Here is a 115,343-nt window from a genome sequence, read left to right on the forward strand (position 1 = left end):
GCTTGCAATCTGTCGGTCATTGGTCAGTGCTCCATGAATCCGCAAACAGGTGCGCCCGAGCTCAACCCGAGGACGACGGCGCTCGCCGCGCACGCGCCCGCCGTACGAGCCCGTTACACAGCGGGCCGCGCGATGGACAGAACCGATCTTCGCACAGAACGATGACAGCTCATACAAAAGCGCGCCAGATCGTTCCGTCCGCAAGCTTCAGGCCGATACCGCGAAATGCGCCAGCAGAATGTCGCGAAACGTTGTGATGAGCCGCCTTCGCTCGTGAAACCATCTGTTACGCTGTTTTAATCGGTTTCAACCACCTGACGTGATCCGACGCGAGCGCCTGCGCCACGCGGTGGTAGCGCTTGGTCAAATCCACGCAGCGAAGCCCGCGCCGCGCGTCGCGGTGCGATGTCCGCACAAGGTCTGTGCGCGATGTCCGCTGCACGCATCCCTCTCAATTCACGGCATGGAGAACGAGATGCTGCAACGGCTGGGGTCGCGATTCCTTGCATTGGGTCTGATCTGGACATTGTCCGCTTGTGGCGGCGGAGGTGGCGGCAGCGGCGCGGAGCTGGGCGGCACCGGCTCGAACGGCGCAGCCGGAGCAACCACCCCCGCATCGAGTCCAACGCCCGCGTCGAGTCCGACACCGGCATCGAGTCCAACTCCTGCGTCGAGCCCGTCGGGCGCATCGGACGCAAGCGCGACGACGCCCAAGCTCGCCGCCGCGACGCCGATCATCGACGGCACGACACTCGGCGCCGCCATCTGGCCCGCGGGCGCCACGGCAACGGGCGGTACAGGTCAGCCTGTCGGCGGACTGAACTGCGGGTTGCGCAGCACCGCGTACACCTATGCGCACGTCTCGATTTACCAGAACGGGCAACTCCTGACGCTGCCGCCCAACATCGGCATGGTCCAGCCGACCGTCTCCGCGCCGACTGGCTGCGCATATCCGGTGCACACGGTCGATTCGAGCGGCAAGATCCATATGGACGCGACGACCGGCGCCACCTACACGCTCGGCCAGTTCTTCTCGATCTGGGGCGAGCCGCTGAGTGCGTCGAACGTGGCGGGCCTGACCGCCTCGCCGATCGCGATCTATGTGAACGACGGCGGCACGCTCACGCAATACACGGGCGACCCCGCGAGCCTCGTGCTCAAGCCGCACGACGAAATCACGATCATGGTCGGCACGCCAGTCACACAAGTGCCCACTTATACGTGGACCGATCCGCCGCCGTTCGACCCGAACCCGATCACGCTCGTCTTCGGAGGCGTGGTCGGCTCGTCGTTCTGGCCGAACGGCACGACGTCGACGGGCGGCAACGGCACGCCTGTTGATGGCCTGACCTGCGCGCCGAACATGAGTGTGCTGTATCACGTGCACGCGCACCTCGCGATCATCAAGGACGGGCAGTGGCTCGCATTGCCGGCGAACGTCGGCATCCTGTCGCAATGCACGTATGAAATGCACACGCACGACAACACGGGCATCATCCATATCGAAACGCCGGACGCAAAGACCTATACGCTCGGCGAGTTCTTCGATATCTGGGGCGAGCCGCTGACGAGCACGAACGTCGCGGGCATCATGGGCGACGTGGTCGCGTATATCAACGACAACGGCGACTCGCGCCGCTATATGGGCGACTTGCGCAATATCCAACTGACGTCGTTGCGCGACATCACGCTGCAGATCGGCACACCGCCGGTGAGCACGTTGGCGACGTATTCGTGGTACGAACCGCAGTAACATCGGCCGCAGGCCGCGTCACTTCGCCGTGACGCGGCTTCAACGCGGCGTACCCGAATGCCCGATGCCGCCCGGCCGGCGCGGCACGATGCCCGCAACGGAGCGCGGCGCCGCGTTCGCGACCAGAATCATCGACGCGCCGGCGAGACCGCTCGACACATGCTTCAACGCATGGCCGGCGATCACGTGATGCGTGAGCTCCCATATCTGCCAATCGAGGCTTTCGAAAATTTTCGCGACCCCGTAGAAGACGATCACGAGCGTCCATGCGATCACGCCGTCCACCTTGCGCGTGAGCGTCATGCCGACGATCAGCATGAGCCCGCCGAACTGAAGAATCGCGTAAGGCCACAGGCTGTTGAACACCAGCCAGTAGCCGACGGTGGCGGGCGACACGACCACCATGATCAACATCGGCGCCCAGCCGACGCGTTGTCCGCTCCACGACGTCCATAGCATCGCGAGGATGCCGGCGAACACGATCGTCATCGGCAGGCGATCCCAGACGAGCGTCTCGTCGTTCGGCGCCATGTGGTAGTAAGCGGAACCGAACGCGGTGAACAGCAGCCCGACCGCGGCGACGACCATGCCGGGGAATTGCGCCGGCTGGTTCGACGCATGCCGCATGACCCAGCGCAAACAGAGCACGCCGGCGATCAGAATGACGACGTTCGACAGCACGTCCGCCGCATGCTGCAGCGGCCCCAGCGAGCGCTGATCGGCGAAGTGGTGATACGCGGCCGGCTGCGCGAGCGGCCATATCATCTGCAGCACGCTGCCCGCCACGAAAAGCAGCACGCTAGCCAGCAGCAAGCGGGAGATCTTCACGTTGCTCGACTCCACAGTGGGGCGAAACGCTCGAAGGCGCCGTGAACCGGACCTTTACGCCTCTTGAGGCCGATGCGCGGCCGGGTTGGCCCCCGTTCGAATTCGCGCAGCCTGCCCGTATCATCGGACAAAGCGCCTGGCGCAACAAGAGCGGCGGGCGGCGCACCGATGGGCATGCGCTCATAGTATTCTTCTCAACCAATGCAAGCTGCGTGCAAGAACGCGCGACCCAAAGGAAGACCCGGACTCCATGCAAGCGCAGACATACCGCCCGTCGTTCCCGCATCGTCGATGGAAGGGCGCGCTGTGCGCGCTTCTGTGCGCAAGCCTGCTCGCCGGCTGCGCACGGTTACCGTCGCTCGAGGACCGCAAGGAGTCGCATGCATTATCTCCCGCGGTCGCGGCCACCACGGATCTCGGTCGCGCGGTCGCGCCCGAGCTGGCCGCGCATGCGGGGCTCGCGGGCATTTATCCGCTCGCGGATGCGCATGTTGCGTTTGCCGCGCGCATGGACCTGATCCGTTCCGCGCAACGCACGCTCGACATCCAGTACTACATCTGGCGCGACGATCTGACCGGCACGCTGCTGCTCGAACAGATTCACGAAGCGGCGGACCGGGGCGTGCGGGTGCGCCTGCTGCTCGACGATCTCGGCATCGCGTCCGCGCTCGACCCGACACTCTCGGCGCTCAACTCACATCCGAACATCGAGGTACGCCTGTTCAACCCGTTCGTCGTGCGCAGCCCGAAATTCCTTGGCTTCGTAACCGACTTTTCGCGCGCCAATCGGCGCATGCACAACAAGTCCCTGACCGCCGACGCCACCGCGACGATCCTCGGCGGCCGCAACATCGGCGACGAGTACTTCGATGCCACCGACGGCGTCGTGTTCGCCGACCTCGATGTCCTCGCGATCGGACCGGCCGCGGCCGACGTGTCGCGCGATTTCGACCGCTACTGGGCCAGCGCGTCGGCGTATCCGGTCGACAAGATCCTGCCGCACGAGAGCGTCGATGAGCTGGCCACGCTGGAGCGTGATGCGCAGGCGATCGAACAGGACCCCGCCGCCGCGGAGTACAAGGAAGCGCTGCGCGGTCCGCGCGTCGTGCAGAACCTGCTCGATCACAAGCTGCCGCTCGATTGGGCCAAAACGAAGATGATCAGCGACGACCCCGCGAAAGGCCTGAACGACGCGCCGCCGGAAGCGCTGATTCCGCACCAGCTACGCGAAGTGATGGGCCAGCCGACGAAGTCGCTCGACCTCGTCTCGCCCTACTTCGTGCCGGCGAATACGGGCACGCAGTATCTGAGCGGCCTCGCCGCCCAGGGAGTGGATGTACGCGTGTTGACGAACGCGCTCGAAGCGACCGATGTCGCCGCCGTGCACTCGGGCTATATCAGGCGGCGCGTCGAGTTGCTGCAAGACGGCGTGCACCTGTATGAATTGCGGCGCGTGGCGGGCGTCACTCAGAAGAAAGAACAGTCGCCGGGGCCGTTCGGCAGTTCCGGATCGAGCTTGCATGCGAAAACTTTCATCGTCGATTCCCAGCGGGTTTTCGTCGGTTCGTTCAACTTCGATCCGCGCTCCGCGCATCTGAATACCGAGCTTGGCCTCGTGATCGACAGCCCCGATCTCGCGACGCGGGTCGATCGCAAATTTCTCGCGCTGCTGCCGACAGTCGCGTACGCAGTGCATCTCGACGCCAACGGCAAGTTGTACTGGATCGAAACCAACGACGGTGTCGAAACCCGCCACAACACCGAACCGAACACGACGTGGTACGCGCGGCTCGGTGTATGGATGCTGTCGATCATGCCAATTGAGTCGTTGCTATAGAGCGCGGTTCAGAATCGTCGCCAATCGCGATCCCTCAATGGATCGGGCGAGCGCTGCGTCGCGCGCAACACGCCATTGGTGTCGAACGCGAAATTGAACAGCATGTGGTTGATGTTGTTTTCGATGTAGCGGTACGACCAGACTTCGCGTTGCGAGAGCCGGAAAAACTGCGTCTGCACGGGGCGGCCGAAATTGGTCAGCACATCCTCGCGCGTCCATTTGCCGATTTCCGCGCGATTGAATTCGCTCAACTGCAACACTTGCCGCACGCTCACGATCTTGCCTGAAGCGTCGATGTCGGCGGCGACCGTGGTCGAGCCCATCGGCTGGGTCGGCCACATCAGCCGGCGGCCGCCTCCGGGCAGGTCATAGGTTTCGCGCGGCGGACCCATGCGGGCGATGATCGCCGCTTGATCCTGGCCAGCCTGGAATTGCTGCCACGGTTGCGCGCAAGCCGCGAGCATCAACGCCGTCAGGCACGTGAGCGCGGCGCGGCGCAAAACCAGTGGCGTGCGTGCGGTACGCGCAACAGCGTTTCGAACGTGGGCGACTCGGGTAAGCATGGTTCCTCCCGTTACGTTCGATCGCGCGTCGATCGGCAAAACCTCACCGTGCACAAGCCAAGGCGACACGGGCTGTGTGCCCGCTCGCCGATGGCTGCACTCAGGTAACCGACGCTTACTGCACGAGCTTCGCGCGCAGACGCGAGTGCTCGTCCGCGGAAATGGAACCGGACGCTTTCAGCTTGTCGAGCTTCTCGATTTCGTCGGCGACACTGAAGCCCACCACATTGCGCAGATCTTCGCGCACCTGCTTGGCCCGCGCCTGATCGCGTTCCGCCATGCCGCGATGTTGCGTGAGCAGATACGCGAAGATGCCGATATACGGCAGGATGATCAGGAAAATTACCCACAGAACCTTGCCCCATCCGGACACGTCATGACGGCGGAACAGGTCACTCGACACCGTGATCAACAGCCAGAACCACAGGATAAAGATGAAGATGGAGAAAACGTCGGCCAGAAAATTCGGGAATGTGAAACCATCATTAAAGAAGAGCATTGTTGTTCTCCAGTCATTCCGGTTGCAATTGAAAGGCGTAACGGATTTCGACCTATGGTTGCCCGCTATGGATGGCGCATACGATTAGCATGGCAGCGCTGAAAATCTACCATGACCGCATGCCGAGTGGGCACGTGCATTCATACTGTATGAAAGACATGCGCATGATGCGGACCTTTTTGTCTTTATAGACTATTCCGATCAAGTAGCGCGAGTACTTTTTAAGGATTCCCTTCGATTGGCGATTTCCGACGATCTGGCGATCATGCCGCATGGCATTGGGCATGCATGATGTGAAAACGATGTCAAATGCCAGCGCTATTGCTATGCAAAAAAAATGCCCAAAAAAAATGTTTGCGAGATGCATCGATTGAATGGCCCGCCGCCGTTCATTTTCGTCAACAAACCTGAATAAGCCCGGAGCATGCGTCAGCGGCTAGCTAGCCCGGACCACGAACGCGTCAGCAGGCGCCGCAGCCGGATCGGTCACCTCGATCGTCATATGCGTGAGCGCGCTTTTCGCTGCAAATGCATCGAGCCACTGCCGTGCGAGGCGCGGCAGCACGTGCTGTTCGATAAAGCCGATCAAAAGACGCGCACCGGTCCCCTGCACGAGGCAGCGCCCGACGATGTAGTCGACCACCTCCGACGCATAACTCAGCGCGATGCCGTTGTTGCCCGCGACGCGCCGAACGACTCGATCGAGATGCAAACGCACGATCCGCGGGAGCGAATCCGAGCCCAGTGGACGATACGGCACCAGCGTCACGCGCCCGAGGAAGGCGGCCGGAAACGCCTTCAGCAATTCTGTCGCAAGCGCGGAACGCAGACCGTCAAAATCCGGCGCAAGCATTTCGTCCGCGCATAGGCTCGCGCTCAGATCGGCGCCGACATTGCTGGTCATCAGGATGGTCGTATTGCGGAAATCGATATAGCGACCATCGCCGTCTTCCATGTAGCCCTTGTCCAGCACCTGGTAGAACATTTCGTGCACGTCGCCGTGCGCCTTTTCAATCTCGTCGAGCAGCACGACCGAGTACGGACGTCGGCGCACCGCTTCGGTCAGCACGCCGCCCTCGCCGTAGCCGACGTAGCCCGGCGGCGCGCCCTTGAGTCCCGAGACCGTATGCGCCTCCTGGTATTCGCTCATGTTGATCGTGATGAGATTCTGCTCGCCGCCGTAGAGCGCCTCCGCCAACGCGAGCGCGGTCTCCGTCTTGCCGACGCCGGACGGTCCCGCGAGAAGGAAGACGCCGAGTGGCTTACGCGGGTCCGCGAGCCCGGCGCGCGCCGTCTGCACGCGTTCGCCGATCTGCTGCAACGCGTCGTGCTGGCCGATCACGCGCGCCGCCAGCGTGGCGGGCAGCCTCTGAACGGCGCTGACCTCGTCGGTGAGCATGCGTCCGACGGGAATACCGGTCCAGTCGGAGACGATGTCGGCGACGATCGCTTCGCCGACTTCCGGAAACACGAATGGCGCATCCGCCTGCAGGTTCGATAACGTCCGCTCCAGTTCGCGCAACGTCTGCAGCTCGCTCGCCGCGCTATCGCGCGCGTCGGGCTCAGGGCCGCCTTCTGCGGCTCGCGCGCTCACGGCCTCGCGTGCGCCAGCGAGCGCCTTCGCCGCCTCCGACTGGGTCTGCCAGGCGGCTTCGACAACACGTTCCTCGAACTCGAGCGTTGCGATGGCCGCGTTGACGTCGGCCAGCTCGGTCTCGCTGCCAAGCCCGATACGCACCTCGTTACCGAGCAGCCCGGCTTCGACGCGCGCGGCTTGCAACCGCTCGCGAATTCGCTGCAATTCGCGCGGTGGCGCGTGCTGCGATAGCGCGACGCGCGCGCAGGCGGTGTCGAGCAGGCTGATCGCCTTGTCCGGCAACTGACGCGACGGAATATAGCGATGCGACAGTGTCACGGCTGCGCGAATCGCTTCGTCGAGAAGTACGACTCCATGATGGCTCGCGAGCGTGCGCGCGAGTCCGCGGACCATATCGATCGCGCACGGCTCGTCGGGCTCGGCGATCTGCAGCACCTGAAAGCGCCGCGTGAGCGCCGGGTCTTTCTCGATGTGCCGCTTGTACTCGGCCCACGTCGTCGCGCCGATCGTGCGCAACGTGCCGCGGGCGAGCGCCGGTTTGAGCAGGTTTGCCGCGTCGCCGGTGCCGGCCTGACCGCCTGCGCCGATCAGCGTGTGAATCTCGTCGACGAACAGCACGACCGGCGTCGCCGACTTCGCCGCCTCCTCGAGTACCGACTTCAGCCTGGCCTCGAATTCGCCCTTCATGCTCGCGCCGGCAAGCAGCGCACCCACGTCGAGGCTCAACAGCCGCACGTCGGCGAGTTTCGGCGGAACTTCGCCCGCCGCGATCGCGCGCGCGAGCCCTTCGACGACCGCCGTCTTGCCAACCCCGGCGTCGCCGGTCAGAAGCGGATTATTTTGACGCCGCCGCACCAGCACGTCGATCATCGTGCGAATCTCGACTTCGCGGCCAACCACCGGATCGATTTCACCGGCGCGCGCGCGTGCGGTCAGATCCGCGCAAAACTGCGCCAGTGCCGCGCCCTTCGCCGATGCTGCGAGCGCACCGGACGCCTCGCCCGGCACCGCGGACGAAAAGTCGCTCTGGTCGTACGGGGTGTCCTTCTCTTCGGGGGAACCGTCGATCCACGCCGGCAACGCATCGTGAAGGCCGTCGACGCCAATCTTGCCGAACTCCGGCGAAATGGCCAGCAGCAAGCGCCGCAATTCCGGCGTCTCGACCAGCGCCGCCATCAGCCATGCACCGCGAATCCGCCCGTCGCCGAATGCCAGCGTCGCGACGATCCACGCGCGCTCGATTGCCATCTCGACATGATGCGAAAAATCCGTGAGCGCGCTCGCGCCGGACGGCAGCGCGGCAAGTGCCCTCTGCAGGTCGCGCTCGAGCAGCTCGCGGCTGATGCCGCAGTGTCTGACGATGCGGTGCAGATCGCTATCGGACTGCGCGAGCAGTTGGTGCAGCCAGTGCACCAGTTCGATATACGGGTTGCCGCGCAGCTTGGAAAACGCCGTAGCGGATTCGATGCTCCTGAAAAGCGTCGCACCGAGCTTGCCGAACAACGCGTGGCGTGAAATGGACATGATGAAGTTGCAGGTAAAGATATTTGTTGCGAAGAGGCGTGGCTCTGCCGTGGCATCCGGCATTCCGCGAGCAGGTGTCCGAAAAAGCGTGCTGGCCACACTGATCGAGCGACAAAGGATAGCCGGTCGATCGCTACTTGTATTTGGGCCGTCGCCCATATTCCGCTCGAGGTGCGCGAAGTAGCATTCACATCTGCCGGATGCCAGCCCGCAGTTTTAGTTGGTGTTCCTTTTATTTCTGCGTCGGGAGAGTCCTTTAACAATGCGCGCTTTACAGTCGGATCTGATTCGCCATTGCATACCGGCCAAGCCATGACGGGATATCACGCTCGCTGGGACCATTCGCCTTTCGAAGCGAGTGCGCTCAGGACGTTCGCACGAACCATCCAGTCTCTCGCGCTCGTTCGCGCCGTTTCGCGAAACGGTCGCGCCGGCGCGGCGTGTTCGTCTGACGCTGTTCCGAACGCGCATCCCGACTTTCAGCCTATGCCCGATTTGTTGATGAACCCGCATCTCGAAAAAGCGAACGCGCCTGAAGACTCTGTCCCGACACCACCGTCGAGCGCGAATTCGCCCGCGGCCCGGATCGAGCCCGTGCTCACGAAACCGGATGACTTCGGCGACCTGATCGCACTAGCCGACGAGAACGATGACGATCCGCTGCCGTCGCGGCGCGAACCGCATCCAGCAGAACACGGCGGACACGACGGCATGGCAAAGCTTCTGGCAGCCGACATCGATGAAGCGGACCCGCTCGCCGCGCTCACGCTCGAATACCGTGACGCGCTGCTGAACCAGAAAAGCGGGAACGCGCCCGAGCCCAAGGCGTCGGCCGAAGCTCAGAGCGAGCCGATCATCGGGTCATCTCCCGATCCATTCGCCGAACTTGTCGATCCGTCGCAAATGGAAACATCCGTGTTCGACCTGCTGACGAAGGGGAAGAACATCGACACCCTGCTCGATGATCTTGACTCGTTCGGTGCCGAGCAGGTTTTCGAGGCGGACCAAACGCACGAGATCCTCGCACTGCTCGCGCCGCGCGGAATTCCCGCACACCGTGCGAGCAGGACCGCGCTGCTCGCACGCGAAGAGCATCACCTGGTGAGCATGGACAGCCACATGGCCATGCCTGAATCGATCGAATACGAAGAGCCTGCATTTTCAGATGAAAATAACCGCTGACCTGCCCAAGTCGGATACTCCAACCCTTAGCAGCCTGCTCGACGCGCAAACCTACGGCGAACTGAAGCAGCAAACCATCGACAACGTGCGCAAGCATCCGTCGAACCTGCGCGAACGCTGGCTGCTGTTCGAGCTGTTGTGCCTCGACGGCGAATGGAACCGCGCGCTACAGCAGTTGCAGACGTGGGCCACGCTCGAGCCGGAAGGTGCGTCGCGCGCCCAGATGTATCGCGGGCTGATCCGCAGCGAGATGTTCCGCGCCGAGGTGTTCGCGGGTCAGCGCACGCCGGGCGAGATCGAGCCGCTGCCCGAGTGGGTGAAATCGCTGCTGCAAGCCAATCTCGAGTTCGGCGAAGGCAACCTCGCCGCCGCCGACGAACTGCGCGGCGCCGCGTTGAACGCCGCGCCGGCCACTCGCGGCGAAAGCACGCAGATCGGCCAATTCGAGTGGCTCACCGATAGCGACAGCCGGCTGGGTCCTGTGTGTGAGCTGACCGTCGCGGGCGGTTATCGCTGGGTGCCGTTCGACTCGATGAAATCGCTGACGCTCGGTCCGGTCACCGCGTTGACCGACCTCGTCTGGCGCTCGGCCGTCGTGGGCCTACGCGACGCGACTGTCCTGCGCGGCTATCTGCCGGTGCGCTATCCCGGCTCGGAAACTGGCTCCGCTGCCACCCGGCTCGCGCGCGAAACTACCTGGAAAGACGTTGGAGAAACGGGCGTGATCGCGCTCGGCCAGAAAACCTGGAGCACCGACAAGGGCGACGTCGGCTTGCTCGACATCGGCGAATGCCGGTTCAATCACGACGAGCACGTATGACCAGGTCCGACGCGCGGCACCGGCAAGCCTATATGCCGTCGCTGATCGACCGCCTGCTCGACGATGCGCCCGCACGGCGCAGCGAGCGGCCCGAGGCCTATGCGCCGAACAGCGAAGGCATGCGCCGCATCATCCAGCGTGATCTGAGCCTGCTGCTCAACACGACGAACCTGGACGACGAAATGGACATCGCGCGCTACCCGATGCTAGCCGAATCGGTCGTCAATTACGGCATCCCCGCGTTGTCCGGAAGCTACCTCGCCAGTCGCAACTGGGAGACCGTCGAGAAGATGGTCCGTAACGCAATCGTGCGCTTCGAGCCACGTCTGATTCCCGAGTCGCTGCGCATCCGGCCGCTCAATAGCGAGAACCCGGTACGCTACAACCAGCTCGTGTTCGAGATTCACGGCCTCATGCGCTGGTCGCCCTATCCCTTGGAATTTCGCATCCAGAGCGCTTTCGACATCGAAACGAATCACGTCACGTTCGACGCGGACACCGGCAGGGGAAATTGACATGGACCCGCAATTCCTCGACTACTACAGCCGCGAACTGACGTACATGCGGGAAATGGCCGGCGAGTTCGCCGCGCAGCACCCGAAGATCGCGCGCCGCCTTGGCATGGAGGGCATCGACGTCGCCGACCCGTATGTGGAGCGGCTCATCGAGGCATTCTGCTTCATGTCGGCTCGCACACAGATCAAACTCGACGCCGAGTTTCCGCGGTTTACGCAGCGCCTGCTCGAAGTGGTCTATCCGAATTACGTCGCGCCGACGCCGGCGATCGCCGTCGCGCAGTTGCGTCCGAGCCTGCGTGAAGGCGATTTCACGAAAGGGCTGAAAGTGCCCCGGCATAGCATGCTGCGCTCGGCAATCCCGCCAGGCGAGCAAACCGCATGCGAATTCCGCAGCAGCCAGGACGTCACGCTATGGCCTATCGAGATCGTTGAAGCCCGGCTCACCGCCGTGCCACCGGATATCCCCGACACCGATCGCCATCTGTTGCCGCACGTGCAATTGCGCGGCGCGTTGCGGCTGCGCCTGCGCACAACCGGCGAAGTGAAGTTCAGCCAGATGACGAACTTCGACCGGCTGCCCATCTACATCGGTGGTGACGAACGGATCGCTTCGCACCTGTTCGAGCTGATCCATGCCGGTAGCGTCGCTTCGGTCGTGCGCGCGTATGGTGCGTCGCGCGACGAAGGGCACGTGGTCGCGAAAACCTCGGTCGAATTCGAAGGTCTGCAAGCGGAGCAGTGCCTGCTGCCGCTTACCTGGAATACATTTCACGGCCACAATCTGCTGCAGGAATACTTCGCATGCCGCCAGCGCTTCTATTTCTTCGCGCTGACGCAGCTCGCGGCCGGTCTCGCGCGCGTGGACAGCAAGGAAGCGGAGATCGTGCTGCTGCTCGACCGTCTGCCGGAAGAGCTGGCCGCGCACGTGGACGCAGCGCGTTTCCTGCTGTTCTGCACGCCGGTCATCAACCTGTTTCGAAAGCGCACTGATCGCGTGGAAATCAATCGCGCGCAAACCGATTTTCATCTGCTCGCCGACCGCACCCGGCCGCTCGACTATGAGATTTTTTCGGTGTCGCGCGTATTCGGTCAGCGGGCGCAAACATCGCTCGAAGTCGAATTCAATCCGTTTTATCAGACGCTGCATAGCGATGTGGGCAACCACGGCCGCTATTTTTCGGTGCGTCGTGAGCAGCGCGCGCTGTCGGCCAATGCACGCAGGTACGGCACCCGCACGCCGTATATCGGCACCGAGGTCTACGTGTCGCTCGTCGATCAGGCGGAGGCGCCGTACGCCGACGACATCCGCTATCTGTCGGTCGAGGCGTGGGTCACGAACCGTGACCTGCCGCGCCTGATTCCGCGTGACGGCAAAACCGACCTCACGATGTCCGATTCCGTGCCGATCGAAGGCGTGCGCCTCGTGCATGCACCGAGCGCGCCGCGCGCGCCGTACGCGAGCGGCGAAACGGCGTGGCGTCTGATCCGGCAGCTGAGCTTCAACTACATGCCGCTCGCCGACCTCGACCACGGCGACGGCGGCCAGGCGCTGCGCAACATGCTCGGCCTCTTCATCGCGCCAGGCGAGCGCGAACAGGCACGGCAAATCGAGGCATTGGTCGGTGCTCGCACCGAACCGGTGGTGCGTCGCTTGCCGGGCGACGGACTGCTCGTCTATGGGCGTGGCGTGCGCTGCGAACTGACGGTCGATGAAACCGGCTTCTCAGGCATCAGCCCGTATCTGTTCGGCCTCGTGCTCGAGCATTACCTCGCGCGCCACGTTTCGATCAACGTGTTCTCCGAAACCGAACTTCGTTCGATGCAACGCGGCCTGATCACCCAATGGCGGCCGCGCATGGGCGGACGCGGAGCGGTATGAGCATGGACGGGACATTGGCGAGCGCCGTCGCACCGACGCGATCATCGCTCGATCCGCAATCGCTCGACGCGTGGTTCGATCCCGACACGCCGTGGCAGTCCGGTTTCCTGAGCCTGCTGCGCGCGATCGCCGCGCGCGACCCGCTGATGCCGTTGCCGGGCACCGCGAGCCTGCCGCGAGAAGAGCCGTTCCGGATCGGTCAGCAGCCCACATTGGCCTTTGCGCCGCGCGAAATCGCGTCGCTCGGCACGCGAGACGGTCGCCTCGACGTGCGGCTGTTCGGGCTCGGCCTGTGGGGGCCGCAGGGGCCGCTGCCGCTGCATATGACCGAACTGGCGCACAGTCGTGTGGAAAGCTACCAGGATCATGCGCTCGTCGGCATCGTCGATCTGTTCCATCACCGCGCACTGTCACAGTTTTATCGCGCGTGGGCATCGGGGCAAGCCACCGCGTCGCTCGACCGTGCCGGCGACGAAACGTTTTCGTTCTACGTCGCCAGTCTGATCGGCGTCGACCCGGCCGAGGCGAAGCATTCCTGTCTGCCCACGCATTCGCGTTACAGCGCGGCGGCGCACCTCGTGCGCGAGGCGCGAACGCCGCACGGCATCGAGGCGACGCTCTCGCATTACTTCGGTGTTCCGATGACCATCGAAGAGTTCGTGCCGCACTGGATCCATCTGTGCGCATCGGAACATACGAGGCTCGGCGTGCCGGGGCCCGCGGCGATCATCGGTGAATGCGCGCAGCTCGGCGAGGCCATCCCCGACCGGCAACACAAGTTCCGGCTCGTCGTGGGTCCGCTCGACCTCGATCAGTATCTGCGCCTCACGCCGCACGGCGAGGACTTGCCGACGTTCGTCGAATGGGTGCGGGCCTTCGTCGGCCATGAATACGCGTGGGAGGTCAAGCTGCTCGTCAACCCGCGCGCGGCGCCACCCACCTGCATCGGCACGTCGCAGAGACTCGGCTACTCGACGTGGCTCGGTGATTCCGTCGACGACCTTCCGGTCGTCGGCATGATTTTCGAACCTGAACAGTACAACGACCGACCCCGGAGTTCCTTCGCATGAACGCCCACACTCCCGCCGTCGTGCTGCGCTACGCCGATCTGCTCGAACCGGTGTCGGCGCACGCGCCTTGCGGTCCCGATCTCGAATACGATCCGGCTTTCGTGATGCTGCAGGCGGCCGCGGCCCCACGCGCCGAAGCGCAGTACGGCGACTTCGTCGACGTGCCGCCAACGGCCAATTGGGCCGACATCGAACGCGATTGCCGCGCGCTGCTGCTGCGCACGAAAGACATCCGCCTCGCGGTGATCCTGCTGCGTTGTCAAACCCGGCTCGACGGCGCGGCCGGCCTGCGCGATGGCCTGGCTTTGCTGATGGCGATGCTCGAATGCCATGGCGAAGCGCTCCACCCGCTGCCGGTGTTCGAAGGCGAACGAGACCCGGCGATGTTCGCCAACGCGATCGGCGGACTCGTCGAACCGGATGGCATGCTGGCCGATGCGCGCGACATCCCGATGCCAAGGGCGGCCGGGCTGCAACTGCATTTGCGCGACATCGAAAAATCGTTCGCGACGCCGCGCCAGAAGGACGCGCTCGCTCCTGAATCCGTCGCCCGCTTGCTAAAGGAATGGTGGGGCCGACGCGACGCGGCGCTTGCCGCATTGGTCGAAGCGCAGTGTCTGACGCAGCGCATCGCCGCTTGGTGCGATGAGACGCTCGGCGTCGATGCGCCCGATCTCGGCTCGTTGTCCCGAGCACTGCAGCCATTCGCGCAGCATCGGTTGGACGGTGGCGGCGCATCCGGGCCGACGCCCGTGCCCGCTCGAGCCGTCAATGAACAGGACAACGACACTGCGCATGGACCGGCGCCGGCTAGCGTCGCTGCGGCAACGCTACCGCGGTCCGACGCGCCGGCCGATCCGCCAATCACCGCGCCGTGTCCAATGGATCGCTGGAACGCGCTCGCAGCCATTCAGGGGACACGCATGTGGTTCGAGCAAAACGAACCGAGCAGTCCGGTCATTGTCTTGCTGCGCCAGTCGGAGCGAATGGTGGGCAAACGGTTTTCAGAACTCGCCCATATCATTCCCGCCGATTTACTCGCTAAATGGGATGAGTTCGACGGTTGAGGCAACGTGCGCGCATCTGCGCAATTTCTCCGCTGTCGGCCCCTACGGTCCGCCGGTCAACCAACATCCTCCAATGAAAAGACTCGTCCAATTTTTTATCCTGGTTTGCTTCGCGATGCCCCATTTCGCGTTCGCGATCTGCACCCAGTTGAAGCCTGCGCAAGTTTCCGAACTGCTGTCTCAAGGCTACCTCGCGGGACAGACCATACTGGTCAACGTACCGTTCCGGGAAAGTCGGTATCGATCGACCCGGCGTTGCCGGTCGGCTCGGTGATCGCCACCGGCGTCTCGCCGGCTTACGCTACCTATGCGAACTTCGCGGATTGCACCAACGGAGGCACAGTATCCATACACTATTCCAACGCAACGCCGTCCGTTGTAGCTGGGGGTATCGTCTATAACACCAACGTCCCAGGAATCGGCTTTCGTTTGACCTATCTTCGCGCGACCGGCGTGAATTCGCCTCTCCCGTTTACGCCTTCCTTTGCCGCAGGCGAACCCAATCAGGTTATCTATGGCCGCTTCGGCATCGGCTCGCAATTCGAGATCGAACTGGTCAAAACGGGCGACATTGCAAGCAACGTCAACGTGATGCTCAGCACCATCGGAGCCGGTGTCGCCCAGGGTGACGGCCGTCAGGTCGTGACGATCACAGGCGGCAGCATCAACGTCAAGGTTCTTCCAAGTTGCTCGGTCAATACCAGCACACTGAACATCGATTTCGGCACGTTCGGCCCGAGCGATGTATCGACGACAAGCGGGCCGACCCGGCCAGTCGACTTTACGGTGCTCTGCACCGGCCCCACGCCACCGGCTTCGATCACCGCTGCACTTTCCGGAACCCCCGATACCGAAGATAGCAGCATGCTGAAGAACACCGGCGCGACGCATCTCGCGATTCGTTTGCGGGACGTTGCAAGCAAAATAGTTTTCCGGCCCAACGATCCGTCGAGCACCCTCGTCCACACCCCGCAGGGCGCGATGCAATCGCCGTTCGCACTAGAGGCGACCGTGCTGCGCGTCGGCACAGCGACACCAACCGCCGGCAAGATCCAGGCAACCGCAACAGTCACGATGACCATTCTTTAAACCGACTATCAACGGCAAACGTCTACTAGAAGCAACTAGCATGACCGAGATACCCGTCGCACCGCCGAACTCGATCTTCGTGCAAATCGCGAGCTATCGCGACCCGCAGTTGGTCCCTACCCTGCTGGATTTGATCGACAAAGCCGGCAGGCCGAATCTGCTGAGGATCATCGTTTGCTGGCAGCATGCGCACAACGAAACGATGATCCAGTTCTGGCAGCAGGGCTTAGGCGATTGGCGAGCCGAGCAGACCGGCAACTGGACCGTTCACCATCTCAGTCATCGTGAAGCGAAGATCGAATTGATCGACGTCCCCCACATGATGACGCAGGGCGCATGCTGGGCCCGCAATCTGGTCCAGCAGCGATACGGTGGCGAGCGCTACACACTGCAACTCGACTCGCACCACCGCTTCGTCGACGGTTGGGACACGCTCGCAATCGAGATGCTGGAGTCGCTACGCGATGAAAGCCCCAAACCGGTTTTGACCGCTTACCTTCCGATGTACGACCCCGAAAACGACGATGCTCGATCGAGCGACGAGCCGAGGATATTGGCCTATGCGAGGTTTTCGAAGGAAGGGGTCGTCCTGTTCCGCTCGAAAACACTTTCCGACTGGAGAACGCGCATTCGCCCGGTCCGTTCGCGCTTCTTCAGCGCACACTTCGCATTTGCCGACGGCCACTTTGCCGAAGTGGTTCAGCACGATCCCGACTATTTCTTTCACGGCGAGGAGATCTCGCTTGCGGTCCGAGCGTTCACGCACGGCTATGACCTGTACAGTCCGCACAGGCTGATCGGGTGGCACGAATATCTGCGTTCATATCGCGTCAAGATGTGGAACGACCACAGTCACGAGGCCAAGGAACGGGGTGAGATCGGCGAGCCTTGGCACGAGCGCAACGAGCGCTCATTGCAGCGCAATCGTGCGCTGCTCGGTATCGACGGACAAACGCTGGCTGACGCCGAGTTCGGCAAGTATGGACTCGGGGCCGAACGCACGCTCGCCGATTACGAGGCCTACGCGGGCATCAGCTTCAAGTGGCGCGGAGTCCAACAGTCGGTATTGAACGACGATCCACCCACCCCGGGCTCTCAGCGTCCCGACGAAGCGACATGGCAGGCCTCTCTGCTACGCGCAAACGACGTCCGCGTGTGCGTACATCGGAATGGATTCGACAGGCATGTGAGCATGCCCGGCGTCGAGCACGCGTTGCTAGCCGCAACGTCGGTTGCCGTCGTGATCTACGACAACGGCGAGACGGAACTACGCCGCGAAACCGTCGACGCCAGCGGTCTGTCCCGATGCCGGAAAAACGATTGGCTCGATTTTCATGTGACTTTCGAATCAGAACTTGGCCGGGTCCCAGCCAGCTACGTCGTGGAGTTGTTCGACGACGCCGGCAACGTATTGAGCCGGGTCAGACGCGCCAGCGATGCATGATGCGTCCGCGACGACGACGCACGGAGACGCCTCCGGCGTCGCGCGGCCGAGAGGATTGCACCACGTCAGCGGATTCGGCGCGTAGCGGTACGGACTGCCTCCGGGTTCGCCGTTGCGATCGGGGCTGATGTAGCGGCCCGCATGAGGATCATAAAAACGCGCACCGTTGTAATACAGCATGGTTTCATCGTCGGCGTATTGGCCGGCATAGCGAAGTGGCTGCGCAAACGCGTCGCTGCTTTGCCACTCCGGCGTCACGAGACTGCCCCACGCACGATAACGCCCACGCCATACCACCCGGCCAGTCTCGTCCGTGAGCGCGACGGCCGTACCGGCGACGTCCGTGTGATAGTGATAGACCTGCGTGCTTTTGATCGCACCATCATCGGTGAGGGCCTGGTCCACGCAAGCGAGCGGCGCGAAGCCGGTTGAGCCGTCGGGTTCGGGTTGATACAGGTAGGTGCGCAGTTCCATCGCGCGGCGCTGCTGGATCAGTCTGTGTCCTTGCCATACATAGCGCGTGACCTCGTCGCGCTCCGGCATCGATAGCTGCTGCATGCGCCGTGGCGCAGTGGATTCGATACGCTTGGCGATACGCCGACCGATTGCGTCGTACTGATAGCGCACGGTATAGCCCTGGCGATGCGCGGCGATGATGCGCCCCTCCGCATCCCAATCAAGCGATAGCGTATGGTCGCGGCCACTTCTACGCACCAATTGTCCCCACACATCGTAGTCGTAACGATGTCCGCGGCATTCCCGTAACCGGTGGTCCGGATACACGGCCGGGAACCAGCTGCCGCCAGGCGTATCGAGCAGATTGCCGGCGGCGTCCCACGTGAAATACTCGATGTCCCCGTTCTCCGAGACCGAGCGCAACAGACACCCACGCCGGTCGTAGTCGTACCACATCTGACCGTCGCGCTCGCCGCCCGTCCTGACGATCAGGTCAGCGGGACTGTAATCGACTTCGCGCCACAATTCGATGAGAGGTTCTGTCGCGGAGCCCGGCGTATCCACGTCGTGCCCCGTCACCGAGCGCCACCACACCGGCAAGCCGAGCGGCGAAAAGCCCGTATGCGTACGCAAGCGACCTTGCGTGCGCGCAACCGGACGCCTCATCGCGTCATACCAGAAGCGCGCAATCTGCCGTTCGCCCAGTTCGATGAACGCGATGTCGCCGGTTTCGAAGCGGCGCGTACGCAGCTCCTGCCCCTGCGGCAGCTGAGTCGCGACAATGCGGCCAGCGGCGTCGTAGGTGTAACGCAGTGTGCCGTTTGCGCCGTGCTCGGCGATCAGACGTCCGCCGGCGTCGTGTTCGAAGCGGATCTCATCCGCTCCAATACCGAGTAGCCCTCCCTCCGGTGTCGGCTCGCGGATCACGCAGTCGAGCAATCCGCCCGGTCCGTAGTGGTACATATAGCGGCTATGCGGGGTTTCGCGCTGGATCAGCCGGCCCGCACGGTCGTAGTCGAACGTTTCGCAACGCTGTTGCTCGCCCGCCTTCCACGTGAGACAACGGACCTGCCCGCTAGCCGCATAGTCGAAGCTGCGTTGCACGCCATCGGCGTCCGCGATCGACAGGCAACTGCTCGCATTCCACCGAAGCACCTGCACCGCGCCGTTCGCGCTTTCGATTCGAACCGGGCGCCCATGCGCATCGTACCGACGCACGATCACGTGACCTTCTTCGTCGACCGCGCGTACGACGTTGCCTCGCCGGTCTCGATGCCAGTGCCGGCTTCGGCCACTCGGGCCAACGAACGACGTGCGCTTGCCAGCCGCATTCCACTCATGACGCTCGGCCTGTCCGTCCGGACGTGTGATGGTCAACGGCCGGCCGAGGCCATCGCGCTCGATTCGCGTGACGCCGTCGAGCGCGTCGGTCAGGCTGACGACGTAACCGTTGACGTCGTACTCGTAGCGTGTCGTGCTCCCGCCGACTCCAGTGCGACATGTCACCTGTCCCCACGCGTTATGCGCGAAGGTGGTGGCGCCTCCGTGCGCATCAGCCGAGCGTACGACATCGCCAGCGTCGCCATATTCGAAACGCGTGAATTCTCCCGACGGGGTTTGATAGTGCAACGGCTGCAGGCGATCGTTGCGTGCCCACGTCCACGCACGGCCATCGCTCAACGCGACCGACACGGGCTCGCGTGACGCAAACGCATACTGCGTCGAGCGGGTGGCGCCCTGCGGGTCCGTCTCGCACGCGACGCGTCCGAGCGCATCGTATTCGATGCGAACCTCCCGCTCGCCGGGCAGTTGCAGTGTGACCGGCGCGACGGCGGCGTCGTAGCCGAACCGGTAGCGTCGTCCGTCGAAGTCGGTGTGCGACAGCACGCGGCCGTGGTCGTCGTACTGCCAATGCGCCGCGTTGCCGAAGACATCGCTGACCTCACTGATCTGACTATCGAAGTCGTAGGCGAAGCGATCACGCGCGCCTTCCGACGTAACTCGTCGAACCACGCGCGCGGCGCCGCCGATCGTCTGCCATACGTAGCGTGTCGCCATGCCGAGCGCGTCTGCGTCTTCGACGATCCGCCCATCGCGGTATGCAAAGCGACGCACGATTTCCCCGACCCGGTTGCGCACCTCGGTGAGTTCGCCATGCTGGCTGTAGCCATACTGGACCAGCGCGCCGGTGGGACCGCCGTCGACACACTCGACAGCGCTCAAACGCGGTCCCATCCGCGCTTCATAGTGCATGCGCAGTTCGTGGCCGCAGGTCCCACGCATGCGCAGCAAGCGCCCGTCTGGGTCCCAGATCAGGCCGATCCGCTGCTGACGCAGATCCTCGACGTATTTGAGCCGTGCGATTCCGTTCGCGTCGAAATCGCCGAACACGCGGTAGTGCGGCGTCAGATCCGCAACGACGAAGCGTCCGTCGCTCAGATGCGCGATGTGCAATTGCGCAGCCGACGCAATCACCTGCGTCCCCGGCTCGGGAAACGGCACGCTGAGCGTGCTGCCGTATTCGTCGGTATAGAGCAGTTGATCGTCGCGCTTGTGCAGCGTGACTTCCCAGTTCGTGCGCCAGCCGACGCCGAGCAGTCCGAGCGCGTGCTGCGCGCTCGAATAGCAACGCGACCATCCGAGCGGAAGGCGGCCTCGCAGCCTGAAGTCGGTTTCGTCGGCAGGCAGGCAGATTTTGCCGCCGCTGATCACATCGACCGAGCCGCACAGAATGCCAGACAGCGCACGGCGTATCCGAAAGCGGTCGACCAGGTCGCCGAGCCGCTCACAGCGATCGAGCAACGGTCCGACACAGGCGACGGGCAATACGACGCCGGGCAGGCTGAGCAGCTCGCCGCCGATTCCCGCGAGTCCCGTCGTCACGTGGCCACCATCGTCATCATGAACCGATGCGCACGTCTGGCGAGCCAGCGGAACACACCGCGCCACACGAAACCTGGCCGCCAACCAATGCCGCCGGCACGTTGTTGATCAATACCGTGCCCGAACCCGCGACCACAGCTTGCGAGCCCGGGTGCAGTGTGCAAACGGCAGAACTCATACCGACGAGCGCCGCAGGCATTTGATTGATGAAGACCGTCGGGGAACCCCCAGCGATCGAACCGCCATGTCCGATCGCATCGCCTTTGCGAGCCGCTGGAAACATGATCGATCTTCTCCCAATGAAAATTGAAAGACCGTGCAGGGCGATGCGCGAAGGCATCCGCCGGCTGCACGGTATTGCGAAATACGCTGTTACGCGTCGGTGCCGGTTGCCGGTGGTGTTTCAGTCGGCGGCGGCGGTTCTTCCGACGGTGGCGGCTCTTCCGAAGGCGGCGGCTCTTCCGAAGGCGGTGGCTCTTCCGAAGGCGGTGGCTCTTCCGAAGGCGGCGGCTCTTCCGAAGGCGGCGGCTCTTCCGAGGGCGGTGGCTCTTCCGAGGGCGGTGGTTCTTCGGAAGGCGGTGGCTCTTCCGAAGGCGGCGGTTCTTCCGAGGGCGGCGGCTCTTCCGAAGGCGGTGGCTCCTCCGAAGGTGGTGGCTCCTCCGAAGGTGGTGGCTCTTCCGAAGGCGGTGGCTCTTCCGAGGGCGGCGGCTCTTCCGAAGGTGGTGGCTCTTCCGAAGGCGGTGGCTCTTCCGAAGGCGGCGGTTCCTCCGAAGGCGTTGGCTCTTCCGAAGGCGTTGGCTCTTCCGAAGGCGGCGGCTCTTCGGAAGGCGGCGGCTCTTCGGAAGGCGGCGGCTCTTCGGAAGGCGGCGGCTCTTCGGAAGGCGGTGGCTCTTCCGAAGGTGACGGCTCTTCCGAAGGTGACGGCTCTTCCGACGGCGGCGGCTCTTCCGAAGGCGGCGGTTCTTCTGAAGGCGGCGGCTCTTCCGAAGGCGGCGGTTCTTCCGAAGGCGGTGGCTCTTCCGACGGCGGCGGTTCTTCCGAAGGCGGTGGCTCTTCCGACGGCGGCGGCTCCTCCGAAGGCGGCGGTTCTTCCGAAGGCGGTGGGTCTTCCGTCGGAAGCGGATCCATCGTCGGAAGTGGTTCCTCCGAAGGCGGCGGCGGAATAATTGGAACGTCCAGCGCATCAAGCACCACTACAGGAACCGGCACCGTCACTGCGCTGCCGCATTCCATGTCACCGGGGTTGAGGTCCAGCGGCGTGCCTTGCACCACGACACGGGTGTCGCCCTGGATGCGGATCGACTTGCCGATGAGCTTGATCTCGCCATCCATGTTCATCGTCAGAGACGACTTGCCGCACACGATAGACAGCACCCCTCCAGCCGACAGCGAATAGGCCCCCCCCACCGCGTGCGTGGACGCGCCACCGACCGTGACCGTACGTGCCCCGCCCACCGTCAGAGTGGAGGCACCCCCAACCGCAGTCTCCTCGAGCCCGCCGATCGAAACGAACTGTCCAAGATCGACGGAATGGAAGGCAACATTCTTCACCCTCATCGAATACTTGCCGCCAACGACCGTGCTCGAAGTCGCCCCAACGGTCATGCTGTGCGCCGCGGCCACGCCGATCGTGTAGTCGGCACCGACCACGTGCGATTCGTTGAGCTTCGTCAGGCGGTTCATGTCCCGCTCGGCTTGCACCGTGAATTCCTCGGCGCCCGCCTTATCCTCGAAGCGAATGCTGTTGTAGTTCTGCAAGCCCCCTTCCATCGACCGGCTCATGAAACCGCTTTGCGTCGCGTTGCCAGGCAACTCATAGGGCGGACGCGTCACCGTGTTGTACAGGCTCCCGGTGATCAGCGGGCGATCCGGGTCGCCGTTCCAGAAATCGACGATGACTTCCTGGCCGATGCGCGGAATGTAGATGCCACCGAAACCCTGACCGGCCCACGCCTGGCTCACACGGACCCAGCAGGAGTCGGTTTCGACGTTGCGGCCGTAGCGGTCCCAGACGAAGCGGACCTTCACGCGGCCGAATTCGTCGGTCCACAATTCCTTGCCCTCGGGACCCACGACGACCGCCGACTGAGGCCCGCTGACGATCGGTTTCGACGTCTCGCGCGGCAGTCTGAACACTTCGCTTGTCGGCTGCACGTCGAACTTGTTGCTGCAGGTGTACTCGTAACCGCTACCCGATTCATCCGGCGTACCGGTCAGGGCGAGCTTCGTACCGATCACCAGGTATTCGCAGTTCGCGGCCGTATGATCGTAGTGGCTCAACACGAACGTCTGCCCGCACGCCAGTCCGCGCACGTTACCTTCGCCTTGCGCTCGCGTGCCCGGCGCCCGCAGCGCTTCCATGCGCGTACGCGCGAGCAGTTCCCCGTGGCTGCCGTCGGTGTAGTCGCCCGGCCAGTCGTAGCGCTCGAGCAGGTTCCAGCTGGTGTCGCGGGGCTGCTGATTGATCGCTCGCATGTCGGCCCGCGAACGTGTGAAGTCGAAGTCGCTCGTCACATAGTGACCGGTGCACAAAACTTCCGCCGTCGAAAACGCGCTGATGTATTCGGTGTCGGTCTTGCCGTTCTGCGGTTGGAACGCGAGCGTCCGGTATGCGGAGTTCGGCGATTGACGGTGCGCGCCAATGTGATCGCACAGCACGAGCCGGTGCTTGCCGTCGGCATGCTCGAAAAACCAGTAGATGCCCCACTCCTCCATCAGGCGTTGAATGAAGTGGTAGTCGGTCTCGCCGTACTGGACCTGGAAGGCGCGCGGCTCGTTGGTCGGGCTCTCGCCTTCGAGCGCATAGCGGCTCACGTCGAGGCGCTTTTCGACCGGATACGGATAGTCCTTCAGAACCTCGTCGATGATCTCGATGACCGTCTTGTTCTGGAAAATCTTGTAGTCGGTCGTCAGGGTGGCCAGCCACAGCCAGGGCTTCAACACGACACGATAGACGTTGTAGCGGCCTTGCCGACGCAGGTATTGCGCGGCGGCGACGAGTCCGGTGATTTCACGCTGAGCCGCCTCGGCATCGGCGCTCGGCTCGAGGTCGATCGCGACGGTCATTTCCTTGCCTAGCAGCGCCTTCAGGTCGAGATTGGCACTGACGGCAAGCGGCACCGTGAAATCGTCGGGCGTGCGCAACAGCAGTTCGTATTCGAACAGCTTGCCGAGTTGCTCGTCGCCGTTCAGTGACATGAACTTCAGCGCCGGCTGCGTCAGTCCGTCCGCGCTCTGAGCCGGCCACCTCGGTATCGCCGCGCTGGATACGGTCACTGCGCGGCTTTGCACACCTATCGCGTTCAAGGGATTACTTGACATGCACTCCTCTAAGTTCTCTTTATCGAAAAGGCGCTACAGCTCATTGGACGATGCGGTGCCTGACGACGCGTCCGTTCGCCTTGCCGGCGTGCTTCCACTGCCGGGGCAACGAAAATCCCGCAGCAACGCGGTGAGTTGCGGTCCCGACTGCCCGCCCGACGTCAGTTCGATAACCGCGTGCCGGTCGTCAAAATTGAAGTCCACTGCCGAGCGGCTCGACGACAACGTCGACGTCACACGGCCCCGGTCGATCAGACGGAACAGCGCCCACGGACCCTCGGTCATCACGGTCGACGTGTCCGGACGCACGCGCGGATTCGCGGTGAGGCCGGCCATCGAGCCGCCGCGCGGCCCCGGCCATGTGATCGGGAATGACGTGACCGGACCGTGCGCATAGCGCAGGCTTTGCCCGTCGACGTCGACGAGCAGATCGGTAATCTCGGGGTCCAGCGACACGACCCTGAGACCCGCGTTCCACGACATCCGGGTCGCGCCGGGATCGCGGAAAAACGTCTGGCGGATCGCCGCGGCGCGTTCGAACGGTTCGAGACTCGGTCCCTGCATGGGCGGCATGCCGGGACTCACCGGCTTATAACGCCACGGCCGTATGCTCGTATCGACACGGCTGGCAAGCGTCTTATGGAAGAAGTCGTCGAGCAGGCCGCCTGCCGCGAATACGCGGTTGAAATCGTCGATGTCGACTTCCTGGACGCTCGCGACGAACGGATATTTGCCTTCGACTGCACGGCGGCATTGCGCGCCAACGCTCGATTCGACCTGCATCGTCAGCAGCGAGCCGACGTTGCGGTCCACCTTACGCAACGACTGCGACGCGAGACCCACGAGCACGGCGCGAAAGGGCGGCGGCAGCTTCTGCGCCTCGAGCTGCATCGTGGCGCCGAGGTCGTCCGTGGGCGGCATGCTGTTGGTGGCGAGCACGTCGCCGGCCGTCATCAGACGCGTGTACTGCTCGTTGATCAGCCCGATGACGCCGCCCAGCTGCAGCACGCCGCTGCCGCCAGGGAGCGCGCTCCCGCTATCGGCCTGGCCGGTCACGACTTCGCGCAGCGCGGCAAAGCGTCGGTCGACCAGTTCACGTTCCATCTTCTGCTGCGCCAGTTGCCCGATGGTGGCGGTTGCGGCCACGGCGCTCGCGGCGCGCGCCCCCTGCGAGCGACGCATGATCACGTTGATGGCGCTCCCGGCGGCCGACGGCTCGTCCGCGCCGTCAGCGACCGACAGCGACGTCTCGCGCGCGGCGGTTCGCGCGAGTCTCGCCAGTGGCGAATCCGGCGCAGCCAGCGTACGCAAGGTCTGCAGATCGGGCGCCAGCGTGCCTTCGCTGCCGGACACCGGTCTTACGTCGTCGAGAAACTGGCTCCAGTAGTTGCCATAGTCGGTCAAGTACTGGCGACGGATATCGTCGGCGAGCCTATCTTTGCGCAGTGCGTGCCACCACCCTGTCGACGCCTCGGCCTCGCCCATCACCCACGCGTCCTGTTTGCGCGCCTGCTCGAGAAATTCCGGCAGGCGCTTGTTGAATACCGCGTGATAGCCATCGTAGGTATAGAGACCGGGTATGCCTCGCGCGAGCGTCGAGCCGTTGGCCAGCATGAACACGGTAGCGGCCTGCGGACCCGCGGCGCTCAGCAGCGTGACGTTCTCGGGCGCCTCCGGCGCCATGGTGTTCGTCGCGCGTTCGTAGAGACGTCCGGACGCCGGATTGCGGCCGAGGAACTCGCGCGCGCGACGCACCAGCTGCGCATTCACCGGTTTCGCCGGCACCGCGGGGACCCTTTCATCGATCAGGGCGTCGAGATGCCGCGCCATCACGCTGCGCTCGCCCAGCGGCGCGACGCTGTTGGCGTGTTCCCAATCGCCGAGCACCCAGGCCTTGATCGCTTTCGCGTCGTAGTGCGAGCGATCGAACAGCATCAGGTAGACCGTCAGCGTGCGATAAACGCCGTCCGCGTCCTGTGCGCCAATTTGCGTGTCGAGCACCGTTTCGAGCCGGCCGATGACTTGCGGCAGCAGCATCAGTTTCAGCAGACTGTCGTAGGTCTCGTTAGCGGCGGCGCTGATGGCGGGCGCCGTGTACAGCCCGTAGCGCCATGCGAGACCGGGGCTGTCGAGGTCGATGCCGTCGAACTGCGGCAGGTCACGCGACGCTGACAGTATCGACCCCGTCGCCCCGGGCTGCGGCGCCTTGCGCTGCGACAGGACCCGCGCGGCGAGCCCATCGGTCTTGCCGCCGATCGCCGCAAGATACTCGCGGTTATTGCCGAAGCTCACGACGAGAGCACCAATCAGCCACACCGCGATGATGATCGCGAGCAGATGCCCGACAACACGCAACGCGCGGAAACGGATTTCCCAGTACAGGTTCGGCCGCACCAGATGCGCTTCGGCCAGGATTACGTGCTTAAACAGATTGCGCAAGAAATAGCCGCGATAGGCGGTAGGCGTAGCGTCGCAGGACGACGGCGAGAGCGTTTTCGGCGCGGCGCCGAACGAACCCGCGAGCCCGCGACGCAGCCGCTGCAACAGTGTGGTGCTGTCGGCGGACACGGCCTCGTGAGTTTGCGCTGCGCTCGTGAAATAGACGCCGCGCAGCGTGCTGTTCAACTGCGTGTCGTCGTATTTCGAATCGAGAAACACCAGCGCGAGCAATTCATCGAGTTCCGCGCACAGGCTGCGAAATTCGGACGGCAACGCATACAGCTTCTTGCGCAGATCGACCTCGTACACCTCCTGCAGCCTCGTGTTGATGCCGTCTTCGAGTCCCTGCTCCAGCTCACGCATCTCGGCTGCGCAGGTGAGACGCAATGTGTCGCGGCCGTGTTGTTCCGGCTCTTCCTGATAAGGCAGCGTAAAACCGAAGATTTGCGCGCGGCTTTCCGCCGTCAACGACTGGAAATACTCCCCGAAGCCGGGCAGCAAATCGAGCTTCGTGACGAGTACGTAGACCGGGAATCGAATCCCCAACTGCTGTCGCAACTCGCCAAGCCGCGCGCGCAACGACGCGGCTAGCGCCTTTCGTTCAGACGCTGGGCGCGTCAACAGCTCTTCGACCGAAACGGCCAGCAACGCACCGTTGATCGGCGCGCGCGGGCGCCGCTTGCGAAGCAGCCCGAGAAAGCCGCGCCATTCGGCCTCGTTCGCGCTCTTCAGGTCTGCCGGTTTGACGTCGACCTTCGCGGCGTCTTGCGACGCTGCGTCCTGAACCGCATAACGGCCGGCGGTATCGATCAGCACCGCCTCGTTCGCGAACCACCAGTCGCAATTATCCGTTTCGATGCGGCTTCTCAGCGACGCCGCGGCCATCTGCTCCGCCTCCGGGAAATCCAGACCCGAGTTCAGGATCAACGTCGTCTTGCCGGCACCCGGCGAGCCCACCACCATGTACCACGGAAGTTCGTACAGATAGCGCTGGCTTTCGAGCAGACGACGCAGCCCCGCCGGTCCGCCGCGCATGCGTTTGAGTTTGTCGATGGCCTTCGCGACGACCGCGTGAAGCGCGCGGATTTCCTCTCGTGCGACAGGGGTCGCGGCCGACTTCTTCGTGAACGGGTTCAGCACGCGCTGCAGCAGCACGTCGTCGCTGCGAACTGCCCGCCACAGGCGATACAGCCCATAGATCGCGTAGCAGGCGAGCAACACCGAGATCAGCAGCACGCGGGACCATGTGGTGCCGAGCGGATGCGTTTCGCCGAACGCGAGTATTGGTCCGAAATACCATAGCGCAACACACAGCAACGCGACGCCGATGACGCCCGGCGACCAGCCGAGCAGCCAGAACAACAGCAGCAGCAACAGCACGGCGATCGACAGCGCGCGCGAGAGCACGCTGTCTAGCGGCCGGTAGTCGCCAAATGCGATCAGAGGCCCCACGAACCAGACGGCCACAGCCGCCACGAGGATCGCGGCGAGCACCAGCGTCTGGCGGGTCAGCACAAGTTTCGATAAGCGGTTCAAATAAGACATCAAGGCTTTCCCGTTAATGCGCGACGAAGACTTCCACGCGCCGATTGCGGGAACGACCTTCCGCTGTACCGTTGTCCGCGACAGGTTGTGTATCGCCCTTGCCGACGGCCGCGATGCGATTAGCAGGCACGCCGTGCGCCTTCAATACGTCGGCGACGAACGCCGCACGCTTTTCCGATAACGCGCGGTTGTCGGGAAACTCCGCGGTATGAATCGGCTGATTGTCGGTGTGCCCGGTCACCGTGACATGGCCGCCGACCCGCGCGACCTCCTGTGCCACCCTGGTCAACACCGGGTCAAGTTCCGGGCGAATGCGGCTTTGCCCCGGAAGAAACACGTAGTCGCCACGGAACACGACCCGGCTGCTGCTGTCGTTCTCTTCGACCAGGACCTGGCCGCGAGCGATCTCATCCTTCAGCAGAACGGCCAGGCGCAAGCGCTCGTGAACGACCGGAGCCGCGACCTTGATCGGCGCTCCAATCGCGAGAATCTTCGCTTGCAGCGCATTGCCTTGCGCCAGAAGCCGATATTCGTACCAGGCGAACAGCGCGAACACGCATAGCGCGGCGACGCCCGCCGTCGCCCAGACCGGGACGCTTTTCAGCAGCCGCATCCTGCCCGGCGCCTCGCCGCGCCAATGCGGCGACAGTTCGAGCCGCAGCGTGTCGCGCGTGCCGCTGATGAGCGTCAGCATCCGCTGCCGGATCTGCTCCAGATGACGTGAACCGTCCGCGGCAACGCTGTAGCGTCCCTCGAATCCCAGGCTGAGAATGCGATACAGCACCTCTAGGACGTCGATGTACTCCTGGGGGTCGGTTGCCATGCGGCCGATCAGCAGGAAGAATTTCTCGCCACCGTCCACTTCTCCTTCGAACTTCAGCAACAAACCCCGCGCGGCCCAAATGCCACCGCTCCCCCAAAGCGTGCGGTTGGCGGCTTCGTCGAGCGCGGTGCACAGCGCATAACGAACAGCCGCCACGTGTTTCCACGGCAAACCTGCCTTGTCGCAGACCTTCTGGAAGGCGGCGACCTCACGCACCAGCAGCGAGCGCAAGCTCGCGACCGCGGCCGACGAATCGAGCGAAGCCGGCATGTCCGCCAGCATGCGCAACAAAGGCTGCGCGGCTTCACGCAACGGATTGCGCGCGGTCTTCATGCGCTCGAGACGCGTCTGCACGTCTTCCGGCGGATCGAAGGCAGCCGCATCGACGACCGGTTCCTGATTGGCGACGGCCGCGGTTGCGGGACGCCCAGCGGGCAATGCAGACGGCTGGCTCTGGCCAGAAGCGGAGTTGTCGGGGTTCAGCAGAAAGTCGAACGCATCATCCCCGTATGCGCCGGTACTCATTTTTGACGCACGCCCCACAGTTCAAGCTTGAGTTCCGGGAAGTGTCCGGCGACATGCATGGCGAGCCCTCCGTGCCGTGCAATCTGTTCCCAGAACGGTCCGGTACGCGACAGTTCGAAATAGATAAAGCCCGAGTTGAACGGAATCTGACGCGGAGGAACCGGCAGCGCGGCTATCGTCAGACCCGGCAGGTGCGAACGGATCAATTCCGGCAAGCGCTGCGGATGGCTGATCTTCGTCTGGGCAAGAAACTGCTGCTGCAGCAATTCGGAAGGCATCTGCGCGCCCACCGCGAGCACGAGGCTCGAATAGCCAGCCAGTTCGTTCGGCAACATCGCGGCCGTACGGATGCCGTGCGCCTGCTCCGTAAGCGCAATGGGCTGCGCACCGCGAATCAACACCTGGTTCAGCAGATAGTGAACCTCCTCGACGAGCGGCCTGATACTGCCGTAGAGCTGCGCGTGGTCATAGCCTGGAGCGGGCCGCGGACGGCGCGTTTGCGGACGCACGAACGTCGAAAGTTCGCCCGCAAAAAGGGCGAGCTCGCGATACAGGTTGACCGGCGCTGTCTCCTCGAGCTGGCAAATATGTTCGAGCAGCGGCTCATAGCGATTGAGCACCTGGAGCAGCAGATAGTCGGCCACTTCGGCCGCCGCGCCCGAACGGCCATCGGCACCTGACAGTCGAGCGGCGAGCGCGTCGGCGCGTAGTCGCGCGAGGCCGTGCAGTTGCATCGCCCATTCGCGCAGCAATGGATTCGCGCCGTAACCGGTCACGGGCGGAATGTGGTCGGTGCTGTGCAGCGACACGGCGCCGTCGGCGTGCAGTGCCTTCACGCGCGTCAGCGCAATACCGATCCAGGACTGTGTCAGCTCCTTCTCCGGCAACAGCCGCAGGCGCAGATTCGACAGTTGGACGGGCTTCGGACCTTGGCCGATTGCATTGCTGTCGCGCAGTTCGGTGTCGTACGCATGGTAGCGGGCCAGCGATCCGCTCTGCTCGGTGAAGGCCGTTTCCTCGGTATTCGGCAGGCGAAGCGGGATCGCCAGGTAAATCACCTGGTTCTGATGCTCCGGTCCGATCGTCAGTGGCGGCGGAGGCTGCGTCAGCCCCGGCACCTCGAACGGCGTGCCGTCCGGAAATACGCCGAGCCCGCTCTTGAACACCAGCTTGCCGAACGCCAGCGATTCCTGATCGATTTCATAACGGCTGAAGCCCCAGAAAAAGGGGCTCAGCGGCGCACTGCGGCGATGCGCGAACGACTCGAAATACCGCTCCTGCTGCTGAAACAATTGCGGGCGCAGGAAAAGTCCCTCGCTCCAAACAACTTTGCTATACCAACTCATCGAAATTAGTCTGACTTTGAAATCGAAACAGTGCGCTGGTCAAGCTGGATCGTCAGCTTCTGTTCCTTGTCTGGAAGAGCCATCCTGTACCATGCGGCGTCGGGCGCGACTGGCAACCGGTACACCGCGCGCCAGACTGATTTCCCGAGATCCCGGTAGCCGGCCAGCACGCCAATTGCGGTAGTGGCGGGGTTCGACTTGCGGACGATCTCGCGGGTGTCGCCGGGACGCAGGATGAATTCGTCGACGATCAGCGCGTCGTCGCCAAGGATTTTTTTGTCGTCGCTTTGTAGCGTGAAAAAGTCGGCGGTTTGAAACGCCGTGGGTGACTTCAGTTCGTAGATCCGCACGAGGATCGGCGCCGCCGTTCCCCACTCGTTCGGATTGACGTTCTCGTTTGCCGCGACCTGAAGCCGGAGGGTCGTTCGCTCCTTGATAACAGGAGCCGGCGTGCTAGCGCAGCCGGAGAACCATGCGCTCACCCCGCTTAGAGCCAGCCAACCCCCGATGCGCAGCCATATCGCGAAGCGGGAAAAAAAGATCGAAACCATCTGACGGTATCAAGGAGATCTCGCACGTCGCCCTGAATAAACCAGGATGCCTGCATCCAGCCCGGCATCCTGGCTAACAGCCTTGACACGGTCCACCGGACAACAGAGTGGTGGTGCCAGGATTCAGGAATCTGTGCGACTTCAGGCTTTATTCTTCTTGATATCGAAGGTCGCCGTGATCGCACCGCCGCTGCCGCCTTGCGCGTTCTGCACTACATATTCCTGCTTCAGGCGAGCAAAGGACAGACTCACCGTTTCGCGCGGGCGTGATTCGCTGTCGCTGACGCCGGACGGATGCACCGAGGTAACCAGCACGTCGCTCATCGTGAATTTGATGTACTCGAGCGGATTGCCGCCGGCCTTGCGCACGACCAGCTTCGCTTCGTCGATGTGCTTACCGGTGAGGCAGTATTGCGTCAGGTTGGGCGTTGCACGATCGATGAAATGCTCGAACGTGAAGTCTTCGACCGTAGCCCGGCCGGCGCCACCGCCGGAACCAACGTGCATATTCGATTGCTGCGTAACGCCCCACTCCCAGCTCAGAACGTCGATTTCATCCTTGTGGTTAGCGTCTGCCGACTCACCATCAATCCCGTTAATCTTGAGAAAGATGTCTTGCGCCATAAAAGTACTCCTTGGTACACGTTAGTTTTGAGTTGCTCAATGAAAGCCAGGCATATTTAGTGAGCGCCTGTCCGTCGCTCAATCACCGCAATCACCGCATAAGCGGTAGACGCCGGATCAGGCGGCTTCCTTCACAAGCGGCAGCTTCGCGACGAGACGCAGAGAAACCGTCAGACCTTCGAGCTGGAAATGCGGACGCAAGAAGAATTTCGCCTGGTAATATCCCGGATTGCCCTCGACGTCCTCGACGACCACTTCGGCCGCCGCCAGCGGTCGACGCGCCTTGGTTTCCTGCGACGAATTGGCGGGATCGGCGTCGACATAGTTCATGACCCATTCGTTGAGCCACTGCTGCATTTCGTCGCGCTCCTTGAATGCGCCGATCTTGTCGCGCACGATGCACTTCAGGTAATGCGCAAAGCGCGAGCATGCGAACAGATACGGAAGACGCGCCGATAGATTCGCGTTCGCAGTCGCGTCCGGATCGTGGTACTCGACTGGTTTCTGCAACGATTGCGCGCCGATGAACGCCGCGTAATCAGTGTTCTTGCGATGGATCAGCGGTATGAAACCACTCTTGGACAATTCCGCTTCGCGGCGGTCGGAGATTGCGATTTCGGTCGGGCACTTCATGTCGATCCCGCCGTCATCCGTCGGGAACGTGTGACACGGCAGGTTTTCAACCACACCGCCGCTTTCCACGCCGCGAATCAGCGTGCACCAGCCGTAGTTTTTGAACGAACGGTTGATGTTCACCGCCATCGCGTAGGCTGCGTTGGACCATACATAGCGTTGATGATCCGCGCCGTCGGTCGCCTCTTCGAAATTGAATTCATCGACCGGATTCGTCTTGACGCCGTACGGCAGACGCGCAAGGAAACGCGGCATTGCAAGGCCGATGTAGCGCGCGTCTTCGGAACTACGCAACGCGTTCCAAGGCGCGTACTCGAGGTTTTGCGTAAAGATCTTCGTCAGGTCGCGGGGGTTCGCGAGTTCCTGCCACGAGTCCATCTGCAGTACGGACGGCGCCGCGCCGGTAATGAACGGCGCATGCGATGCTGCCGCCACCTTTGCAATTGAGCCCAGCAAGTCGACGTCGGCCGGTGTGTGATCGAAGTAGTAGTCAGCGACGAGACAGCCGTACGGCTCGCCACCCAACTGCCCGTACTCTTCCTCGTAGATTTGCTTGAAGAACGGACTCTGGTCCCACGCAATCCCCTTATAGCGCTTCATCGTGCGGCGCAGGTCGTCCTTCGACACATCCATGAAGCGGATCTTCAGCTTCTCATCCGTTTCCGTGTTCGCGACCAGGTGGTGGAGTCCACGCCACGCGCTTTCAAGACCCTGAAAATCTTCATGGTGGAGAATCAGGTTGATCTGTTCGGATAATTTGCGGTCGATCTCCCCAATAATCGACTCTATGTTTTTGTACGCGTCGTCGGACACCGTTGCCGATGTAAGCAGCGCTTGCTGTGCGAGCGTTCGAACAGCTCCCTCGACAGCGTCGCGCGCGCGCTCCGTTTTGGGCTTGAATTCGCGCGACAGGAGTGTATTGAAATCGGACTGATTGGTCACGCTCGCCGTTGCCTTGGCGCGCGTATTCGCTTGGAGTTCGGCCATCATTTCCCCATTGTTTCAGGCTGTGCTTTCGTGCGGAAAGCAAAAATCATTCGTCGGTCACCGGCTCGCCGGTGGCTGCCGCCTCAGGTTTCGGCGCCTTGGCGAGCGCTTCGAGCAATGCAGGGTCTCTCAACACCTTGCTGACCAGGTTTTCCGCGCCACTCTTGCCATCCATATACGTTTGCAGATTGGCGAGCTGCGTACGCGCTTCCAGTAATTGCGCGAGCGCGTCAACCTTCTTCGCGACGGCTGCGGGAGAGAAATCGTCCATGCTTTCGAACGTGATATCGACCATCAGCTGACCTTCGTTCGTCAGCGTGTTGGGCACCGCGAACGCGACACGCGGTTTCATGGCCTTCATTCGCTCGTCGAAGTTCTCGATGTCGATATTGAAGAACTTGCGATCGCCGACGGCGGGCAACGGTTCGAGCGGCTTGCCCGACAGGTCGGCGAGGACGCCCATCACGAACGGGAGCTCGACTCTCTTATCCGAACCGTAAATCTCGACGTCGTATTCGATCTGGACGCGAGGAGCACGATTCCGTGCGATGAATTTTTGAGAACTGGTAGAAGCCGACATAGTGCTCTGAGGTTATCGCTCGATAAAATAAGAAGCGGTGACACCGCTCCTTCTCACTTAAGAAATCTGCAATCCGGTGATGTTATGTCTCGAAGCAGCGTGACGATATGGGCGGATGCCCAAAATTCGGATTCGTTTTCGAGAACGAATGACAGGTTTGATGTGCCACGATCGCAAGCAGCTGGAGGGATACCCGCGACGAGTACTTTTATTGGGTCCCTGAATCGGGAATAAGGGCAATTTCGACACGACGATTCATCTCGCGGCCCTGACTATTTTCATTGCTGGCAATCGGCCGCGTGTCGCCATATCCCTGAATGGCGAAACGTGTGATGGGCAACGAAGCAGTGTTGACGAACCAATCGCGGATGGCCTGTGCTCGTGCCTCGGACAGCTTCTGATTCGCGACGCTGGGACCCATGTTGTCGGTGTGACCCGCGATGAGAATCCGCTTGCCGGGATTCGCGCGAATCAGATCGAGAACGCCCTTGAGTTTCGGCTCCGCACCTGGCTTCAGCACCGTCTTGCCGCTGTCGAACAACAGGAAGTTGTCGATCGTCACAGCAAGCGGCGGCGAATGCGCGGCAATCGATAAAGAATGCGATGCGGCGGTCACGCGTTCAAGCGCGACTTGGAATTGCTTGCCCTGATACAGTCCCCAGCCGAGTCCGGTCGGCACACCGTTGCTCGCATAGCGAGCCAGATCGGCATGAGCTGCGGGTATATGCGTGTAGACCTCGAGGTCGTTGGCGACTCGCGCGACCAACCTGCTGTTCGTCCATGCTGAGACCCCGATCGATACCATCAGGACGACGGCCGACGCAGCAACCGCGTGCAGCATTGCGGAGTACGGCCGGTCCCGCTCGCTCTTCGAGACCCGGAAGCTCACGTCCCGCGCAATGGGCGTGAGTAAAGGTAGAGACAGCGGCTTCGGCTGCGCCTTCGGCGTCATCAGCGGCGGTCGCAGCGTGGTTTTACCGGTTAGCCATCGCGACCAAGCGCCGGGACGCATCGGCGGGTGTCCGATATCGGCCAGCAGCAAGCTGCGCAGCGAGAACGGCGCGGTGTTCGAGAGCGACGAAAGTATCGATATCAGCGCCGCATCTTCTAGCCAGTCGAACACTGCGTGTCCCAGACCGATTCGCGACACACGTTCCGGGTGTGCGACGGCGAGCCATGCCTGGTCTAGCTGTTGCCTGAGTGCTTGCACATGTTGCCGCGCAGTTGCGGTCGCGGGTGGCATTGCCGATAGACTAATTGCATCGCCGAACCAGACCGGTTCCGCTGGGTGGTCGCCATTCGCGCTGAGATACGCGTAGATCGCGAGATAGCAAGGTAATGCGAACGCCCGGGGACCGGTGCTTGCGGCGATTTCATGCTTCCAGCGGGTAAATTCGCGGCGAATCACCGCGTCGTCACACTCAGCGTCGGGAACAACGGGCATCAACACAGCATCGGGCGGACGTCGATACGACTCCATCACCGTAGCGAACACGCTGGACAGCTCCCCGGGTGACGTGACATGGAACCACACGGCATCACCGTTACGGCGCAGTGTGGATGACTGGCCATCGCGTGCAAACAACGCACCGGCATGCGGCCCGACGACAAGAACGATCGCTAAGTCGCGCATGTTCCCGAGCTGAACGTTCTGGTCCTCTTGGGGCGGTTTCGATCGCCCGTAAGTTGGCAATACCGCGGTGCCCACCGCCGTCACCAGAACAAGGCTAAGCACGACGGGCCACGACGGTTGAAGAGCGAGCGGCAAACACAGCCATATCAGGCCGACAACGGCGACAGCAATCCAGATCAGCGCCGCCCGGTAGCTGTTAGAGGAAATCATTGCGTACTCTGCCGGGACGATGTTTCAGGTAGATCACGTATCGCAATGTCCAGGCTAACGCCCAGCGCCGCCCATAGCGACGCGACGGCAATCGCGCCAGCAATGAGCCCGCCGGCGGTCCTGCGTGAAAGTGAGATGCGTGATCTGTTCGCCGGCCGAAGCGAATTAGACGGTGACATGGCGGTCTCCGGTGCGTAGGGTGTGGACAACACCGCCGTATCACATCTACGCCAGTTCAACGCCGATTTCGCACGCTCCAAATATGCGTTTGCGTCTCCCCGTCCGCCGTCGAAGCCCAGCCCCAGCAACATGCTGTAGAACTCGAGTCCAGCGAGATCCCGGCCGCCGCCATCCACCACCGCTTCGATCCGGTCCCAAACCAATGCAGCGCCATCGCGCACGCGATGAAAACGCATCTCGAGCGAGTCATGCAACCATTCTTCGTGCTGGTTGGAAGGCAATGCATGCAACGTCAGTTCATCCAGCAGAACGCACTGTGCGAGGCTGACTTCCTGGATATCCGTTGGCGGAAAATTCCGATCCTGCATTTCCTGCTGCAGCGTCTCGACCAACGTGCTACAACGCGCGCGCCAAAAAGGAATAGCCGGCATCTGCGCGCCGTCCGACAGCAGTGCTGCATGCAACGCTGTCGCTCGCATCAGCGCGACTGTTGAATCAAACATCATATAAACGTATGCGCGCCGACACCCTCAGGGCATTTCGACGACATAGGTGACGAACGTACTCACAGTGCCAGCCGTGGCTCGCCCCGTTGCGTAGTAGCTGGCAATGAAATCCACCGGCGTCGGATCCGTGGACGCGATCGGAATGACTTTCATCGTGGATCGGTCGCCGACCTTGATCCGCGATCCGTCCGCATTCGCCAGCATGACCTGTACATTCTTTGCCGATGTCGTGCCGCTCGCGTTCTGTAATTCCAGATTTCCCGTATTGGGATCGGTCGACGAACCGCTCTCGAAATAGACGCGCGCATCCGTCACGCCGCTAGGGCATTGGATCGTGATGGTGAAGATCTTTGAGCCATCCGCCACTCCGGCCCTCGGCAGCGATTGCGTCGAAAGCCTCGGCAATGTGACCGTCATATCGGGCGAACTGACCAGCGAACACGTCGTCGCGTTGTAGGTGCCACTAAAATTGAGCGTGACCGCAGGCGAGCCTTGCGCTTGTACGCAAACTGATCCCAACAGCGCACCCGCGAACAACCCGGCGATGGGTCCGGCAATCCGAAAGTATCTGCAAATATTTTTCATTTTCTGACCTCCACTGTCGGCGGATTCATCCGAGCCGCATTGCTGGAGCTGACCGGGCATCCGCCTTCGCCTTTCAGCGAAGCGAACTGACAAGCGCCGCGCCCGCTGAACGCCGCGCGACAGGCTTTGCCGGCGCGGACCATACAAGCGCTGGATCACAGCTCAGTTTGATGCGCGCAACGATCCCCGCGTGATGACTACTCTGCGCCTTGTCGTCGTCCGGCACCGTGTAGGGCATCACGCACTGCTCCGCTGCGCGGTTGCCCCAGCGCACCAGCAGCTTGCCTTCATGCTCGAGGCCGCGCAGATACGCGAGACCGCCCTGACCGACGATGCCCACCGATTTCTCGGATTCATCGAACAACTCGGCGCCCATCGGCATGGCTTTGCCTTCCCGATCCATGACCTCGGCGAAGATCGGCGTGCCCTGCGTGGTCGCAATCTTTACTTTCACCAGCGAGTTTGCGCGCGGCACGACTTCCTCACTCGTGTTGCCCAGTTCAACGTCGAGCGGCACGTCGCTCGGATCCAGCGCGACCGTGTTGACCCGGTATGGCGTCAACGAAGACACAACCGCATAGCCGTGGCCGTCGATTCGCGCGCCCTGGCCATTGATAATCCGGCCACCCTCTGCGCCTTTCGCTTCGACGAGCGCAAACGCCTGACCGAGTGGCGGGCTCAGCGTGACGCCGCCGCTGTGAATGACGACTGCGCCGTCGGCGTTGAACGCGGCTTGACGAGTCTGATTGCTGATCGACGCATTGAGGTTGTACGTACCGAACGGCGCGCGATACATTGCGTAACCGCCTGCGGAAACGGTTCGATTGTCGCCGGCGACGATCCTCGATGCGTTGACACCGTAGTTGATCGGCGTGGCTCCGGTCGTGTTGCCCGACGCAGTGGCCTGTATCGTGCTGTCCCCGTTCGAGCTGCGCGCAACGTTGGTGGTCAGATAGTCGAACATACGATGCTCGTTCGAGTCGACCTTACCGAGCGGAATCGTCAGGTTCAAGCCAACCTGCGTGCTGATCTTCGAGTTTTGCAGGCGCGTGCGTTGCGCATACAGCGAGTAGGACACCCGTTTGTACGCGCTGTTGAAGCCAACCTGATACTGCAGATCGTAGCCCTTCGACGCGCCCCAGTAATTCTGCGAACTGCCGGCGATATAAAAAGAACTCGACTCGCCGATTGGCTGGTTGATGTTCAGTTGCAGACGACTGCGCGTGCGGTAGTCATACTGACCCATGTCTCTCGAGCCATATCGCGCGTACATCGCGTCACGCAGGCTATAGAAGCGTGCGGTCGAGTAGCGGTAGGCCGCAACCGAGAAATTCGTGTTCGGCCCCGGAAGAAGCTTGCTGTAGCTGATGCGGGTACTGTAGCCGGGACGACCACCCGACGCGCCGGGAATATTCGTTCCCGCCGCGGTTATGTCAAACGCGAATGCGCCGAGCGGCGTGTTGAGCGCGACACCGACCAACCCAGCCCAGTAACCTTCCGCAAACTGTGCACCGGTATAGCCGGTCCACAGGTTTGTCAGGCCGCGCTGATAAACCGCCTGCGCGACCCACGGATGGCTATCCAGCACGGTATCGCGATAGACACCGGTCGTCAGATTGAAACGTGAAACACCTGGCCGCAACAACTGCGGGACTGACGCGAACGGAACCAGAAAAGTCCGCTGGCGGCCGTCGGATTCTGCAATAGTGACCTGAAGGTCGCCGCCATAACCGGTAGCCGGCAGGTCGCTCAGTTCGAACGGTCCCGGCGGCACGCTGGTCTCGGCCACGATGATGTTGTTCTGACGGACGATGATGCGTGCATTGGTATCGGCCACGCCACGCACTACCGGTGCGTAGGAGCGCATGGAATCCGGCAACATGCGGTCGTCGCTCGAAAGCTGGACGCCACGCACGTTGAACGAGTCGAAGACGTCACCGCTCGTCGAGCTGTCGCCGATCGTCAATTGACTCTTGAGCGCCGTGACATCGTGCTGCGCGAACAACGCGACACTTTGCCAATGCGCGTCGGGACTCCGGTTCTGCAAGCTTGCCGTGGCCCACTGCCGGATACGCCAGCCGTTCACGTTGAATCCGCTTTGCAGACCGAGGTAGGCACTGCTGAAGTCTCCCCTCCCATTGTTCTGGTGAGTCGTATAGCTGGCGAGACTGTATTGCACGAAGCCTGCGTTGATCCCGTTGTCCCAACGGGACGGATCGACATAACCGGCAGCCTCCTTGCGCAGTTCGATCTGTGGGATCGACAGATCGAGTTGCAGATCGGCGGTGTTCAACGATGCCAGCGATCCGGATACGGCTTCCGCCAGCGGCACGCATTGCGATGACGCATCCGTATCGTCGACGTCGGCCTCTCCGGCTTCCTTTAGCCGTTGGATCACGCGTTCGGTATCTATGCCAGCCCGGTCCATGCTGGATATCGTGAAGCAGGGCCTGGCGATATCCGAATCCGGCATCGCCTGAAAAACAACATCGAAGCGTCCACGCTTCTTACCATTGACGAGCAGTTCGACCGGATAAACGCCCGGAGCAACAGGGTTACCTCGCGTATAGCGCGACAGGTCGGCGACGTTGCCCGTGAAGAACGCGGGATTGAACTCGACTTCTTGCGGAGCTTCCACAGACGGCGCATTCGATGTCGGCGCGTCAGAAGACGCATCTGTATGCGCATCTTCTCTGTTGGCACCGACTGCCTGCTCCGGCAGCTCGGACGCCGAGCAGTCACTGGGCGGCGTCGCCCCGCCCGAATCCGGCGCACATGCGGCGACCGCGGAATTCGCGGAAAACACCCAGCCCGACGCTACGATTGCCGCCCACGCCAGTGGGTGAAATCGGAATGGGACATTACCGAATACTTTCTCAACTGCTGTCTTACTATTCCGCACGCCCGACATCCCGTATTCCAATTATTGATTCTTTTGCGCTTCCGCGCTTTGCGCACTTGCCACTTCCGCCGAGTCCTTGATCGCTGTACCGAAATCGTTCAGAACCGTGTAGGAAACCGTGGCAGGAGCTTTGATATCCAGCTTTCCATCCCGTGGACGGAGATCGACGTGTCCGAACGGCGGTGCCATGTCGGGCAAAAGTGCAACCTTCCTGCCTGCCGTTTCTATTTCTGCCATGCCGACGGAAACGAAGTAGGGCGACGGGTTGTCGAGACGAACGACCCTCTGACCTTTGTCATCTGACTCGACATGCCACTTCAGTTCAGCTCGCCCCGCCGTTGGGTCATCGAGCAACGATGTGGGCCGGTAGAACATCTTGATCCGCGTACGGAACGCGAGCTGAATCATGTTTCGGTCATCAGCGTCCTTAGGCTTGGGGGGAATTTCCAGAACGTTTAGCCAATAGACGGACTCACGGTCCATTGGCATGTCGCCGCCTGCGAACATGATGCGCAAAGCCTGACCTCGATGAGGCTCGACTCGAAATACGGCTGGCAGCAGCGTGAATGGCACCTTGATTTCATTCGGCGCGGCTGCTGCATCTCCGTCGTCCAGCCATGCCTGAACCAGGACCGGGCGGCTCTCAACATTGTTCAAACGAACGTTGACTTCGCGGTTTTGCGCCGGATAAATAACTCGTGTACCGGTGATGGTGATAGCCGCTTGTGCACCAAACGACACCACACTACAGGCTATGGCCGCAGCCAGATATCTAGAGAATTTCATTGAAGACATTCGCTCCTCCACGCGACAGATAGGTGGAATGTCACTTCGGGTTGCCTTCAGAGAGGAAGCGCAACCCGATGCCATTCGGCTTGGACTGGCTTACTGATATGCCAACGTGTAGCGAACAACGGCCGTCACGTAACCGGCCGTGGTTTTGTTCGTTGCGTAGTACTGGCCGCCGTAGCTCATCGTTGCGGTGCCGTCGCTTGCGACAGGAACGAACGAACCCGTGCTACCCAGCAGAATTGGCGTCTTGCCATCGCGGTCAAGCAGTTGCACTTCGACATTCGTAGCCGGCGAAGTGCTTGCCTGATTGATGGCATTACGCGTAGCCGGGTCCATGTTCGTGGTCTCGAAATGCGCCGCGACATTGGTCAGCGTTGCCGGGCACTGTGACACCGAAATTTCGAACATCCTGGAGCCGGCGGTTTGGCCGGCTGCAACCAACGACTGGGTGGACAGGGTAGGCAGCGTGACCGTCTTGTCCTCGTCACCGGCGTTAATCAGGCAGGTGTCGTCGATCAGTTCGCCGTTGAACGTTACCTGACCTGTGCCCGGTACGGCTTGAGCGAAAACCATCGGCGCGACGGACAGGCCGGCCACCGCGATCATGAGTTGCGTCACTTGTTTTTTCATGAGATTCCTCTTTGTTGCTATTTCGAAACTACAAACCCTTGTGAAGCCGGAGCTCCCAGCGATCGTCAAGGCAGAGCAATGATGTCATTGAAGAAGATCGGTGTTAATGGGCCGATACCCAAAATGAAATACCACATAGGACAGCCGACAACCGGCGTGTCGATTCCTCGAATTCAATCGATGCCAGGTCCGCCATACGATAGGGAAAGGCGCTACGAGAACTACAGAATCCGGCTGAGAATCGCGGCAATAGCTATGAGCAAGACCACTCGCGCACGATCGTGACGAGTTCTACGTCGTTTCTGGCACCCAGCTTCTTCATGCCAGCGTTCTTCTGATTGCTGACGGTCTTGGGACTGCGATTGAGCCGCTCGGCAATGGTGCCGATCGACATGCCGTCGCAGATCATTCGCACGACCGTCGATTCATTTTTGGATAGCAAATTGAGAGAGGATCCGCCCTCCGCTGCGCGCGCCGTTGCGCGCAACATCTTGTTCGCAATGGAATCAGGCAGAAACACGCTCTTGTTTTTGGCGGCACGAATGGCGGCGGTTAGGCTGGCAAAGCCCTCCGGTCCCTTCCCGACAAAGCCGGCCGCCCCCGCATTGAGCGCAGCCGAAATGATGTGCGTGGAAGAGTGCGCGCTCAGGAAAACTACGCGCACGGCTGGAGCGACGCGCCGGATGCGGTCAAGAAGATTGAGACCGTCCGCATACGGATCGCCTTCGAATTCGTAGTCGCACACGAGCACGTCGACCGGCACTTCACCCAACAGTTGGAGAAGCTGGCCAATTGTTTCGCTTTTGAAGCAGACCTTGACGTCCGGACGACGCTGAAGAAGATGCTCGACGCCGAGAAGAATGAATGGATGATCGTCGGCAATAGCCACTCTGATTTTGTTCACTCGCACTCCATACCACGCTGGTGAATACTTTTCTCGCGCCGACACACCTGCATGCTTTGTTGCCAAAGTACGATGTCATTTCACGCCGTTACATGACAAGAAAAGCACAGGACATCTCGCCCATGCCACTCGTCGGAAGTTCTTGAACCACTATTTATTTAAGTCAGTTGAAATCGCTGAGCAGGTCGGTGCGCTTTTGGCAGAGACAAAGCAATTTTTTGCATGCAACCAGGCATGGACCATCATGAAGACGGGAAGCGCGACGTGCTCACTCGGCGGCGATGAATTAATAGATTCCCGCCTTGCACTTACGCGGATTGTACTCGGCACCAACAAGAAAAAAGTCAGCAGATTCCTATATGCGTCATAGGTACAAGCAGTGCTTTTGTCATGGTGCTCTCAACGCACGCTTACGAGCAGCACGTCGACCGTTCCACATGGAGCGTCAATCGCTAGCGTTACGGCTGCATAGACGGGAGCAGAGCGTCACAGAGTATTGCAGCGTCGTGCTTCGACGGAACATCTTGCCCAGCCGGACCGATGGCAATATCTCGCTAGTTGCTGCCCCGTGTGCCTCTAACGGAACCTCAAGCCCCGAAATGATTGCGCACGAGATCGGCGAACGCGACCAGCGCGGTAAGCAGAACCACGATGAACAGCCAGCGTTCCAGCAGCGTAAACACAGGCCGTTTCCCCTTGCGGCGCTCGGCGATGTAGAACCACGCGGTCGCCGCCGTATAAAGCACGGTGGACATCAACAGATAATGCAGGCCGCCCGCGTACACGAGAAAGAGGGCATAGACGCAGCCCATCAGCGCGAGCATGAAATCGACGCGCCGTGACCAGGGCTGCCCCGCATACGATTCGCCGCTCGCCGCGAGCTTCAACCCATAGCCGGCGACGAACAGATACGGGATCAGGCTCATCGACGTCGTGAACTCCTTGGCCAGCGTGAACGCCTCTTTCGAAAACAGCGTCACGATCAGAAACGCCTGGATCACAAGGCTCGTCATCCATAGCGCAGCGACCGGTACATGGTTGCGGTTTTCTCGGCCGAGAAACGCGGGCATCGTACGGCTCTTGCCCGCCGCGTGCAGAATTTCCGCGGCGAGCAGCGTCCATGCGAGATAGGAGCCGAGTACCGATATCAGCAGGCCGAGCTTGACCACGACCGCGCCCCACGCGCCGACCGCGGCGCTCAGCACGCCAGCCATCGACGGATTTTTTAGCGTGCCCAACTGCTCGAGCGGCAACACGCCATACGACAACAACGTGACCATGACCATCAACGCAAGCACGCATAGAAAGCCGAGCACGGTCGCGACGCCGACGTCGCGCCGTTCGCGCGCATGCCGTGAATAAACGCTCGCGCCTTCCACGCCGAGAAACACGAAGACCGTCCCCAACATCGTCTTGCGCACCTCATCGAAAAGACCGGTCGCCGACGGCTCGGCACGGGTCCACAGATTCGCGACGAACACCCGCCACTCGACGCTCGATAGCACAAGCACCGCGAACAGTCCGAGCGCGAGCAACTTGGCGACCGTCATCGACGCATTCGCAATCGACGAGCCCTTCACGCCGCGCAGAATCAGAAAGTGAAACACCCAGATCATCAGCGAGGAACTGACGATCGCGCTGAACGTATTGCCGGCGCCGAACGAGGGCACGACGATCGCGAGCGCGGACTTGATCAGCACGAGATAGGCCACGTTGCCGAGACAGCTGGCGCACCAGTAGCCGAACGCCGACAGAAATCCCGTATAGCGTCCGAACCCGACGCGCGCATACGTGTAGACGCCGACATCGAGTTCCGGCTTGCGCCATGCGAGCCGTTGAAAGATCAGCGCGAGTATCAGCATGCCGGAGCCGGTGATGGTCCAGCTGATCAGCGAACCGACGACGCCGGTATATTTGCCGAGCGCCTGCGGCAACGAAAAGACGCCCACCCCGACCATCGAGCCGATCACCATCGCCATCAGGCCCGGCGCTGACAGTCTGACGCGCTTGTCCATGCTGCGATCGCTCTCCCGCGAACACGTTCCGATCGAGCCGCGCGCGCGACTACGATGATCGACCGCTCAGATGACGATCGTGCCGCTCGCGAGGCCGATCAGCGCGGCAATCGCGCCGCAGACTGCGACGGCAAAGATGATCCATTCGAGGTTCGAAAACACCCCCATGCCGCGCTCGCGTTTGGCCAACACATACAGCACCGTACCGGGCGCATAAAGCAGCGCCGATAGCATCAGGAACTTCAGGCCGCCCGCGAACAGCAGAAAGGCCGTATAGAACGTCGCGAACATCGCGACGAAATACTCGGTGCGCACCGCGCCGCTCAAGCTGCCGCCATTGTGGCGACTATCGTAACGCGCGGCCTTGATTCCGTATGCGGCCACGAGGAAATAAGGAATCAGCGCCATCGAGCTCGTCAGATTGAGCATCAGCGCAAACGCATCGGTCGACCAGTACGTGCTGATGACGAAACACTGCACCACGGTACTCGTGAGCCAGATCGCGGCGACCGGCAGCTTGCGTTCGTTTTGTCGCGCGAAGATACGCGGCATCGTCTCGAGGCGCGCGGCGGCGAACAGCACCTCGGCACAGATCAGCGACCACGCGAGGTACGCGCCGAGGATCGAAACGATCAGACCGGCGCTGATAAACACGACGCCGAAGGGGCCGAGCAACGCGCCGAGTACCGCGGCCATCGACGGCTGGCGCATCACCGCGAGATCGGCGCGCGGCAAGCTCGCGTAAGGCAGCAGCGTCACCAGTACTAGCAGACACAGCACTGCGACGAAGCCGGTGATCGTCGCGGCGCCCACGTCCGAGCGCTTTTTCGCGTAGCGCGAGTACACGCTTGCACCTTCGATACCGACGAACACGAAGACGGTGACGAGCATCGTCGCGCGAACCTGCGAGAACAGGCCGTTGCCGAGCTGATCGTTGCTCTCCCGCAGATTTGCGTGAAACATGTCGGCGCGAAACAGCGCGATGAGGATCACGATGAACAGCACGATCGGAATCACCTTCGCGACCGTCACGATCGTGTTGATCATCGTTGCCTGCTGGACGCCGCGCAGCATCACCAGATGAAACAGCCAGATGCCTACCGACGACACGATGATCGCCGTCGCCGTATTGCCCTCGCCGAAGACGGGGAAGAAAGCGCCGAGCGTCGATTTGATCAGCACCCAGTACGACACGTTGCCGAAGCAGCCGGCCATCCAGTAGCCGAATGCGGACAGAAAGCCCGCATAATCGCCGAAGCCCGCTCGCGCATAGGCGAACACGCCGGCATCGAGCTCGGGCCGGCGCTGTGCGAGCGCCTGGAACACGCGCGCCAGCGCATACATGCCGATGCCCGCCACGCACCATGCAATGACGGCGCCGAACGGTCCGGTCGCGCGCGCGAAATTGCGCGGCAGCGAGAAAATCCCTGCGCCCACCATCGAACCGACGACCATCGCGGTCAGTGCGGGTAACGACAGTTTCGTCTCGACCTGGGTTGTCATCGTTCACCCTTCAGAGAAGCTGATTTCTTCCAGAAAGGGACTTACGCGAAGCAGGTACGCGTACGTTGCGCATCTCCTGTTAGTCCTCCCGACTGAAGCCAACGGCTTTTACCCGATCCTTCGCTTACTGTGAAGCCGGCGCCGGTGCGTTCCCGGCGGCGGGCGCGGGTCCCGTCGGCGCTTGTGGATTCGCAGCCACGGGCGGATTGGCCAACCAGCCGCCCCCCATCGCCCTGAACAGCGCGAACTGTGCCTGCAGTTTGCCGACCTCTTCCCTCGCCTGCGACGACTGGCTTTCGAGCAGCGCAACCCGCACCTGATCGATATCGACGCGGCCGGTATCGCCGAGCTCGTAGCGACGTCGCACCTGGTTCAGCTGCGTGGTACGTCGCGCGACTTCTTCATTGCGCGCGTTGAACAACTCGTCCTGCCGGTTCAAACGCGCCAGCGCACGGTCGACGTCATAGAACGCGCCGAGCGCGGTCTTTTCGTAATTGAACATCGCCTGTTGCGCCTGCGCATCCGACGACTCGACCTGCGAGCGCCGCGCGCCAAAGTCGATCAGCGGCATCGCCATCGCCGCGCCGAACAGCCAGAACGTGCTAGCCCCGAGGTTTTGACCCGCGAACTCCCAACCATTGCGCGCGAGCATCCCGCTTAGCGATAGGGTCGGCCAGTAGTTGAGCCGCGCCACATCCGACTGTCTGACCGCCGCATTCACGCGGGCCTGCGCCGCGATCAGATCCGGGCGCCGCATCAGCAGGTCGACGGGTTGGCCGGGCTCGATATGCGGCAGTGCGGTCATCAGCGTGTCGCTTTCATCGAGGATTCCGGCGAAGTCCGCTGGCTGCACGCCGCACAGATTCTGCAAATTCAGCCGCGCCTGAGCGATGCCGTTCTCCACGTCCTGCAAACGCGCATCGACCTGCGCACGGCCAGCGCGCGCCGCTTCGATGTCCGTACTCATCACGAGGCCCGCAGTAAAGCTCTTTTCGGCGATGTCGACGAAGTCGTCCGCGATCGCGCGGCTTTGCAGCAGGATCGTGCGCTGACGCAGCAGCCCGCGATACGTGACGTACAGATCCGCGACGCCCGACACTACGCTCAGGCGCACCGCTTCCGCATCGCCCGCGGCCGCGCGTACCTGCTCACGTGCCGCCGAGAGCCGCGAGCGTCCCTGGCCGAACAGATCGATCTCCCATTGCGCCTGCAGACCGACTCGCCAGAACTGCGCATCGGTATTGGTGATGCCGAGGAACTGCGCGAACTCGAGTTGCGTCTCGCCGCCGTGAAACTTTGCGCCGCTCACGCCCGCACCGACCGACGGCAGCAGTTGCGAGCGAGCCAGCCGGATTCCGGCCTGCACCTGATCGACGCGTGCGTAAGCGGTGGCGATGTCGAAGTTGTGCGCGAGCGCGAGCTCGATCAGTTTGTTCAGCGCGGGATCGCCGTACTGGGTCCACCACGCCGCGAGATCCTGCGCGGACATCGGGGTGGCCGCGCCCTGTTGCGCCTCCGAATACTGCGGCGGAAACGCGGCGGGCTTTTGCAGCTGCAATGAACCCGCACAACCTGCTTCGAGCAGCAGCGCCGCGATGGTGAGAAGACAGTGGCGCGCGCGGATCATTTTGCTTCCGGGTGTCGGCCCGGCTCCCATTCCGCCTGCTTGATCGAGAACAGCATCGAGTACAGCGCCGGCACGGCGACCATCGTCAGTACGGTGGCGAAAGCAAGGCCCGACATGATCGTGATCGCCATGTCCTTGAAGAACGGGTCCCACAACAGGGGCGCCATGCCGAGCGCCGTCGTGCCGGCCGACAGCATCACCGGACGCAAGCGGCTCATCGCACCGTGGGTCACCGCCTGCATGCGCGGCACGCCGGCGGCGACCTGCGCATCCATCTCTTCGACGAGCACGACGCCGTTCTTGATCAGCATGCCGATCAGGCTCAATAGACCGAGCAACGCCATGAAGCCGAACGCGCCGCGGAACAGCAGCAGACCGATCGTCACGCCGCAGATCGACATCGGCACGACGAGCAGCACGACGAGCGCGGGCTTCAGGCGTCCGAACATCATCAGCACCAGCAGCGCCATCGCGATGAAGCCGAGCGGCAGTTGCCGGAACAGGCTCTGCTGCGCGCGCGTCGAGGATTCGTGCTCGCCGCCCCATTCGAAGCGGTAGCCCGAAGGCAGCTTGATGTTCTCGATGCCCGGGCGTATGCGATTGAAGGCGTCGACACTGTTCTGTCCGTAGATGGGGTTCGCCGATACCGTGATCGTGCGAATCCGGTCCTCGCGCGCGATCTGACCTTCCTCGGTCCCAACCGTAAAGCCGTTGACCACGTCGCCGAGCGGCACGTAACGGCGCAGACCGGCGCTGAACACCTGCAGGTCTTGCAGGCCCGCGACGCCGCGCGTGTAGTCGGGCGAGCGCAGCACGATCGGCAGCAACTGATCGCCTTCGCGATAGATGCCCGCGCGCAGGCCCTCGGTTGCATAGGCCATCGTGTCGGTGACCTGCCGGCGCGTCACACCGAGCGAGCGCGCGCGCGACTCGTCGAATTCCGGCCGCACGATGCTGATCGGATTTTCCCAGTCGTCGCGGATCGCGATGATGCGGCCGTCGCCCTTCAGCACGTTCTGCGCTTCCTGCGACAAGCGACGCAGCACGACTGGATCGGGACCGGAGAAGCGCGCCTGAATCGCCGCGCCTCCGCCCGGCCCGAAATTAGGCCGTGTCACAGTCCAGTGCTGTTCGGGGAAGCGCTTCTTCAGATCCGCTTCGATGTCCGGAAGCATCACGTCGATCAGGCGCTGGTCCTTCGCACCGACGATGAACTGCGCATACGACGGATCGCGCGTCTCCGGATCGTAGACGAGGAAGAAGCGCGTCGCGCCCGAGCCGATATAGGTCTGCACGTTGCTGACATCCGCATGCTCGAGCAGCACCTTCTCGACTTCGCGACTCTTTTCGACGACCGCGCGAATGTCGGCGCCGCGCGGCAAACGCATATCGACATAGAAGATCGGCGTGGTCGACGCGGGGAAGAAACTCTGCTCGACGAAACGGAACGCCCAGCCGGCGAGTACCGTCAGCGCGACGAGGCCGATGACCACGAGCACGCGCCGTCGGGTGACCCATGACAACAACTCGCCGTAACGCTTGTACAGCTTTGCCTTGAACGGATCTTCATCGATGATGTCCGCGGGCTTGAAAAGATATGTGCCGAACAGCGGCGTCAGCGCGATGGCGATCACCCAGCTAAACAGCAGCGAAATCGCAGCGACGGCGAACAGGGACGCGCAGAATTCGCCGACCGCATCCGGCGACAGGCCGATGCCCGAAAAAGCCAGAATCCCCACGATGGTCGACGCGAGCAGAATCCATTGGCTTTGTTTGAGAATTTCGGTCGCCGCCTCGAGATGCGACTTGCCTCGTTGCACCCTCACGAGCATGCCCTCGACCACCACGATGCTGTTATCGGTCAGCATGCCCATCACGATGATCAGCGCGCCCAGGGAAATGCGCTGCAGCTCGATCCCCGCCGCGTACATGACGAGCAGCGTGCCGAGAATCGACAGGAACAGCTCGACGCCGAGCACCACACCCGCACGCCAGCCAAGCCCGATGCCGAGCGCGACACCGACGATCGACACGGACAGGAACACGTCGAAGATGAAACCGCGCACGCTCTCATCGACGACCCGCGGCTGATCGTAAAGCGAGTACAGCTTGATGCCGATCGGGCGGTCGCGCTCGAGTTCGGCGAGCTTCGCCTTGATCCGCTCGCCGACCCTCACGACGTTAACGCGCGGTCGCGCGCTGATACCGATCGTGATCGCGGGCTGAGCGTTGTAGTGAATGACCTGGTTCGGAATCGTCGCGTAGCCATGGCTCACGCGAGCGATGTCGCCGAGCAGAAGCGGGCCGGGCGTATTGTTGACAGGCAGCGATCGGATGGCCTGCAGCGAGTCGAGCGAGCCGGTCGGCGCAATCCGCAACGACAGATCGCCGACGCGTTCGCGGCCCGCGGGCCGAACCTCGTTTTGCAGGAACAGTGTCTGCGCGAGATCGTCGGTGGACAGATTGTTGGCGATCAGTTGCGACTGGTCGACGTCGACCGAGACCTGCTCCTGCTGCTGACCAGCGATCACGATGTCGGACACGTCGTCGAGCGTCAGCAGTTGGCGGCGCAGTTCACGCGCGTACGCATACAGTTGCGCCTGCGTGTAGCCCTCGCCAGTCAGCGCGTAGAACATGCCGTAGACGTCGCCGAAACGGTCGAGCACGAGTGTCGGGCCCGCACCGGGCGGCAGCCGTACCTGTGCATCCGACACGGAATTGCGCAATTCGTCCCACACTTGCGGCAATTGCGCCGACGTGTACTGGTCGCGAATCTGGACGCGGATTTCGGAGTAGCCCGGCATCGAACGCGAGGTCAGCTTCTCGACCTGCGGCATCTGCTGGATCGCGCTTTCGAGCCGGTCCGTCACCTCCTGCTCGACCTCGTGCGCACTCGCGCCCGGATACAGCGTCACCACGACCGAAGTCTTGATCGTGAACTTCGGGTCTTCGAGCCGCCCGATGTTGTAGTACGCAAACAGGCCGCCAAACAGCGAGATCAGCGTCAGGACCCATGCGATCAGCGGCTTTTCGATCAGGGGGCGCGCGAGGTTCATTGAGGAGCATCCATTGGACGGACCGCCATTCCCTCTTTCATGAACTGCGAGCCGCCCGCCACCACGCGGTCGCCTTCCGCCACCGCACCCGCGACGACCGCATCGTCATTGCGAATTTCGCGCACGCTGACCGGCACCGCATGCACACGGCCGGACGCCGCATCGTAGCGCCACAGACTGCGCTGACCGTCCGCGCCGATCGACACCGCCGCGATCGGAATCGCGAAGTAGCCTTGATTGTCGTTTTGCGCGACTTGCCGGGCCGTGTCGGAAATCTGTACCCGCAGCGCCATGCCGGGTAACAGCATGGCGCTTTGCGGTCCTTCGATCGAGAACACGAGCCGGTAGGCCGCCGAAGTCGGCGAGGTCTGCGTGGTCCGTTCGCGGAACACTAGCGGGAAGCGGTTCTGCGGCCGCTCGGGCAGCCACGCTTCGGCTCGCAGCGTCTTGTCGACGAATAGACGTTCGGCAATGCTCTGAGGCAGATCGACGCCGACATCGACACGGCCGATGTTTTCCAGATTGAACGCGGGTGCGCCAGCCTGCACGACCTGCTGAATCTCGATGTTGCGGCGAGCGATCCGGCCGTCGAATGGCGCGACTAGCCGGGTATTGCGCAGGTCGCGGCTCGCCATGTCGCGTGCCGCGCGTGCGGCGTCCGTGGCAGCCGACAGCTGCTCATAAGCAGCCTGTGACAGAATTCCGTCCTTGCGCAGCACCGCCTGGCGCTTCAGGTTGTCGCTCAGCTGCTGATACTGCGCGTTCGCGCGTTGCAGTTGCAGCTTGTAGGGTTCTTCATCGATACGCGCGATCAGCTGCCCGCGTTTCACGGATGCACCTTCGAGCACCGCGATCTGCACGACGCGGCCCGATACTTCGAAGGCGAGCGGCGAGATGCTGGTCTGCTCGACCCGCCCGGTAAAGATGCGAATGGCGGACGCGTCGGCCGCTTCGACCCTGGTGAGCTGCACGGCTGGCCTCGTATCGCCGCTCGGTGTTTCGGTTGGCCGTTGGCAGCCCGACAGTGAAACGACGAGCGCACTGGCCAACACGCACGACAATACGCCGGTCAGTGCGACGCTGGCTGATCGGTGAGGCCGCGGTGCATCGGAACGGTTTGCGGTCATGACGTCCTCGGCTGACTGCTGGCGCAACCCATGTCGTACACCCTGCGGCAACCTTGTTCGCGGACCGGCGAATACGGTGCTCTACGGGTTGCTCATGAATTCATAGGGGTCCATAGCAGTGGACCGATCAGTGCATTTTCGCTGCGATTTCCACGGCCAGGTCAGACTCGATGAACGGTGGCATCGCGTCGGTCGGACCGGCAACGTTGTGTCGTCATTCAGGCTTCGTTTGTCGGGCATGTTGCCTAATTGCCAATCTGCTTCGCCACGCCGAAGAAAGGCTAAGGAACTGGTGGTCTGCCCGTGTCATGCGTGCGCCATTGTCCCCTTTCATAGTTCGTGAGAGGCATCATGGCCGATCAATGCGCCAGCCGTCAATCGATTCGCGACTTACTGCGGGCATACGGATTTATTCCATGGTTTCTTCCACGTCCGTTGACGAAAGATAAGCATGGCTATGCTGTCGTACTAGTGATGAAGGGCGATGGGAAAGACTGCTATTGATATCAGGGAATGCTTTCGCCGATGGAACAGCCGCGATTGTTGAATCGGGGGTTCTTTCTCATTGAAGCCAATGCGCATCATGGCGGACGGCATGGGTTGTACCAGTGACTTGCTGGGCGGTAGAGGCCAGCCGATCCTTTCTGCCATTCGGACCGCTCAATGCCATTAGGTGCGTCGCGTGTTGCGGCAGTGCTCGAATGAAAGCCTCGCAGTGGCGGCGGCCATACGCGCATCGGCGAATGCGCGTATGGCCGGTCGCCCGAGACGCTCAACGTTGCGCAGTTCGCGATTGCACCTGCCAACGCGAGCCGCTGGATTGCATCGATGCGATATCGGCCGTCGGCGGAATTAATACCGACTGGCGATTGTCGAGCCTCGTTGAACTGTCGTTGCAGATGGCCCGGCTGGCGTTCGCCGGGATACTTAACATTTATCGGCGCGATGACTTGGGCGTCGCGATCGTTGCGGGGGTGAAATTGCGGCGGCCAGTCGAAGACGATGCCGATGCGAGTGGCGATACCGATGGCGATGGGAGCAGCAATGCGGCGCTGACACCGGCGTGTCGTCACGGGCCGCGGGACTGACGAGTTCGGCGTCGCGCTATTTCAGTGAGATGCCGTCCACAACCGTTATCACGTTGATCCGGTTCAGCCGGGGCAAGCTCGGGCAACTGCTTGCCTCATGTGATGTCGTGCTGTCCGTCTAAGATCCGTATCGCGAAGCCAGTGTCGAGTGAGATGGCCAAGCCGTGCCAACGTTGCGCACGCTGTTTAGACGCACGCGGTATCGATGCGCCGCGCATAAGCAACTGTTCGATCGCAGTCGACGGATCATTCTGATGTTGCATGGCCCTCGCGACGGGCCCGGAGGCATAGATCAATGTCGACAACGATATTCCGGGCGATGAAGTGCTTCGCCAATATTTTCAGGTGTGGCAGGGCTACTACCCGACCAACGTGCCGATGCTGGTCAACCTCGTGCGCATGCGGCACGCCACGCAACAGACGCTCGCGTAGTTCGATCCGGACCGCACGGCGCCCGCGTCGCATGGTGATGGTCTGATCGCTCACAGCATGGGCGGCAATTCACGCACGGCTGCGGGTGCCGGCTTCCGGCGACGCGCTTTGGGCAACGTTCGAGGATAAATACGTGCCCGAAGGCTCCGACGTCGCTCGTGATGACGAGCGCTCAATCGGCTGCTGAACTTCACGCCGATGCCGAAACGCGAGCGCGCCATGTTTATGGCGCCCCCCATCAAGGCACTCGGTTCGCGAGCAACGGCTGTCTCGCTGGGCGGTCAACCTCGGCGCGAAAGCGGGCCGCTCGAAGATTCCGATGATGGGGTCGTCTCTTATCGCAGCGCGCATCTCGCGGGCGCGCTATCGGAGAATGTGATTGTTGCGGGACAGCGTGCGGGAGACGCGGAGGCGATCTTCGAGATCCGACGGATTTCGATTCAGGATATCGGGCAGATCGATCGGCGCGGGCTGGTTTGCGAGGAGGCTGAAATGGAGACGTGACGGCGGAGGGGCCAGGTGTTTTTCGCGACAGCGTAGGCTTTGCAGCCACGTCCGTCCTTTAAAATAATTCGCTACAAATTACGTATTAAATGCTACGTATCGCTGGAGCGTGTTTGCGCAATCCTGCGTGTGCTCCTCTCGTGATGGGTGTGCCGGGGTATCGTGCACCAATTTGGCGGATCCGCGTGAAACAATGCGTCGGACAAGTGAAAAAGGTCTTTAAAAACAAATGGTTACGAGATCCAAGAGACATTTCTCAATGTTTCACGCGGCTGCGGTTAGCGAGATCAACCGAAGAATCTTGGGTTCGCGCTCGGATCGGCTAATACCCGCTGGTTTTTCGATATTTAGTTCGGAAAACTGCCGATGGCCGACTACTGTATAGCCGAAGCTCCCCCTTGCGACGCGCTCGGCGATTGGCAGTGGCTCGCGTTGCGGATCAAGCGGTGGACGATCGTCTCGCTAATTGATGCAACGAGAGCGAGCCGGACGACGACGCATTGTCGGCGGTGATTCGCGCATTTGGCCCTCCCCTCCCCTGGCAATGATCGCCCCGCGCGTAGATTGCCGATGCGGCGGGAGTATCGATGTTGATGTCGCGCTGACCAGATGGTCAAGTGCAAACTCATCCAGTAGCGAGCAGGTGGAAGTTCATGACTCGCGAGTTGCCCAAGCGATGATTGCAGCGGTCACGATGCATGCCTTCGAATACGAGGACCCGCGCATCTCATGATGCGGGCAAGTCGACCGGACGACCTTTCGAGCGTGGCCAACTAACCGAGAGTATTTTCTTGCTGACCACGGTGGGGGGTCGACACACGTACCGCCAAATGGGCAGCGGTCGGCAGGGGTTCCTTCTTCACTTTCTGGCTGCCGGCCCAGAGGTCGGATCTGCACCGTGCAACGGGATGTGATTCGAAGGCATGCTTGCGACTCTCGAAAGCAAGGATGCACCGCTTGCGATGGGCCTGGTCTGGATCGGTCGAGAGGGATCGCGCTATCAAGGTCGGCATCGCTTAACGCGACACTCGCCTAATGGCGGGCTCCCGCCACACCTTTACGTATGTGGTGTGTTCGCTGAGACAAGCCAAATTCAAGGCCTTCCCGCGCGCGTCGTTCCGTCGATCCGGTTTCCGCCGGTAATCGTATGGGACGGATTTCTGGCAGAAAACCGCTGACCGTATGGTCAATGAGCATAGGCATGCGCACCGCGCCCATCTGGCCTCAGGAACTTCCTGAGTTGGAGCAGCCGTGAATGACGTTGACGATATTCACTAAACTGCTGCACCCGACAGCGCCGTCATGAACTCAGGGCTTGATGGAAAATCATCGTCAACCCTTCCCGCGATTTTTCACCTGACATCCATTTGGTGCGGGACGCCTCGACGTCAGGAGCAACGATTTTTCTCATTGCGGGAGTCGGCCGTCGAGTGCCGCGCCGCGGTACGAGGACGAATAACCCGAACGTGGCGAGGGTCGAGAATGACCGGCGATGGCCTGCCGGGGGACATTCCGTCTCAAAGGACAGTAACCGGCCCGCCATTTCTGCCGTCATGTGATCATCGAACACGTTCGGCGGCGCCCTCGACGATATGACCGGTCGGCGAGTTGGCGGAAGCCAGTTCACAGACTTCCTCACAAATTCCGAGCGGGTGGCGGCCTCGATTATGTCCTGCACCTGCAAGATTGGTCCGGCGAACCTACTGCTACGCGATCTCCCCGCGGACCGGACAAGACGCAAAGAATCTGCGTCCGCACGACAGGGGACTCTTCTATCGACGTTGGCTTTCGTCGGAAAGAGTGTCTAGAGTCTAGACACTGCGACGAACCCTGATGGCATCTACGGAGACTGTCTAGACTCTAGACACTCTCTCAGCCCAAACCATTTTGGCTGGCCGAAAAAAAGCCCGCACTTGGCGGGCCTCTCTCTACACTAAAAAACCAAACATCGAATCAGCTCGTTTTCGGCTGCGATTGGAACATCTGTCCGATCAACTGTCGTATCTGAACTTCTTGCGCCTCGGTAATCACCCCGGTCTTGATCTTGATCGTGAAGTTGCTGACATCCTTCGTGATGCTTCCGGCGTGCTCTCGTCCTGCAAAAAACTTCTCGATGCTGCGTCCGCCGGTACCAGCCGACGTCGTCTGCCGCGTCGCCAACGCAGTGATTGCCGCCGCGACCTTGCCTTGATCCATTTCGCCTCTCACCAACAGCGGCCAAATTTCGCGAGCCGCTTTAACCCCATCCTCGCCGTGCTTTTTGATAGCCGCCCCGATTGCTTGCGCCGCAGTTCCGCCCAATAGTCGCGGTTGAATATCGAGATCTTTTTTGATGAAGTCCGGCAAATTATCGAACGACAAGAACTGGTACAGACCCGCCCTCGACAATCCCATCGCTTCCGCCAGTCGCTTGCGATTCGGAAACTCCGCTTCCGATCGACGGATCGCAACTCCGATTTCATAGTCAGCAAGGTCGTCGCGGCTGATGTTTTCGACCATCGCCAGGACGGCCATATCCGAGTCGGAGCAATCCGCGACGACTGCCTTGATCGTGTCATGCCCCAGCATCTTGTGCGCACGCCAGCGCCGTTCACCAGCGACTATCTGATAGTCGTCGGCGACACGCCGGACGACGATCGGCTGCATCAACCCAACTTCCCGGATCGACTCCGCAAGCTCGGCCAACTTTGCTTCGTTGAACACGCGGCGCGGCTGCCACGGGTTCGGCAAGATCCCCGCAACCGGCAGTTGCGATGCGACTCCGGTCGATTCCAATTCCTGCACGCGAAGCTGCGCAACGGCCAGCGCGCCGGCAAGGCCGGGCGCCGTTTGCGTGCGGTTGCTGCGCTTAACCTCGTCTTCATTAATCGACGAAGTTTTGCGAATGCCGGACGTCTTGGCCAGCAACTGTTCTCGCATATTGCTCATTGCGCGTTCCTCCATTTTTCCGAATAGATCTCGTCGATCCAACGACAGTAATCGACGAGAGGCTGCCGCACGCGTTGCAGCGACTTGGCCGCGCTGTGATTGCTGCTGATGTCGAAGACGGTAGAGAATGCCAACGCCCCTGTGCTCATTACCGAACTCGCCGGCACCTCGATCGAATGCAGCCAGTTTTCGTATGCGCTTTGCGCCCACGCACGCACGATCGGCGCCGACGAGTTCCGCCCATAATCGACCCGCGATAACACCAGCGATACAAAGTCGTATTTCTTTTCCTTCTCGAATTTGATGAAGCTTTTGGACACGTCAGAGAAGAGTCGCCAGAACGAGAGTGAGCTGATGAAGTCCAGGTTTTCCGGCACCATCGGCATCACCATGGCGTCCGCGGCCATCAGCGCGTTCAGATTGAGGTACGACAGAGACGGCGACGTATCCATCAGAATGTAGTCGTACTTCTTGCGCAGCGGCTCGAGCCCTTGACGAAGCACGGTCCAGAAACGAAAACCTGGCCGAATCTTTTGCATCGCCGGCAGATGGAACTCTGCACCGATCAATTCCGTATGCGCAGGAATCACGTCGATGCCATCCCAGTACGTCGACTGAATCCGTCCCTCGAGGCCGCCCTCGATGTCTTGGTCGTAGACATACGGCAACACCGTATCCTCAGGCGACACGTCTTTTTCCGCGTACAGTCCGCACAGTTCCGAGAGTGATGCCTGCGGATCGAGATCGACCACCAGCACTTTGCGTCCCCGTAGCGACAGCCCTTGGGCAAGGCACATCGTCGTAGTCGTCTTGGCGGAACCACCTTTGAGCTGCGCGGTGATAATGATCTTCCCGTCCGGTTCCTTCAGACGAGTGACCAGTGGAGTCTGGTAAATGTCGGAAATCTTTTGCACCCAGATCCGCGCTTCTTCTAGCGTGAAGGTCCGGGTGCGGCCCGTGCCGGCTGCCGTGCCCGAAGGCAGTTCTCCGTCGCCTTTTGTCGCGAGATACTGAACCTGCGAGTGAGAGACGTTGCACATCTCGGCAATCTCGCCGGTCTTGAAGACGGGAGCCGTTTTTCGAGGACGTGGAGCCAGAATCGTGTCACGCAGCTCATTAGTAAAAATGGTGACCTTTTCTGCGAACTCACTGATCTGCTCAAAGTGAACGGTTCGGTCTACGGCAGGAAGTTGGCTCGTTCTGACCATTCTGAGGTTTATCCATAAAATTCCAGAAACCTCAGAATACAGGAAATACTTGAAAATAACTTTTTAAATTACTGTTTTAATGCGGATTTTCTGAAAATTTCTATATTTTCACAGCGTTTTCGGTGGCGGAACTGTCGTGGAAACGAAACGAGTCCCGAAACCCCGCCTATGCGAGTGCACAAATGACCTCACCAAATGCCTAAGTTTTAGGCGAGTGTGCCGGTTACGCTGGCCCTGTCACGAAGGAAGGTGAGGTCATTTGTGCACTTCCTCACATCTACGACGTGCGATCCGGCGATCTCCAGCACAACGGACCTCACCATAATCGCGTTTTCGCCACCTTCCGGCGACCGCTCCGGCCGCTTGGAGCGCAAATGCACAATCAACCTCACCTACCGCCGTTGATTTCCGCCGGCGGCAGGCGGTCCAGCCCGGGCCCCAGTGTCACCAATCCTTGCTGGTCACCGTGGAAGCACAACCAACCTCACCTTCGTTACGCAGCCGTTCATCAGCTCCGGCATCGCACAATTAACTTCACCATGCTGCATTGCGCAATCTTCACGTCAACTTACTGTGTGACCCAAGTTGGTAGGTTTTTTTTAAACCGAGAACAAACCGACAAACTCACACAGGCAGACGATATTCAATTCATTCAGCCACTTAGGTTCCAAAAGGTGAGGTACGTTGTGTCGAAGGTGAGGTTCGCTGTGCTGAGAGGTGCGGTTCGTTGTGCAGCAAGGTGAGACCAATTCCCCGCCAAGGTGCGGTTCCATGTGTTTGCCTGTGCGTCGAATCTGGAAGGTGAGGTGGGTTGTGCATCTGCAGGAAATGAAGCTCGGATGGGCCGTCCCATAAGGCTTCGCCGTGCGAAAGCCGTCTGGCAAGGTGAGGTTCCTTGTGTAGATGGTGAGGTTCTGTGTGCCAGATCGCGGAATGAACGACGAAGCGGCCGCCGCCTCGGCCGTTCTGATGGTGAGGTTCTGTGTGTTGACAGCTCACCACCGCATGCTTACAGTCCCCGGGAGCTAAAAAGTGGATGAAGAACATGGCTGCGGACAATCCGGAAGAGGGCAAGTCGAAAGCGACATCACGCCAGATGGCGCTCGCGCTGTTCGAAGACATGTTCGATCAAGGATTGCGCATCAACGAGGCCAATCGCGAGATCGGTTATCAGCGCAACGATTTCTTCACCGAGATCGTCAACATGGGACTGCCGGCGCGGCGGTTTCTCGATGCCGCTTACTTCATCGTCGCGCAGGAGCCCGAGCAACGCGATCAGTACGACGTCGAACTCAACTACTTCAAGTGGCTGATGCGTTACGACAGCCGCAACCTGAAGCATTTGCGCACGATCGCCGACGAAGCTCAGAACGCGAAAGTCCGCGTAACGAATACGCCTGCGGACCGCGATCCCAGTGAAGACGACCTGTGGGTGCAGGTCCAACTGATCGGTATGGTCGGCTTTCATCGCGGACGTATGCGTTTCGACGTCCATCCACGGCTCGTGCCGCATATCCGCGATCCGCAGAAATCGCACTGGCTGAGCTTGCGCATTTCCACCGCGTTCACGCGCAGTCTCGCGCGCGCTATCTACGACAAGGTTTTGCCCAACGTGCCCGCAGGACGCACCGACTGGATCCAGCTCGAGGAAATGCGTAACTGGCCCGGCAAAATGGGCGCGAACGCCGCCATCTTCAAATACTTCAAGCGCGATTGGCTCGAGCCGGCGGTGCGCGAGATCAACGAAGTGTCGGACGTCGAGATCTCTTACGAGACGCGCACTGCATCCACGACGTCGAAGAAAATCGACCGCATCCGCTTCCTCCTCAAGCGCAAGGACACAGCCGACGCGGTACTCGCGAGCCTCGCCGACGCGAGCCATCTCTACAAGATTCTTACCGACGAATTCGGGCTGTCGACCAAGCAGTTCAGCGAGATTTCGGAGAACCGCGAACTGTGGACCGACGAGCGTATTCAGCAGGCCGTCGAATACACGCGCTTCAGAATCAAGCGCGGCCAGGTCAAGAAGAGTCCCGCGGGCTATCTGATGCGCGCGCTACGCGACAACTGGAAGATCTCCGACGCCGAGCGCACGATGGTCGACGTGCAAGCCAAACTGCTCGCCGACGAAGCGCAGGAACAGGCGGCCAAGACCGAAACGAGAAAGACCCTGGCGACCAGCATCGCGACGCGTGAAGAAGAAGTGCGCGCGCGCATGAACGAGGATTCGCGCAAGGGCCGCGATCATTTCAATGCCGCCGATCCGAAGACGCGCAAGGAACTGATGCATGCGTGGACAACCTCGCGCGAAGGCAAGCTGATGCTGCGCAGGATGAAGCTCGAACCGTCGACGGTCACCGAAGATGCGATCCTCGCGAATACGGAGCTGGTCTGGTATCTGGGGCAGTTCGTGTTCGGCCGGATGAATGCGGCGCGCGCGGCCGCGTGAAGTGAGCCGGTAATCAGCAGGCAAGCAATCCAGACTCGGCCGAACAGCAACAGGAAAGGGGTCTCGCACTGACGAACAGCGACGTCAGAGCGAGACCCCTTGATACTTTAGCCGGCACAAAACTCTCAGAAGGTACCGACCAGCGAGCCCAGCACGATCACCACGACCAGCGCGAGCAACGCGCCGAGAATCGCCACCATCACGATGTCGCGATAGCTTTCGCGATGGTTCGAGCCGCACACCGCGAGCAGCGTCACGACCGCGCCGTTATGCGGCAGGCTGTCGAGTGTCCCGGAGGACATCACGGCGACCCGATGCAACAGCGCCGGGTCGATGCCGTGTTGCGCGGCCAGTTGTAGATAGGTGCCGCCGAGCGCGTCGAGCGCGATGGTGAGACCGCCTGAAGCCGAGCCGGTCAAGCCCGCGAGCAGATTGGTCGCGACCGCGAGCGATACGAGCGGACCACCGCCGACGCCGAGCACCCATTCGCGCACGAGCGCGAACGCGGGCAGCGCGGCAATGACCGCGCCATAGCCGACCAGACTGCCGACGTTGAGCACAGGCAGCACCGATGCATTCGCGCCCGCGTCGATCGTCTCGCGCAGCGCCGGAAGGCGGCGCCGATTGAGCAGCAGGAGTACCACGATCGCGACGACGAGGGCCACGCACACGCCCCACACTCCGGCGACTGCCGAAAGCGACGTCTCACCCCAACGGACCTCGGCCAGATAGTCCGCGTCGATGCGCGGCAGCACGATCACGTTCATCACGAAGTTCGTTAGCACCACGAGCACGAGCGGCGCGAGCGCGACGCCGAACGACGGCAGATCCGCGCTGACGTGCCCGCGCTTCGCTTCCTCAGGATCGAAACTCTGCGAGACGCTCGCGCGTTCGCGCACGAGGTTGTCGCTGGCCGGCGCCGTGGTGGATTTCATCGCCGCGTTGAGTCCGTCGAATCCTTCGTTGGCCGCCTTCGCGCGCGATTGCTGCAAGGACAACCACCACAGCCCGAACGCCACCATCACGACACTCGCGACGATGCCAAGCCCGGGCGCCGCAAACGGCGTCGTACCAAAGAACGGCATCGGGATCGCGTTCTGGATCGCCGGTGTGCCGGGCAGCGCGGACATCGTGAACGTCTGCGTGCCGAGCGCGATCGCGGCCGGCATCAGACGGCGCGGGATATTGGCGGCCTGGAACAGGGCGGTGGCCATCGGCGCGAGCACGAAGAACGCGACGAACAGGCTGACGCCGCCGTAGGTGACGAGCGCGCCACCGATCACGACCGCGAGAATCGCCCGATGCGCGCCAAGCTTCTCCGTCATGTAACTGGCGATCGCCTTGACGGAGCCGCTGTCTTCCATCAGCTTGCCGAACAGCGCGCCGAGCAGAAACAACGGAAAGAACTGCGCGAGAAAGCGCGCGGCGCTGAGCATGAAAGTCTGGGTCCAGTGCGCGAGAATCGGTTCGCCCGAAATCGCGGCGGCCAGCATCGCGGCGAACGGCGCGAGCAACAGCACGGTCCAGCCGCGGTACGCGAAGGCGATCAGCAGCGCGAGACTCGCGAGCATCCCAAAGAGTCCGAGACCGATCGCGAGCGGGGACAGGGTGATGACTTCCATGGTCAGACTCCGTCGAGCAACGCGTCGAGATCCAGCGAGGAGCGCACGCCGATCGAATCGGCATGCCCGGTGAGGAACGCGTCCCCGGCACGCCGGCCTTCGTCGCGCAGCATCGTCAGAAAGCTCCACTCGGCGTTCAGCTTCGACGAGTAGCCGAGTTCGGTCATCAGTTCGCTCGAAATCCGATGGATACGCATCGCCGCCCAATGGCGGCCTTCGTCGCTACCGGCGTCCGCGGCGCGTCGCAGCAGCGCGATCATGCGCAGCTCTTTCAGCAGCGGCGCATTGAAGGCGACTTCGTTCAGGCGGCTGATGATGTCGCGCGCGGTGCGCGGTGTTTCATCCCGCTCGACGGGATTGACCTGGATCAGCAGCGTATCGCTCGACGTGCATTCGCGCACCAGCGGCGTGATGGTGGGATTCCCGGCGTAGCCGCCGTCCCAGTAGTCTTCACCGTCGATCTGCACGGCCTGGAACAGCGTGGGCAGGCAGCCGGAGGCGAGCAGCACGTCGGGCGTCAGGTCGCCATTGCGAAACACGCGCGCCTGGCCCGTGCGCACGCGCGTCGCAGTGATGAACAGCTTGATCGGCGCGTCGCGCAGATGCTCGAAATCGATCGAGTCCTGCAGAATCTTCGCCAGCGGATGTACGCCGCGCGGGTTCAGGTCGTATGGAGAAAACACGCGCGCCGCGAGGTCCATCGCGATGAAGAGCGGCGAGTAGTCGAGCGTCCAGCGGCCCATCAACACGTCGAACGGGCTGCGGCGAAACGGGCTGTACACCGATGCTTCGAATACTCGCCGCCAGAACGCTTCGAGCGCGGCGCGCGCGCCGGCCGCGCCGCCCACCTGATAGCCGCTCACCAGCACCGCGGCGTTCATCGCGCCAGCCGACGTACCCGATATCCCTTCGATCTGCAGCCACGACTCTTCGAGCAAACGGTCGAGGACACCCCATGTAAAAGCACCGTGCGAACCGCCACCCTGCAATGCGAGATCGATAAGGGCGGGTTCGCTGCGAGCGGGTTGGTTTTTTCTTGCAGCCAAGACGACTCCCGTGATGAGGAGTGCTCCATTTCGAGCTGACGCCGCATGCGCGGCGGACGAATGAACTGCTGGCCAATGCTTTGAATTACCGAATGACGTGAGGCGTGTTTCAGAGGTGAAGCATCGCACTGCACCATTGGTATTGGAAGTGGCTACTGATTAAAAGTCAAGCGTATTCAAGGCCTCGCGCGATTGTGCCTGGCAATACCGGCCAGTCAAGCGGAACATAGAGAGCCGGTTGGTCATGCCGAGGTCAAAAACAGCGTGTAAGCAAGCCGGCTGGCGCGCCCCGCCGCGCCGCTGACATAATCATGGATAAGCGGCGTATCTTTGCACCGGCGAGCACGACATTGCGGCGGCAAGGAAGCAACCCGTGTCATCCGTTTGCGCATGCCGCTTGAATGCCAATTCACGCGCTTAATCTTCGTTGTTTCGCCCTGCGCTAATTGCCATAGCTTATTGCAATGTAATGTATCGTCTCGGCGACCGGATACATTACGACATAATTCGACTGATGAACCAGGCTATAAAGCAGGCATCGTCAAATCACGGAGATCACCATGAGCGCCGAGTTGCTGCAAGGGTCTTGTCACTGCGGGGCCGTCAAGTTCGAAGTTCGCACCGAAATCGTTCCGGCCGGCCGCTGTAACTGCAGCCTGTGCCGCCGCAAGGGCGCGCTGATGACGCCGCTCTTTCCCGCCAGTCAACTGAAGATTCTGAGCGGCGAGGATTCGCTGACGCTGTACCAGTTCAACACGAAGGTCGCGAAACACTACTTCTGCAAGCATTGCGGCATCTATCCTTTTCATCAGACGCGCAAGGACCCGCAGCAATGGCGCGTCAATATCGGCTGCCTCGACGGGGTCGACCCTTATGCGCTCGAAGCCAGCGTGGCCGACGGCGCGAGTCTTTCCGTGCTGGAGGACGCATGAAACGCCTGTTTGCCATCGCGGTGTTCGTCGTGGGCGGCTTCGCGGCCGAGCTCGCGCATCCGTTGCAGTGTTCATTGATCCAATCGAGCGGCGTGCAACTCAAACGCCGCGGCAGATAATCCGTCGATGGAAACCTCCGACCACGTATTGATCGTCGACGACGATCGCGGAATCCGCGAACTGCTCGCGGGTTACCTCGAGAAAAACGGCGTGCGCGTCTCGCTCGCGGCCAATGGCCGCCAGATGCGCGCCGCGCTCGAGAACGGCGCACCCGACCTGATCGTGCTCGACCTGATGCTGCCCGGCGAAGACGGCCTCGTGCTGTGCCGCGAGCTGCGCGCGGGCAAGTTCCGCACGGTGCCAATCCTGATGCTGACGGCGCGCAGCGAGGAAGCGGACCGGATCGTCGGCCTCGAAATGGGCGCCGACGATTACCTGACCAAACCGTTCGCCGCACGCGAGCTGCTCGCGCGAATTCGCTCGGTGCTGCGCCGCGCGCGCATGCTGCCGCCCGGCATGGAGGTGACGGAGTCGGCGCCGATGCTGTGCTTCGGCGACTGGCGGCTCGACACGACCGCGCGCCATCTGCTCGATGCGGACGGCACCGAAGTGGCGTTGAGCGGGGCGGAGTACCGTCTGTTGCGCGTGTTTCTCGATCACCCGCAGCGCGTGCTCACGCGCGACCAGCTGCTGAACCTGACCCAGGGACGCCAGGCCGATCCGTTCGACCGCTCGATCGATCTAATGGTGAGCCGCCTGCGCCAACGCCTGCGCGACGGCGCGCGCGAGCCGCGCTACATCAAGACGCTGCGCAGCGAGGGCTACGTGTTTTCGGCGGCGGTGACTGCGATCGGAGATCCGCAATGAACGTTTCTGCATCACCGTCGTCGCTGCGCTGGCCTCGTTGGCCGCGCACCCTGTTCGCGCGGCTCGCGGTGATTCTGTTCGTCGGGCTCGCGCTCGCGCAGGCGCTGTCGTTCTGGCTCACGATGACCGAGCGAGACCAGACGATGACCGGCATCATGATGGGCTACATCGAGCGCGAGGTGGCGAGCTCGGTCGCGCTGCTCGACCATCTGCCGCCCGACGAGCGCGCCCAGTGGCTGCCGCGCCTTGCGCGGCGCAGCTACGAGTTCGTGCTCGGCCCAGGCGTTCCCGGCGCACCGGTCGACGCAAGCCTGTCGGCGCGCGTCGCGCAATCGATCGGCGACGGCATCGGCACGCGTTATCCGTTGACCGTCAACGCGGTGCCCGGCGATCGCGAGCGTCTGCAGGTGCACCTGAAACTGAGCGACGGCACGCCGCTCACCATCGACCTGCGGCCGATGTCCGGCGCTCCGTTGTCGCGCTGGCTGCCGCTCGTGCTGACGCTGCAGCTGCTCGTGCTCGGCGCCTGCTGCTGGCTGGCGGTGCGCCTCGCGACGCGCCCGCTCAATCAGCTCGCAGTCGCGGCCGACACGCTCGGCCCCGACCTGAAGGCCGAGCGTCTGCCCGAAGCCGGTCCGTCCGAAGTGGCGCGCGCCGCGCGCGCGTTCAACGCGATGCAGGATCGAATCGCCACGTACATGACCGAGCGCATGCAGATTCTCGCGGCGATTTCGCACGATCTGCAGACGCCGATCACGCGCATGCGTCTACGCGTCGACACGATGGACGACGACAGCGAGGCCGCGAAGCTGCGCCAGGATCTGAAGGAAATGGAGGCGCTGGTCAAGGAAGGGGTCACTTATGCGCGTACGATGCACGGCACGACCGAGGTGCCGCGCCGCATCGATCCCGATGCGCTGTTCGATAGCCTCGTCTGCGATTACGTGGACGCCGGTCAGCAAGTGTCGCTGCACGGCCAGTTCGGCCAGTCGCTGACGTTGCGTCCACAGGCGTTGAAGCGCATCGTCGGCAATCTGGTCGATAACGCGCTGAGGTACGCCGGCGCCGCGCAGATCGATATCGGCGCGTTGCACGATGGCGAGGCGACCGTGTCGGTGCTCGATCGTGGTCCCGGCATTCCGGCCGAGTCGCTCGAGACGGTGTTCGAGCCGTTCGTGCGACTCGAAGGTTCGCGCAATCGTCAAACGGGCGGCACCGGGCTGGGGCTCGCGATCGCGCGGCAACTCGCGCTCGCGATGGACGCGACGCTCACGCTGCACAACCGGGTTGGCGGCGGTCTCGAAGCGCGGCTGACGTTGAGGAAGTTGCGCGAGTCATAGTTGGACCCACAGCCCGCCACTACGAAATCATCGTCAGGCTTGGACCATCGATGACTTTCGCGCGTCATCTCGAGCTGTCGCTCAGCTGCTTATCAGTAGTTCTGAGCGACCATATTTTCAGCTCGCTTCAGCGATACCCCATCATTTGAGAAAACCGCGTTGATGATGCGATACGTCGCATCATTGTTAAATCATCGATATTCAATGCGACTTATCGATGCTCGCGGCGATAAATTGACAAACGTCAACGGACAGACCATTCTTTTCGTGTGGTGGTTGCAGAGTAACGCGGCTGATCGACAGCAAGATTGGCCGAGAGACACGTTTCGTTCGAATCTGATTACAGATCCTTGTTAAAAAGGTCACTAAAAAGGAATCCGAATGGCGTCCACTCCACAAAAGCTGTCAAAAATGCAACTCACCGGGATGGTCGTGGGCGGCATGGTCGGAGCCGGAATATTTTCCCTACCGCGTACATTCGCCGATGCCACCGGTCCGCTGGGCGCCCTGATTGCGTGGCTGATTGCGGGCACGGGCATGTATATGCTGGCGCGCGTATTTCAAACGCTTGCCGAACGAAAGCCCGAATTGGACGCCGGCGTGTTTGCGTATGCGAAAGCGGGCTTTGGCGACTATCCGGGCTTTCTTTCCGCATTTGGCTACTGGATCAGCAGTTGTATCGGCAATGTTTCTTACTGGGTGCTGATCAAGTCGACACTCGGCGCATTTTTTCCGGTGTTCGGCGACGGTAATACGGTCGTCGCGATCGTCGTTGCTTCGATCGGCATCTGGCTTTTTCATTACATGATCCTGAAGGGCGTGCAGCAGGCGGCCTTCATCAACAGTATCGTCACGGTCGCCAAGATCATCCCGATTCTGGTGTTCATCCTGATCCTGTTGTTCGGCTTTCGAATGGACCTGTTCCAGGCCAACCTCTACGGCGGCGGTCTCGAAGGCAATATTTTCGAGCAGGTGCGGGCCACGATGCTGGTCACGGTGTTCGTGTTCATCGGCATCGAAGGGGCAAGCGTTTATTCCCGCTATGCAAAGAAGCGCTCCGACGTCGGGCATTCGACGATACTCGGCTTCGTCGTCGTCACCTCTCTGATGGTGCTCGTGACGATGCTGCCCTACGCGGTGCTCGAGCGCGCGGACATCGCGGGGATGCGGCAGCCGTCGATGGCTGCGGTTCTCGAAGCGGTGGTCGGTCACTGGGGCGCGGTCTTCGTCAGCATAGGTCTGCTGATTTCGGTGCTCGGCGCTTATCTGGCCTGGTCGTTGATCTGCGCCGAAGTGTTGTTCTCGGCGGCGAGGACCGAAGACATGCCCGCGATCTTCGGCAAGGAAAACGTCAACAAGACGCCGGCCAATGCATTGTGGTTGACCAACATCGTGGTGCAGTTGCTCGTCATCAGCACGTACTTCTCGCGCGATGCATTCGCGCTGATGTTGAACCTGACGAGCGCGATGTCGTTGATTCCGTACCTGTTCGTCGCGGTGTTCGGATGCATGAACGCGAATCGCGGCGACGGTTACGACCTGCGCGCCGACGAGCGCCGGCGCGACCTGATCATGGCCGCAATCGCCGTGATCTATACCGCATTCATGATCTTCGCGGGCGGCCTGAAATTCATTCTGCTTGCCGCGGTGCTGTACGCGCCCGGCACAGCGCTCTACCTTTGGGCGCGGCGAGAGCAGAGCAAGAACGTTTTCATCACGTCCGATTGGTTCATCTTTACCGTCATCGTCATTGGCGCGATCATCGGCGTCTACGCCCTCGTAACCGGAAGGATCACAATCTAACGACAGCAGATTGAACAGAGCGGGTCACCACTGATATTCAGGAGGTCATCATGGCGAACACGGACGCGAAAGCGGGTGAATTGGGTGTCTACTCGGAAGTCGGGCAGCTGCGCAAAGTGATGGTCTGCGCACCGGGGCTCGCGCATCAGCGTCTTACCCCGAGCAACTGCGATGAACTGCTGTTCGACGACGTACTGTGGGTCGAGAACGCGAAGCGCGACCACTTCGACTTCGTCACGAAGATGCGCGACCGCGGTGTCGAAGTGGTGGAGATGCACAATCTGCTCTCCGAAACGGTTGCAGTGCAAGAAGGCAAGAAGTGGATTCTGGACAACCAGGTGGTTCCGAACCAGGTCGGCCTCGGCTTTATCGATGAATTGAGAAGCTATCTGGAAGGGCTCGACAATCGCAAGCTGGCCGAAACGCTGATTGGCGGGCTATCCACGCACGACTTCCCGGAAGCGCACGGCGGCAAGGCGCTGGAGGTTGCGAAGGAAGCGGCGGGCGGCACCGAATATCTGCTGCCGCCGTTGCCGAACACGCTGTACACGCGCGACACGACCTGCTGGATCTATGGCGGCGTCACGCTGAATGCGCTGTACTGGCCGGCCCGCCACGAAGAGACGATCCTGACCACGGCGATCTACAAGTTCCACCCCGACTTCGCCGGCAAGGTCAACGTGTGGTGGGGCGATCCGACCCAGGATCACGGTCTCGCCACGCTGGAAGGCGGCGACGTGATGCCGATCGGCAAGGGCGTCGTGCTGATCGGCATGAGCGAGCGCACCTCGCGTCAGGCCATCAGTCAACTGGCGGCAACGCTGTTCAAGAAGGGCGCGGCCGAGCGCGTGATCGTCGCGGCGATGCCGAAGATTCGCGCGGCGATGCACCTCGATACCGTGTTCACGTTCGCCGATCGCGATTGCGTGCTGGTGGCCCCGGACTTCATGGCGAAGACGCGCACCTATTCGTATCGGCCGAGCAGCCATCCGAGCGGCGTCGAATTGCACGCGGAGAACAAGCCGTTCACCGATGTCGTCGCCGAGGCGTTGGGGCTGAAGCATTTACGCGTGGTCGAGGCGGGCGGCAGCGACTATCAGCGCGAGCGCACGCAGTGGGATAGCGGTGCGAACCTCGTGTGCGCGGCGCCGGGCGTCGTCTATGCATACGACCGCAACACGTACACGAACACGCTTTTGCGTAAGCAGGGCATCGAGGTGATTACGATCGTCGGTGCCGAACTGGGCCGTGGACGAGGCGGCGGTCACTGCATGACCTGCCCGATCATTCGCGATGCGGTCGACTATTGATCAGCCAGGCGGACCGATCTGACGGATGAGTGGCGAAGTGCCGCGCGCGCGTGTGCCGTCGCCAGGCGGTCCGGCTTGAAGTCGAACTTCCTTTTACTATACTTTTTAACGACTTACGGTCAGGCCTGAAATATCGAATTTGACATCTCGCAATTTGCAAAGATTACATTCGATAGACCAGCGATCGCTGCAATGAAGTTCGAATTAATGAATCTGCGAGTAGCTGGACGATTATTTTTCACGTCAATCACGTGAATGCCCGGAGCTTTCTTCCACCGCACGGAGGTTCGAACATGAATAATCGCTTTGTTGCGCAACTCGTCGCGTTGTCGTTTGCCGGTGTGTCGGCGTTCGCGATTGCGGCTGGACCGCAGCCGCAAGACGAGGGCGGCCAGATGGCCGGTACTGGCCGTCAGCAGGTGATGCCGTCGATTCCGCATCGTGACTGGCACAAAGGCCAACGTGTGCCGACCGAATACCGTAATTACAATTTCATAATGGACGACTGGCGCGGACACGGCCTCAATGCGCCGCCGCGCGGCCATAAATGGCTGGGCGTCAATGGCGATTATGTGCTCGTATCGACGAACAACTGGACCATTTCCAACATCGTCGCCGGAAACGAGTAATGCTTGATCGTGGTGCCCAGGTAATCCGGCGACCAGATCTAGCGCCGGCCCCTGGGTACTACTTTGCACGACATGATCTCGTCATGGTCGCTATAGGTTTACTGCTGCGTATCGTATAGACGGTCAGGAACGAACAATGCAGTCACGCCGCTCAAAAAGAACACCGCGCCGACCACGAGAAAGCCGAGTCCGATCGAGAACTGCGTCGCGATAAAACCAATGACGATCGGCGCCGCCCCCGAACAGAAGCGCCCGAGGTTATACGAGCCGCCCACCGCGGTGCCGCGCACCGACGTCGCGAAACTCTCCGACATGAACGTGCCGATCGTGCCGAGCGGCACGCCATACAGAAAGCCGAAGAAAAGCATCAGCGTGGAAATGTTGTCGCGCGTGTGCCAGAAAATGATCACGGGCAGAAACAGCGCCGCACCGATGCAGCCGAGCACGTACACGCCGCGCCGGCTCCAGCGATCACCGAGCCAGCCCGCGAAGATCTTACCGATGAAGGCGACCACGTACGTGCCGATCATATAGCCGGTCAGCGAACTGAACTTGATGTGCAGTTCTTTCTCGAGATATGTCGGCAGCCAGTTGTTCAGACCGTAAAAGCCGGACAGCACGAAGATCGACGCGAAGGTCCACAGGATGAACATCGTGCGTGCCTGGCGGTCGCGGAAAATCTGCGCGTAGCGATTGTCGACGAGCCGCGTCTTGCTTGCACGGTCGGCGGCACGGCTCGCGAGCCATGCGGCCGGTTCGGGAACCGCGAACTTGATCGCGAACGCGAGCAGCACCGGCACGGCCGACACGTAGTACAGCGTGCGCCAGCCGTATTGCGGCAGGATCCAGTTGCTGAGCGCGATCACGACGATATAGCCGGCCGAAATGCCGGTTTGCAGCATACCGAGTACCAGCGAGCGCCGCTCGGTCGGCACGTATTCGGCGACCAGGGTGGTGACTAGCACCATGCAGCCAATGCCGAGCGAACTGATGAAGCGCACCGCCGCGAATTCGACGAAGCTGTGCGTGAACCCGAGCATCCCCGCGCCGAGCGAGAACAGCGCGAGCGCCCAAGCGATGACGCGCACGCGCCCCAGACGATCGCTCGCCCAACCGCCGGCAATGCCGCCGATCGCCATGCCGAGCAAGGTCAGACTACCGAGCGCGCCCGCTTCGACGTTGGTCAACCCGAAGTCGTCCTTGATGCGCGACAGGGTCAGGCCGTACATCATCACGTCGGCGCCATCGGCGATCAGCGCGAGGTAGCCGAGCACGAAGACCAGCACCCAGCGGCCTTGCGAGACGGCCGGATGGGGCACGGCTCGATAGCGTTGCAGATCGGATGGTGTTTTCATGAATGCGCGGCGCAAGCGGGGGATTGCGTACTGTGTTTGATGAGAGCGGGGGCAAGGAAGGCGCCGATCAGCAGGCCCATGCTTTCATGACGGCCGGTGTACCAGCCTTCCTCGTGCGTCAGGTTCATCGTACCGATGCACACGCCGTCATAGGCGATCGGGATGTTCAGGATCGAGCCGAGGCCCATCCCTGTCATCACTGCATGATCGTCGAAGGCCTCGCGAATGCCTTGCGACGTTGCGGCGCGAAACGGCTTCAGTTCCTGGAGTATCTGCCGCGCCCACGCGGTGCCTTGCTTCCGCTTGCGGCCGCCCAGTGGATAGACGTCCGGCATGTTCGTGTAGACCCGTTCGACCTCGTGACGCCGCGCGTCGTAGGACATGATCGTGATCAGGCTCAGGCCTATCGCCTTTGCCGCCACGGCGTGAACCGCGCGGAACAGCTCGAGCGGTTGGTCTTTCGCGCGCATCGCCAGCGCGAGGCGTTCGAGGTCCGCGATATCCAGCATCTGGGTATCGTGCGGTGCTGATCCGGTCAGGTTGCCTTGCATCGTTTGCATCGCGTTTGGATCGGGAAATGTGAAAAGTCGCAGTGCGGTTCAGCCGTGCATGCGGGTGGAGTTCAGCTGGCCTCGCGCGTCGCGGGCCGGTTCGAGTTCGCTCGCTTCGATATCTTCGAGCGAGCGATTGCGCGTTTCGATGCCGAGGAAGAACACCACGCATGCGCCGATCACGAGCACTGTCGTGGTCATCGCGAACACACCGAGGAAGCCGAACAGCGGATAAACGAGGCCGACGAGAATCGGCGCGCTGACCGAGCCGATGCGGCCGAACGATGACGACGAACCCGTGCCCGTGGTGCGCACCGCGGTCGGAAACACCTCCGGCGTATAAGCGTAGACGCCGGCGAATGCGCCGTTCATGAAGAACGACAGCGCAATGCCCGCGGTCATGATCTGTATGCCGGTGTGAGAAAACGCTAGCGTGATCGCGGCGATACCGCCGAGCAGCATGTAGGAAGCGACCACCGCCTTGCGCCCGATCTTCTCGTTGAGCCAAGCGGCCGAGAAGTAGCCGGGAATCTGCGCGCCATAGATCGCGATCGAATAGCCGAAGCTCTTCGTCATCGTCAGTCCTTCCTTGACGAGCAGGCTCGGGATCCACGAGAAGAACGAGTAGTACGCGAACGCAACCGAGAACCACATCAGCCAGCTGACCGCGGTCGTGCGCGCGAGTCGCGGCGACCACAGCGTCACCACGTTGCGCCATGCGTTGCCGCGCGCCGGCGTCGAGACCGGCGTGGGCACCGCGTGAAGCGCGTAGCTTGCGCTCACCGGAGCAAGCGCGATGCCGCGCTCGACGAACGCTGCTTCGATGCGGCCGACAATGCCGTTCGCCTCGTCCGCACGACCCTGGCTTTCGAGCCAGCGCGGCGATTCGGGCAGCGTCCGGCGCCACCACAACAGCATCACGACTGGCAGCGACGTGATCACCGCCAGATAGCGCCAGCCGTCGGCGAAGTTGCGCACCACCGCGAAACCGAGAATCGACGAGGTTAGATAGCCGAACGACATGAACCCGACCAGCGCGCCGCAGAAAATGCCGCGATAGCGGCGCGGCACGAACTCGGCGAGAAACGGCGCGATCACCACGGTCTCCGCGCCTGAACCGAAGCCCGCGACGACGCGCAAGGCGAAGAACGTGTGCCAGTCTTGCGCGGTCGCGCTCGCGAGCGACGCGACGCAATAGATGGCGAGCGCGCTCATCATGATGCGGCGTCGGCCGATCACGTCGGCGAGCACACCCGACAGGAATGCGCCGAAAAAGTAGCCGATATAGGTGCTGCTCGCGACCAGCCCGGTCTGCGCGCTCGTCAATTGCCACAGCTTGCTGACGACCGGCAGCAGAAACGCGAGCGACGACGAATCGAGTCCGTCGAACATGTACCCGAGCCCGCCGATCAGCAGCAGTCTGCGGTGAAAGCTCGATATGGGAAGTCTTTCCAGACGGGCGGCGACGGCGGACACGGCAACTTCTCCTGAGGAAATGGCGCGACGAGGCCGCGCGTTCTGTGCTGATGGCTGCTTCGGGCCGCTTATCGGCCGATCGCGTAGGCCTGCATCTGACGCGGCGTGGCCGCGCCTCGCATCAAACCGTTGCGGATCGCGACCGCGCAGACCCGGCCGAGCGCCCACGGCTCCGCAACGGTGAGATCGTGGCCGCGCGCGCGCAGTTCGGCGAGCGTACTGTCCGGAAAGCGCGACTCGGCGGACATCTTGCCGAGCTGCATCGCGCGGGGATAGAACGAGCCGGGGAAGTGCGCGGTCTGGAACGACGGCGCATCGGCGGCGGCCTGGAAGTTCATGCCGCCATGGACGTGCTTGAGGAACAGTTGCAGCGACCACTGATCCTGCTGGTCGCCGCCCGGCGTGCCGAAGGCGGCGTACGGCTTGCCGTCGCGCGTGACGAGCGTCGGCGACAGCGTGGTGCGCGGGCGGCGGCCCGGGCCGAGTGACGAAGGCAGGCCTTCTTCCATCCAGAACATCTGCGCGCGCGTGGTCACGTTGAAGCCGAGACCCGGCACCGCCGGCGATGCCTGCAACCAGCCGCCCGACGGCGTAGCCGACACCATGTTGCCCCAGCGGTCGACCACGTCGAGATGCACGGTGTCGCCGCGCAATTCGGGCAGCGGCGCGAAGGTCGGCTCACCCTGACCGAAGCCGCCGGCCTGCTCGCGCCCGGCGTTCGCGACGATGCGCGCGGCGCGTTGCTCGCTGTCGCCGAGCAGCCCGGGGCGGAATTCGAGCGACGCGCGGCGCGGATCGATGAGGCGGCGCCGCTCGTCGTTGTATGCGTCGCTGAGCAGCATGTCCATCGGCACATGGGAAAACGCCGGGTCGCCGTAGAACACTTCGCGATCGGCGAATGCGAGTTTCGAGCACTCGATCACCGTGTGCAGGAAATCGGGTCCGAGGGGGTCCATCGCGCCGAGATCGAAGCCCTTCAGCAGCGCGAGCTGTTGCAGGAACATCGGGCCCTGGCCCCACGGGCCGGTTTTGTGCACGCGCAGGCCCGCGTAGTCGTACGACACCGGGTCTTCGTAGGTCGGCTCCCAGCGCGCGAGATCGCCAGCATCGAGCAGGCCGCTATTGCGCAGGCCCGAGGTGTCGAGTACGGCGGTCGAACGGAAGTACTGGTCGATCGCGTCGGCGACGAAGCCGCGATAGAAGGCATCGCGCGCGCGTTCGCACTGCTCGGCGCGATCGCTGCGCGTGTTCGCCTCACGCAGGATGCGCTTGTAGGTTTCGGCGATCGCCGGATTCGCGAACAACTGGTTCGGCATCGGCGCCTCGCCGTTGCGCAGCCATTGCTCGGCGGAGGTCGTCCATTCGGTGCGAAAGAAGTCCTGAATCGCGAGAATCGACGATGCCATGCGCGGCAGCACTGGATAGCCGTTTTCCGCGTAGCCGATCGCATAGCTCAGCACGTCTTCGAGCGGCAACTGGCCATAGTCGCGCAGCAGCGCCATCCACGCGCCGAACGCGCCCGGCACGACCGCGGGCAGCAGGCCCGTGCCCGGCACCACGTCGAGCCCCATCTTGCGCATCCGCTCGATGGTCATGCGCGCGGGCGTCACGCCCTGTCCGCACAGCACGCGCACGCGTTCTTCGCGCGCACTGTAGAACACCACCGGCAGTTCGCCACCCGGACCGTTCAGATGCGGCTCGACGATCTGCAGGACGAAGCCGGCCGCGGCGGCGGCGTCGAACGCATTGCCGCCTTTTTCGAGGACCGCCATCGCCGATGCGCTCGCGAGCCAGTGCGTCGAGGCCACCATGCCGAAGGTGCCGATCAGTTCTGGACGGGTTGTAAACGACATGCGCAACTCCTTGGCGACGACGGGTCCTAATGATTGAACCAACGCTTAATGGTTCGACTGGAGAAAATGAAAGCGTAAGTCTAACGAAGCCGGGTTGCACCCGGTGTTAACCCTTGAGTTGCGAGCCAGTATAGCGGATCAAAAATCACTGGGTGCTGCCGTGTCAAGTCGTTGCTATTCTGGTATCGTTGAGACCAATGCACATTGGTTCATTGAACGACATGGAAAAATTGGTACTGGCTGCGCTGCTCGACTACATCGCGGGCCATCAGTTGAAGGACGGTGACGCGCTGCCGCCCGAACGAAAGCTCGCCGAAGAACTGGACGTGAGCCGCCGCGAGTTGCGCGCGGCGCTCGCTTCACTCGAGGCGTCGGGGCGCGTGTGGCGCGGCGTCGGCCGCGGTACCTATCTGGGCGCGCGGCCGCTGAAGTTTGCGCCGACGCTGCGCGGCTTGCGCGCAGGTACCAGTCCCGCGGATATCGCCGAAATGCGGCTGCTGTTCGAGCCGGCGTTGGCGGCGCTGGCCGCTACGAAAGCGAGTGGTGACGATCTGCAGGAGCTGGAGAAGTGCGCACGCAAAAATGCCGCCGCGAAAAACGACGAAGAGTGGCAGCAATGGGATCATCGTTTTCATTTGCTGATCGGACATGCCACGCGTAATCCCGCGTTGATCGCTTTGATGGAGGTGATCAACGGCATGCGGGTGAAGCCGGAGGTTCGTGAGAAAACTTCCGCGCAGGAGACGCGGCAGTTTTTCGCGCAACAGCATCAGGCGATCGTCAATGCGCTGAAAGCGCGCGATTCGGACGCGGCCGCGCAATGCATGCGCGAGCATCTGCTGAGCGTGCAGTGGCGTGCGTCGGCGAAGACCGATGCAGCGGCGGTGCGGCGTGCGTGAGCTTGCCGTGGTGCCGCGCGTCGGTCATGCGATGGCGGAGCTTTACTGCGCAAGCTTCCGGTTCAACCGGCGCATGCCGTCGAAAACCGCATCGGCCACGTCCAGTGGAAAGTCGGCGGGCAGTTGCGACGAGACGGTGTCGATCACCGTCTCCGTTTGCGCGCTCAACTGATCGATCAGCGCATCGACATCGGTGGCGGAAAAGCCCACGCGTTGTCCTTCGGCCACCCAATGCCGGCGCTGGATCTGATTGAGCAGGTAGTGGACGTTCTTGCCGCGGACCGCCATCGCCAGTTTCACTTTTTGCGCCGCGAGACGTCCCGCACCGCTTCCGATGATCGGATGCGCGGACAGCACGTCGTAAAGCGGCGTGGCTTCGTAGCGATTGCCGGGCAGATGCGCGATGCTGAAATTCTTCGCGTGGCCATCGGTCGCGGCGAGCAGCCAGAAAACCAGCTGCGTCGCGAAGAAGTTGCGGCGGTCCGTCGTTGCACGTGCGGAGCCCGCCAGTATCTCCATGATCGCCTCGATGCCCGGTCCGCCGTCGGACTCGTACTTGTGCAGCGCCGACGTGCCAGTGGCCTGACACATGTCCTCTTGCGGCAGACGCACGATCCACGTGGCGTCGCTCGACAGACGCCGATCGAAGCGCTCGACGATCAATACCTTCTGCTCGTCGAATCGCGCGATTTCGCAACGCGCGACGGGGAGCCCATAGGCCGCGACGATCTGCGAGCACAGCCATTCGTTTTCCACCGACGTGCGCATATCGGCGCGCATGTTGCCGACGAGCCCGAGCGGCAGCTTGAATATATGCGTGGTCGGCGTGCTGCCTTCGGGCAGCAGCCAGCGGTTGCGATAACGGAGCAGCGCGGTTTTTTCCTGCGCACCGGCGATCGACAGACGCAGGTCTTCGAGCGGATCGTGCTGCCCGAGCGGCGCCGCCGACGTCGTGCCGCGCAGCAGCGCCGCGATGTCGCTGTCGCTGAGTTCGCGGCCGTGGATGCTCGTCAGGTCACTCGGCTCTTCGTCCGGCGGCAGCAGTTGCAAGGCACCGACGCAGTCGCGCCCGAGCGTGGTGAGCAACGCAAACGGCGCGGTGCTGCCGGTCCGGTAGCGCGCGGCGATGCGGCGCCGGATCGGTTCGCTGTCGGGCAGCAGGTTGTCGAAATAGTCGGCGACGATCTGGCCGCGATACGGCTGATTGCCCGGGGTGAACGGCAGCGACAGCGATAGCGGGCGTCCTTGTGGATCGCCGATCCATTCGTCGGCATAGGTCAGGCGTTCGCCGCTGCGTGTCGTTTCCCATGTGCCGACCCGCAGGCCGTTCATCCATAGGTTCAGACGGTTCGGTGTGTTGCGCGCCATGCTTACCAGTCCTCCCGTTTCTTGCTGGCGCCGGCAGCTTTGGTTGCCTTGGCAGGCTTGACCGCTTTGGGCTTTTGGGAGGTGCTGGCGGGTTTGGCCGCTTTGGCGCCGCTGCTCGATGCCTGGGCTGCGGCGCGGTCGCTGGCATCACCGGCCGATGTCGTCGCCGCGCGCCGCGCCCCACCTTGCGCGCGTGTGGCGCGTTTGGCGTTGCCTTTTGCCGCGGCCGGCGCGGCGACTTCCCAGGGCGCGCTTTGCGAAGATCCGCTCTGCGTGAGCTTCAGATCGACCTGCAAGACCCGTAACACCCTGAAGAGCCGTTCGACGCTGACGGCCGCCGGATTTGCTTCGAGTTGCGCGTAGGTCTGTTGCGTGACGCCGAGATGGGCGGCCATCGCAGTTTGAGTGAGCCCGGCGGCCTTCCTGAAGCCCTGCAGGATCGGTCTGAGCTGGCTCAGTGTCTTGATGGCGTAGTCCACGGTGGATCTCCGGTTCGGCTGCGGCGGCGTAACAGGCCACAACCTGTAAATTGCGGATACAGTCTATACCCTGTATTTCGTAAATACAAGCTAAAGACTGTTAATGGTGGGCACGGAGATATTTGAAACGCTGTCCTCTCTCGCTGGTCATCACGCAACTAACGGTCAACCGCGCACCACCACCCACTTCGCTGCTGCGCAGCCAACCGCCGCAAGGAAAGTGTGATCGACCGGAGCTCGTTAGCCGACAGACGACGGCGTGAAATCCGCTGGGTCACCGATAAGATGATGGACAAACGCATCAATAAAAAACGAACGTAATGCCAGAACAAGCGTCTCGAACGTAAATCGACAGATTCACATCGTTTTCAATTAACGCGATCTAATCAGGAAGCCGAATATTCACGACAGGAAGAAGAAACTGTGTTCGGATTGCGTGGAAAGAACACTGAATGGACATCGATAAAAAATCGCCAGCAATATCACCGCGCTCGATCGAGCGAAGGATAACCGATGAATGTTGACGCGAATTGCATCGCGCCCTTCGCTCGTAGAATGAGATTTGACACAAATTTCACGCGGCGTGCATCGAGCGGAAATGAGCTTGGAAATTGCAGAAAAGGCTGTAGACTCTATAGCGTGTGTTACGCGGCGATGTCAACGCCGTTTCAATCGTTGCGCGCACACAGCATGTGTGCAAATCACTCCAATCCGTCACGAGATTTTCTGCCATCAAGGTGTCTATTCGCTGATAAGACTCAACGCTAATAGACCCTGAACCGGCGAACCACGCCGACCGATGAACCTGAAAGGAGAATCGACGATACCCACAGACCACTCTTTCAAATAACGCGATCGACACCGCCGGATGCGGTCGCTGGCCGGCCGCTGGAGAACATAACTTCCCTGGAGTATGTGATGGCAAGCAAACCACAATGGCGAACGCTGTTATCTGTGACTTTTCTGTCGCTGGCAATGATGGGCAACGTCGCGCGTGCGGAAAACATTCCAATCGTCACGGGCCAGCAATGGATGCAGTCGACCGATGAGCAGAAGAAAGCGTATCTGGTCGGTATCTCGAATGTGATTGACATCGAGCGCGCCTATGCTGGCAACACGGCGAACAGCAATGACATCGCGCAGCGCTTCGGCAAGGGCATGCAAGGCCAGACGCTCGACAGCGTGCGTCAAGGCCTCGATAGCTACTACGCGGCCAATCCCACGATGATCCAGCACCCGGTGATCGAGACTCTCTGGTTCCAGATGGTCGTGCCCGGCCTGAAGAAAAATCAATAAGGAGAACGATCATGAAACGACTTGGGTGGATCGTTAGTATTGGCGCGCTGGCTGCGATGATCGGTTGCACGGACATGAGCCCGCGGACGCAGGGAACGATAGGCGGCGCGGCACTCGGCGCGGGCGCCGGTGCGGGTATCGCGGCGATCTCCGGCGGCGACGCGTGGACCGGCGCGATCATCGGCGGTGCGGCGGGCGGCGTGGCCGGCAATATCCGCGGCCGTTAGTCATTGCCAGCGAGCAGGCAGGGCCGGGGCGCGACGCGGGTCGCGTCCCGGCTTTTCGTTATTGAAGCGAACGGCCCGATGATTTGGCCGTGATGGGCAGCCCGTAGGCGTCGGGCGAAGCGACTTCGGAAGCGTCGCTGAACGACTCTTCTTGCGATCATCCGCGTCTGGCATCTCTTGCCTCCCCAGCACGCCGCTTCGTCGATGCCGCGCCGCGCGCTCGGACGACAAAGTTTGAACCGCTGATTAAAAGCCCTTAGGATATCCACACCGAAGCCGTCCCGATGACGGCATGCGCACACCACGCAGAGAGCAGCCTGCGCGCGGTGCAACCTTCATCTCATCAAGAGAACACGAATGCTGCGCACGTCGCTGAAGGTAATAAAGATAAGTGCATGGGTTCTGGTGCTGCTGGCGGTGCTCGCATTGGGGCTACGCGCGTGGTATTCGCAGCGCGGGCCGGAACTGTCGGTATGGCATACCTATGTGCCGCGCGAAATGACCGTCGAGGAAATGGACACCGCCGACTGGAACGCGTACGTCAAGGCGGAAAACCGGATTTTCGAGGACGTGCGCGCCAATGTCGTCGATAAGATCCGGCCGTCGGAGCGCATTTCGGCGAACCGTTATTACGAGGGCTCGCCGATTTTTCCGTGGCATTTCGCCGAAAACTGGAATCGCTCGTACATTCTCGAACCGTCGGGGCCTCCCGTCGGCGCGGTCGTGCTGCTGCACGGCATGACGGATGCGCCGTACAGCATGCGGCATATCGCGCGTCGATATCGCGATCGCGGTTTCGTCGCGATCGGCATCCGCTTGCCGGGACATGGCACGGTGCCGGCGGGGCTCACCGACGTGCACTGGAAGGACTGGACCGCAGCCACGCGGCTCGCGGTACGCGAAGCGCGACGTCGCGTGGGGCCGGACAAGCCGATCGAGCTGGTCGGGTTTTCGAACGGCGGCGCGCTTGCGCTGCAATATGCGCTCGACGCGATCGAGAATCCCGCGCTCGCGCGTCCGACGCGCGTCGTGCTGATCTCGCCGATGATCGGCGTTACACGCTACGCGCGCTTTGCCGGTCTCGCCGGATTGCCCGCGGTGCTGCCGGCCTTTGCGCGCGCCGCGTGGCTCGGTATCGTGCCGGAGTTCAACCCGTTCAAGTACAACTCGTTTCCAGTGAATGGCGCGCGGCAGTCCTATCTCCTCACGAGTGTTATTCAGGAACAGATTGCGCGGCTCGAGCGCGAGAACCGGCTCGATTCGTTGCCGCCAATTCTGACGTTCCAGTCGGTGACGGATTTCACGGTCAGCACGCCCGCGGTGATGTCGTTGCTCTACGACAAGCTGCCTGAGAACGGAAGCGAAGTCGTGCTGTTCGACGTTAACCGCAGCGTGCGCTTCAGGACCTTCCTACGCAACGCGTCGTACACGGCGCTCTCGCGACTGTTGCGCATCGGTCCGCAGAACTATCGCACCACGGTGATCGCCAACGTGTCGCCGGATTCGGCGCATACTGTCGAGCGCAGCGTTTATGCGGGAGAAGTGCAAACGCGCGTCAAGCCGCTGGACATCGATTATCCGCAGGATATTTTCTCGTTGTCGCACGTCGCGATTCCTTTCCCGATCACCGACGCGCTGTACGGCATCGCGCCGGACGATTCGGAGAACTTCAACGAGAACCTCGGTACGCTCGCGCCGCGCGGCGAACGCGGCACGCTGATTCTGACGCTCGATTCGATGTTCCGCATCGCGTCGAATCCGTTCTTCCCGTATCTGCTGCAGCGGATCGACGAAGGCATCGGCAAGATGCCGCCGCCGGTGGTCAAGTCACCGCCGCGCACGCACGAAACGGCGGGCGGTCCACCCGACGATTTCGCGGCGGACCTGAACGCGCTGGGGGAGGTAGACTCGGACGAACCTTGAGGTGTGGATCGCCGTCTGCTTTTTCGCGCGAAGAGCGACGTTACGGCTGATACGACGAATCGACGATCGTCCACAGCGCCGCTTTTGGCTTCAGGTTCGCATCGAACGGCAGCGGCAGGTTGTTGCGGGGCACCGGCGTCGACGTCAGCCACGTGTGCTTGTCGGAGTAGCCCCAGAACGTCACCGCCTTGATGCTTGGCTCCTGCTCGAATAGAGCGAACACCGCGCGATAACGCTCGGCCTGCGCACGCATGATGTCGTTCGGAACCGGATGGCCGAGGTCCGGCAGACATGCGTGCGGATTGCTCCAGCATTCTCCCGGATCGGTATAGAGGCTCACGTCGAGTTCGGTCACCTGGTTTTCTAGGCCTAGCGCGGCGACGTCGTCGAATGCCTGCTTGATGTTCGGCAGCGGCGGCCAGTTCACGCTGATGTGCATCTGATGCCCGACACCGTCGATCGGCACGCCCTGCGCGCGCAAATCGCGGATCACGGCGAGCAGCTTTGCGCGCTTGCGCGGATCGTCGGTGGTGTACTCGTTGATATAGAGCTTCACGTCCGGGTCCGCCGCGCGCGCCGCGCGGAACGCGATTGCGATGTAGTCCTTGCCGAGAGCGCGATACCACGGACTGTCTTCGCGATACACCTGATGTGGATCGTCGCTGATCACTTCGTTGACCACGTCCCACGCATAGACCTTGCCTCGGAAGTGTGTGACGACGTCGGTTATATATCGATCGAGCCGCTTCGCGACGATGTCGTGGTAGTGCGGATCTTTCGGATCGCCGGCGAAGAACCAGTCCGGCGCCTCGGTCCAGTCGCCGGCCTTGAAGTGCCACACGAGCGTATGGCCGCGCACTGCAATGCCGTGCGCCTCAGCGAACGCGACGATTCTGTCGGCCGGCACGAAGTTGTACTTGCCTTGCGCGACGCCGATCGTGCCCGGCTTCATCTTGTTCTCGGCGGTCAGGCTCGAGAACTGAGCCGCGATCAGCGTCGCGTCGGCCGGACTGTCGATCGAATCGGGTTCGATCGCCGCGCCGACCTTGAAGTGGGCGGCCATCACACTGCGCAGCGGCGGCAGCGCGTCAGCGGGCGCCGCGGCGAGCGGCGGGCCATCATGAGCGACGGCCGCCTGGTTGAGCGCGCAGCCTGCGGTGCATGCGAGCGTACAAATGCTGACGGCTGCGCACAGCATGCGCATCGAGGTCCGTAAACGACGCACTCCTGGTCTCCTGTGAGGAAATGCCGGTTCGGCTGCTTCTCTAACCACATGTAACGTTATCGGTAACAATGACGATGCTAAGCGGCGCCCCGCGTCCCCGCTATGAGGGATTTACCCGACAGATCAACGAAATGACGGAAGGTGGATCAGCGTGGAGTCGACCGGTTCGACCCGGCGGCCGATGAAAGCGCTTTCAGATAGGGGTGCACGAACCGCCCGCGCGCCTGACCGTGCGAAACAGGACGCCAGTCACTCAATCCGACTGGCGCAACGGGAAAACGGAATCCCCCTAACGCGCGGGGTCTGCTTCAATCGACGTCCGCGCGCCGCGATTCAGTTCGATCTCAATGCCCGTTCAACGAACCACCGTCGGGCGTGAGCCGGTTGTCCACCGAGGTGACACCGGGCACCGACATCGCAGCCCGTTCGGCACGCGCGACATGCTCCCGCTCGGGCACAAATCCGAGCAGCATGATTTGCCCCGAGTGGGCAAAGACAAACACATGTGACATCCCGACGCCGCTGTGCGCCTCCGCAACCCGCACGCTATGAGCGAGTTGTTGGTCGGTGGCTTGCGAATCCTGAGCATGGGCGATCGGCGCGATTGCGCCTGAAATCAGCAACGCGAGCGTAGAAGCAAGGGTTGTTTTCACGATACCTCCTTATTAAATGCCAAGGTGTGCCGGCAAAATCCGCCGGCAAATCTTCCGGTCCGACTCCATGCGAGGCCTCGGAAGTGCATTGGACAAAACCCCCTCTTTCACTGCTTGCGTCGCGGTTATCGCGGTTGCGCGTCGAGGTTTGGCCAGTCGGGGCGTTGGGCGGTCAAGCCGTCGCCCGCAGAAAAGTTCGCAAGGGCAGCGTGTTCGAGCGCGACGTCGCAGGGGCGGCGTGGCGGGGAACAGCGAGAGCCGAGGGATGGGAGCTGGTTGGAGCGTTCGTGACGGAGCGCGAGAGCCAGACGGATGCGCTGACAATCCCGCACTCAGCCTGCTATGCGGCTGAGCCCGGCTCGTTGCCCGGCATCGTATGCATTGATGATAGTCGGTAATGTCCGTCGCTGCTGACTGCTCCAAGGCCAGTTCGTCAAGCGCAAACCGTCAATGCAAGCGCGCCGGGTCGTTGCATCTTCGCAACAACGAACGCGAGATTCTTCTTGCATTCGAGCGCGTTCTCCTTGTTAAGCGAGCGCTGAGCGACGCGCGAGACGGATTCACGCATCGTTACGGTTCGTGAATTCAAACGGATTTCCGACGCTTGTGACCATCACCTAATGGTCACAAAGCTGGGTGCTACTTCGGGATTGGGCGGCGCGCAACTGTTATCGATAACAGCGTTTTCCCTGAGCCGTTAGTTCGATGCGCGGCGCAAGGTCATCCCTATAATCGCCTCGAAATGTGATGCGAATACGAAGCGAACATTTCGGCAAGAGGGGAAACGTGTGAGAACGCGTGCGTCCTGTGCGGCTTGGAGACGCCAAAATATATATAGGATATCTAAATGAAGAAGAAGCTTATTGCTGTGGCTGTGATGGCAGCCGCGACGACGGTGGCTCATGCGCAGAGCAGCGTCACCCTGTATGGCCGTATCGACAACGGCATCCAGTTTGAAACCGGCCTTCCGGGCGGCCACGCATGGTCAGCCCAAAGCGGTGACTGGGGTTGCTCGTGGTTCGGCCTCATCGGCTCCGAAGATCTCGGCGGTGGCACGAAGACGATCTTCCAGCTGGAGGGGCAACTCAATACGATGACCGGTGCATCGGCGGGCAATCTGTTCGGCCGCCACGCAACGGTGGGCTTGACGAACGACAGCTGGGGTCTGTTCAAGATCGGTAACCTCGGCGCCGGCGAACTGGCGCAAGACAGCTGGGGCACCGACCCGCAGGTGATGCAGCGCTACGCGATCTCGACCCTGGTGCGCGGCCGTAACTGGACGAGCACCAGCAACGGCGCGGAGTACAACTCGCCGGTGCTGTTCGGCGGCCTCGTGCTGAAGGGCCAGTATTCGCTGACCAACAACACGAGCTGGAACTCGGCACCGGTCAACGCGGCGGGTGTGCCGACCGGCCAGGGTCGTACGAACGCGGTTGAGGGCGTCTATACGTGGGGCTCGGGCGACTTCCGGGTGATCTACGACGAAGTGCGCGGCGCCAACGGCTCGTTCAACAACGTGTACTCCGCTTCGCGCGACATTCTCGTCGGCGGTAGCTACGTGATCGGTCCGGTCAAGCTGTACGCGGGCTATCAGCACCTGAGCGCGCCTGACGCAACCAACGCGAGCGTCGGCGTGACCGATGCGTCGCAGCCGCTCGGCGTGAGCGCACCGACCAGCGTGAACCACGAATGGTTCGGCGCCGCATGGCAGGTCACGGCACCCACGCTCTTGACGGCAGCGGTCTACCACGCGAACGCGAACAACGGCAATGGCAACGCGACGCTGTTCACGCTCGCCGGCACCTACGCGTTGTCGAAGCGCACGTTCCTGTACACGGAAGCCGGCTATGTGCACAACAGCTCGACGTCGAACCTGAACCTCGGCAACGGGCCGTACGGCAACAACAACTTCAATCCGGTGACGGGCACGTCGTCGAACAGCAACCCGAACTATGGTCATAGCCAGACTGGCGTCTTCGCCGGGATCATGCATTCGTTCTGAGTTGAGGTTGCCTGACCAGCAATCGTAGTGATCTCTTTGTTTCAAGGACTGTTTATTTCTCTTTCATAGAGAGGCCGGTGCGACGCCTCCTCCACCCTCGTCGCATCGGCTGCTTTTTCTCTTTATTCGATTTCATCATCGGACGGACTGCGTTTCTTCCTATCTGAAAGCGCTTTCATCACAGGATTCAGGCAGAACTCATGACCCACGACGGCTCAAACGACAACCCCGGCGCGCCCAAGGTACCCAACGTGACGCTCGAGGCCATCGCGCGCGCGGCCGGTGTTTCTCCGAGCACCGTATCGCGGATCCTGAACGGTTCTGCGCGCGTGCTTCCCGCCAAGCAGCAGGCGGTGGAGGAGGCGATCGCGCGTTTCAATTACCGGCCGAACGTGCTCGCGCGCAGTCTCGCGAGCGGCCGGACCGAAACGATCGGCGTATTGACACAGGCGGTGTCGAGTCCGTTTTACGCCGAGTGGCTACGAGGTATCGAAGAGTCGCTGTCCGAGCCGGGCTTTACGCCGATCTTCGTGAGCAGCCGATGGAACATCGCCGACGAAAAGGCGCGCCTCGAGCAGTTCATCGCCCGGCGTGTCGACGGAATCATCCTGCTGCACGCGCAACTCGATGAGTCGACGTTGACCGACTACTCGCGGCACGCACCGATGCTCGTATTGGGCCGCTCGGTGCAGAACAGCGCGACGCTCGCGGGCCTGCCGATCGACAACATGCAGGGCGCTCGCGACGCGACCCACCATCTGATCGAGCAAGGCCATCGCGAGATCGCCTTCATCGCCGGGCCGGCCAGTCACGAGGATGCGATCGAGCGTCTCGTCGGCTACCGGACCGCGCTCGAGGAAGCGGGCATCGGCTTCGATGCCGACCTCGTCGAGCAGGGCGATTACCTCGAAACGGGCGGCGTCGCCGCGATGGAGCGGCTGATGGCGCGCCATCCATCGTTCAGCGCCGTATTCTGCGCAAACGATCAGACCGCGTACGGCGCGCGCCTCGCGATGTTCCGCCGCGGCGTGCGGGTGCCGGACGACGTGTCGCTGGTCGGCTTCGACGACCTGCCGACCTCGTCGTACATGACGCCGCCGTTGACGACGGTTCGCCAGCCGACTTATGAAATCGGCCGACTCGCCGCGCAGGGCATCGTGCAGATGATCCGCAAGCAGTCGATCGCGCTCAGCCCGATTCCGCTCACGCTCGTGACGCGTGAAACCACGCGTCGAATCACGCCGCCGGTAGAGCAGGGGGATACGCATGCGTAGCGGCTTTTTTTCGTCGAGACGTGAAAGCGCTTTCAGATATCGGCAGTCAAGCAGAGATTCGCAGCCCATTCAGCACCAAGCAAAGCAGCACCAAGCAAAGCAGCAACAAAGACAACAGGGGAAGTAGGTCGCAGCAACCGGGTATTCATCAAATGCAGTTCAAACAGGGTTCTTTAGGAGACGAGTAATGAAATTCCGCTTTTCAGGCTCTGCCGCCGCCGTTCTGCTCAGCCTGGCAGCAGTCGGCGCGCACGCCAACACCACGTTGAACGTCGCGGTTTTTCCGAAGCTGGATCAGGAAATCAAGGACGCGCTGCCGGCGTGGAAGAAGCTGCATCCGGACGTCGACGTCAAGGTGTCGTCGCTCCAGATCGCCGATCACCACAACGCAATGACCACCGCGCTCGCGACGAGCTCGAATCTGCCCGACGTGATGGCGGTCGAGGTCGGCTTCATCGGCCGCTTTGCGGCGGGCGGCGGTCTTGAAGATCTGTCGAAGGCCCCGTATAGCGCGGGCCAGTACAAGAGCCAGTTCATCAACTACACGTTCGCGCAGGCGACCACGCAGGACGGCGCGATCGTCGGCATGCCGGCCGATATCGGTCCGGGCACGCTGTTCTATCGCAAGGACATTCTCGAAAAGGCGGGCGTGACCGAAGCCGATCTGACCAAGTCGTGGGACTCGTATCTGGCGTCCGGCGTGAAGATCAAGAAGGCGACGGGTGCGTACCTGATGGCATCGTCGCGTGATATCGAGGACATCTACATTCGCGCCGACCTGAAGGAAGGCGATGGGGTGTACTTCGACAAGGCCGGCAATCCGATCGTCACGTCGCCGCGTTTCGTGAAGGCGTTCGAGCTCGCGAAGAAAGCGCGCGACCTCGGTCTCGACGCGAAGATCACGCCGTGGTCGAACGAATGGGCCGAGAGCTTCAAGCGCGGCACCGTCGCGACGCAAATGATGGGCGCATGGCTCGGTGGCCACCTGTCGTCGTGGATCGCACCGGACACGAAGGGTCTGTGGCGCGCGGCCAATCTGCCGAACAACGCGTACGCATCGTTCGGCGGGACGTTCTGGTCGATTCCGGCGAAAGCGACGCAAAAGCCGATGTCGTGGGAATTCATCAAGTTCCTGACGACGCGCAAGGACACGCAGCTCGCTTCGTTCCGTTCGATCGACGCATTCCCGTCGCTGCTCTCCGCGCAGACCGATTCGTTCTTCGCCGAGCCGGTGTCATTCCTCGGCGACGAGAAGGCGCGCCTGATCTGGCGTGATGCGGCATCGCACATCCCGGCGATTCAGCGCAGCAAGTTCGACCAGGTCGCCGAGGAAGCGGTGCACTCGGCGCTCGACAAGGTCGTCGACGATGGCGCAGACGTGCATACCGCGCTGCAGGAAGCGCAGGACCAGATCGCCCATCGGGTCCGCCGTTAAGCGGTATTGATGCAAGGTCGCGGCACGCTGCATGCCGCGACCGAAGTGTCTCGCAGTGCGCTGCAAGTCTGCTGCAAACAGCGTGGCCGGTCATCGAAGACCCAACCCACGCCCGACTGGACGGAACTATTGATGAACACTCCGCTGCCCACGACCGAAGAGGTCGCCCGCGATGCACGCGTGAGCGATGTGCTGAGCTCGCCCACGCCGTTCGCCGCGCCGCGAAAAACTTCGCGGCTCGATCCGGTGAAGGTCGCACCCTACCTGTTTCTCGGCCCGTTTTTCCTGTTGTTCGCGCTGTTCATGGCGTTCCCGCTGCTGTTTTCGCTGTACCTGTCGTTCCAGAGCTGGGACGCGACGGCAGGGCTCGCGAGCATGAAGTGGGTGGGTCTGTCGAACTTCACGTTCACGCTGACCGACCCGTGGTACTGGAAGTCGCTGTACAACACTGCGTCGATGGCGATCATGTCCGGCGTGCCGCAGCATCTGGTGGCGCTGCCGCTGGCGTTCTTTCTGCAAACCGCGTTTCGCCGCTGGCGCAACCTGATGGTCGGCCTGTACTTCCTGCCGTTCATCACGTCCAGCGTCGCTATCGCGCTGATTTTCTCGTCGCTGTATTCGACCGACTTCGGCATGATCAACCTCGCGATCGCCGAGCTCGGCAAACTGCCCGGCCTGCACTGGATCGTTCCCGCGCATCCGATCGAGTGGCTATATAACCCGAAGAACGTCAAGCCGGCGGTGTCGGTGGTGATCTTCTGGCGCTATGTCGGCTGGAACACGGTGCTGTATCTGTCGGCGCTGCAAACCATTCCGAAAGACCTGTACGAGGCCGCACGCATCGACGGCGCGAATGGCTGGCAACAGTTCACCCGCATCACGATTCCGCTGATCAAGCCGATGATTTTCTTCGCGGTCACGCTGTCGATCATCGGCGGCCTGCAACTGTTCGAAGAGCCGTTCATCTTGCTGCCGAACGAAGGTATGGGTACCAGCCAGTCCGGCCTGACGACGGCCGTCTATATGTATCGCACCGCATTCCACGACGGCGATTTCGGCACCGCGAGTTCGATCGCATGGCTGCTGTTCATCTCGATCGGCGCGTTGATGTGGTTGAACACGCGGATCTTTCACCGCAGCGGCATGAACGAGGAGAATCAGCGATGAAATCGTCGAACAACAAGGGCCGCTATATCGGCTATGCGATCGTGGTTGCCGGCGGGCTGCTGATGTTCTCGCCGTTCTACTTCATGTTCGTGTTCGCGACGCACACGAGCTCCGAGATTTTCTCGATGCCGCCCCCGCTGTGGTTCGGCAGCGCGTTTCTCGACAACATGGCCTCGCTGATGCGGCACATTCCGTTCTGGCGCAATCTCGGCTGGAGCTTCTATACGGCCGCGATGCAAACCGTGCTGACGCTGCTCGTGACATCGATGGCCGGCTACGCGTTCGCGATGTACGAGTTTCGCTTCAAGAAGACGCTGTTCGCAATCGCGCTGACCGCGATGCTGGTGCCGCCGTTCCTCAGCATGATTCCGACCTTCATGACGATGAACCTGCTCGGCTGGATCGATCAGCCGCGCGCGCTGTACGTGCCAGGCGCGGCCGCCGCGCTCGGCGTGTTCCTGATGCGCCAGTACGTTGCATCGGCGATTCCGTCCGAGCTGATCGAGGCGGCGCGCATCGATGGCTGCGGCGAATTCCGCATCTACTGGAGCATCGTGATGCCGCTGCTGGGACCGGCGCTGGGCACCCTTGGCCTGATCAGCTTCATTCAGGCGTGGAACAACTTTCTGTCGGCGCTCGTCGTGCTGCGCTCGCCGTCGATGTACACGCTGCCGCTCGCGCTGCGCATTCTGCAAAGCCCGACCAATTCGGATTGGGGCGCAGTGATGGCGGGCTCCGCGGTCGCGGTGCTGCCGTTGCTGGTGCTGTTCGCGTTCACCTCGCGGCGTTTGATCGACGGTCTGACGACCGGCGCGGTCAAGGCCTGAGATTTTTCCTTTCATCTTCACGCCCTGGCGGGCATGACCATTCGGGACAAAAACATTTATGCCGACGTATCGATTCAACGAAGACTTCGTCTGGGGCGTGGCCACCAGTTCCTACCAGATCGAAGGCGCAGCGCATGAGGACGGCCGTGGCCCGTCGATCTGGGACGAGTTCTGCAAAGTGCCGGGCAAGGTCGTGAACGGCGAGAGCGGCGATGTCGCATGCGATCACTATCACCTGCTCGAGGAAGACCTCGATCTGCTGGCTGAACTCGGCGTCAATGCTTACCGCTTTTCGATCGCGTGGCCGCGCGTGCAGCCGACTGGCCGCGGCGCATTCAACGAAAAGGGTCTAGCGTTCTACGAGCGCCTCGTCGACGGTTTGCTCGAGCGCGATATCCAGCCGTTCGCGACGCTTTATCACTGGGACCTGCCGTCGTCGCTGCAGCACACGCAAAACGGCTGGGAAAGCCGCGACACCGCCTATCGTTTCGCGGACTACGCACGCAAGATCGGCAGCGTGCTCGGCGATCGCGTTGCATCGATCGCGACGCACAACGAGCCGTGGTGCACCGCATGGCTCGGCAACGCGACTGGCTATTTCGCGCCGGGCAACGCCGATCTGAAGAAAGCCGCGCACGTCGCGCACCATCTGCTGCTGTCGCACGGTCTCGCGTTGCAGGCGTTGCGTGCCGATGGCGTAAAGGCGCCGCTCGGCATCGTGCTGAACCAGTCGCCGGCGCATGGCGCGACGGATTCGCCTGAAGACCAGGCCGCCGCGTCGCTCGAATACGCGAAGTTCGTGCGCTGGTACATGGACCCGCTGTTCAAGGGCGAGTATCCGGCCGAGGCGCTGGAATGGTACGGCGCGAACGGTCCGCAAGAGGCAATTCTGAGCGGCGATTTCGACGTGATCGGCACGCCGATGGACTTCCTCGGCATCAACTATTACACCCGCATCTTCGCGAGCGCATCGGGCGAGAAGCGTCCGCCGGGCGTGCTCGGCTTCACGGACATGGATTGGGAAGTCTATCCGCAAGGCCTCACCGAATTGCTGACGCGCATCAACGCCGACTACAAGCTGCCGCCGATCTACATCACCGAGAACGGCTGCGCGGCGAAGGACGTGCTGGCTAACGGACGCGTGCATGACGCCGAGCGCGTGCGCTTCTACGACCTGCATCTGGCCGCGTTGTCGGACGCGGTGAAAAAGGGCGTCGACGTGGCCGGCTATTTCGCGTGGAGCCTGATGGACAACTTCGAATGGGCGTCGGGTTACGACAAGCGCTTCGGCATGGTCTACGTCGACTATGCGAGCCAGGAGCGCACGCTGAAGGACAGCGCGTTGTGGTATCGCGACGTGATCGCGCAACACGCCGGCGTCGCAGCCGTGCGCTGACGCGCACGCCCGGCGGCGGGCGCACCGAACCTCGCGTGGCGCGACAGTAGTGGGGCAGTGGGATAGCGTCACGCGGGGTCTGCAAGTACAAGGACTGAGGAGGAGGAGGCATCAAATGGGCGAACTCGTATTGCGCAACGTCTCGAAGACGTATGGCGAAGGACCGCAGGTGATCCAGGGCATCGATCTGCACATCCCGGACGGGCAGTTCACGGTTTTCGTGGGACCGTCGGGCTGCGGCAAGTCGACGATGCTGCGCATGATCGCGGGGTTAGAGTCGATAACGGGCGGCGACATTCTGATCGACGGCGTACGCGTCAACGATCTGCAGCCTACGGACCGCGGCATCTCGATGGTGTTCCAGAGCTACGCGCTCTACCCGCACATGACGGTCGCGGAAAACATGGGCTTTTCGCTGAAGCTGTCGGGCAAGTCGAAGAATGAAGTGCGCGAGGCGGTGGGCCGTGCCGCCGAGATCCTGCAGATCACGCATCTGCTCGAGCGCAAACCGAAGGCACTGTCGGGCGGCCAGCGCCAGCGCGTCGCGATCGGACGGGCGATCGTGCGCAAGCCGCGCGTGTTCCTGTTCGACGAGCCGCTGTCGAATCTCGATGCGGCGCTGCGCGTGCAGATGCGTATCGAACTCGCGAAGCTGCATCGCGAACTCGGCACGACGATGATTTACGTCACGCACGATCAGGTCGAGGCGATGACGCTCGGCCAGCAGATCGTCGTGTTCAACAAAGGCCACATCGAGCAGACCGGCGCGCCGCTCGAACTGTATGAGCGACCGGCGAACCGCTTCGTCGGCGGCTTCATCGGCTCGCCGCAGATGAACATGCTGGCCGCGACGCTGGTGTCGCAAAGCGATACCCAAACCGTCGTGGCGCTCGCGGGCGCGAGCCAGCGCATCGTGCTGCCCGGCCGGTCGTCGCAGTCGCTGAGCGGCGAGCTGACGCTCGGGGTGCGTGCCGAGCATCTGGGCATCGGCTCGCTCGACGAAGGTCTCGCCGCGCGAGTCGAACTGGTCGAGCATCTCGGCGATGTATCGCTGCTGCATGCGCGACTCGATGGCATCGCGCACGCGATCACGCTGAAGCTCGACAAGAAGGACGCGCAGCATGCGGTCGGCGCGCGCGTCGGGATCAAGGTGGCGTCGTCGTCGGTCACGCTGTTCGATGCGAACGGCGCCGCGGTGAGCCTGTCGCGACCCAAAGTCGGCGAGGACGTAGGCGCGGTCGTTTGACAGGCCGATGCCGGCGAGCGAGCACTAGCACACCGATGGCGGATAGCGCGATGGAGAAAAATGTAGCGAAGGACGATGGCGAGGCCGCGGCTAGCGGCTCGTCCGGGCAGCGGTATGCGCAGACGCCCGGTGAAACGGCGGCTGCCGCGGACCGGGGGCAATCGGCTATCGAACGAGGACCGCAGCAGCGAGAAAGGTTGAAGAAGCCGCGCGAATCGCTGCATTCGTGGATCGTACATTTCGATGCGGAGCCTTCATCGAGGCCCCCGGCATCGGATGACGAAGAGTGAGACGCAAGCAGGGATCTCGTTAGTCGGTTCGCATCAAATATTACGATTTGCTGTCTATGCCTTGCGCGGAGCTTCCTCCTTGCTGGGCGTGGCTTTGAGGGTCGGGTCGGGTGGTCCCGGATAGTGGTTCGGAGCTTAGGTTAACTCCGCATGGCGGCGGCGAATGTGTGCCATTAACATCCGCTAACGTTAAGGGTAACGTTCAAGACGTTTGCATCTATTCGAAGAGCTAAAACACGGAGCAGACATTGAAACCCGAGACGCGCCGCGGTGCTATCCGGCACGACCCTTGTGTGGCCGAAACGGTCTGCTTAAAACGTATTGATTAGCTGAAAGCGCAGCGGTTGCGCGCACGGATTGGCGCGACCGGTGCGGGCGGTGTCGCGGTCACGGTAATCGTCGCCGCGGGTTGGACGGGAGTTCGAGGGAGCTCCTGGCAGTAGGTTGGAAAGTAGTGCCTGAGAGCAAGGTTGAAAAAGAATGTCGGGCCACGCATCGCGCGCGTTCGCATGCGGGCGCGCCGGCCCGGCGCAAAAAATAACCGTTGGAATTTTGCTGGGTGGAGAGCGTCATGGAAAAACGAGTATCTAAAGCCATCTTCAAGTCCCGGGCCTGCGAGCTGTTCCGCCAGGTCGAGGCATTGGGCGAAACCGTGGTCGTCACCGACCGCGGGCAACCCACCATCGAAATTCGGCCGTATCGCAGCAAGCAGGAAAATCCGCTCGAGCTGCTGCGCGCGTCGATTACGCACTTCAATCTGAAGCACGCGTTGCAGCCTGTCACGGCCGACCAGGAAGAGTAATGATCACGCTCGACACGCTTGCGCTCGTGTGCTGGCTCGGCAGGCAGAAAGCGCTGAGCCAGGCCGCGCACGATGCGATCGATCGGGAGCTCGCCGGCGGCGAGATCCTGATCTCGGCGATCAGCGCGTTCGAAATCGCGGAGTTCGTGAAGGTCGGCAGTCTCGGGCTGTCGATGGACGCGCGCAGCTGGATGTCGACGTTTCTGTCGCTAGACGGCGTGCGGATGATTCCGGTCGACACGGAAATCGCGTTTCGCGCGGCCACGCTGCCGCCATCGCTCAGCTTGCATCAACGCCTGATCGTCGCGACCGCGCGCACGCATGGCGGCGCGCTCGTGACTTCGGATGCGAAGGTGCGCGCTTCGACTTACGTCGAAACGATCTGGTGACGGCCGCGGCGCTGCTTGGTGCGCACAGGGCCGGTGGAATCGCGCACCACCAGTTCCGCCGGCAGCGTGATGCGCTGCGAAGCGGCGTCGATCCCGGCGATTTGCGCGAGCAGCGTGTTGACCGCCGAGCGCGCCATTTGCTGGAACGGTTGACGGATCGTGGTGAGCGCGGGGTGAAACTGCTCGGACATCGGGATGTCGTCGAAGCCGATCACCGAGATGTCGTCCGGCACGCGCAGGCCGGCTTCGCGAATTGCGGCGATTACGCCGAACGCGCTCTGGTCGTTGGCCGTGAAGATCGCGGTGGGGGGCTCGGCGAGGTTCAGCAGGTCGAACGTGACGTCGAACGCCATCATTTGCGACAGGTCGCCCGCGGCGACCAGCGAGTCTTCACGCGGCAGGCCGAGGCGAGCCAGCGTGTCGTGATAACCGCGTTGCCGGTCGCGCACACCTTCGATCGTTTCGTCGCCGGCCAGAAACGCGATGCGCTTGTGACCGAGCTCCGCTAGGTGTTCGACCGCGAGACAGGCGCCGCCGTAGTTGTCGACCGACACCGACGGGAAGCCCGTCAGCGTGCCGCGCTGATCGACGACGACGACCGGCACCTTCGCGGTGGCGAGCGCCTCGAGGCACAGCGACTCGCGCGGAAGAATCGCGAGGATGCCGTCGGAGAATTGCTGGATCAGCCCGAGCAGGTCGTGATGCGTATGACGATCTTCGTCGAACACCGTGTAGACCAGCATCTCGCAGCCGGCGCCACGCGCCGCGCGGCCCGCGCCGAGAATCAGTTCGCTGGAGAATTGCGTGTCGAGCGTCGGCGTGATGATGCCGATGATGCCATTGCGGCCCCCCGACAGTTTCTGCGCGGTGCGGTTGACGACGTAACCGATGTCCGACGCGATTCTCAGTACTTCGTCACGGGTTTCGCGCGACACGCCAGGACGGCCGTTCAGAGCGCGCGATGCGGTCATCTGGGACACCCCGGCAAGCTTGGCGACGTGCTCAAGCGTGGGGGTTTGTCTTGCCATGCGGGTCGGAGCTGTGCGAGAGGTCATTGGATGGGTCGACTCGCTAATCGCGTTAGCGATACCGTTTATGTAGTCGCTATTCTAGCAGAACCCTTTTTATTTCCGCTTTCCCACAATCAATCAATCTTATACAGGTGTTTGCGTCGCAGCCCGACCGAGACCAGGTAAAATCCCGCATAGCCTTACTTACCACATCGACCTAACATTCACTAACGTTAAGGCTAACGTTAACGTTTCAGCGGTTTCTTAAAAATCCAGAAGAGGGGACACACACATGGCGTACCCGGCGTTGTTTAAAGCGCGGTCCATCATCGGCGCGACGGCGCTGCTGTTTTCGTTGTCTGCAGTTGTTTCGAACGCCGTAGCGGCGGACTCCAAGACGATCACGGTATGGGACCAGCAGACCAATGCGTCGTCGAGCAAGATCATTCGCGACGCGTCGGATCGATTCGAAAAGGCGGTTCCGGGCTACAAGGTCGAGAATTCGCACGTGCTGAACGAAGCGTACAAGACGAAGCTGAAGGTCGCTTTCGGCGCGAATCAGCCGCCGTGCGTGTTCGAGAACTGGGGCGGCGGCGGCCTGCACGAGTACGTGAAGTCCGGCCAGATCGCCGACCTGACGCCGTACCTGAGCAAGGATCCGTCGTATCGCAACCGTTTCATGCAATCGTCGTGGGATGTCACGACGTTCGACGGCAAGACCTACGGTGTCGCTGCTGAAAACGCGGCGGCCGCGGTGATCTTCTACAACAAGGAAGTCTTCAAGAAGTACGGCATCACGCCGCCGAAGACGTGGGATGAACTGATGCACGTCGTCGAGGTGCTGAAGTCGCACAACGTCGCGGCGTTCTCGCTCGCGAACAAGAACAAGTGGACCGGATCGATGTACTACATGTACCTCGTCGACCGTATCGGCGGTCCGCAAGTCGTGAAGGACGCGATCGAAGGCAAGGGCAAGGGCTTCGAAGATCCGGCCTTCGTCGAAGCCGGCAAGCGCATTCAGGAACTGGTGAAGGCTGGCGCGTTCGCACCGGGCATCAACGGTCTTGATTACGACTCGGGCGCTTCGCGCCGTCTGCTGTACACGGGCAAGGCTGCCATGGAGCTGATGGGTGCCTGGGAAGCTTCGACGATCGCCAACGAAAATCCGGCGTTCTCGAAGGATCTCGACTTCTTCCCGTTCCCGAGCGTGCCGGGTGGCAAGGGCGATCCGCGTGACCTGATCGGCACGGTCGGCGATGGCTTCCTCAGCATCTCAGCCGAGTGCAAGTCGCCGGACGCAGCGTTCAAGCTGATCCAGGCATTGACCGACGAACAGGCGATGCAGGCTCGCGCGTCGGATGACCACAAGCTCCCGCCGGTCAATAACGTCAAGATTGACGATCCGTTCACGCAGCGTCTGCAGAAACTGCTTGCCGCGGCTCCGAGCGTGCAGCTCTGGTACGACCAGGCACTGCCGCCGGCCCTCGGTGAGCTGCACAAGGACACGACGCAGGCACTGTTCGGCCTGTCGCTGACGCCTGAAGCTGCTGCGCAGCAAATGGAAGCCGCTTCGAAGAAGGGCGGTTAATCATCTCCAGTCTTAAAGAAAAGTCCGGCCGGCACCGCGAGGTGCCGGTCGGCATACAAGCCCGTGAATATTGCAATTACCGCTACTCCCGAACGCCGGTTGAGATTCTCATCGCAAACGCTCGTCACGGTGGTGTTTCTTGCGCCGTCGCTGCTGCTGCTGGCCGTGTTCCTGCTTTATCCGCTCGTCTCCAGCCTGCGGCTGTCGCTGCTCGACTGGAACGGCCTCGGCAACACTGCCCGTTATATCGGACTCGCGAACTGGGAGCGGCTCGCGCACGACATGGTGTTCTGGCAATCGCTGCGGAACAACGTGATTCTTGCTGTCGCCTCGATCGTCATCCAGCTTCCGATCGCGCTCGCGCTAGCCGTGCTGCTGGAAAAGGCCGGCCGCGGCTCGCGCTTGCTGAAGGTTCTGTATTTCCTGCCGCTGCTGATGTCGAGCGTGGCGATCGGCGTGCTGTTCAAGCAGATCTACGATCCGAATTTCGGTCCGGTCAACGTCGCGCTGCAGGCATTCGGGCTCGATGGCCTCGCGAAGGACTGGCTGGGCGACCCGCATTTTTCGCTGGGTGCGACGATTGCCGTGATCATCTGGCAGAACGCGCCTTTCTACATGATTCTGTTCCTCGCCGGGCTCTCGTCGATGCCGGCCGAGGTCAACGAGGCTGCGCTGCTCGACGGCGCATCCGAGTGGACCATTTTCTGGCGCATCAAGCTGCCGCATCTGCAAGGCACGGTGCGCACGGCGGTGCTGCTGTCCGTGCTCGGCTCGCTGCGTTACTTCGATCTCGTCTTCGTCATGACCGGAGGCGGCCCCGAAGGTTCGTCCGAGGTGATGGCCACCTACATGTATCGCACGGTGTTTAGTTCGTTCCAACTCGGCTACGGCAGCACCATCGGCTCGGCGATGTTCCTTATCGTCATCACGGTGGCGGCGGTGTCGATGTACTTCACCCGCCGTTATGCAACCGAGGTCTGAACCATGAACAAGAAACTACGCTTCCCCCGCGTCGGGATTCCTTTGCTGGCACTGATCTGGCTGGCCGTCACGACGATTCCGTTTCTCTTCATGGTCGCGTCGAGCCTGAAGAGCCAGGAGGAGACTTTCGCGACGTCCGTGTGGGCGCCGCCGAGCCACCTGTATTGGGGCAATTACGCGGCTGTGCTGCAGGGGCCGTTCTTCACTTATTTCCGTAACAGCGTGTTCACTGTGGGCGTGTCGGTGCTGCTGATCGTCATCATCAGTGCTATGGCGGCCTACGTGTTTGCGCGCTTGCGCTTCTCACTGAACAAGACGCTGTTCGGTCTGGTGGTCGCCGGCATGATCGTGCCGCTGCATGCGACGCTCGTGCCGATCTATCTGCTCACGCGCAACCTCGGTCTCTACGACACCGCGTTCGCGCTGCTCGGCCCGTATGTGGCGCTCAGTCTGCCGGTGTCGATCTTCATCCTGACCGAGTTCATGCGCCAGATTCCGCGCGAGCTCGAAGAAGCGGCGCAGCTCGACGGCTGCAGTCCGTTCCGCATCTTCTGGCGGATTTTCTTCCCGCTTTCGGCACCGGGGCTCGCCACTGTGACGATCTTCAACGGCATTGGTCTGTGGAACGAGTTCATCTTCGCGTACATGCTCACCTCGACAGCCGAGCACCGTACGCTGCCGCTCGCGATTTGGGACTTCATGGGGCAATACGCGTCGAACATTCCGTCGATGTTGTCCGTCCTCGTACTCACTTCGCTGCCGCTGATCGTTGCCTATGCGTTCGGTCAGGAGCGCGTGATCAAGGGGATGATGGCTGGCTCGCTCAAGGGCTGATCCGCATCGCACACAACCTCGAATCGTGTGGGCCGCAGTGGCTCGCACACCGAACTTCGCAAAGACGACATGGCAAGCATCTCTCTCACTAACGTACAGAAGTCCTATGCGAGCGGTAACTCGGTGATCCGCGACGCCAACCTCGAAGTCGGCAAGGATGAATTCTGCGTGTTCCTCGGGCCGTCGGGCTGCGGCAAGTCCACGCTGCTGCGCATGATTGCCGGCCTCGAATCGATCACCGACGGCGAACTGCGCATCGACGGTGAACTCATGAACAACGTCGAACCCGCGAAGCGCCAGGTTGCGATGGTGTTCCAGAACTACGCGCTGTATCCGCATATGAGCGTGTACGAGAACATGGCATTCGGTCTGCGTCAGGCGAAAGTCGATAAGGCCATCATCGACAAGAAGGTGCGCAGCGCCGCTGCCGCGCTGCAACTCGACAGCTACCTCGAGCGCCGCCCCGCTGCGCTGTCCGGCGGTCAGCGCCAGCGCGTCGCGATCGGCCGCGCGATCGTGCGCGAGCCGGGCGTGTTCCTGTTCGACGAGCCGCTGTCGAATCTCGATGCCGCGCTGCGGGTGCAGACGCGGACCGAAATCGCCCGTTTGCATCGCGAGTTCAACCGCGCGAGCGCGGTGTATGTCACGCACGACCAGATCGAAGCGATGGCGCTCGCCGACAAGATCGTGCTGCTGCACGCCGGCGCAGACATGGAAAAACACGGCAGCATCGCGCAGATCGGCGCGCCGCTCGATCTGTATCACCGGCCGAAGAGCCGCTTCGTCGCGGGCTTCATCGGTTCGCCGAAGATGAACTTCATGCCGGCCACGGTCCTCGCGGTCGACGAAAAGGGCATTCAGGTCGAGCTGACCACGGGCGAGCGCGTGCGCGCCGAGGTCGACGGCCGCAGGCAGCGCGTCGGCTCGCAGGTCACGCTCGGCGTCCGGCCGGAGCACCTCGCCTTGCCGTCGGCGCAGCCCGGCGTGCAGACGATTCGCTGCGCCGTGCGTCTGGTCGAACGGATGGGCGAGCACAGCTACGTGCACGTGGACGGTGGCGTGCGCGAGGGCAACACGATGATCGCCAAACTACCCGGCGACGGTGGCGTCAATCACGACGAACGCGTCGAGCTGGCGTTCGCACCGCATGCATGCCACGTATTCGACGACAACGATTTCGCGCTGCCGCGTCTGCACTGATCCGCTTGTGACCGCGCTTGCTTGCACGACGCAGGCAAGCGCGGGCGCACAGCACCGCATCGCTAGACGCAACGAACGACCCGCAGCCGATCAAACACCGCGAATTTCGAGTCGCGGCCGCGTTTGATTGATTAGCAGGACTGCGAAGTACGGAAAGATATCTGAAATGGAACGGGATGGCTCCCGGCCGAAGCAACGCCCTGCCGCACGCTTGTCAGAAACAACGGATTTGTCGGCGCTTCTTGCGCTTCGTACACCAGGATAAATAAAAGGAGTTTTCGATGTTGCTTCGCCAAAGTGAGGTGCCGCTCTACCGCAATCCCGCCGCAGCCGTGGAAGAGCGCGTGGCCGATCTGCTCGCGCGCATGACACTCGACGAAAAGATCGCGCAGCTTCATGCCGCTTGGCTGGTGCTGTCGGCCGATGGCCATCACAAGGCGCGTAGCATCGATTTCGCGCAGAGTGCCAACCAGATCACGGTCGACGAGATCCTGCAGTACGGCCTCGGCCAGATCACGCGTCCGCTCGGCACGCATACGGTCGATCCGAAGGAAGGCGTGCGAGCGCTCAACGAACTGCAGCGCAAGATGGTCGAAGACACGCGTCTCGGCATTCCGGTGATGGCGCACGAGGAGTGCCTCGTCGGCCTGATGATCAAGGACGCGACGCTGTTCCCGTCGCCGTTGAACTATGCGGCGACGTGGAATCCGCGGCTGGTCGGCGAAGTGGGCACGATCATCGGCGAGCAGGCGCGTTCGATCGGTTGTCACCAGGGGCTCGCGCCGGTGCTCGACGTGTCGCGCGATCCGCGCTGGGGCCGCACCGAGGAGACGCTCGGCGAAGACCCGTATCTGGTCGGCGTGCTCGCATGCCACTACGTGAAGGGCCTGCAAGGCGAACAGCGCGATCTGCTCGCGACGCTCAAGCATTTCGTCGGTCATTCGGCGAGCGAAGGCGGCCGTAATCATGCGCCGGTGCATGTCGGTCCGCGTGAGCTCAACGACGTGTTCATGCTGCCGTTCGAAATGGCCGTGAAGCTCGCGAACGCGGGCTCGGTGATGCCCGCGTATCACGACGTCGACGGCGTGCCCTGCCATGGCGATCGCGCGCTGCTGCACGACACGCTGCGCGAGAAGTGGGGCTTCGACGGTCTCGTCGTCGCGGATTACGCGGGCGTGGACCTGCTTTACAGCCACCATGCGGTGGCGCGCGACAGCGCGTCGGCCGCGGCCCTCGCATTCAACTCCGGCCTCGACGTCGAGCTGCCGGGCCATGAGTGCGCGGTGCATCTGAAGGAAGCGCTCGAGCGCGACGAGATCACCGAAGCGACGATCGACACTGCCGTCTCGCGCGTGCTGCGCGTGAAATTCCAGCTTGGCCTGTTCGAGAATCCATATGTCGATCCCGAACGCGTCGACGTGAAGAGCGCCACAGCGGGCGATACCGCGTATCAGGTCGCGCTCGAATCGGCGGTGCTGCTGCGCAATCAGGGCGACGTGCTGCCGCTCGCCCCGAACGGCGCCGACAAAATCGCGGTGATCGGCCCGACCGCCGACGATCCGCTCGCGCTCCTCGCCGGCTACAGCTTCCCGGTGCATCTGATCAACAGCGGCGAGCAGTCCACTGCGTCGATCGCGACGCCGCTGCGCTCGCTGCGCGCGTTGCTCGGCAACGAGCGCGTGATTCACGCGCAGGGCTGCGACATCATCAAGGAACGCCGCGCGGGCGCGCCGGTGTTCCCGGGCGACGTGTCGCTCGATCTGACCGGCGACGCGCATTGCGACGAGCTGATCAGCAAGGACACCGACGGCATCGCGGCGGCGGTCGAAGCCGCGCGGCAAGCGGGCGTCGCGCTGGTGTTCGTCGGCGATCTGGCGGGCCTGTTCCAGTCCGGCACGGTCGGCGAAGGCTCCGATACCGACAGCCTCGACCTGCCGGGCGTGCAGCAGGCGTTGCTGCAGGCGGTGGTCGACAGCGGCACGCCAACCGTCGTCGTGATGACGGGCGGCCGTCCGTACAATCTCGGCGGCCTCGAAGAGCGCATCGCCGCGCAGATCATGGCGTTCGCGCCGGGCGAGCGCGGCGCCGAAGCGCTGGCCGATCTGCTGGTGGGCCGCGCCAATTTCAGCGGCCGTCTGCCGCTGTCGGTGCCGAAGAGCGCGGGCGCCGTGCCGTACGTATATAACCATCGTCTGAAGAGCGCTGGAACGCCGATTGCCTACCATTTCGGATGCCGCTATCCGTTCGGTTTCGGTCTCGGCTATACGCAGTTCCGTTACGGCGATCTCGCGCTCGCGCACAGCGAGGTGCCGATCGAAGACGGTACGATCGAGCTGAGCTTCACGCTCGACAACATCGGTGCCCGCGACGGCACCGAGATCGTGCAGATCTACGTGCGGGACCGCCACGCGTCGGTCGCGCGGCCGGTGCGCGAACTGAAGGCGTTCGCGCGCGTGCCGCTCGCGGCCGGTGCCTCGGCGCGTGTGCGCGTGAAGCTGCCGGTCGACATGCTGAACTTCACCGACGCGCGCGGCGAGCGTATCGTCGAGCCCGGTGATTTCGATCTGCTCGTCGGCAGTTCGAGCCGCGACATTCATCTGAGCGGCACGGTCGCGGTCGCGGGCTCCGCGACGAGAACGCTCGAGCGCAACTGGCGCATGCTGAGCGAAGTCGAGATCGTGGCCTAAGCGGCGGGTCGGGACGGCGAGTGCCGCCCCGTGTGTGGTCCTACTCGTTACAAGTGGAAAATCTGATGTCGTACGCAACCTATCCAAGCCTGGCGGACAAAACCATCGTCGTCACCGGCGGCGGCAGCGGGATCGGCGCCGCGATCGTCGAGGCTTTCGCGCAGCAAGGCGCGCGCGTGTTCTTCCTCGACGTCGCCGAGCACGATTCGCTCGCGTTGCAGGAAACGCTTCGCCACGCGAAGCATCCGCCGCTGTTCCGCCGCTGCGACCTGAAAAATGTCGACGCAATCGAAAGCACGTTTGCGGCAATCGTCGAAGAGGCGGGGCCGATCGACGTGCTAGTCAACAACGCCGGCAATGACGACCGGCACGAAATCGGCGAGCTCACCGCGAGCTACTGGGACGACCGTATCGCGGTGAATCTGCGCCACCAGTTCTTCTGCGCGCAGGCCGCCGCGAACGGCATGCGTCGCGCGGGGCGCGGCGTGATCCTGAATCTGGGCTCGGTGTCGTGGCATCTCGCGCTGCCGAACCTCGCGATCTATATGACCGCGAAAGCCGGCATCGAAGGGCTCACACGGGGTCTCGCGCGCGATCTCGGCGGCGCGGGCATCCGCGTGAACTGCATCATCCCGGGTGCGGTGAAGACTCCCCGGCAAATGCAGCTGTGGCAATCGGCGGAGAGCGAAGCGAAGGTCGTCGCGAGTCAGTGTCTGCAACTGCGCATCGAGCCCGAGCACGTCGCGCGCATGGCGCTGTTCCTCGCGTCCGACGACGCGTCGCGGTGCTCCGGCCGCGATTACTTCGTCGACGCAGGGTGGTACGGAGAATGAGCATGCCGGTACCTGTGTGCGTATGGGCGGTCGGCGCCGAGCTGGCCGAAGGGCCGCTGTGGCAGGCCGCCGAGAACGCCGTGTATTTCGTCGATATCAAGGGGCGCCGGATTCATCGGCTGTGCGTCGCGAGCGGCGAGCAGCGAACGTGGCAGGCGCCCGATCAGCCCGGTTTTCTGGCGCCGCTCGCTGACGGCACGTTCGTATGCGGGCTGCCGGGCGGCCTGCATCGCTTCGATCCGGCGAGCGGGGAGTTCAGCAAGCTCGTCGACGTCGAACCGCATCTGCCGGGCAACCGCCTGAACGACGGTTTCGTCGATGCCCAAGGGCGCTTGTGGTTCGGCTCGATGGACGACGCCGAAGAGGCGCCGAGCGGCACGCTGTATCGCGTGAACGAGCGAGGCGCGGCGATCGCGCAGGACGACGACTACGTGATCACGAACGGCCCGGCGATGAGCCCGGACGGCCGCACGCTGTATCACAACGACACGGTGCGCCGCGTGGTCTATGCGTTCGACGTCGCCGCGGACGGCACGCTGTCGGGCAAGCGCATCTTCGCCGCGATCTCGGGCGACGGTCATCCCGACGGCATGGCGGTCGATGCCGACGGCTTCGTGTGGATCGCGCTGTTCGGCGGCTGGCGGATCGAGCGTTACTCGCCGGCGGGCGAACTGGTCGATCAGGTGCCGTTGCCGTGCGCGAACGTGACGAAACTCGCGTTCGGTGGCGAGGATCTGCAAACCGTCTATGTGTCGACCGCATGGAAGGGGCTGACTGCCGTCGAGCGGCAGCATCAGCCGCAGGCGGGCGGGCTGTTCTCTTTCCGCGCACCGGTGGCGGGGCAGGTTCAGGCTCGCTGCTCGGTGGGATTCGAGCGTTAAAGCGACAAAACACAGCGACAGGACGAGCCGCAATACGCAACCCTGACGTTGCCTGGTCGCTCCGCAAGGAGTGGCCCGTTATCATGTGCGTTCCATGACTTCCGCGCATCCGCCCCGATTCCTATCATGACGTCCAGGCCGCCAGTCCCGCCCCGCATGTCCGATGTTGCCGAACGCGCGGGCGTCTCGAAGATGACCGTGTCGCGCGTGCTCGCAGGCCGCAACGTGTCGCAAGCGACCCGCGAACGCGTGCAGAAAGTCATCGACGAACTCGGTTACGTCGCCGATGCGGCAGCGGGCGCGCTGTCGTCGGGCCGCTCGGAGTTCGTCGCGGTGCTGGTGCCGTCGCTGTCGAGCTCGAACTTCTCCGACACCGTGCGCGGCCTGAATGCCGCACTGAATCCGCATGGTCTGCAGCTGCTGCTCGGCGATACGGACTACCTGCTGGAACAGGAAGAACTGCTGGTGCGCTCGATGCTGCGCCACCAGCCGCGCTGCGTCGCATTGACGGGCGGCCGGCACACCGACGCGACGCGCATGCTGTTGCAGCGCGCCGGCATTCCGGTCGTCGAAATGTGGGATTTGCCCAGCGATCCGATCGATACGGTCGTCGGCTTTTCGAACTCGGCGGCGGCGCGCGCGATGGTTCGGCATCTGCACGAGCGCGGTTATCGCCGGATCGGCTTTATCGCGGGCGCCAGCGAGCGCGACCGGCGCGGGCACGACCGGATGCGCGGCTACGTCGCCGAAGTCAAGGCGCTGGGCCTCGGCGAGCCGCGCGTGATCCGGCTCGGCGATTCGCCGATCACGATGAGCCACGGCGCGCCGGCGATCAGCGCCTTGCTGGACACTTGGCCCGATACCGAAGCCGTGATGTGCGTGAGCGACATGTCGGCGTTCGGCGCGATCATGGAGTGCCATCGGCGCGGGCTGTCGGTGCCGGGCGACATCGCGGTTGCCGGCTTCGGCAATTTCGAGGTGTCGTGGTGCTGTCAGCCGAGCATCACGACGGTATCGGTCGATGCTTACGGCATCGGCCTGCGCGCCGGCGAGACGCTGCTCGCGGCGCTCGCCGATCGCGAAGCGGGCGACGTGCATCGCAGGAAGGCGGTGAAGATCGATTTCACGGTGATTTCGCGCGATAGCGCGTAAAAGGGCGCGTCGCTGAATTCGCATGACGCGAACGCGCCCAACTACCCTTAACCAGACAGATCAGGGATATCCCTTGGTTGTCCGGACGGTAAGCCGGGCGTAACATCCACAGCCAGAAATGTTACCGGTAACTTTACCGGCAACCGCATTTCCCCACAAAAACACGCTGATGGAGAAACGAATGACCGCTGTACCGTCCGCCATCGCCGCGCCTGCCGCGCGCGTCGACGAGTTCGAGGAAAGGACCTATCGCAAGGTCGTGCGCCGGCTGCTGCCGATACTGTTGCTGTGCTATGTGGTTGCGTATCTCGATCGCGTAAACGTCGGCTTCGCGAAGCTGCAGATGCTCGACGATCTCGGCCTGTCCGACACGATGTACGCGATCGGCGCGAGCGTGTTTTTCTGGGGCTATTTCATCTTCGAAGTGCCCAGCAATGTGTTCCTGCATCGCTACGGCGCGCGTTTCTGGATCGCGCGGATCATGTTCACGTGGGGGCTCGTGTCGATGGCGCTCGCGTTCGTCCAGCCGCTCGCGCAGCTCGCGCACGTCGAAACCGCGACGATGTTCTACATCCTGCGCTTCCTGCTCGGGCTCTGCGAGGCCGGCTTCTTCCCCGGCGTGATTCTGTACCTGAACTTCTGGTTTCCGGCACAGCGTCAAAGCCGCGTGATGTCGGGCTTTCTGATCGCGATGCCGGTCAGCCTGATGCTCGGCGGCGTCGTGTCGGGCTGGCTGATGGACCATACGGCGGGCCTGCTCGGCTATCAGGGCTGGCAATGGATGCTGCTGATCGAGGGCGTGCCGTCGCTGCTGACCGCGTTCGTCGTGTACTTTTCGCTCGACGACGGCATCGAGCGCGCGCGCTGGCTCACGCCGCAGGAAAAGAGCCTGCTCGCGGCGAATCTGCAGCGCGAGAGCGCGCACAAGACCGCGCGCTTCGGCTCGGCGGTGCGCGATCCGCGTGTCTGGCTGCTGGTCGCGATTTTGCTCACGTTCAATACCGGCTTCTACGGCCTCGCGTTCTGGCTGCCGTCGATCATCAAGGCGACCGGCGTGCAGGACCCGCTGCACATCGGCCTGTTGACCGCGATCCCGTATGGCGTGGCGATCATCGCGACGCTCGCGAACGCCGCGCATTCGAAGAAAACCGGCGAGCGGCGTCTGCATGCGGCGATTCCGGCGCTGATCGGCGGACTCGGTCTGATCATGAGCGCGGCTTTGGCGCATCATGTGGTGTGGGCGATCACGTTTCTGACGATCGCGACCGCCGGCATCCTCGCATTGATGCCGATTTACTGGACGTTCCCGGGACAGCTGCTGTCGGGCGCCGCGGCGGCGGCCGGCATCGCGATGATCAACGCGATCGGCAATCTGTCCGGCTTTACCGGTTCGATGATCACCGCCGTGGCCAAAAACCTGACCGGCGACATCAACAACGGCACCTACGCACTCGGTGCGTGTCTGCTGGTCAGCTGCGTGCTGATCCTGCTCGTGCCGCGCACGATGCTGACGCGGGCCACGTCGAATGAAGACAGCGTGCCGGGCCGCGAGACGGCGCGGGCGCAGAAACACGCAGAGCACGCGTAAGCACGATAAGCAACCCTCACCCAGACAGAGAGATACGCATCATGTCAGCATCCACCCCGCGCCGGCTGCGCAGCCAGGAATGGTTCGACGATCCCTCGCATGCGGATATGACGGCACTGTACGTCGAGCGTTTCATGAACTACGGTCTGACGCGCGAAGAGCTGCAGTCGGGCCGGCCGATCATCGGCATCGCGCAGACGGGCAGTGATCTCGCGCCGTGCAATCGCCATCACATCGAACTCGCGGCGCGCACGAAAGCCGGCATTCGCGACGCGGGTGGCATTCCGATGGAGTTTCCGGTGCATCCGCTCGCCGAGCAGAGCCGCCGGCCGACCGCCGCGCTGGACCGCAACCTCGCGTATCTGGGGCTCGTCGAAATCCTGCACGGCTTTCCGCTCGACGGCGTCGTGCTGACCACCGGCTGCGACAAGACCACGCCCGCGTGCCTGATGGCCGCGGCCACCGTCGACATGCCGGCGATCGTGCTGTCCGGCGGTCCGATGCTCGACGGCTGGCACGACGGCAAGCGCGTCGGCTCGGGCACCGTGATCTGGCATGCGCGCAATCTGCTCGCGGCCGGCGAGATCGACTATGAAGGCTTCATGGAGCTGACCACCGCATCGTCGCCGTCGATCGGTCACTGCAACACGATGGGCACCGCGCTGTCGATGAACAGCCTCGCCGAAGCGCTCGGCATGTCGCTGCCCGGCTGCGCGAGCATTCCGGCCGCTTACCGCGAGCGCGGCCAGATGGCCTACGCGACCGGCAAGCGCATCGTCGATCTCGTGCGCGACGACGTGCGGCCGTCGAAGATCATGACGAAAGAAGCGTTCGAAAACGCGATCGTCGTCGCATCGGCGCTCGGCGCGTCGACCAACTGCCCGCCGCATCTGATCGCGATCGCGCGGCACATGGGCGTCGAGCTGAGTCTCGACGACTGGCAGCGCGTCGGCGAGCAGGTGCCGCTGATCGTCAACTGCATGCCCGCGGGTGAGTATCTCGGCGAGAGCTTCCATCGCGCGGGCGGCGTGCCGGCCGTGATGCACGAGCTCGCGAAAGCCGGCCTCGTGCACGAGGAATGTCTGACGGTGTCGGGCCGCACGATGGGCGAAATCGCGGCCGCCGCGCCGGCGCCGGATCGCGAGGTCATCAAGACGACCGACGATCCGCTGAAGCACGGCGCGGGCTTCATGGTGCTGTCGGGCAACTTCTTCGACAGCGCGATCATGAAGATGTCGGTAGTCGGCGATGCGTTCCGCAAGACCTATCTGAGCGAGCCAGGTGCGGAAAACACCTTCGAAGCACGCGCGATCGTGTTCGACGGCCCGGAGGACTATCACGCGCGCATCAACGACCCGGCCCTCGAAATCGACGAGCATTGCATCCTCGTGATTCGCGGCACGGGCACGGTCGGCTATCCGGGCAGTGCCGAGGTCGTCAACATGGCGCCGCCGGCTGCGCTGGTGCGCCAGGGCATCACGTCGCTGCCCACGCTGGGCGACGGCCGGCAGAGCGGCACGTCCGCGAGCCCGTCGATTCTGAACATGTCGCCGGAAGCGGCGGTGGGCGGCGGCCTCGCGCTGTTGCGCACGAATGACCGCATCCGTGTCGATCTGAATTCGCGCAGCGTCAACGTTCTGGTCGACGAAGCGGAACTCGCGCGACGCCGCGAAACCGTGCAGTTCGAGATTCCGGCCGCGCAAACGCCGTGGCAGGAGCTGTACCGCAAGACGGTCGGCCAGCTTTCGACCGGCGGCTGCCTGGAACCGGCGACGCTTTATCTGAAGGTGATTGCCGAGCGCGGCAATCCACGGCATTCGCATTGACCTGCAGGTGACAAGGCCGGGCTTCGCATACAACGCGACGCCCGGCCTTGCCCGTTTCTCCACTTACCCGAAAGAGCCCATCCCATGTCCGCAACTTCCTCTTCCAGCTTTCTTCCCGGCGATCTGAACGACGCGCTGCTGATCGGCCGCGTGTGGCGCAAGTCCGAGCAGCATGAAGGACCGTGCGTGGTCGTCGTGCGCGGCGGCGAGGTGTTCGACATCACCGCGAGCGTGCCGACCACCGCCGATCTGTTCGAGCGCGACGATGCCGCGCAATTTGCGCGCAGCGCGCCGGGCGTGCCGCTCGGGCCGGTTGCGCAACTGATCGACGCAAACCTGCCGGGCGCGGGCGCCCCCGCCGTGCGCCTGCTCGCGCCGTGCGACGTGCAGGCGATCAAGGCCTGCGGCGTCACGTTCGCGGTGAGCCTGATCGAGCGCGTGATCGAGGAGCAGGCCGGCGGCGATCCGGCGAAGGCGAAGGAAGTGCGCGAGACGATCGCATCGACGATCGGCACCGACCTGTCGAAGATCAAGCCGGGCTCGGAAGCCGCGATGAAGCTGAAGGCCGAGCTCGAGCGCCGCGATGCGTGGTCGCAATACATGGAAGTCGGCATCGGTCCGGACGCGGAGGTATTTTCGAAATCGCAGCCGATGTCGGCGGTCGGCTTCGGCGCGGACGTCGGTCTGCTCGCCGCGTCGGTGTGGAACAACCCGGAGCCGGAGATCGTGCTCGCGGTGAATAGCCGCGGCGGTGTCGTCGGCGCGACGCTCGGCAACGACGTGAACCTGCGCGACATCGAAGGGCGCTCGGCGCTGTTGCTCGGCAAGTGCAAGGACAACAACGGCTCGTGCGCAATCGGCCCGTTCGTGCGGCTGTTCGACGACACCTTCTCGCTCGACTCGGTGCGCAGCGCGAGCGTGTCGCTGCGCGTCGAAGGCACCGACGACGACTTCGTGCTCGACGGCGTAAGCCACATGAGCGAGATCAGCCGCGACCCGGCCGACCTCGTCGCGCAGACCTGTGGCCGTCATCACCAGTACCCGGACGGCTTCATGCTGTTCCTCGGCACGATGTTCTCGCCGATCAAGGACCGCGACGCGCCCGGCGCCGGTTTCACGCATCACCTCGGCGACCGTGTGACGATTTCGACGCCGCAGCTCGGCGCGCTGACCAACACGGTGCGTCTGTCCACCGAAATCGAACCGTGGACGTTCGGCGTGCGCGCTCTGTATCGCAACCTTGCGGTTCGCGGCCTGCTGGTTGCTGAATAACCGGATTGTCGCTGCAATTTTCGAAAGGAGAATCAGGACATGAGTCAATTTGCAAACTACATCGACGGACAGTGGGTCGACGGCGCGAGCGTGTCGCGCAATGTCAATCCGTCGAATCTGGACGACGTGATCGGCGAATTCGCGCAAGCCGACGCCGAGCAGACGCACCGCGCGATCAGCGCCGCGCGCAAGGCCTTCGCGACGTGGTCGCTGTCCACGCCGCAGCAGCGCTTCGACGTGCTCGACCAGGCGGGCAGCGCGATCCTCGCGCGCAAGGCGGAGCTCGGCAAGCTGCTCGCGCGTGAAGAGGGCAAGACGCTGCCCGAGGCGATCGGCGAAGTGGGCCGCGCCGGCCAGATCTTCAAGTTCTTCGCGGGCGAAGCGCTGCGTGTCGGCGGCGAAATCGTGCCGTCGGTGCGGCCGGGCATGACAGTCGAAATGACGCGCGAACCGGTCGGCGTGGTGGGCCTGATTACGCCGTGGAATTTTCCGATCGCGATTCCGGCGTGGAAAATCGCACCGGCGCTCGCGTACGGCAACACGGTCGTCATCAAGCCGGCCGATCTGGTGCCCGGCAGCACGTGGGAGCTGGTCAAGATCATCGCCGAGGCGGGCGCGCCGGCGGGCGTGATCAACCTCGTGATGGGCCGCGGCTCGGTGGTCGGCGAGGCGCTGGTGTCGTCGCCGCACGTGGATGCGATCAGCTTTACCGGTTCCGTCTCGACGGGTCGCGCGATCGGCGCGAAGTGCTTCGAGTCGGGCAAGAAATTCCAGCTCGAAATGGGCGGCAAGAACCCGATGGTCGTGCTCGACGACGCCGATCTCGACGTCGCGGTCGAAGCCTGCATCAACGGCGCGTTCTACTCGACGGGCCAGCGTTGCACGGCATCGAGCCGGCTGATCGTGACCGAGGGGATCTATGACCGCTTCATCGACGGCATGAAGGCGCGCATGCGCGCGCTGAAGGTCGGCGATGCGCTCGCGGACGGCACGCAGATCGGCCCGGTCGTCGACGACAAGCAGCTCGAGCAGGACGAGCGCTATCTGGCGATCGCGCGCGAGGAGGGCGGCACGGTGTTCGGCGGCGAGCGCGTCAAGGGCGCGACGCCGGGCAACTTCCTCGCGCCGGCGCTGGTCACGGAGACGACCGCGGCGATGCGCATCAACCGCGAAGAGGTGTTCGGGCCGGTCGCGTCGGTGATCAAGGTCAAGGACTACCAGGAAGCGCTCGCGGTCGCTAACGACACCGAGTTCGGTCTGTCGGCCGGCATCTGCACGACCTCGCTGAAGTACGCGAGTCATTTCCGCCGCCATGTGCAGGCGGGCATGGTGATGGTCAACACCGCGACGGCGGGGGTCGATTATCACGTGCCGTTCGGCGGCAGGAAGGGATCGAGCTATGGTCCGCGCGAGCAGGGCGCCTACGCCCGCGAGTTCTATACGTCGGTGAAGACCGCGTATATCAACCCGGGCGCGGTCTGACGCGACACTAGCCGGGCTCCGCTAAAACGGAACTGGCCCACCATCGCATTCGATCGCGATGGCGGGCCAGCAGGGGAAGCTGCAAGAGCTATGGCAAAGCGCTCCGGCAGGTACAGCTACATCAACAGCAACTTTCTAACGGGAACGCGGCTTACTGCGCTGCGCGGCCCTGTTGCGACGAACCGCTGGTCACGCCGCCGACCGCGCTGTTTTGCGCCGCGACGCGAGCTTCGGCAGCCTGAATGTTCGACGGATATTCGTTCGGGTTCGAACGCGCCGGGTTGTAACCGGCCTTCTCGATCTGAACCAGCTCTTCACGAACTTGCGCGCGGGTCAGCGGCTGGTTCGATTGAGCGAAAACGGCAACCGGAGCAGCGAGAGTAGCGGCGATAACGACAGCTTGAACGAGTGATTTCATTTTTACTACCTCCAGGTTTTGTCTTGTTAGGCTGCGAAACCGTTTGTTTGCAGCAGTGATGACAGTCTAGGGGGAGCCGGAACTAGGGTAAATACCTAATTCCTGAACTCACTGTTTCGGTAACTAAAACAATATTGGGGCAGCAAGGCTGTCGATCATCGATTTGCGAAGCGATCGACGATGGATAGGCGCGTCTATTAGCCGCCTGAAGCGGCTTGGACAAGCAGCCAGCCAGCGACGCCGATGGCTATGGCGCCGATCGTCCGTGCGACGCGCGCGCCGTCCGGTGCGACCCGCTCGGCGGTGATGGCGGCCGTCACGGCGGCCATCAGGCGCAAATCCGTCATGCCGGCGACCAGCAGAATCGCCGTCAATCCCGCGCAGGAACCGGCACAGTCCACCCCGATGCGCAGCCCGTAGCGCCAGGCGCTTGCCGCGTCGGCGGCGAGGCTCGGTGTCGCGCGACAGCAGGCGAGGCGGCGGGCTTTCCACGTGCTGAACTGCAATGCGCCGGCGAGCAGGACCACCACGCCGGCCGCTAACGGCACGGACCGCGCGAGCGCTAGCCACCGCAACTCGAGCGCCGCGAGCGACGCACCGACCGCAAACACGGCCATGCCGAGCGCAGTCCATACGACCGCGTACGCGCCGCTCACCAGCACCGTCAGCAGCGCCAGTCGCCCCGCGCTCGCCCGCGCGCCGACCGCTTCGCGATAGCGCAGCAGCATCGGCATCAACGACGGCAGCATCATCGCCGCCATCATCACGATCCACATGCCGATGAACGATGCCGCGGTGCGGGCCCACGTGCGCCCGCAGGTCGGCATCCACAGCGTCGACATCGACCAGCCGCCTGGCATCGGCAGCGCGCCCATCGCCGACATCGACGCGTTGTGCGCCAGTGTCGCCGCGACGCTCGCGATGAACACCAACGCGCAGACGCCGACGAACACCCGCTGCGATGAGCGCATCGCGCGCCACGTGGTGAAGTGCTGCCCGTTCGTGCAGGCAGCGCGTACGAGCGGGCCCATCACCGCTCGTACTCGTCGTGACGGCGCCACCAGATGCCTGTCTCGTTGCGTCCCTTCGGCGCGCGATCGAGCCACTGGTACATGCCCCACAGCGCATCGACGCCGCGCGCGTAGGTTGAATACGTGTGATAGACGACGCCGTCTTCGAGCACGAACGCGCTCATGCCGGGCCGGTCGCGCGAATAGGTGGCCGCGTCAGTGCCGCAGGTCGCCGCGAATTGCGCGACGGGTTCGGGCGCGGGACTCACGTCCATCGCGTGAGAGTTGCGTGCGTAGTTGTACTCGATATCGCCGGCGCGCTGCTGTGCCTCGGTGAACGAGACATTGAAGTCGAAATTGAAATCGCCGCTTGCCGACGATGCCCAGGGAAACGTCCAACCCATGCGTCGCTTGTATGCCTGCAACTTCTCGAGCGGCGCGCGCGACACCGCCATCAGCATCACGTCGTGATGCGCGAGATGCACAGCGAAGCCGCCGAAACCGTCCGCGATCGACGAGCACGATGGGCAGCCCGCCTTGTAGTCGGGCCCGAACATGAAGTGGTAGACGAGCAGCTGCGAACGTCCTCTGAACAGCTCGGCGAGCGATGCGGTGCCTTCGTCGGTATCGAAGCGGTAGGCCTTATCGACCTTCACCCACGGCAGCGCCTGACGTTGCCGCGCGAGTTCGTCGCCGTGTCGCGTGTGGGCTTTTTCCGCGTCGAGCAGCGCGCGTCGCGCGTCGAGCCACTGTTCGCGGGTTCCGATCGGATGCGTGGTCATCGTGGGTTCCTCCGTGGGTCGTGCCGCGCCGTGCGAGCTCTTGCCCGAAGGCGTCGGTGACGGTTGATGGTCGTGCTAGATTAGGACCGGGCATCGATCGGGTGGGAGTGACAAGTGTGGCGGGATTCGCTTGATGCATTGACGTGCTACGCGCGGACTCGCACGCCGTGGACGCGCTGATTGCGGCGGCGGCGCGCGCGCTCGCGGCCGGCGATCCGCTCGGCGCGCTCGACCGCGTCGCGTTGCGCGACGACGCGCCGGCGCTCGCGCTGCGCGGCATCGCGATGGCGCAGCTCGGCGATTTCGCGCGCGCAAAGGCGCTGGTGCGCGCCGCCGCGCGCGCATTCGGCGCGCAGCATGCGGTGTCGCGTGCCCGCTGCGTGGTCGCCGAAGCGGAGATCGCGTTCGCGTCGCGCGATCTCGCATGGCCCGCCAGAACACTCGACGCCGCGACCGCCACGCTCGACGCGCACGGCGATCGCGTGAATGCCGCGCATGCGCGGTATCTGGCGGCGCGGCGTCTGCTGCTGATCGGCCGTCTCGACGAAGCGGAGCGCAAGCTTGCCGTGCTCGATCCCCGGCCGTTTCCGCCCGCGTTGCGGGCCGCGCATGAGCTGGTGGTCGCGGGAGTCGCGCTGCGGCGTTTGCGCAGCGGCGCCGCTCGTGCCGCGCTGGCGCGGGCAGCACGCGCGGCACACGAGGCCGGCATTCCGGCGTTGATCGCGGAAGTCGAAAACGCTTCGGCTGCACTGAGCAAGCCGGCGGCGCGCATGATCGCGAGGGGCGAAGAAGAACCGATCCTCCTCGATGAGATCGAAAAGCTGCTGACCTCGAACCAGGATGGTGGTCCGCTCATCGTCGACGCTTGCCGCTACGCGATCCGCGACGCCAACGCGGCGGTTGCGCTCGCGAGCCGACCTGTGTTGTTCGCGCTTGCTCGCATGCTAGGCGAGGCATGGCCCGACGACGTGCCGCGCGACGCGCTCGTCGCACGCGCGTTTCGCGCCAAACGCGCCGACGAATCACATCGCGCGCGGTTGCGCGTCGAGATCGGCCGGCTGCGTGCGGCGCTCGGCACGCTCGCGAGCGTCAGCGCGACGACGCGCGGCTTCGCGCTCGCGCCGCGGCAAGCGCGCGAGGTCGTCGTGCTGGCGCCGCCAGTCGAAGGCGAGCATGCGGCGCTGCTCGCGTTTCTCTCGGATGGCGAATCCTGGTCGAGTTCCGCGCTTGCGCTCGTGCTCGGCGCGAGTCAGCGCACCGTGCAGCGCTCGCTCGACACGTTAGCCGCGGCCGGCAAAGTGCAGCCGGTGGGCGAGGGGCGCGCGCGCCGATGGATGACGCCGCCGCTCGCCGGATTCGCGACGGCTTTGTTACTCCCTTCCCCGTTCCCTTCGTGATTAGGATGGTCATCATGAACCACTCTGCCGCCAGAATCGTCCGCGAATATGGGCCCTT

At 62.5% G+C, this 115,343-nt stretch carries 90 protein-coding genes (2 of these 90 only partly in view); 47 read left to right on the forward strand and 43 right to left on the reverse strand.

Translation table 11 applies throughout. The annotated features are described in order from the left end of the window. Positions 1 to 20, reverse strand: the 5' end (the start) of a protein-coding gene (locus VSR82_RS20425) for an AI-2E family transporter (RefSeq protein WP_429463023.1). 1,054 nt of this gene lie to the left of the window's left edge; 20 of the gene's 1,074 nt are visible here — the first part of the coding sequence; its start codon is at positions 18 to 20; the stop codon falls past the left edge of the window. 455 nt (positions 21 to 475) lie between these two features. On the opposite strand from VSR82_RS20425, the gene VSR82_RS20430 reads away from it, so the two are divergent. Then, entirely contained in the window at positions 476 to 1,753 is a 1,278-nt protein-coding gene (locus VSR82_RS20430) for a hypothetical protein (RefSeq protein ID WP_429463022.1), read from the forward strand. Between the two features lie 39 nt (positions 1,754 to 1,792). Here VSR82_RS20430 and VSR82_RS20435 read toward each other — a convergent pair whose 3' ends face one another. Beyond that, positions 1,793 to 2,581, reverse strand: a complete 789-nt coding sequence (locus VSR82_RS20435; protein ID WP_368582585.1) for a hypothetical protein — start codon at positions 2,579 to 2,581, stop codon at positions 1,793 to 1,795. A 250-nt stretch (positions 2,582 to 2,831) separates the two neighbouring features. On the opposite strand from VSR82_RS20435, the gene VSR82_RS20440 reads away from it, so the two are divergent. Beyond that, positions 2,832 to 4,418 carry a phospholipase D family protein gene (locus tag VSR82_RS20440; RefSeq protein WP_429463021.1) on the forward strand — a complete coding sequence of 529 codons (1,587 nt, stop codon included), beginning with the start codon at positions 2,832 to 2,834 and terminating at the stop codon, positions 4,416 to 4,418. Positions 4,419 to 4,426: 8 nt separating this feature from the next. Here VSR82_RS20440 and VSR82_RS20445 read toward each other — a convergent pair whose 3' ends face one another. The 3 genes from VSR82_RS20445 to tssH all read right to left on the reverse strand — a co-directional run bounded on the left by VSR82_RS20445 (position 4,427) and on the right by tssH (position 8,601). Further along, positions 4,427 to 4,981, reverse strand: a complete 555-nt coding sequence (locus VSR82_RS20445) for a hypothetical protein (protein ID WP_429463020.1) — start codon at positions 4,979 to 4,981, stop codon at positions 4,427 to 4,429. Between the two features lie 115 nt (positions 4,982 to 5,096). Beyond that, complete coding sequence (locus VSR82_RS20450; RefSeq protein ID WP_013093882.1) at positions 5,097 to 5,480, reverse strand: PLDc N-terminal domain-containing protein; 384 nt, start codon at positions 5,478 to 5,480, stop codon at positions 5,097 to 5,099. A 436-nt stretch (positions 5,481 to 5,916) separates the two neighbouring features. Further along, positions 5,917 to 8,601, reverse strand: coding sequence for a type VI secretion system ATPase TssH (tssH, locus tag VSR82_RS20455; protein ID WP_498858013.1), 2,685 nt, complete (start codon positions 8,599 to 8,601; stop codon positions 5,917 to 5,919). Positions 8,602 to 8,772: 171 nt separating this feature from the next. On the opposite strand from tssH, the gene VSR82_RS20460 reads away from it, so the two are divergent. The 8 genes from VSR82_RS20460 to VSR82_RS20495 all read left to right on the forward strand — a co-directional run bounded on the left by VSR82_RS20460 (position 8,773) and on the right by VSR82_RS20495 (position 17,670). Further along, the gene (locus VSR82_RS20460) at positions 8,773 to 9,783 is read left to right on the forward strand and encodes a TagK domain-containing protein (protein ID WP_429463018.1); all 1,011 of its coding nucleotides are present in this window, start codon (positions 8,773 to 8,775) and stop codon (positions 9,781 to 9,783) included. Then, positions 9,767 to 10,603 (forward strand): type VI secretion system accessory protein TagJ, encoded by an 837-nt coding sequence (locus VSR82_RS20465; protein ID WP_429463017.1) that lies wholly within the window; start codon positions 9,767 to 9,769, stop codon positions 10,601 to 10,603. The genes VSR82_RS20460 and VSR82_RS20465 overlap by 17 nt, the downstream gene beginning before the upstream one ends. Continuing rightward, positions 10,600 to 11,118, forward strand: coding sequence for a type VI secretion system baseplate subunit TssE (gene tssE, locus VSR82_RS20470; protein ID WP_368582591.1), 519 nt, complete (start codon positions 10,600 to 10,602; stop codon positions 11,116 to 11,118). Before VSR82_RS20465 ends, tssE begins: the two co-directional genes overlap by 4 nt. A 1-nt stretch (position 11,119) precedes the next feature. After that, positions 11,120 to 13,000: a type VI secretion system baseplate subunit TssF gene (tssF, locus tag VSR82_RS20475; protein ID WP_429463016.1), complete on the forward strand. Its 1,881-nt coding sequence runs from the start codon at positions 11,120 to 11,122 to the stop codon at positions 12,998 to 13,000. Positions 13,001 to 13,002: 2 nt separating this feature from the next. After that, complete coding sequence (gene tssG, locus VSR82_RS20480) at positions 13,003 to 14,070, forward strand: type VI secretion system baseplate subunit TssG (RefSeq protein ID WP_429463015.1); 1,068 nt, start codon at positions 13,003 to 13,005, stop codon at positions 14,068 to 14,070. After that, the gene (locus tag VSR82_RS20485) at positions 14,067 to 15,137 is read left to right on the forward strand and encodes a type VI secretion system protein TssA (protein ID WP_498858014.1); all 1,071 of its coding nucleotides are present in this window, start codon (positions 14,067 to 14,069) and stop codon (positions 15,135 to 15,137) included. Before tssG ends, VSR82_RS20485 begins: the two co-directional genes overlap by 4 nt. Before the next feature lie 255 nt (positions 15,138 to 15,392). Then, entirely contained in the window at positions 15,393 to 16,226 is an 834-nt protein-coding gene (locus VSR82_RS20490; protein ID WP_498858015.1) for a fimbrial protein, read from the forward strand. 40 nt (positions 16,227 to 16,266) lie between these two features. Beyond that, positions 16,267 to 17,670, forward strand: a complete 1,404-nt coding sequence (locus VSR82_RS20495; RefSeq protein ID WP_429463012.1) for a GlcNAc-transferase family protein — start codon at positions 16,267 to 16,269, stop codon at positions 17,668 to 17,670. Here the strand turns inward: VSR82_RS20495 and VSR82_RS20500 are convergent. The 22 genes from VSR82_RS20500 to VSR82_RS20605 all read right to left on the reverse strand — a co-directional run bounded on the left by VSR82_RS20500 (position 17,575) and on the right by VSR82_RS20605 (position 51,897). Next, a complete protein-coding gene (locus VSR82_RS20500; protein WP_498858016.1) occupies positions 17,575 to 21,009 on the reverse strand; it encodes an RHS repeat-associated core domain-containing protein in 3,435 nt (1,144 codons plus the stop codon). The two genes, VSR82_RS20495 and VSR82_RS20500, sit on opposite strands and share 96 nt — an antisense overlap. A 16-nt stretch (positions 21,010 to 21,025) precedes the next feature. After that, positions 21,026 to 21,292, reverse strand: coding sequence for a PAAR domain-containing protein (locus VSR82_RS20505; RefSeq protein ID WP_368582691.1), 267 nt, complete (start codon positions 21,290 to 21,292; stop codon positions 21,026 to 21,028). 89 nt (positions 21,293 to 21,381) lie between these two features. Then, positions 21,382 to 24,330: a type VI secretion system Vgr family protein gene (locus VSR82_RS20510; RefSeq protein ID WP_498858017.1), complete on the reverse strand. Its 2,949-nt coding sequence runs from the start codon at positions 24,328 to 24,330 to the stop codon at positions 21,382 to 21,384. 33 nt (positions 24,331 to 24,363) lie between these two features. Beyond that, positions 24,364 to 28,314, reverse strand: a complete 3,951-nt coding sequence (gene tssM / locus VSR82_RS20515) for a type VI secretion system membrane subunit TssM (RefSeq protein WP_498858018.1) — start codon at positions 28,312 to 28,314, stop codon at positions 24,364 to 24,366. Between the two features lie 13 nt (positions 28,315 to 28,327). After that, on the reverse strand, positions 28,328 to 29,662 hold the full coding sequence (tssL, locus tag VSR82_RS20520) for a type VI secretion system protein TssL, long form (protein WP_429463008.1): 1,335 nt from the start codon (positions 29,660 to 29,662) through the stop codon (positions 28,328 to 28,330). Continuing rightward, positions 29,659 to 31,008, reverse strand: coding sequence for a type VI secretion system baseplate subunit TssK (tssK, locus tag VSR82_RS20525; RefSeq protein ID WP_429463006.1), 1,350 nt, complete (start codon positions 31,006 to 31,008; stop codon positions 29,659 to 29,661). Before tssK ends, tssL begins: the two co-directional genes overlap by 4 nt. Positions 31,009 to 31,013: 5 nt before the next feature. Continuing rightward, positions 31,014 to 31,559, reverse strand: a complete 546-nt coding sequence (tssJ, locus tag VSR82_RS20530; RefSeq protein WP_429463005.1) for a type VI secretion system lipoprotein TssJ — start codon at positions 31,557 to 31,559, stop codon at positions 31,014 to 31,016. A 141-nt stretch (positions 31,560 to 31,700) separates the two neighbouring features. Beyond that, positions 31,701 to 32,183, reverse strand: a complete 483-nt coding sequence (locus VSR82_RS20535; protein WP_368582603.1) for an Hcp family type VI secretion system effector — start codon at positions 32,181 to 32,183, stop codon at positions 31,701 to 31,703. A gap of 117 nt (positions 32,184 to 32,300) precedes the next feature. Further along, entirely contained in the window at positions 32,301 to 33,803 is a 1,503-nt protein-coding gene (tssC, locus tag VSR82_RS20540) for a type VI secretion system contractile sheath large subunit (RefSeq protein ID WP_429463003.1), read from the reverse strand. 46 nt (positions 33,804 to 33,849) lie between these two features. Beyond that, positions 33,850 to 34,383 (reverse strand): type VI secretion system contractile sheath small subunit, encoded by a 534-nt coding sequence (tssB, locus tag VSR82_RS20545; RefSeq protein WP_498858019.1) that lies wholly within the window; start codon positions 34,381 to 34,383, stop codon positions 33,850 to 33,852. 208 nt (positions 34,384 to 34,591) lie between these two features. Beyond that, a complete protein-coding gene (locus VSR82_RS20550; RefSeq protein ID WP_429463002.1) occupies positions 34,592 to 36,226 on the reverse strand; it encodes an OmpA family protein in 1,635 nt (544 codons plus the stop codon). Further along, positions 36,223 to 36,912: a DotU family type IV/VI secretion system protein gene (locus VSR82_RS20555; protein ID WP_498858020.1), complete on the reverse strand. Its 690-nt coding sequence runs from the start codon at positions 36,910 to 36,912 to the stop codon at positions 36,223 to 36,225. The genes VSR82_RS20550 and VSR82_RS20555 overlap by 4 nt, the downstream gene beginning before the upstream one ends. 24 nt (positions 36,913 to 36,936) lie before the next feature. Continuing rightward, positions 36,937 to 37,557 carry a fimbrial protein gene (locus tag VSR82_RS20560; protein ID WP_498858021.1) on the reverse strand — a complete coding sequence of 207 codons (621 nt, stop codon included), beginning with the start codon at positions 37,555 to 37,557 and terminating at the stop codon, positions 36,937 to 36,939. Between the two features lie 13 nt (positions 37,558 to 37,570). Further along, entirely contained in the window at positions 37,571 to 40,135 is a 2,565-nt protein-coding gene (locus VSR82_RS20565) for a fimbria/pilus outer membrane usher protein (protein ID WP_498858022.1), read from the reverse strand. 285 nt (positions 40,136 to 40,420) lie between these two features. After that, complete coding sequence (locus VSR82_RS20570; protein WP_429463657.1) at positions 40,421 to 41,185, reverse strand: fimbria/pilus periplasmic chaperone; 765 nt, start codon at positions 41,183 to 41,185, stop codon at positions 40,421 to 40,423. 99 nt (positions 41,186 to 41,284) lie between these two features. Further along, complete coding sequence (locus VSR82_RS20575; protein WP_410851586.1) at positions 41,285 to 41,821, reverse strand: fimbrial protein; 537 nt, start codon at positions 41,819 to 41,821, stop codon at positions 41,285 to 41,287. 253 nt (positions 41,822 to 42,074) lie between these two features. Further along, complete coding sequence (locus VSR82_RS20580) at positions 42,075 to 42,725, reverse strand: response regulator (RefSeq protein ID WP_410851587.1); 651 nt, start codon at positions 42,723 to 42,725, stop codon at positions 42,075 to 42,077. Positions 42,726 to 43,312: 587 nt separating this feature from the next. Next, positions 43,313 to 44,740 (reverse strand): basic amino acid/polyamine antiporter, encoded by a 1,428-nt coding sequence (locus tag VSR82_RS20585; protein WP_368582613.1) that lies wholly within the window; start codon positions 44,738 to 44,740, stop codon positions 43,313 to 43,315. A 66-nt stretch (positions 44,741 to 44,806) separates the two neighbouring features. Beyond that, positions 44,807 to 46,243, reverse strand: a complete 1,437-nt coding sequence (locus VSR82_RS20590) for a basic amino acid/polyamine antiporter (RefSeq protein ID WP_498858023.1) — start codon at positions 46,241 to 46,243, stop codon at positions 44,807 to 44,809. A gap of 124 nt (positions 46,244 to 46,367) precedes the next feature. Further along, complete coding sequence (locus tag VSR82_RS20595) at positions 46,368 to 47,870, reverse strand: efflux transporter outer membrane subunit (RefSeq protein WP_429462996.1); 1,503 nt, start codon at positions 47,868 to 47,870, stop codon at positions 46,368 to 46,370. Next, positions 47,867 to 50,926 carry an efflux RND transporter permease subunit gene (locus VSR82_RS20600; protein WP_429462995.1) on the reverse strand — a complete coding sequence of 1,020 codons (3,060 nt, stop codon included), beginning with the start codon at positions 50,924 to 50,926 and terminating at the stop codon, positions 47,867 to 47,869. Before VSR82_RS20600 ends, VSR82_RS20595 begins: the two co-directional genes overlap by 4 nt. Then, positions 50,923 to 51,897 (reverse strand): efflux RND transporter periplasmic adaptor subunit, encoded by a 975-nt coding sequence (locus VSR82_RS20605; RefSeq protein ID WP_429462994.1) that lies wholly within the window; start codon positions 51,895 to 51,897, stop codon positions 50,923 to 50,925. The genes VSR82_RS20600 and VSR82_RS20605 overlap by 4 nt, the downstream gene beginning before the upstream one ends. 857 nt (positions 51,898 to 52,754) lie before the next feature. Here VSR82_RS20605 and VSR82_RS20610 point away from each other — a divergent pair. After that, entirely contained in the window at positions 52,755 to 53,141 is a 387-nt protein-coding gene (locus VSR82_RS20610; protein ID WP_429462993.1) for a hypothetical protein, read from the forward strand. Positions 53,142 to 53,771: 630 nt separating this feature from the next. Beyond that, positions 53,772 to 54,077: a hypothetical protein gene (locus VSR82_RS20615; RefSeq protein WP_429462992.1), complete on the forward strand. Its 306-nt coding sequence runs from the start codon at positions 53,772 to 53,774 to the stop codon at positions 54,075 to 54,077. Between the two features lie 1,953 nt (positions 54,078 to 56,030). Here VSR82_RS20615 and VSR82_RS20620 read toward each other — a convergent pair. Together VSR82_RS20620 and VSR82_RS20625 are read right to left on the reverse strand one after the other, a co-directional pair. Next, the gene (locus VSR82_RS20620) at positions 56,031 to 57,005 is read right to left on the reverse strand and encodes a ParB/RepB/Spo0J family partition protein (RefSeq protein ID WP_368582618.1); all 975 of its coding nucleotides are present in this window, start codon (positions 57,003 to 57,005) and stop codon (positions 56,031 to 56,033) included. Further along, positions 57,002 to 58,213, reverse strand: coding sequence for a ParA family protein (locus tag VSR82_RS20625; protein ID WP_498858024.1), 1,212 nt, complete (start codon positions 58,211 to 58,213; stop codon positions 57,002 to 57,004). Before VSR82_RS20625 ends, VSR82_RS20620 begins: the two co-directional genes overlap by 4 nt. A 1,045-nt stretch (positions 58,214 to 59,258) precedes the next feature. Here VSR82_RS20625 and VSR82_RS20630 point away from each other — a divergent pair. Beyond that, on the forward strand, positions 59,259 to 60,662 hold the full coding sequence (locus VSR82_RS20630; protein WP_410851594.1) for a replication initiation protein: 1,404 nt from the start codon (positions 59,259 to 59,261) through the stop codon (positions 60,660 to 60,662). A 125-nt stretch (positions 60,663 to 60,787) separates the two neighbouring features. On the opposite strand, the gene VSR82_RS20635 is transcribed toward VSR82_RS20630, so the two are convergent. Beyond that, positions 60,788 to 62,284, reverse strand: coding sequence for a GntP family permease (locus VSR82_RS20635; protein WP_429462990.1), 1,497 nt, complete (start codon positions 62,282 to 62,284; stop codon positions 60,788 to 60,790). Positions 62,285 to 62,286: 2 nt separating this feature from the next. Then, on the reverse strand, positions 62,287 to 63,330 hold the full coding sequence (locus VSR82_RS20640; RefSeq protein ID WP_368582620.1) for a patatin-like phospholipase family protein: 1,044 nt from the start codon (positions 63,328 to 63,330) through the stop codon (positions 62,287 to 62,289). Positions 63,331 to 63,890: 560 nt separating this feature from the next. Here VSR82_RS20640 and VSR82_RS20645 point away from each other — a divergent pair. The 7 genes from VSR82_RS20645 (at position 63,891) to VSR82_RS20675 (ending at position 70,211) form a co-directional block, all read left to right on the forward strand. Further along, a complete protein-coding gene (locus tag VSR82_RS20645; protein WP_368582621.1) occupies positions 63,891 to 64,262 on the forward strand; it encodes a GFA family protein in 372 nt (123 codons plus the stop codon). Further along, positions 64,259 to 64,381, forward strand: a complete 123-nt coding sequence (locus VSR82_RS20650; protein ID WP_255208695.1) for a hypothetical protein — start codon at positions 64,259 to 64,261, stop codon at positions 64,379 to 64,381. Before VSR82_RS20645 ends, VSR82_RS20650 begins: the two co-directional genes overlap by 4 nt. A 7-nt stretch (positions 64,382 to 64,388) precedes the next feature. Further along, positions 64,389 to 65,129, forward strand: a complete 741-nt coding sequence (locus VSR82_RS20655) for a response regulator (protein ID WP_018422680.1) — start codon at positions 64,389 to 64,391, stop codon at positions 65,127 to 65,129. Next, on the forward strand, positions 65,126 to 66,469 hold the full coding sequence (locus tag VSR82_RS20660; protein ID WP_429462989.1) for an ATP-binding protein: 1,344 nt from the start codon (positions 65,126 to 65,128) through the stop codon (positions 66,467 to 66,469). Before VSR82_RS20655 ends, VSR82_RS20660 begins: the two co-directional genes overlap by 4 nt. 381 nt (positions 66,470 to 66,850) lie before the next feature. Further along, the gene (locus VSR82_RS20665; RefSeq protein ID WP_368582623.1) at positions 66,851 to 68,272 is read left to right on the forward strand and encodes a basic amino acid/polyamine antiporter; all 1,422 of its coding nucleotides are present in this window, start codon (positions 66,851 to 66,853) and stop codon (positions 68,270 to 68,272) included. A 119-nt stretch (positions 68,273 to 68,391) separates the two neighbouring features. Further along, entirely contained in the window at positions 68,392 to 69,582 is a 1,191-nt protein-coding gene (locus VSR82_RS20670) for an arginine deiminase (protein ID WP_410851612.1), read from the forward strand. A gap of 293 nt (positions 69,583 to 69,875) precedes the next feature. Further along, positions 69,876 to 70,211 (forward strand): RcnB family protein, encoded by a 336-nt coding sequence (locus tag VSR82_RS20675; RefSeq protein WP_368582625.1) that lies wholly within the window; start codon positions 69,876 to 69,878, stop codon positions 70,209 to 70,211. A gap of 98 nt (positions 70,212 to 70,309) precedes the next feature. Here VSR82_RS20675 and VSR82_RS20680 read toward each other — a convergent pair whose 3' ends face one another. From VSR82_RS20680 to VSR82_RS20695, 4 genes are all read right to left on the reverse strand, one after another. After that, positions 70,310 to 71,566 (reverse strand): MFS transporter, encoded by a 1,257-nt coding sequence (locus VSR82_RS20680; RefSeq protein ID WP_368582626.1) that lies wholly within the window; start codon positions 71,564 to 71,566, stop codon positions 70,310 to 70,312. Continuing rightward, positions 71,563 to 72,126 (reverse strand): GAF domain-containing protein, encoded by a 564-nt coding sequence (locus tag VSR82_RS20685; RefSeq protein ID WP_368582627.1) that lies wholly within the window; start codon positions 72,124 to 72,126, stop codon positions 71,563 to 71,565. Before VSR82_RS20685 ends, VSR82_RS20680 begins: the two co-directional genes overlap by 4 nt. Positions 72,127 to 72,165: 39 nt before the next feature. Then, entirely contained in the window at positions 72,166 to 73,593 is a 1,428-nt protein-coding gene (locus tag VSR82_RS20690) for an MFS transporter (protein ID WP_429462988.1), read from the reverse strand. A gap of 68 nt (positions 73,594 to 73,661) precedes the next feature. Further along, positions 73,662 to 75,446 carry a gamma-glutamyltransferase family protein gene (locus tag VSR82_RS20695; RefSeq protein WP_498858025.1) on the reverse strand — a complete coding sequence of 595 codons (1,785 nt, stop codon included), beginning with the start codon at positions 75,444 to 75,446 and terminating at the stop codon, positions 73,662 to 73,664. 221 nt (positions 75,447 to 75,667) lie between these two features. On the opposite strand from VSR82_RS20695, the gene VSR82_RS20700 reads away from it, so the two are divergent. Further along, complete coding sequence (locus tag VSR82_RS20700) at positions 75,668 to 76,345, forward strand: FadR/GntR family transcriptional regulator (RefSeq protein ID WP_429462986.1); 678 nt, start codon at positions 75,668 to 75,670, stop codon at positions 76,343 to 76,345. 42 nt (positions 76,346 to 76,387) lie between these two features. Here the strand turns inward: VSR82_RS20700 and VSR82_RS20705 are convergent, their stop codons facing one another. Next, entirely contained in the window at positions 76,388 to 77,713 is a 1,326-nt protein-coding gene (locus tag VSR82_RS20705) for a type II toxin-antitoxin system HipA family toxin (protein WP_429462985.1), read from the reverse strand. Between the two features lie 2 nt (positions 77,714 to 77,715). Next, positions 77,716 to 78,192, reverse strand: coding sequence for a helix-turn-helix transcriptional regulator (locus tag VSR82_RS20710; RefSeq protein WP_429462984.1), 477 nt, complete (start codon positions 78,190 to 78,192; stop codon positions 77,716 to 77,718). Between the two features lie 918 nt (positions 78,193 to 79,110). On the opposite strand from VSR82_RS20710, the gene VSR82_RS20715 reads away from it, so the two are divergent. The 3 genes from VSR82_RS20715 (at position 79,111) to VSR82_RS20725 (ending at position 81,638) form a co-directional block, all read left to right on the forward strand. Next, a complete protein-coding gene (locus VSR82_RS20715) occupies positions 79,111 to 79,488 on the forward strand; it encodes a hypothetical protein (RefSeq protein WP_176121532.1) in 378 nt (125 codons plus the stop codon). An 11-nt stretch (positions 79,489 to 79,499) separates the two neighbouring features. Further along, positions 79,500 to 79,715 carry a YMGG-like glycine zipper-containing protein gene (locus tag VSR82_RS20720; protein WP_018433676.1) on the forward strand — a complete coding sequence of 72 codons (216 nt, stop codon included), beginning with the start codon at positions 79,500 to 79,502 and terminating at the stop codon, positions 79,713 to 79,715. A 357-nt stretch (positions 79,716 to 80,072) separates the two neighbouring features. Next, entirely contained in the window at positions 80,073 to 81,638 is a 1,566-nt protein-coding gene (locus VSR82_RS20725; protein WP_368582633.1) for an alpha/beta hydrolase, read from the forward strand. Positions 81,639 to 81,678: 40 nt separating this feature from the next. On the opposite strand, the gene VSR82_RS20730 is transcribed toward VSR82_RS20725, so the two are convergent. Together VSR82_RS20730 and VSR82_RS20735 are read right to left on the reverse strand one after the other, a co-directional pair. Further along, on the reverse strand, positions 81,679 to 82,863 hold the full coding sequence (locus VSR82_RS20730; protein WP_498858026.1) for an endo-1,4-beta-xylanase: 1,185 nt from the start codon (positions 82,861 to 82,863) through the stop codon (positions 81,679 to 81,681). A 344-nt stretch (positions 82,864 to 83,207) separates the two neighbouring features. Next, a complete protein-coding gene (locus tag VSR82_RS20735; protein WP_429462982.1) occupies positions 83,208 to 83,516 on the reverse strand; it encodes a BON domain-containing protein in 309 nt (102 codons plus the stop codon). 847 nt (positions 83,517 to 84,363) lie between these two features. Here VSR82_RS20735 and VSR82_RS20740 point away from each other — a divergent pair. The 9 genes from VSR82_RS20740 (at position 84,364) to VSR82_RS20780 (ending at position 94,344) form a co-directional block, all read left to right on the forward strand. Beyond that, entirely contained in the window at positions 84,364 to 85,518 is a 1,155-nt protein-coding gene (locus VSR82_RS20740) for a porin (RefSeq protein WP_429462981.1), read from the forward strand. 200 nt (positions 85,519 to 85,718) lie between these two features. Beyond that, entirely contained in the window at positions 85,719 to 86,792 is a 1,074-nt protein-coding gene (locus VSR82_RS20745; protein ID WP_368582636.1) for a LacI family DNA-binding transcriptional regulator, read from the forward strand. Positions 86,793 to 86,979: 187 nt separating this feature from the next. Next, positions 86,980 to 88,227: an ABC transporter substrate-binding protein gene (locus VSR82_RS20750; RefSeq protein WP_429462980.1), complete on the forward strand. Its 1,248-nt coding sequence runs from the start codon at positions 86,980 to 86,982 to the stop codon at positions 88,225 to 88,227. Positions 88,228 to 88,359: 132 nt separating this feature from the next. Then, positions 88,360 to 89,394, forward strand: coding sequence for a carbohydrate ABC transporter permease (locus VSR82_RS20755; protein ID WP_176134711.1), 1,035 nt, complete (start codon positions 88,360 to 88,362; stop codon positions 89,392 to 89,394). Continuing rightward, on the forward strand, positions 89,391 to 90,221 hold the full coding sequence (locus tag VSR82_RS20760; protein ID WP_018433683.1) for a carbohydrate ABC transporter permease: 831 nt from the start codon (positions 89,391 to 89,393) through the stop codon (positions 90,219 to 90,221). Before VSR82_RS20755 ends, VSR82_RS20760 begins: the two co-directional genes overlap by 4 nt. 58 nt (positions 90,222 to 90,279) lie before the next feature. Further along, the gene (locus VSR82_RS20765) at positions 90,280 to 91,617 is read left to right on the forward strand and encodes a GH1 family beta-glucosidase (protein ID WP_429462979.1); all 1,338 of its coding nucleotides are present in this window, start codon (positions 90,280 to 90,282) and stop codon (positions 91,615 to 91,617) included. Positions 91,618 to 91,732: 115 nt separating this feature from the next. Then, complete coding sequence (locus VSR82_RS20770) at positions 91,733 to 92,863, forward strand: ABC transporter ATP-binding protein (protein WP_429462978.1); 1,131 nt, start codon at positions 91,733 to 91,735, stop codon at positions 92,861 to 92,863. An 861-nt stretch (positions 92,864 to 93,724) separates the two neighbouring features. Further along, complete coding sequence (locus VSR82_RS20775) at positions 93,725 to 93,955, forward strand: type II toxin-antitoxin system Phd/YefM family antitoxin (protein WP_013093946.1); 231 nt, start codon at positions 93,725 to 93,727, stop codon at positions 93,953 to 93,955. Then, positions 93,955 to 94,344: a type II toxin-antitoxin system VapC family toxin gene (locus tag VSR82_RS20780; protein ID WP_018433686.1), complete on the forward strand. Its 390-nt coding sequence runs from the start codon at positions 93,955 to 93,957 to the stop codon at positions 94,342 to 94,344. Before VSR82_RS20775 ends, VSR82_RS20780 begins: the two co-directional genes overlap by 1 nt. Here the strand turns inward: VSR82_RS20780 and VSR82_RS20785 are convergent. Further along, positions 94,323 to 95,399 (reverse strand): LacI family DNA-binding transcriptional regulator, encoded by a 1,077-nt coding sequence (locus VSR82_RS20785; protein WP_309234952.1) that lies wholly within the window; start codon positions 95,397 to 95,399, stop codon positions 94,323 to 94,325. The genes VSR82_RS20780 and VSR82_RS20785 overlap by 22 nt on opposite strands. 247 nt (positions 95,400 to 95,646) lie before the next feature. Between VSR82_RS20785 and VSR82_RS20790 the strand changes: the two genes are divergently transcribed. From VSR82_RS20790 to VSR82_RS20845, 12 genes are all read left to right on the forward strand, one after another. After that, complete coding sequence (locus tag VSR82_RS20790; protein ID WP_368582641.1) at positions 95,647 to 96,942, forward strand: extracellular solute-binding protein; 1,296 nt, start codon at positions 95,647 to 95,649, stop codon at positions 96,940 to 96,942. Positions 96,943 to 97,041: 99 nt separating this feature from the next. After that, positions 97,042 to 97,923: a carbohydrate ABC transporter permease gene (locus tag VSR82_RS20795; RefSeq protein WP_217710295.1), complete on the forward strand. Its 882-nt coding sequence runs from the start codon at positions 97,042 to 97,044 to the stop codon at positions 97,921 to 97,923. Positions 97,924 to 97,926: 3 nt separating this feature from the next. Next, on the forward strand, positions 97,927 to 98,757 hold the full coding sequence (locus VSR82_RS20800; RefSeq protein WP_176111587.1) for a carbohydrate ABC transporter permease: 831 nt from the start codon (positions 97,927 to 97,929) through the stop codon (positions 98,755 to 98,757). Positions 98,758 to 98,826: 69 nt separating this feature from the next. Then, entirely contained in the window at positions 98,827 to 99,957 is a 1,131-nt protein-coding gene (locus tag VSR82_RS20805) for an ABC transporter ATP-binding protein (protein ID WP_498858027.1), read from the forward strand. Positions 99,958 to 100,238: 281 nt separating this feature from the next. After that, positions 100,239 to 102,644: a glycoside hydrolase family 3 N-terminal domain-containing protein gene (locus VSR82_RS20810; protein ID WP_429462976.1), complete on the forward strand. Its 2,406-nt coding sequence runs from the start codon at positions 100,239 to 100,241 to the stop codon at positions 102,642 to 102,644. A 65-nt stretch (positions 102,645 to 102,709) separates the two neighbouring features. Continuing rightward, positions 102,710 to 103,477 carry a D-xylose 1-dehydrogenase gene (xylB, locus tag VSR82_RS20815; protein ID WP_410851604.1) on the forward strand — a complete coding sequence of 256 codons (768 nt, stop codon included), beginning with the start codon at positions 102,710 to 102,712 and terminating at the stop codon, positions 103,475 to 103,477. Then, entirely contained in the window at positions 103,474 to 104,358 is an 885-nt protein-coding gene (locus tag VSR82_RS20820; RefSeq protein ID WP_368582645.1) for an SMP-30/gluconolactonase/LRE family protein, read from the forward strand. Before xylB ends, VSR82_RS20820 begins: the two co-directional genes overlap by 4 nt. Positions 104,359 to 104,514: 156 nt before the next feature. After that, a complete protein-coding gene (locus VSR82_RS20825; protein WP_429462975.1) occupies positions 104,515 to 105,510 on the forward strand; it encodes a LacI family DNA-binding transcriptional regulator in 996 nt (331 codons plus the stop codon). A 181-nt stretch (positions 105,511 to 105,691) separates the two neighbouring features. After that, positions 105,692 to 107,098, forward strand: a complete 1,407-nt coding sequence (locus VSR82_RS20830) for an MFS transporter (protein WP_368582647.1) — start codon at positions 105,692 to 105,694, stop codon at positions 107,096 to 107,098. A gap of 41 nt (positions 107,099 to 107,139) precedes the next feature. Beyond that, positions 107,140 to 108,924, forward strand: a complete 1,785-nt coding sequence (locus VSR82_RS20835) for an IlvD/Edd family dehydratase (protein WP_368582648.1) — start codon at positions 107,140 to 107,142, stop codon at positions 108,922 to 108,924. A gap of 84 nt (positions 108,925 to 109,008) precedes the next feature. Then, the gene (locus VSR82_RS20840) at positions 109,009 to 110,196 is read left to right on the forward strand and encodes a fumarylacetoacetate hydrolase family protein (protein ID WP_429462974.1); all 1,188 of its coding nucleotides are present in this window, start codon (positions 109,009 to 109,011) and stop codon (positions 110,194 to 110,196) included. A 39-nt stretch (positions 110,197 to 110,235) separates the two neighbouring features. Then, complete coding sequence (locus VSR82_RS20845) at positions 110,236 to 111,678, forward strand: aldehyde dehydrogenase family protein (protein ID WP_429462973.1); 1,443 nt, start codon at positions 110,236 to 110,238, stop codon at positions 111,676 to 111,678. 151 nt (positions 111,679 to 111,829) lie between these two features. Here VSR82_RS20845 and VSR82_RS20850 read toward each other — a convergent pair whose 3' ends face one another. The 3 genes from VSR82_RS20850 to VSR82_RS20860 all read right to left on the reverse strand — a co-directional run bounded on the left by VSR82_RS20850 (position 111,830) and on the right by VSR82_RS20860 (position 113,888). Continuing rightward, positions 111,830 to 112,096 carry a DUF4148 domain-containing protein gene (locus VSR82_RS20850; protein ID WP_176111596.1) on the reverse strand — a complete coding sequence of 89 codons (267 nt, stop codon included), beginning with the start codon at positions 112,094 to 112,096 and terminating at the stop codon, positions 111,830 to 111,832. 197 nt (positions 112,097 to 112,293) lie between these two features. Then, on the reverse strand, positions 112,294 to 113,127 hold the full coding sequence (locus tag VSR82_RS20855) for a DUF2182 domain-containing protein (protein ID WP_429462972.1): 834 nt from the start codon (positions 113,125 to 113,127) through the stop codon (positions 112,294 to 112,296). Next, on the reverse strand, positions 113,127 to 113,888 hold the full coding sequence (locus VSR82_RS20860; protein WP_429462971.1) for a DUF899 domain-containing protein: 762 nt from the start codon (positions 113,886 to 113,888) through the stop codon (positions 113,127 to 113,129). The genes VSR82_RS20855 and VSR82_RS20860 overlap by 1 nt, the downstream gene beginning before the upstream one ends. A 167-nt stretch (positions 113,889 to 114,055) precedes the next feature. Between VSR82_RS20860 and VSR82_RS20865 the strand changes: the two genes are divergently transcribed. Both VSR82_RS20865 and VSR82_RS20870 read left to right on the forward strand, forming a co-directional pair. Then, positions 114,056 to 115,285: a helix-turn-helix domain-containing protein gene (locus VSR82_RS20865; RefSeq protein WP_429462970.1), complete on the forward strand. Its 1,230-nt coding sequence runs from the start codon at positions 114,056 to 114,058 to the stop codon at positions 115,283 to 115,285. 14 nt (positions 115,286 to 115,299) lie between these two features. Then, on the forward strand, positions 115,300 to 115,343 hold the 5' end (the start) of the coding sequence (locus VSR82_RS20870) for a Vgb family protein (protein WP_429462969.1). The gene runs 631 nt beyond the window's last position; 44 of the gene's 675 nt are visible here — the first part of the coding sequence; the start codon lies at positions 115,300 to 115,302; its stop codon lies off the right edge, out of view.

Origin of the sequence: Burkholderia sp. JPY481, assembly GCF_038900515.1 — a bacterium.
GTDB lineage: Bacteria > Pseudomonadota > Gammaproteobacteria > Burkholderiales > Burkholderiaceae > Paraburkholderia > Paraburkholderia youngii.

Bases quoted from the DNA above. Each gene is read 5' to 3' on its own strand.
- VSR82_RS20430 (WP_429463022.1), top strand. From the start codon at position 476: ATGCTGCAACGGCTGGGGTCGCGATTCCTTGCATTGGGTCTGATCTGG.
- VSR82_RS20440 (WP_429463021.1), top strand. From the start codon at position 2,832: ATGCAAGCGCAGACATACCGCCCGTCGTTCCCGCATCGTCGATGGAAG.
- VSR82_RS20445 (WP_429463020.1), bottom strand. From the start codon at position 4,981: ATGCTTACCCGAGTCGCCCACGTTCGAAACGCTGTTGCGCGTACCGCA.
- VSR82_RS20450 (WP_013093882.1), bottom strand. From the start codon at position 5,480: ATGCTCTTCTTTAATGATGGTTTCACATTCCCGAATTTTCTGGCCGAC.
- tssH (WP_498858013.1), bottom strand. From the start codon at position 8,601: ATGTCCATTTCACGCCACGCGTTGTTCGGCAAGCTCGGTGCGACGCTT.
- VSR82_RS20465 (WP_429463017.1), top strand. From the start codon at position 9,767: ATGAAAATAACCGCTGACCTGCCCAAGTCGGATACTCCAACCCTTAGC.
- tssE (WP_368582591.1), top strand. From the start codon at position 10,600: ATGACCAGGTCCGACGCGCGGCACCGGCAAGCCTATATGCCGTCGCTG.
- tssF (WP_429463016.1), top strand. From the start codon at position 11,120: ATGGACCCGCAATTCCTCGACTACTACAGCCGCGAACTGACGTACATG.
- tssG (WP_429463015.1), top strand. From the start codon at position 13,003: ATGGACGGGACATTGGCGAGCGCCGTCGCACCGACGCGATCATCGCTC.
- VSR82_RS20485 (WP_498858014.1), top strand. From the start codon at position 14,067: ATGAACGCCCACACTCCCGCCGTCGTGCTGCGCTACGCCGATCTGCTC.
- VSR82_RS20495 (WP_429463012.1), top strand. From the start codon at position 16,267: ATGACCGAGATACCCGTCGCACCGCCGAACTCGATCTTCGTGCAAATC.
- VSR82_RS20505 (WP_368582691.1), bottom strand. From the start codon at position 21,292: ATGTTTCCAGCGGCTCGCAAAGGCGATGCGATCGGACATGGCGGTTCG.
- VSR82_RS20510 (WP_498858017.1), bottom strand. From the start codon at position 24,330: ATGTCAAGTAATCCCTTGAACGCGATAGGTGTGCAAAGCCGCGCAGTG.
- tssM (WP_498858018.1), bottom strand. From the start codon at position 28,314: ATGTCTTATTTGAACCGCTTATCGAAACTTGTGCTGACCCGCCAGACG.
- tssL (WP_429463008.1), bottom strand. From the start codon at position 29,662: ATGAGTACCGGCGCATACGGGGATGATGCGTTCGACTTTCTGCTGAAC.
- tssK (WP_429463006.1), bottom strand. From the start codon at position 31,008: ATGAGTTGGTATAGCAAAGTTGTTTGGAGCGAGGGACTTTTCCTGCGC.
- tssJ (WP_429463005.1), bottom strand. From the start codon at position 31,559: ATGGTTTCGATCTTTTTTTCCCGCTTCGCGATATGGCTGCGCATCGGG.
- VSR82_RS20535 (WP_368582603.1), bottom strand. From the start codon at position 32,183: ATGGCGCAAGACATCTTTCTCAAGATTAACGGGATTGATGGTGAGTCG.
- tssC (WP_429463003.1), bottom strand. From the start codon at position 33,803: ATGGCCGAACTCCAAGCGAATACGCGCGCCAAGGCAACGGCGAGCGTG.
- tssB (WP_498858019.1), bottom strand. From the start codon at position 34,383: ATGTCGGCTTCTACCAGTTCTCAAAAATTCATCGCACGGAATCGTGCT.
- VSR82_RS20550 (WP_429463002.1), bottom strand. From the start codon at position 36,226: ATGATTTCCTCTAACAGCTACCGGGCGGCGCTGATCTGGATTGCTGTC.
- VSR82_RS20555 (WP_498858020.1), bottom strand. From the start codon at position 36,912: ATGATGTTTGATTCAACAGTCGCGCTGATGCGAGCGACAGCGTTGCAT.
- VSR82_RS20560 (WP_498858021.1), bottom strand. From the start codon at position 37,557: ATGCCCGGTCAGCTCCAGCAATGCGGCTCGGATGAATCCGCCGACAGT.
- VSR82_RS20570 (WP_429463657.1), bottom strand. From the start codon at position 41,185: ATGAAATTCTCTAGATATCTGGCTGCGGCCATAGCCTGTAGTGTGGTG.
- VSR82_RS20575 (WP_410851586.1), bottom strand. From the start codon at position 41,821: ATGAAAAAACAAGTGACGCAACTCATGATCGCGGTGGCCGGCCTGTCC.
- VSR82_RS20585 (WP_368582613.1), bottom strand. From the start codon at position 44,740: ATGGACAAGCGCGTCAGACTGTCAGCGCCGGGCCTGATGGCGATGGTG.
- VSR82_RS20590 (WP_498858023.1), bottom strand. From the start codon at position 46,243: ATGACAACCCAGGTCGAGACGAAACTGTCGTTACCCGCACTGACCGCG.
- VSR82_RS20595 (WP_429462996.1), bottom strand. From the start codon at position 47,870: ATGATCCGCGCGCGCCACTGTCTTCTCACCATCGCGGCGCTGCTGCTC.
- VSR82_RS20600 (WP_429462995.1), bottom strand. From the start codon at position 50,926: ATGAACCTCGCGCGCCCCCTGATCGAAAAGCCGCTGATCGCATGGGTC.
- VSR82_RS20610 (WP_429462993.1), top strand. From the start codon at position 52,755: ATGAAAGCCTCGCAGTGGCGGCGGCCATACGCGCATCGGCGAATGCGC.
- VSR82_RS20615 (WP_429462992.1), top strand. From the start codon at position 53,772: ATGCCGAAACGCGAGCGCGCCATGTTTATGGCGCCCCCCATCAAGGCA.
- VSR82_RS20620 (WP_368582618.1), bottom strand. From the start codon at position 57,005: ATGAGCAATATGCGAGAACAGTTGCTGGCCAAGACGTCCGGCATTCGC.
- VSR82_RS20625 (WP_498858024.1), bottom strand. From the start codon at position 58,213: ATGGTCAGAACGAGCCAACTTCCTGCCGTAGACCGAACCGTTCACTTT.
- VSR82_RS20630 (WP_410851594.1), top strand. From the start codon at position 59,259: ATGGCTGCGGACAATCCGGAAGAGGGCAAGTCGAAAGCGACATCACGC.
- VSR82_RS20635 (WP_429462990.1), bottom strand. From the start codon at position 62,284: ATGGAAGTCATCACCCTGTCCCCGCTCGCGATCGGTCTCGGACTCTTT.
- VSR82_RS20645 (WP_368582621.1), top strand. From the start codon at position 63,891: ATGAGCGCCGAGTTGCTGCAAGGGTCTTGTCACTGCGGGGCCGTCAAG.
- VSR82_RS20650 (WP_255208695.1), top strand. From the start codon at position 64,259: ATGAAACGCCTGTTTGCCATCGCGGTGTTCGTCGTGGGCGGCTTCGCG.
- VSR82_RS20655 (WP_018422680.1), top strand. From the start codon at position 64,389: ATGGAAACCTCCGACCACGTATTGATCGTCGACGACGATCGCGGAATC.
- VSR82_RS20660 (WP_429462989.1), top strand. From the start codon at position 65,126: ATGAACGTTTCTGCATCACCGTCGTCGCTGCGCTGGCCTCGTTGGCCG.
- VSR82_RS20665 (WP_368582623.1), top strand. From the start codon at position 66,851: ATGGCGTCCACTCCACAAAAGCTGTCAAAAATGCAACTCACCGGGATG.
- VSR82_RS20670 (WP_410851612.1), top strand. From the start codon at position 68,392: ATGGTCTGCGCACCGGGGCTCGCGCATCAGCGTCTTACCCCGAGCAAC.
- VSR82_RS20675 (WP_368582625.1), top strand. From the start codon at position 69,876: ATGAATAATCGCTTTGTTGCGCAACTCGTCGCGTTGTCGTTTGCCGGT.
- VSR82_RS20680 (WP_368582626.1), bottom strand. From the start codon at position 71,566: ATGAAAACACCATCCGATCTGCAACGCTATCGAGCCGTGCCCCATCCG.
- VSR82_RS20685 (WP_368582627.1), bottom strand. From the start codon at position 72,126: ATGCAAACGATGCAAGGCAACCTGACCGGATCAGCACCGCACGATACC.
- VSR82_RS20695 (WP_498858025.1), bottom strand. From the start codon at position 75,446: ATGTCGTTTACAACCCGTCCAGAACTGATCGGCACCTTCGGCATGGTG.
- VSR82_RS20700 (WP_429462986.1), top strand. From the start codon at position 75,668: ATGGAAAAATTGGTACTGGCTGCGCTGCTCGACTACATCGCGGGCCAT.
- VSR82_RS20705 (WP_429462985.1), bottom strand. From the start codon at position 77,713: ATGGCGCGCAACACACCGAACCGTCTGAACCTATGGATGAACGGCCTG.
- VSR82_RS20715 (WP_176121532.1), top strand. From the start codon at position 79,111: ATGGCAAGCAAACCACAATGGCGAACGCTGTTATCTGTGACTTTTCTG.
- VSR82_RS20720 (WP_018433676.1), top strand. From the start codon at position 79,500: ATGAAACGACTTGGGTGGATCGTTAGTATTGGCGCGCTGGCTGCGATG.
- VSR82_RS20725 (WP_368582633.1), top strand. From the start codon at position 80,073: ATGCTGCGCACGTCGCTGAAGGTAATAAAGATAAGTGCATGGGTTCTG.
- VSR82_RS20740 (WP_429462981.1), top strand. From the start codon at position 84,364: ATGAAGAAGAAGCTTATTGCTGTGGCTGTGATGGCAGCCGCGACGACG.
- VSR82_RS20745 (WP_368582636.1), top strand. From the start codon at position 85,719: ATGACCCACGACGGCTCAAACGACAACCCCGGCGCGCCCAAGGTACCC.
- VSR82_RS20750 (WP_429462980.1), top strand. From the start codon at position 86,980: ATGAAATTCCGCTTTTCAGGCTCTGCCGCCGCCGTTCTGCTCAGCCTG.
- VSR82_RS20755 (WP_176134711.1), top strand. From the start codon at position 88,360: ATGAACACTCCGCTGCCCACGACCGAAGAGGTCGCCCGCGATGCACGC.
- VSR82_RS20760 (WP_018433683.1), top strand. From the start codon at position 89,391: ATGAAATCGTCGAACAACAAGGGCCGCTATATCGGCTATGCGATCGTG.
- VSR82_RS20765 (WP_429462979.1), top strand. From the start codon at position 90,280: ATGCCGACGTATCGATTCAACGAAGACTTCGTCTGGGGCGTGGCCACC.
- VSR82_RS20770 (WP_429462978.1), top strand. From the start codon at position 91,733: ATGGGCGAACTCGTATTGCGCAACGTCTCGAAGACGTATGGCGAAGGA.
- VSR82_RS20775 (WP_013093946.1), top strand. From the start codon at position 93,725: ATGGAAAAACGAGTATCTAAAGCCATCTTCAAGTCCCGGGCCTGCGAG.
- VSR82_RS20780 (WP_018433686.1), top strand. From the start codon at position 93,955: ATGATCACGCTCGACACGCTTGCGCTCGTGTGCTGGCTCGGCAGGCAG.
- VSR82_RS20785 (WP_309234952.1), bottom strand. From the start codon at position 95,399: ATGACCTCTCGCACAGCTCCGACCCGCATGGCAAGACAAACCCCCACG.
- VSR82_RS20790 (WP_368582641.1), top strand. From the start codon at position 95,647: ATGGCGTACCCGGCGTTGTTTAAAGCGCGGTCCATCATCGGCGCGACG.
- VSR82_RS20800 (WP_176111587.1), top strand. From the start codon at position 97,927: ATGAACAAGAAACTACGCTTCCCCCGCGTCGGGATTCCTTTGCTGGCA.
- VSR82_RS20805 (WP_498858027.1), top strand. From the start codon at position 98,827: ATGGCAAGCATCTCTCTCACTAACGTACAGAAGTCCTATGCGAGCGGT.
- VSR82_RS20810 (WP_429462976.1), top strand. From the start codon at position 100,239: ATGTTGCTTCGCCAAAGTGAGGTGCCGCTCTACCGCAATCCCGCCGCA.
- xylB (WP_410851604.1), top strand. From the start codon at position 102,710: ATGTCGTACGCAACCTATCCAAGCCTGGCGGACAAAACCATCGTCGTC.
- VSR82_RS20820 (WP_368582645.1), top strand. From the start codon at position 103,474: ATGAGCATGCCGGTACCTGTGTGCGTATGGGCGGTCGGCGCCGAGCTG.
- VSR82_RS20825 (WP_429462975.1), top strand. From the start codon at position 104,515: ATGTCCGATGTTGCCGAACGCGCGGGCGTCTCGAAGATGACCGTGTCG.
- VSR82_RS20830 (WP_368582647.1), top strand. From the start codon at position 105,692: ATGACCGCTGTACCGTCCGCCATCGCCGCGCCTGCCGCGCGCGTCGAC.
- VSR82_RS20835 (WP_368582648.1), top strand. From the start codon at position 107,140: ATGTCAGCATCCACCCCGCGCCGGCTGCGCAGCCAGGAATGGTTCGAC.
- VSR82_RS20840 (WP_429462974.1), top strand. From the start codon at position 109,009: ATGTCCGCAACTTCCTCTTCCAGCTTTCTTCCCGGCGATCTGAACGAC.
- VSR82_RS20845 (WP_429462973.1), top strand. From the start codon at position 110,236: ATGAGTCAATTTGCAAACTACATCGACGGACAGTGGGTCGACGGCGCG.
- VSR82_RS20850 (WP_176111596.1), bottom strand. From the start codon at position 112,096: ATGAAATCACTCGTTCAAGCTGTCGTTATCGCCGCTACTCTCGCTGCT.
- VSR82_RS20855 (WP_429462972.1), bottom strand. From the start codon at position 113,127: ATGGGCCCGCTCGTACGCGCTGCCTGCACGAACGGGCAGCACTTCACC.
- VSR82_RS20860 (WP_429462971.1), bottom strand. From the start codon at position 113,888: ATGACCACGCATCCGATCGGAACCCGCGAACAGTGGCTCGACGCGCGA.